Annotated in this window: 101 protein-coding genes and 2 pseudogenes (2 of these 103 cut by a window edge); 35 read left to right on the top strand and 68 right to left on the bottom strand. The window is 52.7% G+C overall.

The window, feature by feature from the left end:
- Positions 1-53, bottom strand: the 5' portion of a protein-coding gene (gene clcA, locus CKQ54_RS07385; protein WP_120161119.1) for a H(+)/Cl(-) exchange transporter ClcA. Its footprint begins 1411 nt before the window's first position; the window shows 53 of its 1464 coding nt (coding positions 1-53); its start codon is at positions 51-53; the stop codon falls past the left edge of the window.
- A gap of 38 nt (positions 54-91) precedes the next feature.
- Here clcA and CKQ54_RS25480 point away from each other — a divergent pair, with 38 nt between their 5' ends.
- Together CKQ54_RS25480 and hemL are read left to right on the top strand one after the other, a co-directional pair.
- Positions 92-238 (top strand): hypothetical protein, encoded by a 147-nt coding sequence (locus CKQ54_RS25480; RefSeq protein WP_157960968.1) that lies wholly within the window; start codon positions 92-94, stop codon positions 236-238.
- Positions 238-1518, top strand: a complete 1281-nt coding sequence (hemL, locus tag CKQ54_RS07380) for a glutamate-1-semialdehyde 2,1-aminomutase (RefSeq protein ID WP_113876393.1) — start codon at positions 238-240, stop codon at positions 1516-1518. The genes CKQ54_RS25480 and hemL overlap by 1 nt, the downstream gene beginning before the upstream one ends.
- Positions 1519-1585: 67 nt before the next feature.
- Here hemL and fhuB read toward each other — a convergent pair whose 3' ends face one another.
- The 6 genes from fhuB to hrpB form a co-directional block, all read right to left on the bottom strand.
- Positions 1586-3574: a Fe(3+)-hydroxamate ABC transporter permease FhuB gene (fhuB, locus tag CKQ54_RS07375; protein WP_120161120.1), complete on the bottom strand. Its 1989-nt coding sequence runs from the start codon at positions 3572-3574 to the stop codon at positions 1586-1588.
- A complete protein-coding gene (fhuD, locus tag CKQ54_RS07370) occupies positions 3571-4473 on the bottom strand; it encodes a Fe(3+)-hydroxamate ABC transporter substrate-binding protein FhuD (protein ID WP_120161122.1) in 903 nt (300 codons plus the stop codon). Before fhuD ends, fhuB begins: the two co-directional genes overlap by 4 nt.
- Position 4474: 1 nt before the next feature.
- The gene (fhuC, locus tag CKQ54_RS07365; protein WP_112287815.1) at positions 4475-5287 is read right to left on the bottom strand and encodes a Fe3+-hydroxamate ABC transporter ATP-binding protein FhuC; all 813 of its coding nucleotides are present in this window, start codon (positions 5285-5287) and stop codon (positions 4475-4477) included.
- Between the two features lie 206 nt (positions 5288-5493).
- Positions 5494-7722 (bottom strand): ferrichrome porin FhuA, encoded by a 2229-nt coding sequence (fhuA, locus tag CKQ54_RS07360; RefSeq protein ID WP_120161124.1) that lies wholly within the window; start codon positions 7720-7722, stop codon positions 5494-5496.
- A gap of 352 nt (positions 7723-8074) precedes the next feature.
- Positions 8075-10708, bottom strand: a complete 2634-nt coding sequence (gene mrcB, locus CKQ54_RS07355) for a bifunctional glycosyl transferase/transpeptidase (RefSeq protein WP_120161126.1) — start codon at positions 10706-10708, stop codon at positions 8075-8077.
- 226 nt (positions 10709-10934) lie between these two features.
- Entirely contained in the window at positions 10935-13376 is a 2442-nt protein-coding gene (gene hrpB, locus CKQ54_RS07350; RefSeq protein WP_120161162.1) for an ATP-dependent helicase HrpB, read from the bottom strand.
- Between the two features lie 96 nt (positions 13377-13472).
- Here hrpB and thpR point away from each other — a divergent pair, with 96 nt between their 5' ends.
- The 6 genes and pseudogenes from thpR (at position 13473) to folK (ending at position 18767) form a co-directional block, all read left to right on the top strand.
- A complete protein-coding gene (thpR, locus tag CKQ54_RS07345) occupies positions 13473-14015 on the top strand; it encodes an RNA 2',3'-cyclic phosphodiesterase (RefSeq protein WP_120161127.1) in 543 nt (180 codons plus the stop codon).
- A 48-nt stretch (positions 14016-14063) separates the two neighbouring features.
- Complete coding sequence (gene sfsA, locus CKQ54_RS07340) at positions 14064-14783, top strand: DNA/RNA nuclease SfsA (protein WP_112287809.1); 720 nt, start codon at positions 14064-14066, stop codon at positions 14781-14783.
- A 244-nt stretch (positions 14784-15027) separates the two neighbouring features.
- A complete protein-coding gene (dksA, locus tag CKQ54_RS07330; RefSeq protein WP_112287808.1) occupies positions 15028-15483 on the top strand; it encodes an RNA polymerase-binding protein DksA in 456 nt (151 codons plus the stop codon).
- A 62-nt stretch (positions 15484-15545) separates the two neighbouring features.
- Entirely contained in the window at positions 15546-16415 is an 870-nt protein-coding gene (gluQRS, locus tag CKQ54_RS07325; RefSeq protein ID WP_120161129.1) for a tRNA glutamyl-Q(34) synthetase GluQRS, read from the top strand.
- Between the two features lie 474 nt (positions 16416-16889).
- Positions 16890-18291, top strand: a pseudogene (pcnB, locus tag CKQ54_RS07320) (polynucleotide adenylyltransferase PcnB); the annotation flags it as partial.
- Positions 18288-18767 carry a 2-amino-4-hydroxy-6-hydroxymethyldihydropteridine diphosphokinase gene (folK, locus tag CKQ54_RS07315; RefSeq protein WP_120161133.1) on the top strand — a complete coding sequence of 160 codons (480 nt, stop codon included), beginning with the start codon at positions 18288-18290 and terminating at the stop codon, positions 18765-18767. The pseudogene pcnB and the gene folK, both read left to right, overlap by 4 nt.
- A gap of 5 nt (positions 18768-18772) precedes the next feature.
- On the opposite strand, the gene qseC is transcribed toward folK, so the two are convergent.
- Positions 18773-20131: a quorum sensing histidine kinase QseC gene (qseC, locus tag CKQ54_RS07310; protein WP_167459664.1), complete on the bottom strand. Its 1359-nt coding sequence runs from the start codon at positions 20129-20131 to the stop codon at positions 18773-18775.
- A gap of 14 nt (positions 20132-20145) precedes the next feature.
- Positions 20146-20832: a quorum sensing response regulator transcription factor QseB gene (gene qseB, locus CKQ54_RS07305; protein WP_120161136.1), complete on the bottom strand. Its 687-nt coding sequence runs from the start codon at positions 20830-20832 to the stop codon at positions 20146-20148.
- Positions 20833-20990: 158 nt separating this feature from the next.
- Here qseB and panB point away from each other — a divergent pair, with 158 nt between their 5' ends.
- The 3 genes from panB to panD all read left to right on the top strand — a co-directional run bounded on the left by panB (position 20991) and on the right by panD (position 23142).
- Positions 20991-21785 carry a 3-methyl-2-oxobutanoate hydroxymethyltransferase gene (panB, locus tag CKQ54_RS07300; RefSeq protein ID WP_112287803.1) on the top strand — a complete coding sequence of 265 codons (795 nt, stop codon included), beginning with the start codon at positions 20991-20993 and terminating at the stop codon, positions 21783-21785.
- Between the two features lie 14 nt (positions 21786-21799).
- The gene (gene panC / locus CKQ54_RS07295; protein ID WP_113876381.1) at positions 21800-22654 is read left to right on the top strand and encodes a pantoate--beta-alanine ligase; all 855 of its coding nucleotides are present in this window, start codon (positions 21800-21802) and stop codon (positions 22652-22654) included.
- Positions 22655-22761: 107 nt separating this feature from the next.
- A complete protein-coding gene (gene panD / locus CKQ54_RS07290; protein ID WP_112287801.1) occupies positions 22762-23142 on the top strand; it encodes an aspartate 1-decarboxylase in 381 nt (126 codons plus the stop codon).
- A gap of 229 nt (positions 23143-23371) precedes the next feature.
- Here the strand turns inward: panD and CKQ54_RS07285 are convergent, their stop codons facing one another.
- Both CKQ54_RS07285 and CKQ54_RS07280 read right to left on the bottom strand, forming a co-directional pair.
- Positions 23372-24142, bottom strand: coding sequence for an ABC transporter permease (locus CKQ54_RS07285; protein WP_095924696.1), 771 nt, complete (start codon positions 24140-24142; stop codon positions 23372-23374).
- The gene (locus tag CKQ54_RS07280) at positions 24142-25065 is read right to left on the bottom strand and encodes an ABC transporter ATP-binding protein (protein ID WP_112286855.1); all 924 of its coding nucleotides are present in this window, start codon (positions 25063-25065) and stop codon (positions 24142-24144) included. Before CKQ54_RS07280 ends, CKQ54_RS07285 begins: the two co-directional genes overlap by 1 nt.
- Before the next feature lie 133 nt (positions 25066-25198).
- Between CKQ54_RS07280 and can the strand changes: the two genes are divergently transcribed.
- The 4 genes from can (at position 25199) to CKQ54_RS25760 (ending at position 29975) form a co-directional block, all read left to right on the top strand.
- Complete coding sequence (gene can / locus CKQ54_RS07275; RefSeq protein WP_056774718.1) at positions 25199-25855, top strand: carbonate dehydratase; 657 nt, start codon at positions 25199-25201, stop codon at positions 25853-25855.
- A 658-nt stretch (positions 25856-26513) separates the two neighbouring features.
- Positions 26514-28799, top strand: a complete 2286-nt coding sequence (locus CKQ54_RS07270) for an autotransporter family protein (RefSeq protein ID WP_167459624.1) — start codon at positions 26514-26516, stop codon at positions 28797-28799.
- A gap of 510 nt (positions 28800-29309) precedes the next feature.
- Positions 29310-29618 carry a hypothetical protein gene (locus CKQ54_RS25765; RefSeq protein WP_244220183.1) on the top strand — a complete coding sequence of 103 codons (309 nt, stop codon included), beginning with the start codon at positions 29310-29312 and terminating at the stop codon, positions 29616-29618.
- A gap of 93 nt (positions 29619-29711) precedes the next feature.
- A complete protein-coding gene (locus tag CKQ54_RS25760) occupies positions 29712-29975 on the top strand; it encodes a hypothetical protein (RefSeq protein WP_244220182.1) in 264 nt (87 codons plus the stop codon).
- A gap of 289 nt (positions 29976-30264) precedes the next feature.
- On the opposite strand, the gene CKQ54_RS07250 is transcribed toward CKQ54_RS25760, so the two are convergent.
- The 12 genes and pseudogenes from CKQ54_RS07250 to cueO all read right to left on the bottom strand — a co-directional run bounded on the left by CKQ54_RS07250 (position 30265) and on the right by cueO (position 39783).
- Positions 30265-30753, bottom strand: coding sequence for a DUF2778 domain-containing protein (locus CKQ54_RS07250; protein ID WP_120349670.1), 489 nt, complete (start codon positions 30751-30753; stop codon positions 30265-30267).
- Positions 30754-31246 (bottom strand): annotated as a pseudogene (locus CKQ54_RS07245) (Hcp family type VI secretion system effector).
- 169 nt (positions 31247-31415) lie between these two features.
- Complete coding sequence (locus CKQ54_RS07240) at positions 31416-31913, bottom strand: hypothetical protein (RefSeq protein ID WP_244220181.1); 498 nt, start codon at positions 31911-31913, stop codon at positions 31416-31418.
- 341 nt (positions 31914-32254) lie between these two features.
- Positions 32255-32791, bottom strand: a complete 537-nt coding sequence (gene hpt / locus CKQ54_RS07235) for a hypoxanthine phosphoribosyltransferase (protein WP_101075215.1) — start codon at positions 32789-32791, stop codon at positions 32255-32257.
- 111 nt (positions 32792-32902) lie between these two features.
- Positions 32903-33868, bottom strand: a complete 966-nt coding sequence (gene gutQ, locus CKQ54_RS07230) for an arabinose-5-phosphate isomerase GutQ (RefSeq protein WP_120161885.1) — start codon at positions 33866-33868, stop codon at positions 32903-32905.
- Complete coding sequence (gene srlR / locus CKQ54_RS07225; RefSeq protein WP_120161886.1) at positions 33861-34634, bottom strand: glucitol operon DNA-binding transcriptional repressor SrlR; 774 nt, start codon at positions 34632-34634, stop codon at positions 33861-33863. Before srlR ends, gutQ begins: the two co-directional genes overlap by 8 nt.
- Before the next feature lie 79 nt (positions 34635-34713).
- Positions 34714-35076 carry a transcriptional regulator GutM gene (gutM, locus tag CKQ54_RS07220; RefSeq protein WP_113876376.1) on the bottom strand — a complete coding sequence of 121 codons (363 nt, stop codon included), beginning with the start codon at positions 35074-35076 and terminating at the stop codon, positions 34714-34716.
- Between the two features lie 86 nt (positions 35077-35162).
- Positions 35163-35942 (bottom strand): sorbitol-6-phosphate dehydrogenase, encoded by a 780-nt coding sequence (gene srlD / locus CKQ54_RS07215; RefSeq protein WP_113876375.1) that lies wholly within the window; start codon positions 35940-35942, stop codon positions 35163-35165.
- Between the two features lie 22 nt (positions 35943-35964).
- Positions 35965-36327 carry a PTS glucitol/sorbitol transporter subunit IIA gene (gene srlB / locus CKQ54_RS07210; protein WP_120161887.1) on the bottom strand — a complete coding sequence of 121 codons (363 nt, stop codon included), beginning with the start codon at positions 36325-36327 and terminating at the stop codon, positions 35965-35967.
- 9 nt (positions 36328-36336) lie between these two features.
- A complete protein-coding gene (gene srlE, locus CKQ54_RS07205; RefSeq protein ID WP_120161888.1) occupies positions 36337-37320 on the bottom strand; it encodes a PTS glucitol/sorbitol transporter subunit IIB in 984 nt (327 codons plus the stop codon).
- A 48-nt stretch (positions 37321-37368) separates the two neighbouring features.
- Positions 37369-37917: a PTS glucitol/sorbitol transporter subunit IIC gene (srlA, locus tag CKQ54_RS07200; protein WP_112286903.1), complete on the bottom strand. Its 549-nt coding sequence runs from the start codon at positions 37915-37917 to the stop codon at positions 37369-37371.
- A gap of 261 nt (positions 37918-38178) precedes the next feature.
- Positions 38179-39783 (bottom strand): multicopper oxidase CueO, encoded by a 1605-nt coding sequence (gene cueO, locus CKQ54_RS07195; RefSeq protein ID WP_112286904.1) that lies wholly within the window; start codon positions 39781-39783, stop codon positions 38179-38181.
- A gap of 209 nt (positions 39784-39992) precedes the next feature.
- On the opposite strand from cueO, the gene CKQ54_RS07190 reads away from it, so the two are divergent.
- The 5 genes from CKQ54_RS07190 (at position 39993) to yddG (ending at position 44542) form a co-directional block, all read left to right on the top strand.
- The gene (locus tag CKQ54_RS07190) at positions 39993-40340 is read left to right on the top strand and encodes a YacC family pilotin-like protein (RefSeq protein WP_095924682.1); all 348 of its coding nucleotides are present in this window, start codon (positions 39993-39995) and stop codon (positions 40338-40340) included.
- Positions 40341-40539: 199 nt separating this feature from the next.
- Complete coding sequence (gene speE / locus CKQ54_RS07185) at positions 40540-41415, top strand: polyamine aminopropyltransferase (protein ID WP_120161889.1); 876 nt, start codon at positions 40540-40542, stop codon at positions 41413-41415.
- A 28-nt stretch (positions 41416-41443) separates the two neighbouring features.
- Positions 41444-42238 carry an adenosylmethionine decarboxylase gene (gene speD, locus CKQ54_RS07180; protein ID WP_112286906.1) on the top strand — a complete coding sequence of 265 codons (795 nt, stop codon included), beginning with the start codon at positions 41444-41446 and terminating at the stop codon, positions 42236-42238.
- 435 nt (positions 42239-42673) lie between these two features.
- Positions 42674-43561: a hypothetical protein gene (locus CKQ54_RS07175; RefSeq protein ID WP_244220180.1), complete on the top strand. Its 888-nt coding sequence runs from the start codon at positions 42674-42676 to the stop codon at positions 43559-43561.
- A 102-nt stretch (positions 43562-43663) separates the two neighbouring features.
- Positions 43664-44542 carry an aromatic amino acid DMT transporter YddG gene (gene yddG, locus CKQ54_RS07170; RefSeq protein WP_120161891.1) on the top strand — a complete coding sequence of 293 codons (879 nt, stop codon included), beginning with the start codon at positions 43664-43666 and terminating at the stop codon, positions 44540-44542.
- Between the two features lie 22 nt (positions 44543-44564).
- On the opposite strand, the gene yacL is transcribed toward yddG, so the two are convergent.
- From yacL to acnB, 7 genes are all read right to left on the bottom strand, one after another.
- Positions 44565-44930 carry a protein YacL gene (yacL, locus tag CKQ54_RS07165; protein WP_120161892.1) on the bottom strand — a complete coding sequence of 122 codons (366 nt, stop codon included), beginning with the start codon at positions 44928-44930 and terminating at the stop codon, positions 44565-44567.
- Positions 44931-44964: 34 nt separating this feature from the next.
- Positions 44965-45684 carry an L-fucose operon activator gene (gene fucR, locus CKQ54_RS07160; protein WP_425272805.1) on the bottom strand — a complete coding sequence of 240 codons (720 nt, stop codon included), beginning with the start codon at positions 45682-45684 and terminating at the stop codon, positions 44965-44967.
- A 107-nt stretch (positions 45685-45791) separates the two neighbouring features.
- Entirely contained in the window at positions 45792-47582 is a 1791-nt protein-coding gene (locus CKQ54_RS07155) for an L-fucose isomerase (protein ID WP_120161893.1), read from the bottom strand.
- The gene (locus CKQ54_RS07150) at positions 47579-48919 is read right to left on the bottom strand and encodes an APC family permease (protein WP_167459623.1); all 1341 of its coding nucleotides are present in this window, start codon (positions 48917-48919) and stop codon (positions 47579-47581) included. The genes CKQ54_RS07155 and CKQ54_RS07150 overlap by 4 nt, the downstream gene beginning before the upstream one ends.
- 62 nt (positions 48920-48981) lie before the next feature.
- Complete coding sequence (locus tag CKQ54_RS07145; protein WP_120161895.1) at positions 48982-50154, bottom strand: MalY/PatB family protein; 1173 nt, start codon at positions 50152-50154, stop codon at positions 48982-48984.
- Positions 50155-50177: 23 nt separating this feature from the next.
- Complete coding sequence (locus CKQ54_RS07140) at positions 50178-50822, bottom strand: L-fuculose-phosphate aldolase (RefSeq protein WP_120161896.1); 645 nt, start codon at positions 50820-50822, stop codon at positions 50178-50180.
- Positions 50823-51184: 362 nt separating this feature from the next.
- On the bottom strand, positions 51185-53782 hold the full coding sequence (acnB, locus tag CKQ54_RS07135) for a bifunctional aconitate hydratase 2/2-methylisocitrate dehydratase (protein WP_120161897.1): 2598 nt from the start codon (positions 53780-53782) through the stop codon (positions 51185-51187).
- A 430-nt stretch (positions 53783-54212) separates the two neighbouring features.
- Between acnB and CKQ54_RS07130 the strand changes: the two genes are divergently transcribed.
- A complete protein-coding gene (locus tag CKQ54_RS07130) occupies positions 54213-54881 on the top strand; it encodes a helix-turn-helix domain-containing protein (RefSeq protein WP_120161898.1) in 669 nt (222 codons plus the stop codon).
- 225 nt (positions 54882-55106) lie between these two features.
- Positions 55107-55622 carry a hypothetical protein gene (locus CKQ54_RS07125; RefSeq protein WP_120161899.1) on the top strand — a complete coding sequence of 172 codons (516 nt, stop codon included), beginning with the start codon at positions 55107-55109 and terminating at the stop codon, positions 55620-55622.
- A gap of 102 nt (positions 55623-55724) precedes the next feature.
- Here CKQ54_RS07125 and CKQ54_RS07120 read toward each other — a convergent pair whose 3' ends face one another.
- From CKQ54_RS07120 to CKQ54_RS07085, 8 genes are all read right to left on the bottom strand, one after another.
- On the bottom strand, positions 55725-56708 hold the full coding sequence (locus CKQ54_RS07120) for a fimbrial protein (protein ID WP_244220178.1): 984 nt from the start codon (positions 56706-56708) through the stop codon (positions 55725-55727).
- 7 nt (positions 56709-56715) lie between these two features.
- On the bottom strand, positions 56716-59229 hold the full coding sequence (locus CKQ54_RS07115) for a fimbria/pilus outer membrane usher protein (RefSeq protein WP_120161900.1): 2514 nt from the start codon (positions 59227-59229) through the stop codon (positions 56716-56718).
- A gap of 8 nt (positions 59230-59237) precedes the next feature.
- Complete coding sequence (locus tag CKQ54_RS07110) at positions 59238-59879, bottom strand: fimbrial biogenesis chaperone (RefSeq protein ID WP_341868541.1); 642 nt, start codon at positions 59877-59879, stop codon at positions 59238-59240.
- A 168-nt stretch (positions 59880-60047) separates the two neighbouring features.
- On the bottom strand, positions 60048-60572 hold the full coding sequence (locus CKQ54_RS07105; protein WP_120161902.1) for a fimbrial protein: 525 nt from the start codon (positions 60570-60572) through the stop codon (positions 60048-60050).
- Positions 60573-60831: 259 nt separating this feature from the next.
- Entirely contained in the window at positions 60832-61887 is a 1056-nt protein-coding gene (locus tag CKQ54_RS07100; protein ID WP_425272804.1) for an extracellular solute-binding protein, read from the bottom strand.
- Positions 61888-61944: 57 nt separating this feature from the next.
- Positions 61945-62781: an ABC transporter permease gene (locus tag CKQ54_RS07095; RefSeq protein ID WP_120161904.1), complete on the bottom strand. Its 837-nt coding sequence runs from the start codon at positions 62779-62781 to the stop codon at positions 61945-61947.
- Positions 62778-63644 (bottom strand): ABC transporter permease, encoded by an 867-nt coding sequence (locus CKQ54_RS07090; protein ID WP_120161905.1) that lies wholly within the window; start codon positions 63642-63644, stop codon positions 62778-62780. The genes CKQ54_RS07095 and CKQ54_RS07090 overlap by 4 nt, the downstream gene beginning before the upstream one ends.
- Positions 63628-64719, bottom strand: coding sequence for an ABC transporter ATP-binding protein (locus tag CKQ54_RS07085; protein WP_120161906.1), 1092 nt, complete (start codon positions 64717-64719; stop codon positions 63628-63630). The genes CKQ54_RS07090 and CKQ54_RS07085 overlap by 17 nt, the downstream gene beginning before the upstream one ends.
- A 227-nt stretch (positions 64720-64946) precedes the next feature.
- Between CKQ54_RS07085 and CKQ54_RS07080 the strand changes: the two genes are divergently transcribed.
- Positions 64947-65777: a glycerophosphodiester phosphodiesterase gene (locus CKQ54_RS07080; RefSeq protein WP_120161907.1), complete on the top strand. Its 831-nt coding sequence runs from the start codon at positions 64947-64949 to the stop codon at positions 65775-65777.
- Between the two features lie 22 nt (positions 65778-65799).
- Positions 65800-66912, top strand: a complete 1113-nt coding sequence (locus CKQ54_RS07075; RefSeq protein WP_120161908.1) for an ROK family transcriptional regulator — start codon at positions 65800-65802, stop codon at positions 66910-66912.
- A 55-nt stretch (positions 66913-66967) separates the two neighbouring features.
- On the opposite strand, the gene lpdA is transcribed toward CKQ54_RS07075, so the two are convergent.
- The 4 genes from lpdA to pdhR form a co-directional block, all read right to left on the bottom strand.
- Positions 66968-68392, bottom strand: coding sequence for a dihydrolipoyl dehydrogenase (gene lpdA, locus CKQ54_RS07070; protein ID WP_165353190.1), 1425 nt, complete (start codon positions 68390-68392; stop codon positions 66968-66970).
- Positions 68393-68604: 212 nt separating this feature from the next.
- The gene (aceF, locus tag CKQ54_RS07065; RefSeq protein WP_120161909.1) at positions 68605-70512 is read right to left on the bottom strand and encodes a pyruvate dehydrogenase complex dihydrolipoyllysine-residue acetyltransferase; all 1908 of its coding nucleotides are present in this window, start codon (positions 70510-70512) and stop codon (positions 68605-68607) included.
- Positions 70513-70525: 13 nt separating this feature from the next.
- Entirely contained in the window at positions 70526-73189 is a 2664-nt protein-coding gene (gene aceE / locus CKQ54_RS07060) for a pyruvate dehydrogenase (acetyl-transferring), homodimeric type (RefSeq protein ID WP_112286924.1), read from the bottom strand.
- Between the two features lie 161 nt (positions 73190-73350).
- Positions 73351-74121, bottom strand: coding sequence for a pyruvate dehydrogenase complex transcriptional repressor PdhR (pdhR, locus tag CKQ54_RS07055; RefSeq protein ID WP_112286925.1), 771 nt, complete (start codon positions 74119-74121; stop codon positions 73351-73353).
- 428 nt (positions 74122-74549) lie between these two features.
- Between pdhR and aroP the strand changes: the two genes are divergently transcribed.
- From aroP to CKQ54_RS07040, 3 genes are all read left to right on the top strand, one after another.
- Complete coding sequence (gene aroP / locus CKQ54_RS07050) at positions 74550-75920, top strand: aromatic amino acid transporter AroP (protein ID WP_112286926.1); 1371 nt, start codon at positions 74550-74552, stop codon at positions 75918-75920.
- 213 nt (positions 75921-76133) lie between these two features.
- Entirely contained in the window at positions 76134-77576 is a 1443-nt protein-coding gene (locus CKQ54_RS07045; protein WP_120161910.1) for a glycoside-pentoside-hexuronide (GPH):cation symporter, read from the top strand.
- The gene (locus tag CKQ54_RS07040) at positions 77569-78546 is read left to right on the top strand and encodes a glycoside hydrolase family 43 protein (RefSeq protein ID WP_120161911.1); all 978 of its coding nucleotides are present in this window, start codon (positions 77569-77571) and stop codon (positions 78544-78546) included. The genes CKQ54_RS07045 and CKQ54_RS07040 overlap by 8 nt, the downstream gene beginning before the upstream one ends.
- A 69-nt stretch (positions 78547-78615) precedes the next feature.
- Here the strand turns inward: CKQ54_RS07040 and ampE are convergent, their stop codons facing one another.
- A complete protein-coding gene (ampE, locus tag CKQ54_RS07035; RefSeq protein WP_120161912.1) occupies positions 78616-79470 on the bottom strand; it encodes a beta-lactamase regulator AmpE in 855 nt (284 codons plus the stop codon).
- A gap of 60 nt (positions 79471-79530) precedes the next feature.
- Entirely contained in the window at positions 79531-80103 is a 573-nt protein-coding gene (gene ampD / locus CKQ54_RS07030) for a 1,6-anhydro-N-acetylmuramyl-L-alanine amidase AmpD (RefSeq protein ID WP_120161913.1), read from the bottom strand.
- A gap of 94 nt (positions 80104-80197) precedes the next feature.
- On the opposite strand from ampD, the gene nadC reads away from it, so the two are divergent.
- The 4 genes from nadC to hofC all read left to right on the top strand — a co-directional run bounded on the left by nadC (position 80198) and on the right by hofC (position 84539).
- The gene (nadC, locus tag CKQ54_RS07025; RefSeq protein ID WP_120161914.1) at positions 80198-81091 is read left to right on the top strand and encodes a carboxylating nicotinate-nucleotide diphosphorylase; all 894 of its coding nucleotides are present in this window, start codon (positions 80198-80200) and stop codon (positions 81089-81091) included.
- A 291-nt stretch (positions 81092-81382) separates the two neighbouring features.
- A complete protein-coding gene (ppdD, locus tag CKQ54_RS07020; protein WP_120161915.1) occupies positions 81383-81832 on the top strand; it encodes a prepilin peptidase-dependent pilin in 450 nt (149 codons plus the stop codon).
- Complete coding sequence (gspE, locus tag CKQ54_RS07015) at positions 81829-83322, top strand: type II secretion system protein GspE (RefSeq protein WP_120161916.1); 1494 nt, start codon at positions 81829-81831, stop codon at positions 83320-83322. The genes ppdD and gspE overlap by 4 nt, the downstream gene beginning before the upstream one ends.
- Entirely contained in the window at positions 83319-84539 is a 1221-nt protein-coding gene (hofC, locus tag CKQ54_RS07010; RefSeq protein ID WP_120161917.1) for a protein transport protein HofC, read from the top strand. The genes gspE and hofC overlap by 4 nt, the downstream gene beginning before the upstream one ends.
- A 67-nt stretch (positions 84540-84606) precedes the next feature.
- Here hofC and CKQ54_RS07005 read toward each other — a convergent pair whose 3' ends face one another.
- Positions 84607-85650, bottom strand: coding sequence for a GMP reductase (locus CKQ54_RS07005; protein ID WP_112286935.1), 1044 nt, complete (start codon positions 85648-85650; stop codon positions 84607-84609).
- Positions 85651-85891: 241 nt separating this feature from the next.
- Between CKQ54_RS07005 and coaE the strand changes: the two genes are divergently transcribed.
- Genes coaE through yacG form a run of 3 tightly spaced genes read left to right on the top strand, consistent with a single transcriptional unit; the run spans position 85892 to position 87473 of the window.
- Entirely contained in the window at positions 85892-86521 is a 630-nt protein-coding gene (gene coaE / locus CKQ54_RS07000; RefSeq protein ID WP_120161918.1) for a dephospho-CoA kinase, read from the top strand.
- A complete protein-coding gene (gene zapD, locus CKQ54_RS06995) occupies positions 86514-87266 on the top strand; it encodes a cell division protein ZapD (protein WP_120161919.1) in 753 nt (250 codons plus the stop codon). Before coaE ends, zapD begins: the two co-directional genes overlap by 8 nt.
- A 9-nt stretch (positions 87267-87275) precedes the next feature.
- Entirely contained in the window at positions 87276-87473 is a 198-nt protein-coding gene (yacG, locus tag CKQ54_RS06990; protein ID WP_112286938.1) for a DNA gyrase inhibitor YacG, read from the top strand.
- 71 nt (positions 87474-87544) lie between these two features.
- Here the strand turns inward: yacG and mutT are convergent, their stop codons facing one another.
- From mutT to secM, 3 genes are all read right to left on the bottom strand, one after another.
- Positions 87545-87946 (bottom strand): 8-oxo-dGTP diphosphatase MutT, encoded by a 402-nt coding sequence (gene mutT, locus CKQ54_RS06985; RefSeq protein ID WP_120162000.1) that lies wholly within the window; start codon positions 87944-87946, stop codon positions 87545-87547.
- 111 nt (positions 87947-88057) lie between these two features.
- Positions 88058-90775 carry a preprotein translocase subunit SecA gene (gene secA / locus CKQ54_RS06980; protein WP_112286939.1) on the bottom strand — a complete coding sequence of 906 codons (2718 nt, stop codon included), beginning with the start codon at positions 90773-90775 and terminating at the stop codon, positions 88058-88060.
- An 81-nt stretch (positions 90776-90856) separates the two neighbouring features.
- Entirely contained in the window at positions 90857-91384 is a 528-nt protein-coding gene (gene secM / locus CKQ54_RS06975; protein WP_120161920.1) for a secA translation cis-regulator SecM, read from the bottom strand.
- 26 nt (positions 91385-91410) lie between these two features.
- Between secM and CKQ54_RS06970 the strand changes: the two genes are divergently transcribed.
- Positions 91411-91935: a DUF721 domain-containing protein gene (locus CKQ54_RS06970; RefSeq protein ID WP_112286941.1), complete on the top strand. Its 525-nt coding sequence runs from the start codon at positions 91411-91413 to the stop codon at positions 91933-91935.
- Positions 91936-91947: 12 nt separating this feature from the next.
- Here CKQ54_RS06970 and lpxC read toward each other — a convergent pair whose 3' ends face one another.
- From lpxC to CKQ54_RS06870, 20 genes are all read right to left on the bottom strand, one after another.
- Positions 91948-92865 carry a UDP-3-O-acyl-N-acetylglucosamine deacetylase gene (gene lpxC, locus CKQ54_RS06965; protein ID WP_120161921.1) on the bottom strand — a complete coding sequence of 306 codons (918 nt, stop codon included), beginning with the start codon at positions 92863-92865 and terminating at the stop codon, positions 91948-91950.
- Between the two features lie 99 nt (positions 92866-92964).
- Positions 92965-94119, bottom strand: a complete 1155-nt coding sequence (gene ftsZ / locus CKQ54_RS06960) for a cell division protein FtsZ (RefSeq protein ID WP_112286943.1) — start codon at positions 94117-94119, stop codon at positions 92965-92967.
- A gap of 71 nt (positions 94120-94190) precedes the next feature.
- Entirely contained in the window at positions 94191-95447 is a 1257-nt protein-coding gene (gene ftsA, locus CKQ54_RS06955; RefSeq protein ID WP_009634688.1) for a cell division protein FtsA, read from the bottom strand.
- Positions 95444-96280 carry a cell division protein FtsQ gene (gene ftsQ, locus CKQ54_RS06950; RefSeq protein ID WP_112286944.1) on the bottom strand — a complete coding sequence of 279 codons (837 nt, stop codon included), beginning with the start codon at positions 96278-96280 and terminating at the stop codon, positions 95444-95446. Before ftsQ ends, ftsA begins: the two co-directional genes overlap by 4 nt.
- 1 nt (position 96281) lies before the next feature.
- Entirely contained in the window at positions 96282-97202 is a 921-nt protein-coding gene (locus tag CKQ54_RS06945) for a D-alanine--D-alanine ligase (protein WP_112286945.1), read from the bottom strand.
- Positions 97195-98670, bottom strand: coding sequence for a UDP-N-acetylmuramate--L-alanine ligase (gene murC / locus CKQ54_RS06940; RefSeq protein WP_120162001.1), 1476 nt, complete (start codon positions 98668-98670; stop codon positions 97195-97197). Before murC ends, CKQ54_RS06945 begins: the two co-directional genes overlap by 8 nt.
- Positions 98671-98748: 78 nt before the next feature.
- Positions 98749-99816: an undecaprenyldiphospho-muramoylpentapeptide beta-N-acetylglucosaminyltransferase gene (gene murG / locus CKQ54_RS06935; protein WP_120161922.1), complete on the bottom strand. Its 1068-nt coding sequence runs from the start codon at positions 99814-99816 to the stop codon at positions 98749-98751.
- Positions 99813-101015: a cell division protein FtsW gene (gene ftsW, locus CKQ54_RS06930; protein WP_425272803.1), complete on the bottom strand. Its 1203-nt coding sequence runs from the start codon at positions 101013-101015 to the stop codon at positions 99813-99815. Before ftsW ends, murG begins: the two co-directional genes overlap by 4 nt.
- A gap of 5 nt (positions 101016-101020) precedes the next feature.
- Positions 101021-102337: a UDP-N-acetylmuramoyl-L-alanine--D-glutamate ligase gene (murD, locus tag CKQ54_RS06925; protein WP_120161924.1), complete on the bottom strand. Its 1317-nt coding sequence runs from the start codon at positions 102335-102337 to the stop codon at positions 101021-101023.
- Between the two features lie 2 nt (positions 102338-102339).
- On the bottom strand, positions 102340-103422 hold the full coding sequence (mraY, locus tag CKQ54_RS06920; protein WP_095924647.1) for a phospho-N-acetylmuramoyl-pentapeptide-transferase: 1083 nt from the start codon (positions 103420-103422) through the stop codon (positions 102340-102342).
- Positions 103416-104777, bottom strand: coding sequence for a UDP-N-acetylmuramoyl-tripeptide--D-alanyl-D-alanine ligase (gene murF / locus CKQ54_RS06915; RefSeq protein ID WP_120161925.1), 1362 nt, complete (start codon positions 104775-104777; stop codon positions 103416-103418). Before murF ends, mraY begins: the two co-directional genes overlap by 7 nt.
- Complete coding sequence (murE, locus tag CKQ54_RS06910; RefSeq protein WP_120161926.1) at positions 104774-106261, bottom strand: UDP-N-acetylmuramoyl-L-alanyl-D-glutamate--2,6-diaminopimelate ligase; 1488 nt, start codon at positions 106259-106261, stop codon at positions 104774-104776. The genes murF and murE overlap by 4 nt, the downstream gene beginning before the upstream one ends.
- On the bottom strand, positions 106248-108011 hold the full coding sequence (locus CKQ54_RS06905; RefSeq protein WP_112286952.1) for a peptidoglycan glycosyltransferase FtsI: 1764 nt from the start codon (positions 108009-108011) through the stop codon (positions 106248-106250). Before CKQ54_RS06905 ends, murE begins: the two co-directional genes overlap by 14 nt.
- Positions 108012-108038: 27 nt before the next feature.
- A complete protein-coding gene (gene ftsL / locus CKQ54_RS06900; RefSeq protein ID WP_112286953.1) occupies positions 108039-108359 on the bottom strand; it encodes a cell division protein FtsL in 321 nt (106 codons plus the stop codon).
- Positions 108356-109297 carry a 16S rRNA (cytosine(1402)-N(4))-methyltransferase RsmH gene (gene rsmH / locus CKQ54_RS06895; protein ID WP_112286954.1) on the bottom strand — a complete coding sequence of 314 codons (942 nt, stop codon included), beginning with the start codon at positions 109295-109297 and terminating at the stop codon, positions 108356-108358. The genes ftsL and rsmH overlap by 4 nt, the downstream gene beginning before the upstream one ends.
- A gap of 2 nt (positions 109298-109299) precedes the next feature.
- The gene (gene mraZ, locus CKQ54_RS06890) at positions 109300-109758 is read right to left on the bottom strand and encodes a division/cell wall cluster transcriptional repressor MraZ (RefSeq protein WP_112286955.1); all 459 of its coding nucleotides are present in this window, start codon (positions 109756-109758) and stop codon (positions 109300-109302) included.
- Positions 109759-110469: 711 nt separating this feature from the next.
- Complete coding sequence (cra, locus tag CKQ54_RS06885) at positions 110470-111474, bottom strand: catabolite repressor/activator (RefSeq protein WP_113876342.1); 1005 nt, start codon at positions 111472-111474, stop codon at positions 110470-110472.
- Between the two features lie 167 nt (positions 111475-111641).
- Positions 111642-112133 carry an acetolactate synthase small subunit gene (gene ilvN, locus CKQ54_RS06880; RefSeq protein WP_013577020.1) on the bottom strand — a complete coding sequence of 164 codons (492 nt, stop codon included), beginning with the start codon at positions 112131-112133 and terminating at the stop codon, positions 111642-111644.
- Positions 112134-112135: 2 nt separating this feature from the next.
- Positions 112136-113854 (bottom strand): acetolactate synthase 3 large subunit, encoded by a 1719-nt coding sequence (ilvI, locus tag CKQ54_RS06875; RefSeq protein ID WP_113876341.1) that lies wholly within the window; start codon positions 113852-113854, stop codon positions 112136-112138.
- A 422-nt stretch (positions 113855-114276) separates the two neighbouring features.
- Positions 114277-115343 carry the 3' portion of an AMP-dependent synthetase/ligase gene (locus tag CKQ54_RS06870; protein ID WP_120161927.1) on the bottom strand. 730 nt of this gene lie beyond the right edge of the window, so 1067 of the gene's 1797 nt are visible here — the last part of the coding sequence; its start codon lies beyond the right edge, outside the window; it ends in the stop codon at positions 114277-114279.

The following is a 115343-nucleotide window of genomic DNA, read 5'->3' as shown; positions in this document are numbered from 1 at the left end:
CGCGGTCCGCGCACGTGCGCGCCCGCTACATTCTCAGTCTCAGATTCATTCATCACGGAAAGAAAAATACAGAAATGGTTATGGAAGATGAATGAATTTAATCATACAAATTGGCTCCCTGACAGGATCAGCAACAAAATGCAGCACGGTTTACGGTTTTATAACGCCGCTCAGTTCACTAGAATGGGCGCAACAAAATTTCTTTACCCAGAACCCAGCAATTTCAGGAGTTGAATAATGAGTAAGTCAGAAAGTCTGTTCACGCAGGCGCAAGCGCTAATCCCGGGCGGTGTTAACTCGCCGGTACGTGCCTTCTCCGGCGTTGGCGGCGTGCCATTATTCATCGCACGCGCTGACGGCGCTTTCCTGTTTGATGCCGATGGCAAAGCGTATATCGACTATGTCGGTTCGTGGGGCCCGATGGTGCTTGGTCATAACAATGCCGAAATCCGCAGCGCGGTGATTGAAGCAGCAGAACGTGGCCTGAGCTTTGGCGCGCCGACCGAAATGGAAGTCAAAATGGCCGAACTGGTCACCGGTCTGGTGCCAAGCATGGACATGGTGCGCATGGTCAACTCCGGCACCGAAGCCACCATGAGCGCGATTCGTCTGGCGCGCGGCTTCACCCATCGCGATAAAATCGTCAAATTCGAAGGCTGCTATCATGGCCACGCCGACTGCCTGCTGGTGAAAGCTGGCTCCGGCGCGCTGACTCTTGGCCAGCCAAACTCTCCGGGCGTTCCGGCTGATTTCGCCAAACACACCCTGACCTGTACCTATAACGATCTGGATTCAGTGCGTGCCGCGTTCGAACAATTCCCTGACGACATCGCCTGCATCATCGTTGAGCCGGTCGCGGGCAACATGAATTGTGTGCCGCCTTTGCCGGAATTCCTGCCGGGCCTGCGCAAGATTTGTGACGAGTTTGGCGCACTGCTGATTATCGACGAAGTGATGACCGGTTTCCGCGTCGCGCTGGGCGGCGCTCAGGAGTATTACGATGTGATGCCTGACCTGACCTGTCTGGGCAAAATCATCGGCGGCGGTATGCCGGTGGGCGCATTTGGTGGCCGTCGTGACGTGATGGAAGCACTGGCACCGACCGGCCCTGTCTATCAGGCAGGAACGCTTTCCGGCAACCCGATTGCCATGGCAGCGGGTATCGCCTGTCTGACGCAAGTCGCACAACCGGGCGTGCATCAGACCCTGACTGAGCGCACCACACAACTGGCGGAAGGTTTGCTGGATGCAGCGCAGGAAGAAAATATTCCGTTCGTGGTGAACCACGTCGGCGGAATGTTCGGTCTGTTCTTCACTGATGCCGAAACCGTGACCTGCTATCAGGATGTGATGAAGTGCGACGTTGAGCGCTTTAAGAAGTTTTTCCATCTGATGCTGGAAGAAGGCGTTTACCTGGCACCTTCCGCGTTTGAGGCTGGCTTTATGTCTCTCGCTCATACTCAGGAAGACATTCAGCGCACCATCGACGCCGCACGCCGTTGTTTCGCTAAGCTTTAAGATCTGGTGAAGTCGGTTACCTCCCCTGCGAAGGGGAGGATTGGCGTGAGGTATTAAGCTGAAACTTCTATTTCGCCTGCTTTCTCAGCAGATAAATAAAGTATGGCGCGCCGATAAATGTCGCGAGCAAACCGGCCGGGATCTGGTTCGGGAAGATAATCATCCGGCCGCACCAGTCGGCAAATACCATCAGTAAACCGCCGAGAATGCTGGCGACCATCCACTGCGGAACCGCACGACGAAAGCCCATCATACGCGCCATATGCGGTGCCATCAGACCGACAAAGCTCAGCGGCCCGATGGTCAGCGTCGCGGCAGCCGTCATCACCGCCGCCAGCAATAAAATCGCCATACGCGTTGGTGTCAGTGCAACGCCGACTGATTTCGCCGTCACGCTGCCCAGTGGCAAAATATTAATCCAGCGACGACAGAACGGCACAATCACCATCAGCACCGCAGCCAGAATGAGCGTCCGCCATGCCGCTTCAGCGGACACAGAATAAGTGGAACCGGAAAGCCAGGTCAGCAAACCGCCCATACGCGGATCACCGCTCGCCAGCAGCAGTGACATCAGCGTGGTGAATGCGGTACTCAGCGCGATACCGGTCAGCAACATACGTTCGGCAGAAAAACTGCGCAGACCCGATGCCATCATAATCACCAGCAACGTCAGCGCCGCACCGAGACTCCCCGCCGGTAACAGCCAGGCAAAGGCATCACCCGGCACGATAAACATCATGACCACCACGCCGGTCGCCGCACCCGAGCTTATTCCCAGCACTTCCGGGCTCGCCATCGCGTTACCGGTGAGTTTCTGGATCAGCACCCCGGAAGACGCCAGCATGATGCCCGCCGCCAGCGCCGCCATCACGCGGGGTAAACGCCACGGCAGCAGCGCCTGTAAATCCGCGCCTGTTGACCAGCTCCAGCCAGTCGCATTACGTCCGGCCATCAGCGCGATAACCAGCCCGATAAACAGCACCGCCAGCGCCAGCGCGACCCAGCGCACCAGATGATGACGTTCAGCCGGCACGTTATCGCCCTGATCCATCGGCGGTGGCGTCATGCTGTTGCGAAGACGCGGCAACAGCCACAGCAGCAACGGCGCGCCGACCAGCGCGGTCGCGGCACCGGTCGGAATTTCCATCCAGAACGTGGTGATGTACTGCATCACCTGATCGGTGAACCACAGCAATAAGGCCCCGATCAGCGGCGCCATAATCAGACGTGAAGGTAAACGTCGCGCACCGAGCATCTTCGCCAGAAGCGGGGCGAACAGACCGATAAAGCCGACGATACCGACCGCATTCACCAGCTGCGCACTCATCAGGATGGCCAGCGTCAGCACCGCCAGACGTGCCGCAGAAAGCCCGAGGCCGAGGTTTTTGGCCACGCCGTCGTCCAGCCCCAGCAGCGTCATCGGACGCTGCAACAAAAACGCCAGCAACCAGACAATGATCACACGCGGCAACAGGAAAATGGCGACATCCCAGTCCTGCTGCGTCAGTGAACCACTGCTCCACATGTACAGGCTTTGCAGGCTCTGATAATTGAAGATACCGATCAGGCCGTTGACCGCACCGCAATACAAACCGAGCACCAGCCCCGCCAGGATCAGCGTGACCGGCGACATGCGTTTGCCCCAGGCGATACCGAACACCAGCGCACCAATCACCACCGCGCCGATCATGGCAGCAAACTGCTGGGTGATCATTCCACCCGGCAGCGCCCACAACGTGGCAACCGTCAGGCCGAGTTGCGCGCCCGCCGAAACGCCCAGCGTCGCAGGTTCAGCCAGAGGATTACGCAACACCTGCTGGAACAGTAAACCGACCAGCCCGAGCCCCGCTCCCGCGAGCAATGCCACGGCGATGCGTGGCAGTGAGCTGTAATGGAAAAGCATCTGCTGCACGTTGTCGATGTCCGGCTGCCACAGTGCGCCGCGCCATTGCGCGTAAGGCAATTGCTGATGCAGGTTGTAAATACTGAGCGCGCCCGCAGCCAGTGCCAGAATAATCAGAAGAGTCAGCGAAACGCTGAGCGAACGGCGGTTCATACCGGTTTCCTCAGCGTGTTGGTTAAAATATTGCAGAAGTGCATCGCGCTGAACGTTGCGCCGTAGTACCAGACGGCAGGGATGACGGTGAACTGGTTCGCACGAACGAACGGCATGGATTTCCACAGCGGCGTTTTTTCGACGGCTTTCATGATGTCAGCGCTGTCGTGATCAAAGCACAACACGCGGGCATTTTTGATCGCCGCCAGCCTTTCCACTCCGACGGAAACACTGCCCCAGAAACTGCCCTCGCCCTGCCAGGCGTTGGTGAGCCCGACATCGTTCATCACTTCATGCAGCATACTGCCTTGTCCGAAGACCAGAACATGGCGCGGATCGATGAACGTGATCAGCAACAACGGCTGCTGTGCTACCGGCTTCAGCTGTTCGCGGGTTCTGGCTAAAGTGTCCTGATACCGCTGCAAATGCTGTTCTGCACGATCTTGCAAACCGAGCGTATCCGCCAGTTTGTGCAGCGAACGGATCGCCAGATCTAATGGCTTCGCAGAGCCGTCATTGGCTTTGACACTCAGCACCGGCGCGATGGTTTCCAGCTGAGCGGTCGCCGGGCCGTAACCCTGCGTCAGCAACACCAGTGACGGTTTCAGTTGCTGGATAAGTTCCATATTCGGCTCGGTGCGCTGACCGACGTCAATCACGCCCGGCGCCAGCGGCGGTTCGGCTACCCAGATGTTGTAATTACGAATATCCGCAATCGCCAGCGGCATCACGCCGAGTGCAATCAGAAGTTCAGCGGGAAGCCATTCGAGCGCAATAATGCGGCTGAGATCGGGGCGGGACGCAGAAAGCGCGGGCAAAGATGTCAGCAACGGGGAAAGCGCCATCATCTGCAAAATACGACGGCGCGTTATTCCGGAAAAGTGAGAAATATCAGACATATCAGTATACAAAGCTCACCGGTGCGCCACCCGCAGGATGCGGCAAAATGCCCATCGGAATGCCATAGATTTGTTCGAGCACGTCACCGCGCATCATTTCTTCAGGTTCACCCTGAGCGATCATCTCGCCGCCACGCAGCGCCATCAGCTGGTCACAATAGCGGGCTGCCATATTCAGGTCATGCAGTACCGCAATCACGGTGAGGCCCTTTTCACGGCTCAGGCGCTGGATCAACGCCAGAACGTCTTTCTGATGGGCGATATCGAGCGCCGAAGTCGGTTCGTCGAGCAGCAGGCAGCGGCTGTCCTGCGCCACCATCATCGCCAGCCACGCGCGCTGACGTTCGCCGCCGGACAGGCTGTCGACCAGACGATGTGCAAAGGGCTTCAGCCCCACCAGCGAAATCGCTTCTTCGACTTTTTCTTTATCGTGATGTTTGAAACGCCCGAGCGCGCCGTGCCACGGATAGCGGCCAATCGCCACCAGCTCCTGCACGGTCATGCCTTCTGCCGCCGGAAGTTGCTGCGGCAAATATGCGACCTGCCGCGCAAAAGCTTTGCTGTCCCACTGCGCCAGCGGCGTTTCATTGAGGTAAATCGTTCCGGATGTCGCCGCCTGATGACGTCCCAGCATTTTTAACAACGTCGACTTCCCTGAGCCATTGTGACCAATCAGCCCGCACACTTTTCCTTGCGGGAAAGTCAGCGACAGTGGCGCAAGAAGCGTGCGGCCCGGGACGGCAAAACTCACATCCTGCAGACGAAAGACGCTGTCTGGCAGCGGGGAAGACGGATGTACGTTGTTATCAGGCATAAGATTTTCTACGTCGACATCTGGTTGAGAACAGGAAACGGGCACGACCAGCGTGCCCGGATTTGACTACGTCACTGCTACGATACCCTGAATAATTCAGTTTGCAGGAAGGCGACAAGTTCGCGAATCCCCGGGAGCTTAGTCAGCTAAGTGACCGGGGTGAACGAACGCCGTCAACGCATCTGCGGCCTGAATTACGACGGATATCAGAAGCGGAATGTGGCAGTTGCAACCACCTGACGATCTGAACCCCAGTAACAGGCGTAATCGCGGTAGCAGCTGGCGACATATTCGCGATCCAGCAAGTTGTTGATGTTCAGACCCACGGAAGAACCTGGCAGGCCGAAGCGACCCAGATCGTATTTCACTGTGGCATCTACCAGCGTATAGGACGAAACGTTGAACGCTTCATTCTCTCTGGATGCATTCACGCCGTTCGCCGTGTAGAAACTTGAGCTGGCACCGACATAACGCACACCGGAACCGACTGTCAGGCCGCTGAGCGCAGTTTCGTGGAAGGTATAATCCGCCCACAGAGACGCCATATTCGCCGGTACTTCAACAGGACGCTTGCCTTCGAAATTGGTGTCATGGGTGTATTTTGCATCGGTGTAGGTGTAAGACGCCGTCACGTTGATGTTGGCGTTAACCGCGGCTTTGGCTTCGAGTTCCACACCTCGTGAACGTATTTCACCAGACTGAACGCTAAAAGCGGCATCAGCAGGGTTGGCCGTCAGGTTTTTGTCTTTTGTCAGCTGGTATACGGCTGCCGTCAGGCTGATCGGACGATCGTTCGGGATGTATTTGATCCCGGCTTCGTACTGTTTGCCCATTGAAGGATCGAATGGCTTCCCTTCTTTGGTCGCGCCTGCGGTCGGTTCAAAGGATTCGCTGTAGCTGAAGTACGGAGAAATACCGTTGTCGAACAGGTAGTTCAGACCGCCACGCCAGGTGAACTGCTCATCGTTGATCTGCGACGCGCTGTTGGTCGTGCGGGTAAAGGTTGAGCTTTTCGCGAAGTCGTAACGACCGCCAACAGTCAGGATCCACTTGTTCCACTCCGCCTGATCCTGCACATACAGACCGGTTTGTTCCTGACGATTAAGGATTTCGTACGGGAAGTACAGGGAAACGTTGCCGTTACCGTATTGCGGATTCGCCAGATTCAGGTTACTTGCACTGCCATAGTCTGCGTCAATATCGTTACGCATACGCATGTAATCAACACCAGCCAGCACGGTATGATCGATATCGCCGGTGCCGAATTTGGCCTGTGCCTGTGTATCGACATCAAAGTTCGCCAGCTTCTCTTTGGACTGAACATAGCTACGCGTAATGTTGCCGTTACCGAGGTAACCGAAGCCGTAAACGGATTTATATTCGGTATCGAGTTTGGTGTAGCGCAGGTTCTGACGCACCGTCCAGGTATCATCAAACTGATGCGCGAAGCTGTAACCGACCATTTTCTGGTTGCGGGACATGCGGTTACCCGCTTCACCTTCGTTGAAATCTGTCGGGAGTTTATGTGCTTTACCGTTGGCGTCGTAATACGGCACCACGGTACCTTCACGCGGCAACCAGCCGTAGTAACCGGCATCCGGATCGTTCTGGAAATTGCTCAGGAAGGTAAAGTCAGTTTTATCATCAGGACGCCATGAGAAAGACGGGGCAATGGAATAGCGTTTCTCTTTCGCCATTTCCTGTTGCGCATCCTGACTGCGCGCCACACCGGTCAGACGGTAGGAATACACGCCTGCATCGTCAATGGCATCGCTGAAATCAAATCCGGTCTGGTACAGGTTGTCTGTACCCATTTTAAACTGCACTTCTTTCAGCGGTTCAGTGGTCGGGCGCTTACTGACCATACTGACAACGCCGCCCGGATTGCTTTTACCGTACAAAACGGAAGAAGGCCCGCGCAGTACTTCGACACGCTCAAGCATGTACGGATCCATCGATACTTCAGAATAGTTATCGCCCTGAAGTTTGATGCCGTCGAGATACTGGTTGGTGTTAACAGAGGTGAAGCCGCGGATTGCCATGGCGTCGATGGTGTTAGAACTGCCGCGACTGGCAAAGACACCCGGCGTATAACCCAGGGCTTCTTTCACCGTCACCGGTTGCTTCATGTCCATTTCTTCGCGAGTCACCACGGAAACAGATTGTGGTGTCTTCACCAGTGGCGTATCGGTTTTTGTACCGGTAGCGCTATGTTTTGCTGCGATGGTCGCCGCAGGGCCCCATGCAGATTCCTGTGCCGCTTCGGGAGCAGAAGAAGCCGTCACATTAATGGTATCTTCCTTCGCAGGCGCGGTGGTGGCGGCACCGGCGTAAAATGCGGCAGTACCCAGTGTTGCGGTAATGGTTAAAGCTAACGTCCGACGCTTAAATGCGCCTTTTGGGACAGAATTTGAAAGCGAGCGTTGAGAAGCCATTGCATAATCTCTGGAGTGGAAATGGGAATGTAAACGATAATTATTATTATGACCGTCGCATATTATGCGCAATGCTTGCCCGCCTGCAACACTAATTCACATATAGATCGTCTGAATGAATAAAAAATATCCCCATGTTAAACATGGGTAAAAACGCCTATAAATTAAACGGGAATGAATGTGACGGGTTTGCGGAAAATGTAAAACGTGGCGGGTTAATTTGCGTTATGAATAACAATTAAAAAGGGCACGATTTTCATCGCACCCTTTTTTGTAATTAATCCAATATCCTAAATCATTCAGGTTGATTTAAGGCAGCCAACGCCGAGCCAGCTTGAAGGATGACGGATATTTAGTTGCCTGAGCCAAACATATCCTTGATCCAGCCCGCAACGCCGTTGCTGTCTTTCTTCTCATCCTGAGATTGTGGCTGTTGTTGTTGCCCGGATTGCTGTTGTTGTTGCTGCTGCATTTGTTGCTGTTGTTGCTGCTGCTGTTGCTGAACAGCGGTCACAGAAGCCTGGCACATGGCGTCCGGCGAATCCGTCCAGACCGGAATGGAACGCGTTGCGCCACCGCCGCCCAGCATTCCGCCGCTGTTGTTGCCACAGACAAAGTTACCGCTGCCATCAATGTTCATCGTGCTGATGCCTTCCGGCATTTGCAGATCCAGAGGCTGCGGTGTGCCGTTCTCCAGATAGCGTCCGTACAGCACCAGCGCACCGGTTGAACCCCACAGTTTGGACGGGCCGTTGTTATCGCGGCCAACCCAGGTAATCGCGACCTGATTGCCGTCGATGCCCGCAAACCAGCTGTCACGCAGTTCGTTCGAGGTACCGGTTTTTGCTGCCAGATGCAGTTTCGGGAACTTGTTCGCCAGCGCGCGCGAGGTCCCTTCCTGCACAACCTGCTGCATCGCATACAGCGTCAGATACGCCGCCTGGGATGGGATCACGCGAACCGCCTGCGGGAAGCTCTGATAAAGCACCGTGCCGTCTTCCGCAATCACCGAGCGCACCGCGGACAGTGGCGCTTTGTTACCGCCGCTGGCAATGGTCTGATATTCCTGCGCGACTTCCATCGGCGTCAGTGCAATCGCACCAAGCAGCATCGACGGCGTCTGGTTCAGGGATTCTTTCGGGATCCCCAGATTGATAAGCGTTTGGGTGATGTTATCCAGCCCTACCGCCATACCCAGATTTACCGTCGGGACGTTCATGGAACGCGCCAGCGCATCCACCAGCAGAACCTGACCACGGAACTGATGGTCATCGTTTTTCGGTGACCACGTCTGACCATTTGCCAGTTTCAGCGTCAGCGGCTGGTCGGCCAGAATGGTGTTCAGACGGTATTTGTCCGGCTGAGAAAGCGCGGTCAGATAAGTCGCCGGTTTAGCCAGAGAACCGACCTGACGACGCGCCTGCATCGCACGGTTAAAGCCTGCGAACTGCGTTTCCGCGCCGCCGACCATCGCCCGTACTTCGCCGGTATAACGGTCAACAATGACCATCGCGGTTTCGATGTCATTCAGGCCGCTTTTCTTACGCAATAACGGAATGCCTTCTTCGACCGCTTTTTCCGCCGCATCCTGAGAAATAGGATCCAGCGTGGTGAAGATTTTCACCCCTGACATGTCCTGAACTTTATCGCCCAGTTTGGCCTGAAGCTCCTGACGCACCATCTGCATAAACGCAGGCTGAGGCGAAATCACGCCGCCTTTCGGCTGCACGCCAAGCGGACGGGCGCTGAGCATGTCATACAGTTCCTGATCGATAACTTTCTGATCAACCAGTAAACGCAGCACCAGATTACGACGCTGCAACGCCATTTGCGGGTTACGCCACGGGTTATACAGCGACGCACCTTTCACCATGCCGACCAGCAATGCCTGCTGGTCCAGACTCAGTTCATTCACCGGACGACCAAAGTAATACAGGCTCGCCAGCGGGAAACCGCGGATCTGATCGGAACCGCTCTGGCCGAGATACACTTCGTTCAGATACAGCTCAAGAATGCGGTCTTTGCTGTAATCCGCGTCCAGCAGGATCGCCATAATGGCTTCACGTGCTTTACGGCTCAGTGAACGTTCGTTGGTCAGGAACAGGTTTTTTACCAGCTGCTGCGTCAGCGTAGAACCGCCCTGCACCGCATGACCGGCGGTCAGGTTTGCCAGCACCGCACGGCCGATGGAATAGAAGTTGATGCCATCGTGTTCATAGAAATGACGGTCTTCCGTTGCCAGCAAAGTATCGACCAGCAAATCCGGGAAACCGGAACGCGGCACGAACAGACGCTGTTCGCCGTTAGCATTCGACGCCTGCAACATGGTGATCAGACGCGGGTCGAGGCGGAACAGCCCGAAATCACGCTGATTATCCAGATTTTTAATTTCTGCAAGGCTGCTGCCATCAAACATCAGGCGGGCGTTCACCTGCCCTTCTTTACCTTCCGGGAAATCAAACGGACGACGCAGCAAATCGATGTAATTCGCGTGCACCGTAAATTCGCCCGGACGGGTGATACGCGTCACTTCGCGATACTGCGTACCTTCCAGCAATCCGACCATCTCAGCTTTGCTGATCTGCATGTCCGGCTCAAGGTTTACCTGACGACCATAGACCGCCGCAGGCAACTGCCAGACTTTACCGCCATCAATGCGGTCATGGATTTGTTTGTTGAGGTAAAACGCATAAATCCCGAGCAGAATAAGAAAAACGATGAACAGTTTGACTAACAGCCAGAAAATACGGCGCTTCAAACTCTTTTTTCCGCCTTTTTTGGCTTTACGCGGCGGTGCTTTACGGCTCATGCGCGATTCCTGTTCTTCTTCGTACTCATCGTCATCCTCATACTCGTCATCGATTTCTTCTTCATAATCATCGTAGTCGTCATCCCGGCGGCTACGGCGAACGGGACGAGCCCGCGCAGGCTTCCGCCCGGCAGGTTTACCTTTACGGCCAATCGGCTCGCGATCATCGCCAGACATCAGTCAATCTCCCAACGTGCTGCTGTGTTCGTCATAATGATTCTGCTTAGCTGAGTCATTTTCATTTTTGATTTCAAAAAAACACTGTATTTCAAAAAGATACTGTTGATGGCCTGAAGTTCAGGCCGCAAGGCGCTTACTCTGTGCCCCGCTCATGATTTCGCCCAGAAGAAATGTCTGAAAAATCGCCCCTTTCCTGCACAATTTTTAAAAGCTCAGACAGACATCAGGACGCATGTTTTTTCGTCCGGCGCGTAGGCAGCGCCTCCGCCGGATTGTCCGGCCACGGATGTTTCGGATATCGCCCTTTCATTTCTTTTTGCACGTCGCGGTATGATCCCTGCCAGAAAGCGGCCAGATCGGCTGTTATCTGCAACGGACGCTGTGCCGGTGACAATAACTCAAGCACCACCGCAACGCGGCCTTCCGCCAGTTGCGGGCTGCGCTGCTCGCCGAACATTTCCTGCATCCGCACCGAAAGTGCCGGTGGCTGGTCTGCATGATAACGGATTGGCAGACGACTGCCAGTCGGCACGGTGTAATGTGTCGGTAATGCATTGTCAAGACGCTGACGTTGTTGCCAGTCCAGCAACCTTAATAAGGCATCATGCAAATCAACCTGTTGCAGTGATTTTAACGAGCGAACGCCCTGTAAAGAAGGCTGCAACCAGCGTTCCAGACCGTCGAGCAAAGCCTGGTCGTCGGCAGCCGGCCAGCCGGCCTCAGGCAGCCATTTTGCGGCACACAGAAGCCGGAGCCGCAGTTGTTCTGCCGCCACCGACCAGTTCAGCGCCTGCAAACCCTGTGTGCGGATCCAGTCGATCAGTGCCTGTTGCAGTTCTTCGTCATCCGGCTTCGCCAGCGGATTCGCTTTCAGCACCAGCCGGCCAATCTGCCAGCGTCGCCAGGCGCGCAGGGTGCCTTTTTCTTCATCCCATTCCACCGCCGTCTGTTCTTTAACGACATCGGGCAGGCGCGATGGAAGTTGCGTGATATCCAGCGAGACAGCCAGCAGAATGCGGGCATCCGGGCTGTTGTTGCCCTGTAATAACTGCGGGGCGACCAGCCACGGCGCGCGGGTTAACCCGTCATCCTGCGGCAAAGACGCACCCAGTCCGTTCGCCAGCAGATAGCGCCCATCTTCGCCGCGGCGTTGTGCGATACGGTCACTGAAAGCGCGGGCCAGCAGCCACGGAGCAAGGGAAGCATCCGGCTCACCGCTTTTTGCACCGGTGCGCTGCGCCAGCTGTTTCGCCCGCCGCTGCCAGTTGCCCTGCGGGCGGCTGAACCAGTAATCGATATCCGGTAATCCGCCGCGTGGCGGTTCTTCGAGGATGGCGGCCAGTAAGGCTGCCGTTGCCAGTGCGTCCGGACTTTGTGTTGCAGCCGCAATCAGCATCGCCGCCAGCCGTGGCTCACAGCCAAGCTGTGCCATACGTTGTCCGGCGGCGGTAAGTTTTCCCTGCACATCGGTGGCACCGAGCTGCTGTAACAGATTTTTGGCAGCAGATAATGCGGCGACAGGCGGCTTATCCAGCCACTGAAGTTGCGCCGGATCCTGACAGCCCCACTGCAACAACTCCAGCCAGAAACTGCTCAGATCGCTTTGCAGAATTTCCGCTTCGGCCTGCGCACTGGCGCGTTCAGCCTGCTCTTTGCTGAACAGATGCCAGCACAATCCCGGTTCAAGACGTCCGGCACGCCCCGCGCGCTGAGTCATCGACGCCTGACTGATGCGCTGCGTCACCAGCCGCGTCAGGCCGCTGCGCGGATCAAACTGCGCGCTGCGCTCCAGACCGCTGTCCACCACCAGACGGATACCTTCGATGGTCAGACTGGTTTCCGCAATATTGGTCGCCAGCACCACTTTGCGGCGTCCTGCGGAGGAGGGCTGAATGGCTTTTTGCTGTTGTTCCAGCGACAACGCGCCGTACAACGGACAGAGATCGACATCCGCCGCCAGCCTGCCGTTCAGCAGATTTTGCACGCGGGTAATTTCAGAAACACCCGGTAAAAACAGCAGCATCGAGCCGTGATTTTCGCCCATCAGACGGCTGACCACGCGCGCCACGCCTTCGTCCAGCCGTTCGTGCGTGGCAAGGGAAAGATACTGCCGCCCGACCGGGAAACTGCGGCCTGCGGATTCAATCACCGGCGCATCCGGCAATAAAGAAGACAGGCGCAGATTGTCGAGCGTCGCCGACATAATCAGGATTTTTAAATCATCGCGCAGCGCATTCTGCACATCGAGTAATAACGCCAGCGCCAGATCGGCCTGCAAACTGCGCTCATGGAATTCATCGAGGATCACCATCGACACGCCGGTCAGTTCAGGATCCGCCTGCACCATGCGGGTCAGAATACCTTCAGTCACCACTTCAAGGCGCGTTGCGGCACTGGTTTTGCTTTCAGCGCGCATACGATAACCCACGGTCTGCCCCGGCGTTTCACCCAGCTGTTGCGCCAGACGGAAGGCGACGTTTTTTGCCGCCAGACGACGGGGTTCGAGCAGCAGAATTTTGCCCGGCAAATTAGCCTGTTTGAGCAACTGCAACGGCAGCCAGGTCGATTTACCGGCACCGGTCGGGGCAAGCAAAAGCACCTGCGGCGCCTGCTGCAGTGCGGCTAATAGCGGTTCAAGTACGGCGCTGACCGGCAAAGAAGGCAATGAATTCACCATGAGAGTTAACTTTAAACGGCGGGCATTGTAGCATTTAGCCCCACATCCGGCATGTTGCCGTGATTCGTCTTAACAGGAATTTCTATGTCTGCCGAACGCCGCCTGTTCTTCGCCTTATCCCTGCCTGCAAAAATGCAAAAGCAGGTGATTAAGTGGCGTGCGGATAATTTTCCGGCGGAAACCGGCCGCCCCGTCGCAGCCGCTAATCTGCATATTACGCTGGCATTTCTCGGTGAAGTCAGCGCCCTCAAGGAAGCCGCGCTGACCCGCGCCGCCGGACGCATTCAGGGGCAAAAATTCAGCCTGATACTGGATGATATCGGCCACTGGCCGGGTTCCGGCGTGGTATGGATTGGCACCCGGCGCGCGCCCAACGCATTGTTGCAGCTGGCGTCCGTATTGCGATCCCACGCAGCGCGCAACGGCTGTCATCAGAGTACACTGCCGTTCCACCCGCATGTGTCGCTGTACCGCAATGCGACGCGCCCGGTCAATATTCCTCCGGCCACACCTGGCTGGCAACTGGATGCCACCGAATTCAGTTTGTACGAATCGCTGTTTGAACGGGGACGCACCCGTTACCACTGCCTGCAAACCTGGCCGCTGGGCGATATGCAGGAAACCTGATCTCTTTTAGCATTCTCTTTGACCAGAGTATTTCACACGGAAACCCTCATGCATTTCGAGCCTGCGCTTCAATCTGCCACTCTCATTAAACGTTACAAACGGTTTCTCGCCGACGTGATCACGCCCGATGGCACCGAACTGACCCTGCACTGCGCCAACACCGGCGCGATGACCGGTTGCGCGACACCCGGCGACACCGTCTGGTATTCCACGTCCGACAATCTCAAACGCAAATATCCGCACAGTTGGGAACTGACGGAAACACAGCAAAATCACTGGATTTGCGTCAATACGCTGCGGGCCAATCAGCTGGTACGCGAAGCCATTATGGCGCAACGCATACCGGAATTATCCGGTTACAGTAAACTCACATCAGAAGTAAAATATGGCACCGAAAATAGCCGTATAGACTTGATGTTACAGGCAGAAAATCAACCTGACTGCTATATTGAAGTGAAATCTGTCACGTTGCTGCAAGAGGGACGGGGATTCTTTCCCGATGCAGTCACACTGCGCGGTCAGAAGCATTTACGCGAGTTACAGTCGATGGCAGAACAGGGGCAGCGGGCGGTACTTTTCTTCGCTGTTTTACATTCAGGCATTGAAAGCGTGTCCGCAGCACACCATATTGATCCGCGTTATACCGAATTACTGACGTATGTTCAAAACAAGGGTGTTGAGGTGATGTGCTACGGTGCCGAACTTTCTGCGGAGGGTATCCGCCTCACAGAAAGATTACCGCTGGTGACGACATCAGTCAGTCAATAAAAAGAGTTCGGATAACCCTGTAATTACCTGTCGGCGGCATAAAAAACAGGTCGCGAATACGCTTTTCCTCACAGGCTTGTCAAGCACCTGCGAGGAATAATTGCCAACCTCGTTGCCTTCTGTTATTTATAGCGGCCTGATTTTTTCCCCCGTTGGGGATCGAAATGTTCGAAGCCTGCATGTTGCAGTCATATGCGGCATAAAAAGCGGATGAACATAGTGCGTGTTATGTAGGAGAAGCATCATGCAAGAAGGCCAAACCCGTAAGACGTCGTCCTTGAGCATTCTCGCTATCGCTGGGGTGCAGCCGTATCAAGAGAAGCCGGGCGAAGAGTACATGAACGACGCTCAGCTGGCTCACTTCAAAAAGATTCTTGAAGCATGGCGCAATCAGCTCAGGGATGAAGTAGATCGTACCGTTTCACACATGCAGGAAGAGGCAGCTAACTTCCCTGACCCGGCTGACCGGGCAACACAGGAAGAAGAGTTCAGCCTTGAACTGCGTAACCGTGACCGTGAACGTAAGCTGATTAAAAAGATTGAAAAAACACTGAAAAAAGTGGAAGACCAGGATTTCGGATATTGTGATTCCTGTGGCGTTGAGATTGGTATCCGCCGTCTTGAAGCTCGTCCTACCGCTGATTTGTGTATCGACTGTAAGACTCTGGCAGAAATCCGCGAAAAGCAGATGGCTGGCTAAGTTTCGGGTCCCACGCGGTGCGTCATGCACCGCGTTCCCTTTTAACGCCATACCCCATTTTTATGCCGCAAGAACAACACTACACTGGCCGTTTCGCCCCCTCACCTTCCGGTGACCTTCATTTCGGTTCTCTGATTGCCGCGCTTGGCAGCTATTTGCACGCCCGTTCGCAAAACGGCAAATGGTTAGTGCGCATCGACGATATCGACCCGCCGCGTGAAATTCCGGGCTCCGCTGACCGCATTTTAGCCACGCTCGAACGCTACGGACTGGAGTGGGATGGCGAGGTCGTCTGGCAGTCAAAACGTCATGACGCCTATCGTGCCGCGCTGGACTGGCTGTATCAGCAGCAAAAAAGCTATTACTGCACCTGTACCCGCCAGCGTATTTCGCAAACCGGCGGAACCTACGACGGCCATTGCCGTGATTTAAATTTAGGTGCAGAAAATGCCGCCATCCGCCTGCGCCAGACGCTGCCTGTGTACGGTTTTGATGACGATTTTCAGGGGCATTTACAGGCCAGCGCGAAACTCGCTGAAGAAGACTTTATTATCCGCCGCCGTGATGGCCTGTTTGCCTATAATCTGGCGGTGGTGGTAGATGATCATTTTCAGGGTGTAAATCACATCGTGCGCGGCGCGGATCTGATTGAACCGACCGTGCGCCAGATTTCCCTTTACCGGCATTTAGGTTATCCGCAGCCCGGATACCTGCATTTACCGCTGGCGCTCAATGAAAATGGCGATAAGCTTTCCAAGCAGAATCACGCGCCCGCGTTGCCGGAAGGCGATCCGCGTCCGGTTATCATTAACGCATTGAAATTTTTAGGCCAAAGGCTGCCGGAAAACTGGCAGGATTACACTTTGCCTTTATTATTACGCTGGGCGACAGCACAGTGGACGACAGCCGATATCCCGCATCAGGGGCGCTAATGCTGCGCAGATGTGACATCGGCATTCTCAAAGCGGCTACTGTGAGCTATGATTAGCCGCTGTTTTTGCGTCACGCCAATTTTTTCAGTCACTATCGAGGTGTACCATTTTTACCCGAGTAGCCAATTTTTGCCGTAAGGTGCTAGTTCGTGAAGATAAAGTCGTTCGTGAAGAAAAGGCTGTTCATGACGAAGCCGCGCTTCATGGAGAACCTAATCGCGAGGAAAATCCCCGTCGTGATCCGTCTCCTGTGGCCGAAGGCAATGTGAAGGCAAAAAATCCTGAACGTCGTGACAACGAGCAACGCCGTGAAAATCGCGGCCGTCGGGATGACAACGCGAACCGGGGCGACCGCCGCAATAATAACAACCGCCGCTCTTCTTCCCCTTATCAGCCTCGTGGCGAACGCAGCGATTCCCGTGGCGATCGTCATCACGATCAGCGTACTGACCGTAATGAATCGCGTAACGAACCTCGCGCTCCGCGTCCTTCTGTCGAACACGTACAGAAACCGCGTCCGTCATTTGATTACGCCGGTGAAACCCGTGCGATGACCATTATCCCCCGCGATGAGCACAATATTTCTCGTCGTGATATCAGCGAAAACGCCCTGAAAGTCCTTTACCGTCTGAACAAGTCTGGCTTTGAAGCCTTCCTGGTTGGCGGTGGCGTGCGCGATTTGCTGCTGGATAAAAAACCAAAAGACTTCGATATCACCACCAACGCCACGCCGGATCAGGTGCGTAAACTGTTCCGCAACTGCCGTCTGGTCGGTCGTCGTTTCCGTCTGGCTCACGTGATGTTTGGCCCGGAAATCATCGAAGTCGCCACCTTCCGTGGTCACCACGAACAGCACGAAGAAACCGAAGACAAAAACGTGTCCCAGCAGGCGGTCAACGGCATGCTGCTGCGCGATAACATTTTCGGCACCATTGAAGACGACGCACAGCGCCGTGACTTCACCATCAACAGTTTGTATTACGGCGTTGCTGACTTTACCGTTCGCGATTACACCGGCGGTCTGCGCGACCTGGAAAACGGCATCATTCGTCTGATTGGTGATCCGGAAACCCGTTACCGCGAAGATCCGGTCCGTATGCTGCGCGCTGTGCGTTTCGCCGCCAAACTGGACATGAAGATCAGCCCGGAAACCGCCGAGCCGATCCCGCGTCTGGCCACGCTGTTGCAGGAAATTCCGCCAGCGCGTCTGTTCGAAGAATCCCTGAAGCTCTTGCAGGCCGGTTACGGCTACGAGACATATAAAAAGCTTTGTGAATACCAGCTGTTCCAGCCTTTGTTCCCGCTGATTGCCCGCCAGTTTACTGAGCAAGGCGACAGCCCGATGGAACACATTCTGATCCAGGTGCTGAAAAATACCGACCACCGTCTGCATAACGATCAGCGCGTCAATCCGGCGTTCCTGTTTGCGGCAATGCTGTGGTATCCGGTGATTGAGCACGCACAAAAACTGGCGCAGGAAGGCGGTCTGACATATTACGACGCCTTCGCGCTGGCAATGAACGACGTGCTCGACGAGCAGTGCCGTACGCTGGCCATTCCGAAACGTATTACCACGCTGGTGCGTGACATCTGGGCGCTGCAACTGCGTCTGTCACGTCGTCAGGGTAAACGCGCGCACAAGCTGATGGAACATCCTAAGTTCCGTGCGGCTTATGATTTACTGGTGCTGCGTGCTGAAGTCGAACAACACCGCGAACTGCAAAGTCTGGCGCAGTGGTGGGGCGAGTTCCAGGAAGCCACACCGGCTTCACAAAAAAGTATGCTGGGTACGCTCGGTGACGATGCGACACCGGCACGCCGTGCGCGTCCGCGCCGTCCGCGTAAACGGGCGCCGCGTAAGGATGGCGGTCAATGATCCGCGTTTACCTGGCTCTGGGCAGTAATCTTGCCCGTCCCCTTGACCAGGTAAATTGCGCGCTGGAGGCGCTGGCACATTTGCCGCGCACCCGCTTTGTGGCCGCATCACCGTTTTACCGCAGTAAACCGCTGGGGCCACAAGATCAACCTGATTATCTAAATGCGGTGGTGGCACTTGATACGCTGTTACCGCCGGAAGAGTTGCTCGATTGCACGCAAGGGATCGAGCAAAATCAGGGACGCGTTCGCAAAGCCGAACGCTGGGGACCGCGGACGTTAGATCTCGATATGCTGATCTATGGCGATCAGGTGATCAATACCGAGCGTTTAACAGTGCCGCATTACGATATGAAAAACCGCGAGTTTATGCTGTATCCGCTGGCCGATCTGGCGCCGGATCTGGTGTTTCCGGATGGCGAAACGCTGCAAAGCCTGCTCGCACGCGTTCCGCTCAACGGCCTGACTAAATGGTAAGTCGCTCAGCGGCTTACCCGTACGATCAATCCCCCTTCTGCTTTGTTCTCATAGACAACTTTCAGCTGATGTAACTGCGCTATCCTCTGTACGATCGAAATCCCCAGACCGCTGCCGGTTTGTTCCTGTCCCGGTGGCCGGTAAAAACGCTCGCCGAGTCTTGCCAGATGTTCATCGCTGATCCCCGGCCCCTGATCTTCAACCGTCATTCCCCACGGTTTCAGTCGCACCGTCACGCAGGTTCCGGCCGGTGAATAACGGATCGCGTTATCCAGCAGATTGCGCACCATCAGCGAAAGCAGCAGCGACTGGCCCCGCATTTCAGGCGGCGCGCCCTGCTCTTCAAAACGTAATTCGATACCTTTGCCGTGCGCACGATAATCCTGTTCCGCCAGACTTTGAGCGACCAGCGAAGGCCAGTCGATCCGTTCCAGTTCTTCCGGAGCGGAGAAACTTTCCAGCCTTGAGAGCGTCAGTAACTGATCCACCAGCCGCGTGGCGCGATCGATGCTGGTGGTCAGATTTTCCAGCGCATGTTCACGCATTTGGGCGTCATCGCCGGAAAGCTGCACCACTTCCGTTTGCACCCGCAACGCCGCCAGCGGACTGCGCAGCTCGTGGGCGGCATCCGAAGTGAACCGGCGTTCGCGTACCAGCATTTCACCGGTACGGGCAAACAGAGAATTCAGCGCATTCGCCAGCGGCAGCACTTCACCGGGCAAAGAATCCGTGACTATCGGCGTGGAATCTTCCGGCGAACGCTGACGCAATCCTTGTGCCACGCGACGCAGCGGACGCAATTCCAGCGTAACCATCACAATCAGCGCCAGTAACAGTACCGGCAGCGAGCCCAGCCACGGCGTCAGTTGTCCGCTGACCAGACTCCAGGCCATATCATTGCGATAATCATATTCCTGCCCGACGGCCACGCGATATTGTCCGTCCGGCGACGTCAGCCAGACCATCCGCCAGGTATCGCTGTCACCTCTCAGTTCCGCATCGACAAAGCCCTGCGTATCACCATCGAAGCGAATGCGTTTGCCGTTCTCACCATCATTAAGCAGCATTTGCCCGTGAAGGTTAAAAATAGCAAAGGTCAGCGCATCGTCATCGGTATGACCGCGTGATCCTTTGCGCACCATTTTTTTGGTATCCGGCAGTTCGGCGTCTTTTGAGAGATTCAGGCGATCGCCCAGCCCGGTGGCGGCAAGACGTTTGGCGAACAGCATTTGCTGAGTATCGAAAACTTCATTGATGTGTTTGCGGGTCTGATGCCACGCCACGCCGCTGGCAATCATCCAGGTCAGCAGCGCCAGCACCGAGAAAAGCAGGATCAGACGCAGGCGCAGGCTGAGATTTTTCAGTTTCTTCACCCGCTTCACGCCTCCCCTCCTTCACCTGTTTTTATCTCATCGCCCAGCGTATAGCCCACGCCATGGACGGTGCGGATAAAACCTTTGCCGAGTTTGCTGCGCAGATGGTGAATATGCACTTCCACGGCGTTGCTGCTGACCTCATCGTCCCAGTTGTAGAGTTTTTCCTGGATGAGCGTACGCGCCAGCACGCGGCCTTTGTTGTTGAGAAACAGCTCCAGTACCGCGACTTCACGCGGGGTCAGTGTCACCGCTTCTCCGTTAAGCATCACGCTGCGGGCTGCGGGATCAAATTCTATCGCGCCATGAATGACTTTTGGCGTCACTACGCCGTGACGACGGCGGATCAGTGCCTGCAGGCGTGCGGCAACTTCCACCAGTGCAAAAGGCTTACACAGATAATCATCGGCACCGGCCTGCAGGCCACCGACCCGCTGCTCGAGCGCATCACGGGCGGTGAGGATCAGCACCGGCGTATCTCGTCCGGCCTTACGCCATTCGCGCAACAGATCCATTCCGTCCATGCCCGGCAGGCTCAAATCGAGGATCACTGCATCGTAAGGCGCGCTGTCGAGCGCCGCTTTGCCCGTCACGCCGTCGGTAAACCAGTCCAGTGTAAAACCTAATTTTGTCAGCCCGGCTTTGATACCGTCGCCGATCATCTTGTCGTCTTCAACTAATAGAATTCGCATGGTTCCCTCCGTTTTTGCCATTATAGCTGACGCTTCTTAATCACTTCTTAAGAGCGGGATCAACGTCTCTGCGAGTGATCGTGCTGTCTGACTTTCCACTCATACAGTAGAATACCGGCATCATATTCATCCGATGAATTATTCAAAGGAACGTGTTCATGAAACCAACAACGCTGAGCCAGCTTCGCCAATGGAAGCAGGAAAAACATAAATTTGCGACCATTACCGCGTATGACGCCAGTTTCGCGCAACTGTTTGCTGAACAAGGCATCTCTGTGATGCTGATCGGTGACTCGCTGGGCATGGTCGTTCAGGGCCAGGATTCCACGCTGCCGGTGACGGTCGAAGAGATTGCTTACCACACCCGCTGCGTGCGCCGTGGCGCGCCTCACGCGTTATTGCTGGCTGACCTGCCGTTCATGAGTTACGCCACGCCTGAACAGGCGTTTGAAAGCGCTGCCGTGCTGATGCGCGCGGGCGGCAATATGGTCAAACTCGAAGGCGGTAGCTGGCTGTGTGATACGGTCAGAATGCTGACCGAACGCGCCGTGCCGGTGTGTGGCCATCTGGGGCTGACGCCGCAGTCGGTGAACATTTTCGGTGGCTACAAAGTTCAGGGACGCGATGAAGTCGCCGCCAATCAGCTGATCAAAGATGCGATGATGCTCGAAGAAGCCGGTGCGCAGTTGCTGGTGCTGGAATGTGTGCCGGTCGAACTGGCCCGCCGCGTGACCGAAGAACTGAGCATTCCGGTGATCGGCATTGGCGCGGGCAATGTGACTGATGGACAGATTCTGGTAATGCATGACGCATTTGGCATCACCGGCGGCCATACGCCTAAATTCGCCAAAGACTTCCTCAGCGAAGCCGGTGACATTCGTGGCGCAGTGCGTTTGTATGTCGATCAGGTCGCGCAAGGCGTGTATCCGGGCGAAGAACATTCCTTTAAATAAGCGGGAGAAGGCTGGTGTTGATAATTGACAGCGTGGCGCTGCTGCGTCGCGAAATCCGTGATTTTCGTAAGAATAACAAACGCATCGCACTGGTGCCGACGATGGGCAACCTGCACGAAGGCCACATGACGCTGGTGGAAGAAGCCAAAGCGCGTGGCGACGTGGTGGTGGTGAGTATTTTCGTCAACCCGATGCAGTTCGAGCGCGCGGATGATCTTGAACGTTACCCGCGTACCTTGCAGGAAGACTGCGAGAAGCTGAATAAGCGCGGCGTAGATCTGGTATTCGCCCCGTCGCCTGCGGAAGTCTATCCGAAAGGTCTGGCAACCCAGACTCAGGTTGATGTGCCGGTGATTTCCACCATTCTGGAAGGCGCGAGCCGTCCGGGACATTTTCGTGGCGTCTCAACCATCGTCAGCAAACTGTTCAATCTGGTGCAACCGCAGGTCGCCTGTTTCGGGCAAAAGGACTTCCAGCAACTGGCACTGCTGCGCACGATGGTGGAAGATATGGGATACGACATCGAGATTGTCGGCGTGCCGATTGTGCGTGCCAAAGACGGTCTGGCGCTCAGTTCCCGTAACGGTTATCTGACTGCCGATGAACGTAAAATCGCCCCTCAGCTGAATAAGATCATGAACGCGCTGGCACAACGTCTGAGCCAGGGTGAACGTCATACCGACGAAATGTTGCAGGAAACCGCGCAACAGCTTCGCGAAGCGGGTTTCACACCGGATGAACTGTTTATCCGTGATGCAAAAACCTTACAGGAGTTATCCGTCGACAGCACCTCTGCGGTGATCCTGATGGCGGCCTGGCTGGGTAAAGCGCGACTGATTGATAATCAGGAAGTTGATCTGACGCAGTAGACAGCGCAGGTCAAATGGACAACTATGTTGGCCGCCGGAAACTTCGGACTTTTAGACTGTCCGCCCGGCGGATCCCCAGACTTTTTACGCACGAAGGGTCACACGCAATGGTACGTACAATGCTGCAAGGCAAACTGCACCGGGTTCACGTCACTCAGGCAGATTTGCATTACGAAGGCTCCTGCGCCATCGATCAGGATTTTCTTGATGCCTCAGGCATTCTGGAATACGAAGCAATTGATATTTATAACGTTGCCAACGGTCAGCGTTTCTCGACTTACGCCATCGCGGCAGAACGCGGTTCGCGGATTATTTCGGTGAACGGTGCGGCAGCGCGCTGTGCCTGTGTCGGCGACCTGCTGATCATCTGTTCTTACGTGCAGATGTCAGATGAACAGGCCCGCCAGCACAAACCGAAAGTGGCCTATTTCGAAGGTGAAAACCAGCTGAAACGCACCGCCAAAGCCGTGCCGGTTCAGGTGGCCTGATAAAACGCCTTCCCCTGCGAAGGGGGGAGGGAGCTAATGGTGTTTCGCACTCAGCTGCAATACAACCTGAACTGATTTTGGTTTTGCTCCTCCTCCTGCGAAGGGGGAGGTTGGGAGGGGGTTTTAAATACAAAGCAATGAGTTAAAGCACACCTTTAATTTAGTTTTTGACCTTAATACCCCACCCCACCCCAACCCTCCCCTTCGCAGGGGAGGGAGCACAGAAAAATCAACTTCTAAGACCACGCCCGCGCTCGATCAAGTACCACGCCAGCAAATAAAACACCGCAATAAACGCCACCAGCACGCTCATGGTGAACACCAGCGGCACGTCTGAAATCCCCAGGAAACCGTAGCGGAAACCGCTGATCATGTAGACGATCGGGTTCAGCTTGGAAACCGCTTGCCAGATTGGCGGCAACAACGACAGCGAGTAGAACACGCCGCCAAGATAGGTCAGCGGCGTCAGCACGAACGTCGGGATCAGGCTGATATCGTCAAACGTTGTCGCAAACACCGCGTTCAGTAAACCGCCCAGCGAGAACAGGATCGCAGTCAGCAATAAGGTCAGCGCGATGATCCACCAGGAGTGGATCACCAGCGGGACGAAGAACAACGAGATCGCCGTGACCAGGATCCCCACGCAGATCCCGCGCGCCACGCCGCCGCCGACATAACCGGCGATCACCACGTGCGTTGGCACCGGCGCGACCAGCAGTTCTTCAATGTTGCGCTGGAATTTAGCGCTGAAGAACGACGACGCCACGTTGGCGTAGGAGTTAGTGATCACCGCCATCATGATCAGCCCCGGCACGATAAACTGCATATAGGTGAAACCGTGCATGCTGCCGATCTGCGAACCGATCAGGTTACCGAAGATGATGAAATACAAGGTCATGGTGATGACCGGCGGAACCAGTGTTTGGATCCAGATCCGGCCAAAACGGTTGATCTCTTTCATCCAGATACTTTTGAGTGCCACCCAGTACAATTGCGACATTATTTCTTTTCCTCACTGCCGTTCACCAGCGTGACAAACAGCTCTTCCAGACGGTTCGCCTTGTTACGCATACTTAATACCTGCACGCCCTGCTTGCTCAGCTGGCTGAACAGGGAATTCAGTCCCTGCTCGCGCATGACTTCCACTTCCAGCGTTGACGTGTCCGTCAGCTGGCTACGGTAGCCTTCGAGCACCGGCAGCGGGCTTTTCGCGCCTAAATCCAGAATGAACGTTTCGGATTTCAGCTTCGACAACAGCTCTTTCATACTGGTGTTTTCCACCAGCTGGCCGCCCTGAATAATGCCGATATTACGGCACAGCATTTCCGCTTCTTCCAGATAGTGCGTGGTCAGAATGATAGTGGTGCCCTGCGCGTTCAGCTCTTTCAGGAAGCCCCACATGGAGCGGCGCAGTTCGATATCCACGCCCGCCGTGGGCTCATCGAGGATCAGCAGTTTTGGCTCGTGCATCAGCGCACGGGCGATCATCAGACGACGTTTCATCCCGCCGGAGAGCATGCGCGAACGCTCGTTGCGCTTGCCCCATAAATCCAGCTGTGTCAGATATTTTTCCGCACGTTGCAGTGCCAGCGGACGTGGCACGCCGTAATAACCGGCCTGATTGACCACCACCTGCATGACGGTTTCAAACGGGTTGAAGTTGAATTCCTGCGGCACCAGACCTAACTGGCGTTTAGCATTCACAATATCTTTATCAATGTCATAGCCAAACACCTGCACTTTGCCGGCAGTTTTGTTGACCAGTGAACTGATGATACCAATGGTGGTGGATTTACCCGCACCGTTCGGCCCAAGCAGGGCATAAAAATCGCCAGCTTCGACGCGCAGATCGATTCCACGCAAAGCCTGTACACCACCGGCGTAAGTTTTGGTTAACTTTTCCAGTTCCAATGCATAATTCATAAAGGGAGCGTACCTTCTTGTGAAAACCCTGTTGTAGGAATGAGTAAGTGGAGATGCCGAATCTGTTTGAAAAGTCGGGGCATTGCCCTATATTACCCCATCGCAGTGAGCTCGTTACAGGCTATTGACCTCCATGAATGACATAGAAAGACTCATCAGTAACAACGCAGCCTGGTCTAAAACCATGATTGACGAAGATCCTGGTTTCTTTGAACGCCTTTCCCAGTCTCAAAAACCCCGTTTCTTGTGGATTGGCTGTTCCGATAGCCGTGTCCCCGCCGAGCGACTGACTGGCCTGGAGCCGGGCGAACTTTTCGTTCACCGTAACGTCGCCAATTTGGTCATCCACACCGACCTTAACTGCCTGTCCGTTGTGCAATATGCTATCGACGTGCTGGAAGTCGAACACGTGATTATCTGCGGTCACTACGGCTGTGGCGGTGTGCAGGCGGCGGTTGAAAACCCTGAACTGGGTTTGATCAATAACTGGTTGTTGCATATACGGGACATCTGGTACAAACACAGTTCCCTGCTGGGCGAACTGTCGCCAGAAAAACGTCTCGATAAATTGTGCGAACTGAATGTGGTCGAGCAAGTCTACAACCTCGGTCACTCCACGGTGATGCAATCGGCCTGGAAACGCGGCCAGAAAGTCACGCTGCACGGCTGGGTTTACGGCATTCAGGACGGACGACTGCGCAACCTGGAAGTTGACGCCACCAGCCGCGAAACGCTGGAACAGCGCTACCGTCAGGGCGTCTCCGCCTTGCTGAACGGCGACCCGCAATAACAAGCCGCACTACTCTACCGAATTTCAAAAAACAAAAGGCACAAAAATGTGCCTTTTTTATCATTTATTTTTCCTGCACTTACAACGCGATCACTATAAATCAATGCGTTATATGCGGTGTGTCTTTGACGCCGATGCTGGCCTGAGCCGGGCGGATAAATGGCTGCGTCGGTAAAATCAACGATTAACTCCCCGGAATATCGTTATCGCATCCGAAATATAATCAATAGCCCCCTTGGCTGGCTATTACCGTTTCCCCGCCTACTATTATCTGTGAGCATTACTTATGGGGCGGTTCTGCATCCTTTTTGCTCATTATTATTAATGATTAATTTTTCTGGGGAAGGATAAATATTTGAAAACAAAAATGAAGTTATTTCTCTTTAGTGGGATCGCTGGCAGCTATGGGTTATTTAACCCTGTGAATGCTCTGGCAGCCTGTAGTCCCGCAGCGGGGAATGACGTAAGCATAATCTGTGATGGAATAATCAATACGCAGCAATCCTTCACTGATGCAAGTGGTATCACAGCGACGATTATTCCTCGTACGCAAATTGATCTTACTGCACAGGATACGCCTGCCTTTTATTTCAATACCTCATCCAGCAGTCTTCAAAACCAGGGCAATATTACAACAGACGCTATCACCAGTGATGGGGTGGCTTTAGAAACCCTCAATGCGTTCACTTTAATTAACGACGCCTCCGTGGGCACCTCGGGCAGCAATTCCAACGCCGTCCATCTGTCTGGTGTTTTTGATAGCACGATTACCAATAACGGACAGTTAAGTACAACGGGGAACGTCAGTTCAGGTATCCTGTTAGATGCAAACATCGGCAATAACACCTTAAATAACAATGGAGTTATTACCACTACCGGTGCTCAATCCCATGGTATCTGGGTAACAGGAGAGAGCCGGAACATCACAATTAACAATAGCGGAAGCATCACAGCAAGCGGTCCTGGCAGTTCCGGTATCTTCGTTGATACGGCCACAACTACGGCTGACGACGTCGCGGTGGTAAACCGCTCCTCAGGTGTGATCTACTCTGAGACTGACGATGGTATTAACTTTAGCCGTGATTCAACAGGTACCATTGATAACGCCGGGATAATTGAAGCGGCAGATAGCGGCATTGCGTTGCAGGATAACGCGCAAATTTCAAGCATTATCAACGATGGGATTATTGCTGCTGGGCGCGGAGGGATTACCCTTGACGATACCAGCGGAACCAATTTACTGCTTAACCGCGGCGATATTGGTTCAATCGAAGGGGATGCGATCCGTGTCAGCGAGACCAGCACCGTGACTAACGGAATTATTAATGAAGGCATTATTATTGGCAGGGTTGATGCTCCCACAACGAATATGAGCAACAGTGGTCTGTTTGATTTGCTCAATAATAATTCCCCTTCACGAGTCGCCAACTACAGCCAGTCTTCAGATGCCTTCTTAGCTCTGCAGGCTGAGAATGCCACTAATTATGGGCAACTGCAGGTTGGCGGAACGGCCTCGCTGGCGGGTAATACCATTGTGGTCACCAATGGTAGCCTGGACTTTAGCAATGGTGATGTATTGAGTGATGTGGTTACCGCCCCGAGTATTGTGGGCACACCGACATCGGTGATTGATGACTCTCTGCGCTTCCAGTTTGTGCAGGAGCTGACACCCACGAGTTACTCATTACGCATCGTCGATACGGGACTTACCAGCGTAAAAGAAGCGGTCACCACACAAACCGCCTCACCGACGGCTTCACGTATCGGTGGCGCTATCGACCAGATTATAGCCAAAACAACTTCCGCTGGCGAAGGCACTGGTTCGGGTACTATTCCCGGCACAACCCCGGAAACCAGCGGCAACGGTAACGACTCCAGCTATTGTTCTGGCGCGTTAGGGGCGACCGTCTGTGCCATCACGTCCTCATCCAATGCACAACAGGTTTACCGTAACGTGGTGCAGTTGGGGCCGTTGATGAACGGTATGCTGCCCTATGCCGAGTTAAATAATGCGCGTGCCTTTGGCGATATCGTGGACTCACGTCAGGACTCCGTGCGTGAGTTTGGTCAATACGAAGAGTTTAATCCCGAGAAGTACTTATGGATCCGACCGGTAGGTCGCTGGGATAACCAGGAACAACGTGGTGGTCTGGATGGTTATAAATCTGATACTCGCGGTATCGCCATTGGTGCCGATGTGCCGGTATTAGAACAGGTTCGCGTGGGCCTGGCAGTGGGCACCAGCCGCACCGATGTGAAGGATACTTCAGACGATTTCCGCCATGATGCGCAGATTGAAAGCTGGAATACTTTGCTTTATGGCAGCTTTGACTTCACCCCGGCCACATCCCTGACCTGGAAAGCGGGCTACGGCCGCGACACCGTTGACGGTAATCGTTACCTGAACATCATTAACCCGTCCTCATCTGACCTGGCTTTTGGCGGCGTGGCGCGTTCCAGCTATGACAGCCATAACGTGCAGGCAGGCCTGGGTTTACAGAGCATCTTCAATCTGACTGACAACTTAACCCTGACGCCGATAGTGCGTGGCGACTACTACAGTATCAAGGACAAAGGCTACACCGAGAAAAATGCCAGCGATCTGGGTCTGGATGTGGATGGGCAGACCCTTGAAGCGATGATTGTTTCCACCAAAGCCAAGCTGGGCTTGCAGGTGTCTGACATTGTGAATGTGCACGCGACGGCTGGTGTGGGGTATGACACCATCAATGACCGTAGCGCCAACCGAATCGCATTTACCGGCAGCCCTGATACCCCGATCACCTACCAGAGCATGGAGCAGAGCCCGTGGATTGGGATGGCGGGCGTAGGCGTGACCGCCAAGTTCACTGACCAACTGGACGGCACCGTTCAGTATGATTCAGAGCAACGCTCCAGTTTCTTCAGCCAAAGCGTTGCCGTTAAGGTACGTTACGCTTTCTGATAACAATCTGAATTCACTGAATCACCTAAGCCACCCGCATCCGCAGGTGGCTTTTTTCTTGCCTTACTCCAGAGGGCTATGATGGAGTCCACCCCGGAAACGAAGAATATCCTGCGCTAAGCCTTCTTTTATGCAGACAGCCCAGGCGAGGTGGGACCAACTCCAGCCCCGCTTTCCCCCTCAGTGGATTGAAGGAAATTGCGTCCTGCAGGAAGTCCGGAGTATTGAAAGCATATAAATACAATTACTTTAAGAATCAACATATAACGAAACATGTAATTCTCTTGACCTGAAAGGTTCCTTTATGCGACTTATGCTCTGGTCATAAGGGAAAGGAACCAATTAGAACCGAAAGGTTCCCCCTAAAGAACAGCGGGCGGCAGCATAAGAATACCCCGCTTAGCAGCGGTATTCTTTCGGGCGAGTTTCCTGTCATCAGGACTGGTGAATAAAAAAACGGCCTCCAAATCTGTAGGCCGTTTTAATTAACTGCTGTCTGGGGCGTAGCCGATGACGTCAGTTCTGGCGTACATGACTTCCCAGGTCGGCGCTAATGTTCCTGGTGACGATCAGACTGTCCGCGTAGCACGTCGCGTTGCAAATGAGCTGAATGCATATGATGAAGAAGTGAAAAAGGTTGTGGGCTTTTTCGCGCCCCACCTCGGCGAATCATATGTAGATGAAATGCGCACCACTCAATGGCGCATCGTTGCTTCTGCCGTTGATTCTGAGGTTTTGACCGCAAAAAGCGCCTCCGGCGCGCCTCGGAGTCCTGTCAATAACTGTGGGTTCGATGGAATCAAACAGGCTACAAATTAGCGTGGTCGTCAGGTTGAGAGCACCGCTACACCATTCAGTTCTGGCAATCTGCGAGTTATTGACTGGACAGACACCGCCTCCGTGAGGGCGATTGTGGCGCGCATAGGGGAGGAAACGCCGAGAGTCAGCAAAGCACAGCGAAGTTTTGACCCAACAAAAGGCCGCGATATTGCCCCATCGGCAAGATTGAAGGCAGCAGAACGGGCACGCTTGCCTGAAATTGAGCGAGAATTGATGAAAAGCAACATCACTGCTGCGCGCTGGGAGTTGGAGGCATTAAGCCGCGGGGCTACGTTGAAAATAGGTGATACAGAATTACATTTCGGAATGGTTGAGGATTGGCCGGAGTTTAGCTAAAAAAACGCCCTGGTGGGCGTTGCACTATTTCATTCTGATGATCTTAAATGTCGTCGGATATAAATGCGACACAGCAGGATTACCAGAATAGATATTAAACCTGAAATAATTAGGGAGGCATCGACATAAAGGTCTAGCGTTCCTTCTATGTCATGTACTCCCCAAAATTGAGCGAAACCTTCTATCTGTTCACCTGTAGCATAGCTGTCAATCACTTGGGTAAAGAAGGTCACCAGTATGCAGAACGCCACAAAGTAGCCCAATGCGGTAAAAAAATACTTAACCCACCTCATCCGAGTGTAACTCTAATCGTACCGTGTGCCTTGAGCGAAGACCCAGGTACACCGATCATTGAGGTACCCAGCAATGCAGTCCGAAGATAATCAAAATCGGATTGTGATGTCATGGTAATACAGCCCTCACTGAGTCCTTGTGGTCCGATTGGATGAAGCCGAAAACTTCCACGTTTAACTCCTTCAATAAAAGTTTCATCGTTTATCTTTCCGTCATCGCGATAGAGCCCAAACCATGTTTCTCTGTCAGTGCCGTAACCATATTTAAGGACAGCATTTCGTATGCCGCCTAAGCGCCCCCCCGAAACGCGGCTGACAATAAAGTAACGCCCTGTAGGAAGTGGTCCCAGATCAGCGATATTAGTTAATGTCGGGTTATTTCGACCAACTAACTGGCCTGAGAAGGCAGGGAAATTGCCGACACCAGCACAACTCAGAATTGATGTTTCCATTCCATTCAACACATAGCTGCAGGTGATAGCCATTTAAGCTGTCACTCTCTCATTCCAGGCGTCCGCAAAAATTACGTTGCCGTCACAATATTTCCATGTGATTTTTTCATAGCGAAGCTCAACACTTTCGTTGTGGTTATGCTTTTCGAAGGCTGGGTTTTTGATATGGTGCATTGTTGGGCAGATTGATACAATTTTAACGCCTTCGAGATATCATGTTGAAGTACTCAACTTCCTGGCCTGCATCGTTGATTTTGTACCATTTAAATTCGGCAGATTGGAGAGTTTGGCCGGTGGCGGTTGCTTTGTAGAGATAAGGGCTGGAGCTGTCGAATTCTTTCTCAAAACCTAATGCCGCATGTATACGTGTGCCGGTGATCTTGCCTGTAGCCCCGTCAGTTGGAAGATGCAGAGAGTGTCCAAAACCTTGAATCTCAATTGAACCTTCACGTCCATTCACATCGACAGAACCTTTAATATCTGCTCCGCCGTCATCCTTCAACCATAAATACGCTGGTATAGCCATTGTTAACAACTCCTTATGTTTTGTAGGGAAAACATACGCCCAAAAAACCACTTGAACAATATGAACTTTTACCTCAAGGCAGGGATTGTCTTATTTGCAGGAGAAGCATTCAGGTGGCAGATGATTTCTACACATAACATTCATAAATATATAAACAGGATTGCCCATATTAGTTATCCTCAACAAATCCGTTTGATTGACCAATAGTCTTAACAATAGTATCGATACACGCTTTACTGTTCGGAACCTTATAAAGAGCCTGAATTGCATCAACGACATATTGGTTAAATTCCGGTTCTTTGATGCTATAAAAGGGTAAAGCACATACATTATCGGTACTGAAGGGTAAAGCCCCACCTTTAAGAAGGGAGAGCACACCTGCGGGATTATGTGGAATTGCCGTGGCAGCGGCAGTAGCAAGCGACTCCGCTGAATCAGCATCACTACCGGACGCTAATAATGCAGCCACGTCCAGCCAGTTTTGTTCACCACTGCCTATTTTAGTCAGCACATACAGCCATTGGGATTCGCCATCTTTGTACAAATCGGTGATAACCGCTCTGGCGCCCTGAGTTTTGATCTGCTGAGTTAACTCCACGGATGTTATTTGGGTCGTGGCGGCGGCTGAAAAAGAAAGTAAAAGCAAAAGAGAGAGTACAATTTTCATCTGACCACCAAAATCATGTCGCCACGGTGTAATGAGCTATGGTGACCTTTTTATATAAGTCTGTTAGATAATTATTGACTAAACGGACCAGCCAATCTCATTTAATGAAGCCAGAAAAAAATACCCTCAATAAATCATTCAAACAATGCAGGTTTATCACATATTCTAAATAAAAAAACGGCCTCCAAATCTGAAGGCCGTTTTAATTAACTGCTGTATAGGGCGTAGCCGATGACGTCAGTTCTGACGCGGCCAGCGCGGAGCATCCGCAGTGGACATAAAGTCCATGAGGAATGCGAGCACTGCCCGCGGCGGAAATGGCTAAATCGGGTAGCTATTCGCTACTCGTCCAGCATCACAACCTTGCCGACGTACGGCAGATGACGATAACGCTGGGCGTAGTCGATGCCGTAGCCGACAACGAATTCGTCGGGGATCGGGAAGCCGACGTATTCGACTTTAACGTCAACTTCGCGGCGTTCCGGTTTATCCAGCAGGGTGCAAATGGCCAGAGATTTCGGGCCGCGCAGTTGCAGGATTTCACGCACTTTGCTCAGCGTATTGCCGGAATCGATGATGTCTTCGACGATCAACACATCTTTACCCCGAATGTCTTCGTCGAGATCTTTAAGGATCTTCACGTCGCGGGTGGTGGACATGCCGTTGCCGTAGCTTGAGGCGGTCATGAAGTCCACTTCGTGCGGCACATCCACGGCACGACACAGGTCAGCCATGAACATGAACGAACCGCGCAGCAATCCAACCAGCACCATTTCGCTGCCGCTGTCGCGGTAGTGTTCGGTGATTTCACGGCCCAACTCGGCAATTCGGGTTTTGACTTCCTGTTCGGAAATCATGACGTCAACGCGATGTTTCATATAAAGACTAACCACCTGATTTAAGAATATTTATCGCTGCTTTTTAGGAAAGCAGCGACCATATAGTGGAAAGGATTATATCAAAGAACCCGCCGGGGAGTAACGCCGGTGTCAGCCAATACCGGCCTGATGCAGGTCATGCAGGTTGATCGCACCGACCAGCACGCCTTCACTGTCGACCACCGGCGCGGCGCTGATATTTTGCTGATGCAGGGCTTCGAGTGCCTCGCCTGCCCGCCATTGTGCCGGAAGCTGATAACCGGGACGGCTCATGGCATCGGCCAGCGGGTCGTGCAGGCTGTGGCCTTTGACCAGCCAGCGACGTAAATCGCCATCGGTGAACACACCAACCACCCGCATACTCGCGTCGCATACCGCAATCAGCCCCAGACCGGTGCGGCTCAGTTCGAGCATCGCGTCCATGACTTTTTTCTGACTGTCGACCACCGGCAGACGATCGCCGGTACGCATCAGATGATGCACACGGTTCAGCAAACGCGCCCCCAGACTGCCACCGGGATGTGAACGGGCAAAATCTTCCGCGCCAAAACCACGGTGTCGCATCAGCGCCATCGCCAGCGCATCGCCCATCATGAGGGTATTTACCGCGCTCGAGGTCGGTGCCAGTCCCATCGGGCAGGCTTCGCGCTCAACGCTGATATCCAGCACACAATCGGCTGCCAGCGCCAGCGGCGAATCTTTACCGCCGGTGATGGCAATCAGACGGGTTTGGTTTTCTTGTAACAATGGCAGGATCAGATCCAGCTCTTTTGCCCGGCCGGAATAGGAAATAAAAATCATCACGTCTTCACTGCCGATCATGCCGAGATCGCCGTGCAGCGCTTCGGCGGGATGCACGAAGAACGCCGGTGTGCCGGTGCTGGCCAGTGAGGCCGCGATCTTCTTGCCGATATGACCGGATTTTCCCATACCGGAAATGACGGCTTTACCTGTGCAGTTCAGCAATAAGCGGCAGGCGCAGAGGAAATTATCATCCAGCCGCGTCAGCAAACGGCGGGCTTCTTCTATTTCAATCTCAAGCGTTTCACGTGCGTAATTCAGTAATGCGTCACTCATCGTCTTCCCCGACTAAAATAATGCGGATCCCCAACTTTTCGATGGCATCACGATATTGCTGGCTTAACCCTCTGTCCGTGATCAGCGTATCGACCTTGCTTAAATGGCACACCACATTCGGGCTTTTACGGCCAAATTTTGACGAATCCACCAGCAGAAAAATACGCTCGGCCGCTTTACACATCGCCTGACTGACGCCGTGAACTTCGTTGAATGTGGTGACACCGCCATCGAGATCAACGCCATCAGCGCCGATAAACAGCTTATCGAAGTTGAATTTATCAAAGGCGCTTTCTGCAAGGCTGCCGTGGAAGGAAGACGATTTTTTGCGGTAGGTGCCGCCCGGCATCAGGATTGTCTGGTCGTTATCCAGCTCCACCAGCGCATTGACGATATGCAGGCTGTTGGTCATGACAGTGATGTTGTTGAACTGACTCAGGAAAGGCACCATCTGCATCACGGTGCTGCCCGCATCGAAAATCAGCGAGTCGCCGTCCTGAATTTCCTGAATAGCCGCGCGGGCGATGCGCAGTTTTTTGCCGGTATTGATGTGTGTTTTACGATCAATAGGCTGATCGCCTTCTTCGCGGCTCAGCACCACGCCGCCGTAAGTGCGGATCACTGCGCCCTCTTCTTCCAGCAGGGTGAGATCTTTACGGATAGTGGTGCCGGTTGTGGCAAAATGCGCGGCGAGATCGTCCACCGCCGTCTTTCCAAATTGCTGCAAGTGCTCCAGTATCGCCGCCTGCCGTTGCTTAGGTTTCATCACGATTTACGCTCAAATTTTAAGATAAATTCACTGCCATCATTCTTTTTGAAAGATAATAGCTTTTAAAGTGAAAATATCATGATTTCGGTTCAATCGCTAATGATAGTGCAGTTTGAATATTCGGATCTTTCGGGAAGATCACACCTGTCATCAATTGTTCCCGGCTCATGCCATTAAGCGATGAAACCGGCTGAGGGCTGGCAAAAATCGTCAGGCCGCGCAGTAAAAATCCGTCACAGACTTTCTCCTGTTGATCGAAAGCCAGCGCCAGCACCACTCTCGGTTTGAAACGTCCGCCGGAACGCCCGACACCCACATTTCCCTGTAAACACAGCTTGTCGAATGCCCGGTTAAAGCGCTGCAACTGCCACCAGCCCAGCGCGATTTGCGCCACCCAGGCCAGCACCGCACAGAGGATTAATGCCGAAGTCGGGGTCATCATTTTCTCCTTAACATGACTTTCTGAGTAACGTGATTTGCTCATTAAAATAGTCATCCGCCCCTGCAAAACAGGGGCGGATGGCATCAGAACATCACCTGACCACCGGTGATATTGATCGACTGACCAGTGCAATATGAAGCTTTATCGCTGGCGTAAAACAACAGCATATCCAGCACATCCTGATAGTCGCACCCGCGTTTCAGCGGCACTTTATCAATGTAATATTGCTCGACTTCATCGGCCTTAATGCCAAGTTTTTTGGCGTACTGCGGCAATAATGACTGGAACATCGGCGATTTGAGCAAGTTACCCAGCATCAGTGAATGCACAGTGATGCCATATTCCGCCAGGTCCAGCGCCAGAGACTGTGTCAGACCGACGCCGCCAAATTTTGCCGCGCTGTAACCGGCATTGTGTTTGCTGCCCACTTTGCCGGATTTGGAGTTGATCTGAATAATCCGTCCCGGAATACGGTCGCGGATCATCAGACGGGAAAACTCGCGGGCGCAAAGGAAATACCCCACCAGATTGACCTGCAGTGAGAGATCAAAGTCGTTGAGGGCGAAATCCGTGATTGGCGATGCTTTCGCCATTCCCGCGCTGTACACCAGCAAACTGACCCTGCCAAACGTCTGATCCACCGCTTTCGCCAGTTGTTCTACGCTGGCCTCATTCGTGGCATCGACCGTAAATCCGAATGCGCGATCCTCACCAAACTGCTGGTTAATCTGTTCTGCCACCGATGCGGCATTTTTCTCATTCAGATCCGCCACCGCCACGCGATAGCCGGATTCAGCCAGCCCCTGACAGAGAAATGCGCCCAGCGTCTGCCCCCCGCCGATCACGACTGCAACCTGTTCCATAACTGACTCCTGATTCTGATAGTTAATCGATAAATTTCAATACGCTGCCCAGCGGAATATCGTCGGGCGTGGTGCCTTTTACATGGACACTGCCGGGAAATTCAGCCTCGGCACTGCCGTCAAAACGCAGGGTGATATGCCCCAGCTCGCGCAGGTTTTGCATCGCCACGTCGCCCACGGCGGTCACCGGATATCGCACATCGGCCAGTTCCATGTAAGCGCCGCAGTGCAATTCCCCTTCGGTTTTCCCGTGCTGATGAATGAAGCAATAATCCTGAATGTCTGCCGGTGCGCCCTCACGGAAAGTGATCAGCATCTGGTCGGTCAGCGCCTCACGCGCGAAGTCGCCGATTTGCGTGATAGTGGTCTGATAAATGGTTTGCACGATGACTCCTTACTGATAGATGAAAGCGGAAGCCGCCCAGGCGATAAGTACCGTCGGTGCGCCGGTCAGAAAACGGCTGACCAGCACCGAAGGCACGCCAACGCGCACGGTGTCCTGTTTGGCTTCGGCCAGCGACAATCCGACGGGAATGAAATCGCAGGCCGCCTGAGCGTTGATGGCGAAAAGTGCAGGCAGCGCCAGATGTGGCGGGATATTGCCCAGCCCGATCTGCACACCCACCAGCACACCGATAACCTGTGCAATGACCGCGCCGGGGCCGAGGAAAGGTGAAAGCAACGGGAAGGAACAGATCAGCGCCAGCATCACCAGTCCGACGGGACTTTTCGCCAGCGGCGTCAATCCGTGCGCCACCAGATCCCCCAACCCGGAGGCCATAATGATGCCGATCAGCGCCGCCACGAACGCCATAAATGGCAGGATGGTTTTGAGCACCGTATCGATGGTGTCGCGCCCGGCCTGGAACAACACGGCAACGCCGGAGCCCATGCCCATACCGACTTTCGCCAGCAGGCCGTCGCTCTGTTCGGTGATTTTTTTAGTGGTGTCGTAGTCGCGCCCTGCCGCAGCCGGTTTAGGCGTCGTCGTTTCCGGTTCCGCGGCGTCTGTGCTTTCAACAACAATGTCATGCTCACGCACACCGGAAACGTAAATATCTTCGGTAATAAACTGCGCCAGCGGGCCAGACTTGCCGGTCGAATGGATGTTTACGGTCGGGATGCGCCGTTTAGGGTAGATACCGCAGCGCAGCGTGCCGCCGCAGTCGATGACCGCCACACCGATTTCTTCCGCCGGAGGTTCGCCTTCTTTAAAACCATCCACCGTTTCCCAGCCGGTCAGTTCCGCCAGCTTGTCGACAATCGCCGGGCGCGTGCCCGCCGTGATATACACCACTTTTTTGCCGGGCACCGCGTCAATCAACAGCGGACCACCCCAGCCACCTTCACCCCGGTTAATACGGATCGTAACGCTCATTTTCTGCTCCGATTTTTAGAATTGGATTTTGAATAGACTGGAACCTGCCTACAGCTGAACCTGACGATCTAGCTGAATGCCCATCTTGCGTTCGAAGATGCGAGTGGTGAGATCCGTTATCCAGCCGCGGAAGAAGTTGGTCACCATGCCGACCAGGAAATAACTGACGGCCAGCGGCCCGAGCGGCAGTCCCAGCGTGGTCAGCCCGCTGGCAACGCCCAGATAGACGAACAGTTCGCCGGGGTTAATGTGCGGGAAGAGACCGTTCATGGAATGGCAGCTGTAAGAGCCCGCCGCGTAATAGCTGGGTTTGTAGATTTCAGGCATAAAGCGCCCGAGGCTCAGGGTCATCGGGTTGCAGAAAACAAAGGTGCCGATCACCGGCAGCAGCAGGTAGCGGGAAATCGGATTGCCAGCACAGCGCTGTGCCAGACGTTCGATTCGCCGTTGTCCGACAAAAACAATCAGCGCGTTCATGACTACCAGCAAACTGATTAAGAGAGGCAGGATGCCGGTGACCATCCCGACAAACACCTCTCCGCCTTTTTGAAACAGGCCGATAAACCACTCAGCACCGTGCGTTATTACATCGATCATCATCTTCTCCTGTAGGGGACGTGGGTTTACGCTTTCATGTTTTGTTACTCCACGCTGAAAATATAATCATAATGAATTTATATTAATTATATATTGATCACATTTTGAAAGTTTAATCTTTCAATTTGAAAGATAGATAATCAAGGGGCATTACAGAAAGAAGAAGGAAACAGGAAGAAAGAGGGATGAAACTGGCCCGAGGAACGTCTCAGGCCAGCTTATTTTTAGAAACTTTTAAGAAACTACAGAAAGGAAAAACCGTTACGCCGACACCGTAAATCCAAGCATCATGCCGGTATCTTCATGTTCCAGCAGATGACAGTGCGCCATATAAGCATGTTGTTTATTGGCCAGATGGTTGAAGCGCACCAGAACTTCACTGCGGGCACCCTCAACACGCACGATATCTTTCCAGCCCTGCCGATGCGGCGGCACGGGCTGACCATTTTCAGAAAGAATACGGAACTGCGTGCCGTGGATATGGAAAGGATGCAGCATCATGTCGCCTTCACCGGAAATGGTCCATTTTTCGTACTGGCCTTGTTTCACATCGAAAGCGGGCACATTCATATCGTAGGCTTTGCCGTTAATTTTGTTGCCCTGCATGAAGTCGTAACCGGCGGACGATTTGCTCATGTCCATACCCGCCATACTGCCGTGACCGTCATGTTCTGAACCCGACATGCCCGGCATTGCTGCCATATCGCCGCCGCCATGATCCATGCTCATGCCAGCCATCGCATTGTGGCCATAGCGTTTCATCAGCGCCGCCATACCTTGCTGGTCCAGTTGCGGATCCATCATCAGTTGCAGCCAGCGGGTTGGCAGATTATCGACGGACACCAGCGCAGGCAGCGGCACCAGCGTGTCCGGCAGAGAACTGCCGCTTTGCGTCAGCGTCGGCTGAATACGCAGCACTGGCAACGGTTTGTCGAACGGTGCCAGCGTCATCCCCATCTGTTTCACCGGCAGCGTAACCAGATCAAAGGCTTTGCCGTCGCTGCAATCAATCAGCACTTCAAAACGTTCGCCCATCAGCAAGGATAAATCGCTGACTTTCACCGGTTCAGGCAGGAAACCGCCGTCGCTGGCGATGACGTACATTGGCCGCTGGTCACTGGTGGCGATGTGCAGCGAGCGCGCATTACAGCCATTGAGCAGACGAAAACGCACCCAGCCGCGGGAAATACCGTGCTGCGGATAGACTGCGCCGTTGGTCAGCATATGTTGCCCGAACCAGCCGACAGCCGCAGTCATCACGTCCATCTGATAATCAATCTGTCCGGCGTCGTTCAGGCGTTTATCCTGCAAAATGACCGGAATATCATCCACGCCCCAGCGTTTCGGGATCTGCAACAGGTCGCTGGCTTCATCTTCAATCAGCACCATACCGGCCAGACCCATCGCCACCTGATAACCGCTGGTCTGATGCGGATGCGGATGGAACCAGCAGGTCGACGCTGGCTGATCGAGTGTGAAACTGACTTTTCTTTTCTGACCCGGAGCGATCAGTGCCTGAGGGCCACCATCGACGTCACCGGGGATTTCCAGCCCGTGCCAGTGAACGGTGCTGGCAACATCCAGACGGTTATTAACGGTGACATCGACCTGTTTGCCGCGACGGATACGCAGCGCGGGGCCGAGAAGATTACCGTTAACGCCCCAGGTTTCGGTGTTAACACCTGGCAAAAACTGGCTCTGACCGCGCTGCAACGTCAGCATAATGGCGTTACGGATATCCGGTTCCAGCAGCGCAGGAATGGGCAATGCAGGGCGGTCTGCGGCGAGCGCGAAGCGGCTCCAGCCGGGCAGCGTACTGGCGGCCCCCATCAGGGTTGTCCATTTTACGAAATCACGACGGTTCATTTTTCAGTCCTTATGAGGGCAATTGCCAGACGGATGGCGTGAGCGTGCCATAATAGTACGACAGCCTAACCCTTCCCCTAAGGGGAAGGTCAAGCGGCTCAGCGGGAAAAGAAATTTGGTGCCGCTCAGTGCAAATATGGTAACGTCCTTTTAACTGTTTGTGAGCCAAGTCTTTCTGACTTTCTATCTAAAAGAACAAGAACACGCCGATGAAAAAAACAACATTGTGTTTACTATTACTGTCGCTGCTTGGCTTCTCGTCCGCCAGTCAGGCGCTGAGTGAATCAGAAGCGGAAGATCTGGCGGATCTGACTGCCGTTTTCGTTTATCTGAAAAACAACTGCGGTTACGAACAGCTGCCGAATACCCAAATCAAACGGGCGATCGTGTTTTTCGCCCAACAAAACCGTTGGGATCTGAGCAATTACAACAGCTTTAATATGCAGTCGATGGGCGAAGACAGCTACCGCGATCTGAGCGGGATTGCCGTCCCTAAACCGACCAAATGCAAATCTCTGGCGCGTGATTCCCTGAGTCTGCTGGCCTACACCAACTAATTTTTAAGCCTGTTTACGCGCTTTGCGCTCCGTCATTTTGTTGCCGGAGCCGCTTCCCCTTCCCTCTGTTACCCGTACCACGTTTGCCTCAGCTACACTTAACCTAAACGGGTTTGTCTGAAACCGTGCATGGACCGGCAGAGTTAGCTATCATGTGCGCCCATTTTTATGGCTGCGATTGATCAGGAGAAACCACAACATGTCCCAGAGCTCGTCATCCAAAGAAATATGGTATGAGACGCTGCACGCCCATTTTGGCCAGTACTTCAGCGTCGATAAAGAGTTATACCGAGACAAAACCGAGCATCAGGATCTGGTGATTTTCGAGAATGCCGCGCTGGGTCGCGTGATGGCGCTCGACGGCGTGGTGCAAACCACTGAGCGTGATGAATTCATCTATCACGAAATGCTGACCCATGTGCCGTTGTTCGCCCACGGCAACGCGAAAAAGGTGCTGATCATTGGCGGCGGCGACGGCGCAATGCTGCGCGAAGTGTGCCGCCACAAAGGTGTGGAATCGGTGACGATGGTGGAAATTGATGCCGGCGTGGTGGAGTTTTGCCGCCAGTATCTGCCGAACCACAATGCCGGCGCCTATGACGATCCGCGTTTCAACCTGGTGATCGACGACGGTGTGAACTTCGTTAATCAGACCGCTGAAACCTATGATGTGATCATCTCCGATTGCACCGATCCGATCGGTCCCGGTGAAAGTCTGTTTACGTCGGCGTTCTACGAAGGCTGTGCCCGTTGTCTCAAACCGGGCGGCATTTTCGTGGCACAAAATGGCGTGTGCTTCCTCCAGCAGGATGAAGCGGTCAACAGCCAAACCAAACTGAGCCACTATTTCAGTGATGTCAGTTTCTATCAGGCCGCGATCCCGACCTATTATGGCGGCATCATGACCTTTGCCTGGGCGACCAACAGCCCGGAATATCGCCAGATCGACAGCGCAACCTTGCAGGCGCGCTTTGACGCCGCAGATATCACCTGTCGTTATTACAATCCGGCGATTCATCACGGCAGCTTTGCCCTGCCACAATATTTACTGAATGCCCTGTCAGCCGCGCGCTGATACTGCATCCATAAGGGGGTGAACTAAATTGCAAAAGCTGAAACTGCATGGCTTCAACAACCTGACCAAAAGCCTGAGTTTTTGTATCTACGATATCTGCTACGCCAAAACCGCAGACGATCGTGATGGCTACATTGCCTACATTGACAAAGAATATAACGCTAACCGCTTGACGGAGATCCTCACCGAAACCTGCTCGATCATCGGTGCCAATATCCTCAACGTGGCGCGACAGGATTACGAACCACAGGGCGCCAGCGTCACGATTTTAGTGAGCGAAGAGCCGATGGATCCGCGTGATGTCGATAACACAGAACATCCGGGTCCGTTGCCGAATTCCGTGGTCGCACATCTGGATAAAAGCCATATCTGCGTGCATACCTATCCGGAAAGCCATCCCGAAGGCGGCCTGTGTACTTTCCGCGCTGATATTGAAGTCTCGACCTGTGGCGTGATTTCACCGCTGAAAGCGCTGAACTATCTGATCCACCAGCTCGAATCCGACATCGTCACCATCGATTACCGCGTTCGTGGTTTTACCCGCGACGTGAACGGGGTGAAACACTACATCGACCATTCCATTAACTCGATTCAGAACTTTATGTCGCAGGATATGAAAGCGCTGTACGACATGATGGACGTCAACGTGTATCAGGAAAATATCTTCCACACCAAGATGTTGCTGAAAGAGTTCGATCTGAAACATTATCTTTTCAATGCTAAACCGGATGAACTGAGCGCGCAGGAGCGTAAGGAAATCACCGATTTGCTGTACAAAGAAATGCAGGAAATCTATTACGGTCGCAATCTGCCGTCAGTCTGATCAGTGCTGAATAAAGAAAAGGCCGGACATGAGTAAAATGTCCGGCCTTTTTTTGTATAGACAAATTCTGATACTGAATATTCTCACGCCTGAAACTCAATAAGCATCACTTAAGTAAAATAACTTCACCTGTATAAAAACCGGCTATACTCCTTAAGGTAAATTAATATTTAAAGAGTGATAAAATCCTTATTTAAGTCAAATTAATCGCCAATCGATCTAACAATTAAGCCAAATTTCAAAAATAATATACAACCTATAAATCAAATATAATTCACGTATAACCAATAATTTAACTTATGGCAGATCAAAAGATCGCTTTTTTCTGAAAAACAGATAAATCACTTTATATATTCCCTCCTGACCATTAGCATCGCGTCATTGCTTACTAAGCAACCAGCTCCATCCACCTGCAAGCAGAAATATAAAATGACAATGAGTAAATTAAAGACCGTATCCAGCCTGCTGGTCGCGAGTTCTTTATTGGTTTCCGGGGTTTCCCGGGCCGGGGAAAGTTTGTTAGGCAGCAATACTGAAGGGATGCGGCACTATGTGAGTTACGGTGCTGAATATTATAAGTGGGACGAATCCGTCGATAATATGGACGGTAAATATGTTGCTGAACATGGCCCGCGCCTGCGCGTTAATTTCGGATCTAATAATTATCTTGGGACAAGAAATAGCCTCGATACCCAAAGCGGCTTATTAAAAGCCTGGGACATGAGCGTGATGTTCGGGATCGTCCGCTATAAAGGCAGTACGCTGGACGATCAGGCCAATGTGCCGAACGGATCACTGAAAGGCAAAACCTACTACACCGGTTACAGTGCGGACATGACGCGCGGCTACCGTTACCGGGCATCCGACAGCGTGTCTTTCGATATGAAAGGCGCACTCGGTGGTCAGGCGTGGCTGCGAAACATCCGCTCTGACGATGTGTATATTGCGTCGGAAAATACCACCCGCAATTACAACGCGGTGGAAGTTACGCTGCAGCCTTACGCCAAAGCATCCCTCGGTGCCAACTGGCAAATGACCGCAGATTCACGTCTGAGTCTGGAAGGCGGTGCGCTGTATCCGATTAAAACCTGGACGCACAGCAATCAGGGTTCAGTCTGGCTGGAGCCGAAATCTAAGCTCTCGCCATTCACCAGCCTGACCTGGAATATCAACAAAGATGTCTTTGTGAAAGCCAGCTATGTGCACCAGAAATACGGCAAGTCGGACGAGAAACAGGGTGACCTGAACGGACGCACCGTCGGCTATTATCAGCCCGCGACCACCACCTCCACGCTGGGATTAGAAGTCGGTTTCTACTTCTGATAATCCCAGCGAATAAGCGCCCTCAAGCGGATTGTTCCGGTGTAAATCGCCGGGACAATCGCTTATCTTAAAAGCCTCCTTTTCCCGAGGCTTACCTTTCATATGGATCGTTTTGCAACGCTGTCTGGCGTTCTCGCCATTTTATTGTGGAGCATGAGCGTGGCGCTCACCCGCAGTTTATCTGAATCTCTGGGGCCTTTTGGCGCCGCCGCATCGATTTATACAGTCAGTGGAATTATGGTCTGGATGGTCGGTGGAAAGCCTTCCCTGCGCGGGGAATCGCCCGCCTATCTGATCGTCTGCGGTCTGCTGTTTATCTTTTATATGGTGGCGTTTTCGCTGGCGATTGGTCTGGCGCATACCCGTCAGCAAACGCTGGAACTGGGGCTTATCAATTATTTGTGGCCGAGCCTGACATTGATTTTTGCGGTTCCGCTGCTGAAATTACGCGTGCGCTGGTGGATCTGGCCGGGCGTGGTGCTGGCGTTTGCCGGTGTGCTGTGGGCAATCAGCGGCGGGCACGGACTGGATATCCATCAGCTGCTGCGTAATGTGCGTGGCAATCCGGTGGCCTACAGTCTGGCGCTGGGCGCAGCCGTTTCCTGGGCGCTGTATTCCAATCTGGTTCGTGTGTTATGTAAAGGCAAAGGCGTGCTGCCGTTGTTTCTGCTGGCGACGGGTGCCGTGCTGTGGGTGTTGTATTTTACCTATTCATCGAATCGCATCAGCCTGACGCTGCCGGCTATTATTGAACTGCTGGCGATGGGCGCGGTGACGGCAATTTCGTATCAGTGCTGGGATATTGCCATGAAAAAAGGCAATGCCACACTGGTGGCCGCGCTGTCGTATTTCACGCCGCTGTCATCGATTCTGATTGCCGGGTTGTGGCTGCACACGTTGCCGGGCGCCAGTTTCTGGCCGGGCGTGCTGATGGTGGTCGGCGGTTCGCTGCTGTGCTGGACCGCCTCGCGGGGTAAATAAGTTTCAGCGACAGGTCGTGACCTTATCGATAAGTCGTCACGAAAGAACGGTATTTGGCGAGGACTTGCAAAAAGTCCTCGACGCCGCAAAACGCCAGACTCTCTTCGTCGTAATAACTCATGCCTTCTTCAATCTCATCGCCGTCGAAATCCAGCTGATTGGCGCGGATCATCACTTCATCGTCGGCTAACAGCAGCGTGTATTCGTGGCCGACCATTTGCGTCTGGCGCTCGCTGCCTTTGAGTTCAGCCAATGCGGATTCAACCGTATCCAGCACGCTCAGGTCGCCCTTCACTTCTTCATTCAGCCAGTGACCGAGCACTTCGTGGCCCATTGAAAAACGCACTTTGACCTCACCGGTGATGTCGCGCAAAAAATCGTAATCCATGGGTTACTCCGCAGGAGGATGAAAAGGGGAATCGTCAACCGGCCGCATTTTGGCGTTCAAACAGCCGTATGTCCACCTCTTCTATGTTGCAAATCGGCGCACCGGCTTTACGCAGGATCTTACTCTTGTCCATCAGTAACAGTGATTGTGCGGCGTATTTGATCAATAGCGCTTTAAAGCGGGCATTTTTGTCATTACTGTCCCAAAGCACGCCTTCGCCGTCTAATCCCTCACAGGAGAAAATAAACAGATCAATCTCCAGTGATCGCAGTAAAGCCAACAGATGCGGGATATCACTGAGGTACGCCTGATATTTACGGGAAAGCACCCCGCCCGTCGCAATCACCCGGATATTCTCACGTCGCACCAGCGTCTCCATGATACGTACGCTGTTGGTGTAGACCGTCAGAGGGATATTGGGCAGTTTTCTGGCTAAATACCAGCAGGTGGAGCTGGCATCCAAAGCCAGCGTCATATCGTTTTCAATATAGGATAACGCTTGCTGAGCCAACTGATCCTTCGGTGAAATATGACTTTTCGCTCGCTGCGCGAAAGTGATCCCCACATCCTGGGTCTGATGGATGCTTTTTGCACAACCATGCCGGCGAATTATCTCCCCCTGAATTTGTAGCTGCCCGAGATCACGGCGGATGGTTTCATGACTGACGTGTAAACTGCGGGCGAGCTGACTCACGCTGAGCGCATCCTGCTGTGCCAGGAGTTCAAGAATGCAGAGATGGCGTGCCTGCTTTATCTTCATAAACGGTTCCATAAACCTGAAAGAAGAAGGCCAGCGTAAAGCGTTTAGACAATGAATACCGCGGTGCATCATTGATTCCCGGTCAGCACCGCGTTCGTCATTTATTTGTATAACGGGCCATAGTGCTGACAGGCGCGGTAATCCTGGCCTGCTTTGTCCATCCCAAACGCTGACCACGCAGAAGGTCGGAAGAGTTGTACATCCGGCAAATTGTGCAGACAGACAGGAATACGCAACATGGCAGCCAGAGTGATCAGATCCGCACCTACATGACCCGGTGTTAGCACCCCATGATTGGCTCCCCAGCAATTCATCATCGTACTGGCATCGTTAAAGGGTTCCTGTCCGGTCAGTCTCGGCGTAAACCACGTTGTGGGCCAGGTGGAATTAGTACGCTGATCCAGCTGCTGATGGACATCCTCGGGCAATTCCACACTCCAGCCTTCTGCCAATTGCAATACGGGGCCAACGCCCTTGATAAGATTGATCCGGCTGAGGGTGAAAGGCATATCGCCAGGCGTAAGAAAGTTCGATGAGAAACCGCCTCCGCGAAAATATTCATGCACTGCCGGGCACCAGAGGGTTTGCGCCAGACAACGTTGTGCGTCTTCAGGCGTCACTTGCCAGTGTGGTTTAATGGTCGGCAGTCCCTGCTCATCGCGCTGTGCACCGCTGCCATCAAGCGCGGCAGAACCGGAGTTGATCAGATGGATAATTCCCTGAGCTGCCCTGCCCGCCAGCTGATGTCCCGTCACGCGAAAAACGGCCTGCGGCGACCAGCAGGTTCGCATATCGGCAAAGATTTGCGCCTTGCCGGTCAGGTAGTGACCGAACAACATTGAGACCGCATTCAGGCTATCGTTTTCTGTCGCCATCAATATCGGCTGACGGGGTCCATTCCAGTCGAAGCTGCTGTTGAGCAAGGCTTCTGCGATATCAGCATTCGGATAATGATCGGTCCAGTGCCTTTGCCCCTGAAACCCACCGGCAATGGTGTTATAGCCTGTCGCCTCTTCATTAAAGCCACGCACCGCCAGTTGCGGGTTACCCTGCATCATGTCGCGTAAGCACAACGCCATCGTCAGTGACTCTTGCAAAATCCGCCGCTTATCGCTGTCAGAACGCTGAAATTCTGGCGGATTAACCTCTTCGCCGTACACAAACCCAGCTTCTGCCCAACTTATCGCCAGTGCCAGTTCCTCTTCGTCATAAATACCGCAGTCTATGCGGCGGCGAAGTTCCGTCATATCAACGCTTTGCACCTGCATGCCTAATGTTTCAGCAAAAAAGTGATGATCAACAATCGATCCGGCGATCCCCATTGAGACACTGCCCACTGACAAATAACTTTTGCCACGCAGACTGGCGACGACCAACCCTGCCCGGACGAAACGCAGCAGTTTTTCCTCTACATCCGCAGGAATATGGGTGTCATCGGCATCCTGTACATCCCGTCCGGAGATGCCGAACGCAGGTAATCCCTGCTGATTATGCGCAGCCAGCGCCGCCGCCAGATAGACCACGCCCGGACGTTCAGTGCCGTTAAACCCCCAAATGGCTTTTGGCCGCAGCGGATCGTTGTCAATCGTTTCGTCGCCATAACACCAGCACGGCGTGACGGTGAGGGTCAGACCGACATTTTCACGACGAAACAGCGCGTCGCAACGCGCCGATTCTGCGCGCCCGGCAATCGTAGTCTCGGCAATCACGCAGCGCAGCGATGAGCCATCGGGATGACGGATACACGATGAGATAAGCTCAGCGGCAGATTCGGCCATCGCCATAGTTTGCGCTTCCAGTGATTCACGCACGCCCATTCTTCGTCCGTCGATAACCGGGCGAATACCAAGTGTAATCGGTTGAGAAATCCAGGATTCAGTCAATGTTTTCATTTTGCGCCCTCACTGGCTAATACACGGTTGGTAATCACATTCTTACGGCGGACAAAGATCAGAGTGATACCCAGAAGCAGCCAGACGCCCATAACGCTGAGTGTTTTACTGTCGGTATCGCGAAGTAACATCACAATCATGCAGCCCAGAATGGCGATACTTAACGTAGCGGTAATGATGTGTAACGCAGGTGATATACGGAAAGAAGACATCTGATAGGCGGGCGTTTTGCGCACACGCCACGAGCAGATAATGCAGACGATTTGTGCCGCCAGAAAGGTGATTGCAGCGGCACTGGCAATATTGGACACCGAAATACCGCACAGGATTGGTATCACCCCGATCAGATACAGCAGGGTCAGCAGTAAATACGGCACGCGGGTTTTAAGACTTACACGCCCGAGGCTGCGCGGCAGCCAGCCATCATCGCAGGCCACCAGCAAACTTTTACTGCCCCACAACATCTGCACATTGGTTATCCCCAGCATGCTGATAATCCCCGCGCCGATACTGAAGAACAGGAAAGATCCCGGTGACATGAAGGATTTTGCGACCACAGTCAGCGGCTGATGTGCCACTTCTGATAGCGGTAAAATTCCGGTTGCGGTGACAGAAACCAGCATATAAATCAGCGCAGCAAACGCCGTGGATCCCATGATCGCCACCGGAATTGCGCGTGCCGGGTTTTTCATTTCACCGGCCAGTTCTGCCACCGTACAGGCACCGTTGGTAACAAACAGCAGCAAAGCCACCGAGGTTGCAAAGGCCGCGAAGCCGTTCGGCAAAAGGGTGGTGAAGTTGTCTATCTCCACTTCCCCGATACCTTCACCGACAAACAGCAACATGCCACATAACATGATAATCGTGAGGATCATACTCAGGCGGGCGCTGAGGGCTGCACCAAGCAAATTTGCCAGATAAATGACCGTTAATATGACGAAACTGACCGCTGTTTTTGGCAGGTCGGGAAAAAAGGCCATCAGATAATCGGAACAGGTCAGCGCATATAACGACAGTGAAACGTGAGTGAGTGAGAAAAACCAGAACACCAAAAAACCACACGTCGGGCTGATTAAACGTGAAGGCCAGCTGTATATTCCGCCGGTGACCGGCAAGGTTGCTGCTAATACTGCATAGGGAATACCGGCAAGAACGGTAATTAATGATGCCACTAAGTATGCCAGGGGTGTTCCACCGCCAGTATTGGCAATAATAACGCCAGTCAGTGCAATTACGCCGCCGCCAATAATGGCTTTAATTGCAGCGAAAAAAATTACCGGCGTGCTGAGTGTTTTAACCAGTTTGTCCGCATTCCGGGAAACCGAAGGTTCGCTCATGATCATTCCTTAATTGAATGAAATAACGCAGCAGAAGATCGAATTAGCGCAGCAAAAAATTATCAGGTCGCAGTGACCATTTGTCTGAGCGCGGACGTTAATAACGTGCGTGAAGTGGCATAGTTCAGGCGAATAAATCCGTCACCGCCCCTGCCGAAATGTGTACCGGGTTCAATCCACACATCACTTTTTTCAAGGAAAAAATGTTGCAGATCGACCTGCTGCAAACGACGACAGTCGATCCACGCCAGATAAAGTGCGTCGCCACCACATCGCTGCATACCCGAATCTTTGAGTATCAGATCCAGTTGTCTGAGGTTATCGCGCAAAGTACTAAGCAACGCGTTCAGCCAAGGCTCACCGTTTCTGTAAGCCGCTTCACAGGCGATAATCCCGGCGATATTCGGGCGCTCAAGCCCGCAGGCCAGATAGTGTTGATGTAAACGCTGGCGCAACTGCGGATTAGAAATAATCAGCGTAGAGGTCTGTAATCCGGCCAGATTAAAAGTTTTGCTGGGTGCGGTGCAGGTAATGCTGATGTCGGAGAATTCCGCGCAGAGGCTGGCAAAAGGCAGGTATTTCACTTGTGAATTGATCACTAAATCCTGATGAATTTCATCTGCTATCACCAAAATATTATGGCGCAGACAACACTCACCAAGCAGCAATAATTCTTCGCGACTCCAGACTTTGCCTATCGGATTGTGCGGGTTACTGAGAATGAAAATTTTCACATCAGGGGTAATCGCTGCCTCGAACTTTTCGATATCCAGCACGTAATCCTGCCCCACAAGCTCCAGCTCCACGGACACAACCCGCCGCTGATTCAGACCAACGCTGTCATGAAAAGGGCCGTATACCGGCATCAGCATAATGACGCCATCACCCGGCGCAGAAAAGGTTTGGATCGTCAGATTCAGGGCGCTGACAATGCCTGGGCTATGCAACATCCATTGCGTTTTTACTGCCCATTGATGGTGAGTATATTGCCAGCCAGCCAGTGCTTCACGCAGGCTTTCAGGCGCGTCGGTGTAACCGTAAATCCCGTGTTCGGCCATCCGGCCCAGTGCCTGATTCACTGCCGGAGGACTGATAAAATCCATGTCAGCGATCCATAGCGGTATCGGCCTTTTGGTCACATTCTCAGGTAGCCAGGGTGAGGGAAAAGCCCATTTCAGCGAGCCATCTGAAGTACGATCGTGAGGATATTCAAAGCAGTGCTCAATTTCATTCATGACATCACTCCTTGTTATTTTTATTATTCAACTCTCAGCCCGTAATGCTTAAATCGCTCCAATACCACGTTAATCTCTTCCTCTGACAGGACTGAAACAGGATTAACTCGTCCTGATACGGCCAGATACAAGCGCGCCAGAACTTCGACTTCCTGAGCCAGCCAAAGGGCTTTATCCAGATCCACTTCGCAGGCAATCATGCCGTGATGTTGTAATAAAGTGGCTTTGCGATCGCGTAATGCAGCCGCAACATTCACGGACAGTTCAACGGAGCCAAAGGTGGCATAAGGAGCACAGGGGATGGTGTTCCCACCGGCGGCGGCAATCATGTAATGAATGGCCGGGATCGGCAGATTGAGAATGGCGACGGCAGTACAGTGCGGCGCGTGGTTATGGACAACAGCGTTAACGTCTGGCCTGACCTGATAGGCTGCCTGATGAAAACGCCACTCGCTGGAGGGAATTTTACCTTCTTCAGATTCTCCGCTGGCGTTCACATACACAATTTGTCCGGCATTCATCTTTTCATAGGCAATTCCCGAGGGAGTAATTAGCATACCTTCCTGATAACGCACGCTGATATTTCCGGCAGTTCCCTGATTTAACCCCATACGGCTCATTTCCAGACAGGCATGAATAATGTTTTCGGCTAATGTGCTTCTCGTCATAAGTGGCCTTTTTATTCGTTAGATAACGTCATAAACAGAACCATCATGTTGAGTGCTATTTTATTTCCAGGAGAAAATCTAAATATGAAGTGTGATGGACGTCATCAAAACAGGAAAGAAACCGGGAGGGCATGATACGCAGAAATAAATAAAAGTGACCTTTTTCGTAATTAATAATTCAAATGGTCAAAAATATAAAAATCCATCAGAAGATATTCTGAGTTGACATGTAAATAAATCCCCGGGGAAAATACTGACGTCCCGTTGGATTAACAGCATCGCTGTACTGGTTTGATTATAAAAAATTGATATAAAAAAGGGAGCCGAAGCTCCCTTTTCAACACTGACGCAAATATAACGATTTAGACTGCGGTTTGGAAAATCACGCCGTCAGCTTTATCCGTATATTCACTCAGCTTGTCGAAGTTCAGATAACGGTAAGTATCCACCGCAGTCTTATCCACTTCAGCCATGTAGCCGAGGTATTCTTCCGGCGTTGGCAGACGTCCCAGCAGGGACGCAATCGCCGCCAGTTCTGCGGATGCCAGATAGACATTGGCACCGTTACCCAGACGGTTCGGGAAGTTACGGGTAGAGGTGGAAACCACGGTAGAACCGTCGGCCACACGCGCCTGGTTACCCATGCACAGTGAACAGCCTGGAATTTCTACACGCGCACCGCTCTTACCAAAGACGCTGTAATAGCCCTCTTCCGTCAGCTGAGCCGCATCCATTTTGGTCGGTGGCGCAACCCACAAACGGGTTGGCAACGCGCCTTTATGGCTGTCGAGCAGTTTACCTGCCGCACGGAAGTGACCGATGTTGGTCATGCACGAACCGATAAACACTTCGTCGATTTTGCTGTTCTGCACGGAAGACAGCAGACGTGCATCATCCGGATCGTTTGGCGCACAAAGGATTGGCTCTTTGATGTCCGCCAGATCGATTTCGATGATCGCCGCGTATTCCGCGTCGGCATCGGCTTCGAGCAGGTTCGGGTTCGCCAGCCACTCTTCCATACCTTTGATGCGACGCTCGATGGTACGACGATCGCCGTAACCTTCAGAGATCATCCACTTCAGCAGCACAATGTTAGAGCTCAGGTATTCTTTGATCGGCGCCTGATCCAGTTTGATCGTACAACCTGCCGCTGAACGTTCTGCGGACGCATCCGCCAGTTCAAATGCCTGTTCTACTTTCAGTTCCGGCAAGCCTTCGATTTCCAGAATACGGCCGGAGAAGAGGTTTTTCTTACCCTTCTTCTCAACGGTCAGATGGCCTTCTTTGATCGCGTAATAAGGGATCGCATGCACCAGATCACGCAGGGTGATACCCGGTTGCATTTTGCCTTTGAAGCGCACCAGAACGGATTCCGGCATATCAAGAGGCATCACGCCGGTCGCCGCAGCAAACGCCACCAGACCGGAGCCCGCAGGGAAGGAAATCCCGATCGGGAAACGGGTATGGGAGTCACCGCCGGTGCCGACAGTGTCCGGCAGCAGCATACGGTTCAGCCATGAGTGAATGATGCCATCGCCAGGGCGCAGTGAAACACCGCCGCGGTTCATGATGAAATCAGGCAGCGTGTGGTGCGTGGTCACGTCAACCGGCTTAGGATACGCGGCGGTATGACAGAATGACTGCATCACTAAATCGGCAGAGAAGCCCAGACACGCCAGGTCTTTCAGTTCATCACGGGTCATCGGACCGGTGGTGTCCTGAGAACCCACGGACGTCATTTTTGGTTCGCAATATTCGTTCGGACGAATACCGGCAACGCCACAGGCGCGGCCCACCATTTTCTGTGCCAGCGAGAAACCTTTGCTGCTTGCAGCAACTGGCTTGGCGATACGGAACACTTCGCTCTGAGGCAGTTTCAGTGACTCACGGGCTTTGGTGGTTAAACCACGGCCGATGATCAGCGGAATACGGCCACCGGCGCGCACTTCGTCGAGCAGTACGTCGGTTTTCAGTTCGAAAGTCGCAATCACTTCGTTGGTTTCGTGGTTACGCACTTCGCCTTTGTACGGGTAGATGTCGATGACATCGCCCATGTTCAGGTCAGAAACGTCCACTTCGATCGGCAACGCACCGGCATCTTCCATGGTGTTGAAGAAGATTGGCGCGATCTTACCGCCGAGAACCACACCGCCGCCGCGTTTGTTCGGCACATGAGGAATATCATCGCCCATGAACCACAGCACGGAGTTGGTGGCTGATTTACGTGAGGATCCGGTACCGACTACGTCACCAACGTAGGCCAGCGGGAAACCTTTTTTGTTCAGTTCTTCGATTTGCTTAATCGGACCGACGCTGCCAGGTTGATCCGGGTGGATACCTTCACGTTCGTTTTTCAGCATAGCCAGCGCGTGCAACGGAATATCTGGACGGGACCAGGCATCCGGAGCCGGTGACAAATCATCGGTGTTGGTTTCACCCGTCACTTTAAACACAGTGACAGTGATTTTTTCAGCCAGTTGCGGACGTGACAAATACCATTCGGCATCCGCCCACGACTGCAGGATTTTCTTCGCGTGTTCGTTGCCGGCGTGTGCTTTTTCTTCCACATCGTAGAAGTTATCAAACATCAGCAGGGTGTGAGACAGCGCTTTCGCGGCGATAGGCGCCAGCGTTTCGCTATCCAGCGCGTCGATCAGCGGGTGAATGTTATAACCGCCCTGCATGGTACCGAGCAGTTCAACGGCTTTTTCAGGAGTGACCAACGGAGAGGTAGTTTCGCCTTTGGCGACTGCAGCCAGGAATCCGGCTTTAACGTAGGCGGCTTCGTCGACGCCCGGTGGAACACGATTAATCAGCAGGTCTAACAGAGTATCTTCTTCGCCTTGCGGCGGATTCTTCAGGGACTCAACCAACGCTGCCATCTGTGAAGCATCAAGTGGCTTAGGGACGATGCCCTCTGCAGCACGCTCGGCTACGTGCTTACGGTATTCTTCTAGCACGACTTTCTCCTCGCTCTCATTGTCATTTATTATGCCTGGCTTCCCTCATCAGACCGCTAGTAATCCTGCAGGGACAGCGGAATATCGGATTGTCTGATGAGTCGGGGACACTGCGGGTATGATTGTTTCTTTGTCGGTTTACGACACATCCTGAACCGGAGCACAGTGTCCTTTAGCGCCGAAGCAGCATAGCAGGATTTTTAGGGGGTGTTAATCTGTTTACAAAAAAGCAACATTAAATTCTTGCTGAATCGTTAAGGGCAAAATAATCCTTTCCGATATGGCGTTCAGGCATCAGCTTACCGCCTTGTAAAGCCCGCAAAGACAAGCGTGTGGAGTAAAAGTTTACTGTTTATAATTCATCTGCAAGCTTCTGCTAAACCTGGTGCATGAAGCGAGTTCTGCCCCTCTGACGAGAAACTGATCGCCTATGAAGACAAACAATAATCTCTCAAGCCATGGCAAAAACTCGCCGCTGGGACACAAGCCATTGGAAGCCATCACTCGCCTGATTGAAGTCTGTTTACCCCATGCCACGCCGGTGGCTACAGACACCCCCAATATCCCCATCACCCTGCGCGCTGAAGACGGCAAGCAGCAAATCATCTTGCTGCTGGAAGGCGATATAAAATGCTATCGGGCCTCTGACAACTTGCTGTATGGCATTGCTGACGCGCCCACTATGCTGGGATTAATGACTTCAGAATACAGCAGCGTCTCTTTTATATTTAAAGGAAATAAGGAAAGTAAGATCAGCGTGCTGCCGCGCGATAAGGCAATCGACCTGATTGCCGAACATGGACTGGTGAGAGAGCTTATCGCCTGTAACACCCGCTTTACCGATTACCGCAACTATCATTCCGATCTGATGATCAGCCGCACCGCCTATGACATTATTTGCGGTCTGTTACTCGAAATAGAACGGTTACCACAAGAAGTCCGCAGAAAAAGCAGCGTGGTAAACTTTATTCTGGAGCGTTCGAATTTAGCACGCAGCGGCGTCATGAAGATTCTGGCGGATCTACGGACAGGGGATTATATCGATATTCAGAACGGGAAACTGATCACCATCAATAAGCGTTTTCCAGACGAATACTGACAGGTAGCAGGCATTGCTTAAAAAATAAAACTTCGCTATATTTTTTGCGGGTTAATTTATTTACCCATTACAGGTTTACTTAATACATGGTAACTATGAAATAAATTCAATTATCGATATTTAATATGGATATTAAGGAGAGTTAAAATGATGGGATGCAATGGTACAGAACATGAGTTCTGGAAGTGCATGGAAAAAACCTTTAAATAACAAGGAACGTTCCGTATGAGAAATATCCTCCTGGTACTTATCCTCGCACTGACATTCCCTTGCCTTGCGCATATAAATGAAGATATCGAATACAGCCGTGACAAATATCTTTTAGCTTACAATAACCTCAACACTAAACTTGAGGAATGCTTATCAGAAATGAAATCCAGGCCATTCATTACTTCGGCTGATATTGAGGGTTTTGATAAAAGAACGGTAAGCATTGCCGTTGTATACCTTGGCACAGTTCAAATCGATCAATGCACCGGGAATGAGCATCATCAGTATATGATCAGGGCATTCGATTACTACGATGCACTCACAGAAGTCAGCATCTACAGCCAGCAAATTAAAACACTTCAGGATAATATTTTTGCTCTTTTACCAGCGGGAAATATAAGATTAGAAAGGGAATATGAGAGCTTTCCCTTAAAAATCAGAACTGAGCTGGAAGCACGCTTAAAAAATAAAAACCTCAGATCCTACCCCTCTTTCCAAAGCAGCCCCCAGTATGATTTTGATGACCAATAATTTAATAACCACGCTTAATGCCTGGTCGGGCTAAGACGTCGTCGTCTATAACAGATCGTTTTTGAAAAGACTCAATTGAGGTCGTCTGTCAGGGCGACCTTTTCAATAGTAGATCATCGTAAACGTCGCTGTGCCGTTCGCACTTCCGCTGCTGAGTGTTTGTCCGTTGAGATAGTAGCGGGCAAAAAAGGGAATACTCAGGCTTCCTTCACTCGCCGAGGGCGTGATTGCCCATTCCTGTCCGATGCCCACGGGCGACGTATCGCCTTTGAGTATCTGAATCCCCACCCCGGTCGCCTGCCCCTCTGCGCCACTGCTGATTTTGATTACGCCGGCGGCCAGCGAATCATCGGCAGTGCCGTCGATACGGATATTCACATTCGCCCCGGCATCACAATTGAGTTCTATGCTGAAAGGGACATCCGGTGAAACACCGCCAGGAGATGTACTGGAAAATTGTCCCTGAGTCACCGTACCCAGTGGCACATTTATTGTGTTATTCAGCACATCGCAGCTTTCCGTTCTGATATTGATATTGCCGGTGTAGGAAAACGTGTTGTTGCCCCCACCCCCGAGGCCTGATTTGCCATACACCCCCAATCCGAAACGGGTCTGGCTTTGCGCCAGTGCCGTATCCGAAATATCGTTGGCGGTTTTGACTAACGATAACGTCACTGTTATCTGATAGCTGAGACTGCTGTCCAGGCTACCCAACGAGGTATTACGCGTATCGCAGCTTACCCCGCCTCCGACCACACGTTGTCCGCTGGAGTTGGTCAGGGCTATACCGATGCCCTCGACGCCGGTGGAGTAAACGCCAGGGAAACCTGCTATTTCAGCACCGGTTCCATAGTAACAGGCGATGATCGGGTCACCGGCGAGTTCGTTGCTGCCGTTTGTACCGCAAGTACCGCTCACATTGAACGTATGCTGACTTCCGGGTATATCCGCGCCAACAGGCAGTGAAGAGGTCACCGCAACCGAACTTAAATCCCAGGACTGAGGCATGGCCGGAGAAGTAGAGCAGGCCGCCCATAATTTGCCAGAAAACAGGGCCAGACAGGCCAGCAGTAACATCATTTTCATAAAGGCCTCATCGACATACGCTGGTGGCCTGTGAGACCGCCGCTTTCTGTGTACCGGATAATGTAAACGGTGCTTCGCACTGTCCCCCTTGCCACGTCACACGGACTGCGCCCTCCTCCGGCAAGCCGCTGAGATAAAGTTGCCCGATGTCTCCGACAATGGCGCGGTTCTGCTTATCGCCCACCACAAAGGCTTCTGCACCGAAAGGTACAGGCTGCCCGTGATAGGTCAGATTGAGTAATAACCGGTTGCCTGAGCGCGTAGTAAAAGAGGCCATAACGACAGCACCGGCAGTGGGAACAACCGAAAGGATGTTGTCGTCAATATCAACGTTCTCATCCAGTGATGTGGTGTCCAGCGCCACGCGGGTTCGCTTATAAGGACTGAGGTAATTCACCACGGCATAGCCGCGCCAGTCGGTATACACGCCGGTGTTATTTTGCAATTTCACTCCCGCCGCCCCCGGCGCGCGGACAATGGCAATGGCGGAGAGATCGCTGGCAAGAGGCTGCGCGAAAGTGACGCCGAAGGGATGACCCACAATCGCGCCCTGCCAGCCGTAATTGACCTGATGCGTGTCCTGATTGTAGTTGTAGCCCCCGCTGAGCTGAGCGGCGCTGCCGAGATAATTCAGGCTGGCGCTGCCGCTGTTTCCCTGCCCGTGAGTGCCATAGCCTTCACTGACGGCATAAGAGAGGTTGTTATCCTCAAGCAGCATGCCGTTGATGCCGGTCTGATAAAGCGTCCGCCCATGGCTCGCGCTGTTTATGTTAGCCGTGGCCCAGGCGTTAGGCAGCCAGCGCGCCAGAGGAATACTGACATTAAACGCGATCTGTTTATCGCTTTCAGTACCGTAAGTCCGGTTATCCGTTACCGATAAGGCGTAATCGATACTGGCAATATTAACGTTGTAACTGATCCCGAGACTGCGCTGGTTAATTTGCGACTGTCGGTAGTTTTGCTGGTACCAGGAAAGGGAAAGTGATCCCCACTGCCCGTTGTTAATCATCTGGGTCAGGTTAAGACGATACTGTTCCCGTGGCTGACCATAGTAAGTCCCGTTGCTTTCGTCCTGACGCCAGTTACTGGCATCACTGAAATGATAAAAATCCCCGGCAAATCGGATCCCGGCCAGCGACAGCGTGGAGCCTGTCGCGGCAACGCTTTTGGCATATTGCAGCCGGTACGCCACGCCCTTTTCCCGCTGACTGTCAGTCAGCTCGCTGTTGGCCAGCGTGGTATCAAACGACAGGGATCCAAAATCCCCGACCATAGTACCGACACCGGCATTCGCCGCTTTATAGTTCTGCGCCAGCTGACTGCCGCCAAACAGGGTCACGCCATAACCCAGTCCGTAAATCAGTGACCCCTGAAGAAATTCAGGCTCGTCTCCCCCGGACTGATAAGTACGGTATTTCCCCAGCGTCATGGCGTATTTCAACCGGCCTTCGCGCTGCATGATCGGGATAGCGGAAAATGCCTGGGTAAAATGTCGCTCTTCGCCATTACTTTCCCTGACCGTCACATCCAGATCTCCGGAGGCTGAAGTCGGGTATAAATCGTTAATGCTGAAAGCGCCGGGCGGTACATAGGTCTGGTAGATCACCATGCCGTTTTGCCTGATCGTCACCTGCGCGTTGCTTCTGGCAATGCCGCGGATCACCGGCGCGAAGCCGCGAAGGCTGTCCGGCAACATGTTGTCATCCGAGGAGAGCTGTACGCCGCGAAACGAAAAGCTGTCAAAGATATCCGCAGGTGTGGTGCTTTCTCCGGCGATAAATTGCCCTTTAAGCACCGGCACATCACGCTGGAGAAAACTGTAGGCCGAGTCCCAGTCCTGCTGCGACTGACCGTCAATGTTGCGGCTGTAACGCCATGTGCTGTAGTTGCGCAGCCGCCAGCCGCCCCAGTTGGCACCGCTTCTCAGGCTCAGAAACTGGCTCTGATCGCTGCCGCCTGAATTTTGCCAGGTACGGGCACCACTGAGGTTGTAATTAAGCAGCAAGGCTGGCGTTCCCTCATCCCATAACTCAGGACTGACCGCGCCCCTTGCCAGCGTGTCGAGCAATCCCTGAGGGATGGTGATCAGCAGCTTCTGACGCGAAAAGTCAAACTGGCTCACCACTCCGGGCATCAGCGGCGTGAAATCCTCAACCGGCTTTTGTGCGGGCCAGTCACGTAATGCCGGAATGCTGCGGGTTCTGAGCCCCAGATTTTGCCACTGCGTCGGGGTAAAAAGTGGGGAAAGCGTCTGGTCATGCTGGGCAATAAAAGTCACATCCTGCCGCCCTTTCGGCACATTGTTCACCAGCACATCCACACGGTAGACACCGGGGGTCTGCCCGCCTGCCCGGGAAAATTGCGATAAATCCACCGGCGCGCCAGGGTGTTCAATTTCCAGCGCCTGCACGTTGAAGCGGTCATCCGCGCGTGTTTCAGAGGTTCCCAAAACAATCCCGGCCAAAAGCCATGACCGCAAAGTGAAGGATGAAAGATGCGTAACGACATGATTTTTATTCATAACATGCCTCAGCGCAGCCGGTTTTTTTCCACTGAACTGGCACCGCCATAATCATTGACGACCTGCCAGCTGACCTCACCAGCAACCGCCCCCTGAGGCCAGGGATAGCGGGCTTCCCCAAAAGGCGGAACCATTGTGTTGCCTGTCGCCACATGATTGCTGCCGAGGTTCAGCCTGAAAAAGGTGAAGTAATAAGGTGTCGGATTGGTCACCCGCAGGTCTGAGCCCTGACGGGAGAACTGCAACTGCCGCCAGGCGCTTTGCCCTGCGGGTGTGAGCAACGCTGCCGGCCGGTAAAAAAGCTTCAGGCGCGTCTTCACCACAATTTGCAATAAACCGGCGGGGGCGTTTTCAGGCAGACGGGGGATAGATTTGATATTTAGCCAGAACAGGGATTCGCGATCTTCAGGCAGCAGGCCGCCCGTGCGGATAATCCGCAGACTGTTATCTTCCCCGGCATTCAGCCGTAATAGAGGGGGGGTTACGACAAAAGGTGCGGGGACGGAGGACTTTTGCGTCCCGTCAGGACCGTTATTATCTACCCATGACTGGATCAGAAAAGGCTCTGCTTGTGCTCCCTGATTACTGACGGTAAGTGAGGCTTCTTTTTTATTGCCCTGATATATCACCCGTGTGGCTTCTGTAATCACACCCGCATAAACCGTGGGAACAGAAAAGAGAATGAATAACATCCCTGATAAAATAATAAAAAGACGCCGCATATATTCCTCTCATACTTCCGTCAATAAAAATAAAAGACATCCGCGTCTGAATCTCTGGCATCCTTGCCAGTTTAAAGAGATTATTTTTGATTCTTATTATTGATAATTAATGGTGAACTGTGAGGTCCCGTTTGCCGCACCTTCGCCTACAGTTGCCCCGGTACTTCTGTAGCGGGCGATAAAGTTCATATCCACCCCTTCAGAGGTTGCATCAATGGGATAAAAACGTGAGGCCGTATAAAGAGGAATGGGTGTCCCCTGATTATCCGCAATTTCAATGCCTACGCCGGTTGCGCCACCGGTCACTTCCAGTAGCTGGTTATCCACAGCATCAGCGGTACCGTCGAATTTGACCGCAGCAGCCGTGAAAGTTGCCGGGCAGTTGGTGAGTGAAATCGTAAACGCGGTCGGCGAAGAAGTATCACCGGCTGCCGTAAATGAGGTCGCGGCGACAGTGCCTAAATCCACATTAATGGATGCATTACTTCCGCCATTCACATCACATGTCGTGGCAACGATTTGTCCGATGAAATTAATGGTGCCATCAGCTGCATGTACGACGGTATGACTGAAACACAGCACACTACCGAGAAGTAAAATAAAAGAATTACGCTTGTTCATGAAATAATACCTGAGATTAAAATTGAATAAATTCCACCAGATTCATTTATCAAAGCTGGCGATATACATCCACTTTAAACAAGCAGGTACATTTGAGGTAATCACATCCCCCTCACATTATTTTATCGATAATATTAAGAGAAAGAAAATAAATGAATGAGGATGTAATGAGATAAATGAGAACGGGGGTGGAGTGTGCTATAGAGGAAAAAGGCAAAAAACCGGAAATGGAAAAATTTCCGGTTCAGACATGGACGACTTATTGCATAGAAACCTGGCGCACAAACTCTTTTCTGAGCTGCATGCTGTATTCCTTGCCGTAAAACTGCGTGGCAACGTCTGGTTGCACCACGTCTGTTTTCACTTGTTTGTTCATCGGCACCGCGCCAAAAGCGACATTCAGCGCCCGCTGGGTTTCAGCTTTCGTTAACCAGTTCAGAAACACCGCCGACGCCGCAGGATGTGTGCTGTTTGCGGCAATAGCCGCAATATTGCCCCCTCCCGGCATACCAAAAGCCGGAATATAAAATTTCAGGCGGCCGGTAATCGCCCCGGATTTTTGCAAACCCGCCAGATGATCTTCCCTGGCGGGCACCAGCAATAATTCGCCATCATTCAGACGGGTCAGGCTATCTGCACCCGATGCGGTCTGGGTGATTTTTTCTTTATTACCGACAAACCATTCCCAACCCTTTTTCCAGTTTTTAATAATGGCAGGATCGACTTGCGTAGCATCGGCATCAAAAGTGCCTGAGGAGAGGGTGACTACGCGCTGAATAAAGGCTTCGCCTGCTCCGCCGTTATTTGGATCGTTGTAACCAAACTTCTTCGGATTCGCATCGATAAAGTGTTGTAAATCATCGAGTGATTGCGGCAAAGGTTGATTGCCCATCTGTTGCGGATCGTAAGCCATACCGGTTTGGTTGCCCCAAAAGGCAACCGCATATCCTTCGGTATCCACACTTTGCAACTGATGCACTGCATCTTTGAAGCCTGGCAGCCAGGCTACCTGCACCAGGGCATTTGCTTTACGGATGATCGGTAACTGCGCCACCGACAAAGCCACCACGTCCATTTTGCCTTTTTCACGGCGTGCTTCCGCCAGCAGTTTATTCATGTTGCCATCGATCGACCCTTCCGGAATACGCACTTTAATTGCGTACTGTTTCTCAAAATCAGCCACGAAACTGCGCCATTGCGGTTGTAAATACCAGACGTTAAATGTCACTGAGCCTTCTTTTTTGGCCTGTGCGACGACAAGATCCCAATCTTGTTGCGCCAGTGGCGTGGCGGTCGCTACCCCGCTCAATAACATGCCACCGAGAAGTAAAACCGTGCCTGTTTTCATGATAAATGACTCCCTCATCAAGGATTACGCCTTGCCGGTTGACTGTGACAGATAATTCCCTTTCAACAGCTTCTCAATAATGACCATCAGGACTACATTCGGGATCACAAGGATCATTGAGACTACCGCCGCATCCGGGCGCACAAAGGAATAGCCGAGGAAAGAATAAAGAATGGTCGGCACGGTAATAAAATCTGGCGCGCCCAGGACGTATGAAATGCTGAACTCTTCTAAACTACGCACCAGACAAAAAATCAACGCGGCCAGGAAACTGGGCTTGAGCATCGGTAAAAAAGCATTGCAGAACGTTCCCCAATAGCTGGCACCGAGATCGCGACTGGCATCAATTAAATCCTGCGGCACCGCTTTAAACCCTGCGGACATAATGCGGATCGAGTAAGGCAGCGTCAGCACAGTGTGCCCTAACACGATGCTGATAAACGGGTTGCTGATATTCAGATTCATCAGCATGGCACTGAAGAAAATCCCGATGATCATACCTGGCATAACCAGTGGGATCAGCGTGAGCATTTCCGCAACGGCTTTGCCACGAAAAGTCATGCGCCCAAACGCATAAGCGGTCGGTAACGACAGCAGTAAACTCAGCATCGCCACGGCGGGCGCAATGGTGTAGCTGTTAAAGAGGGCTTCTGACAGCGAAGTTTGCTGCCACACCTGTATCCAGCGGTTAATCGACAACACTTGCGGAAATAAGTCCGGATAGCTCCACGGGTGTTGCGGGTCAACCAGCGACCATAAGATAGCCATTGAAAATGGCAGTCCAAGCCAGACCAGATTGACCAGAACAAAAAACAACAGTGAAATCCTGACGATCAGGCGTCCATTCGCCGTTCGGTTCATTTGACCTCTCCTTTGCGGGTGGCGAGGGGTGTCAGGAGGACGGCGATAAGCAAGGTGCCCAATGCTGCCGTCAGCATGATAATCACGGCAATAACCGCAGAGTTATTCCATTCCCCGTATTCCATGGCTGTGGCCTGCATCAGGCGAGCCAGTGAGTAGGTATTGCGCGGGCCAGCGACAGAGAAGAAAGCAAAGTCGCCCAGCGCACCGATAAAAATAAGGGTCAGGGACACTTGCACTGCGGGTAGCGTCAGGGGAAAAATAACGTCCCGAAAACAGCGCCATCGGCTGGCACCCAGGTTACTCGCCGCGTCTAATATGTCGGTACGGATTGCGTTAACTGAGCCACCAACCAGAATCAGCGCGAACGGCAGATTCTTCCAGATTTGTAAGATAACGACGCCCCAGCCAAAGTCATCGTTCTGCATACGCAGCGGTTGATCAATAACGCCCAGCGCCAGCAATAGCTCATTGATCACGCCGTGATAAGCAATGATATTGATGAAAAGAAATGCCGCCACGAGGCCGGGAATAAACATCGGCGCACGCAGCACAGCAACAATACCTTCTTTCGCTACCAGCGGCTGACGGAGCCACAACGCCAGCGGGTAAGAGAGCAGCACCGCACCAAAAGCCCCCAATATTGAGACTTTAACCGAATAGAACAGCGCGCTGTGCAGCACCGGATCTTGTAATACGCTTTGCCAGTATTCGAGCGAAAACTGGCTGTCGCCGGAAAGATTGAAATAGCCGATGCTTTGTACCAGCACCACGTAAAAGGTCGATCCCATCAGCAACACAATAGTGCCTAGTCCACTGATCATCAGCAGCCAGGCAGTCAGCTCATTACGCCATTTCATCATGCCCCTCCGCTACCGGCTCGAGGAAGTGAATCGCGTCCTCGGGTAAACGGAAGCAAACCCGCGCCCCGCTTTCGGCCTGCGGTTTTTTGATCAGTTGCAGACGTACCGACAATTTACCGTCATCGTTATCGCCCCATGCTTCGGTCAGGTTGCCCATAAACGCCATTTTGCGCAGCGTGAGGAAGAAATGGTTATCGCCGGTTTGTGGCTGTGGCACAAAGCGCGCATCTTCAGGCCGCCAGCAGATATAGCAATGCTCAGCAAGCGGGGGACGCGGAGAACGTACGTAAAACTCACCTAACTGGCAGCGAACCCGATAAAAACCAGGCTGTTCCGCAGGCGTGATGTGGGCGATATCAATATTGGCCGCACCAATAAAATCGGCGACGAAACGGTTAGCAGGACGGTAATAAATCTCTTCTGGTGGCCCTATTTGCTCCACATTGCCCGCATTGAGCACCACGATCTTATCGGACATGGTCAACGCTTCGGCCTGATCATGGGTGACATAAATGGACGTGAGTTGATATTGCCGCTGTAACTCTTTGATTTCAAAACGCACACTTTCACGCAGTTTCGCATCCAGATTGGACAGCGGCTCGTCAAACAGCACCACATCCGGGCGCGTAACCATCGCTCTGGCCAGCGCCACCCGCTGCTGTTGCCCGCCAGAAAGTTGCACCGGCATTTTCAGGTGCTGATCCTGCAAGCCAACCTGCTTCAACACCTCCGCCAGACGCAGTTGCTGCTCGGCAACAGGTAAGCGTTTTTGCTTCAAACCAAAACAGATGTTGTGCGCCACATTCAGGTGCGGAAACAACGCGTACGACTGAAAACACATTGCGGTGTTGCGCTTTTCCGGCGGCAAATTATTAACGGATTGCCCGTTAATCAGAATGCGTCCGCTGTCAGGCTGATGAAACCCGCCGATCATTTTAAGTAACGTGGTTTTACCACATCCGCTCGGGCCAAGCAGGGTGACAAATTCACCTTCTTCGGCGGTAAAGGAGATCTCGCGGGCAGCGTAAAACGCGCCAAATTGCTTTGTGACCTGTTCCAGTGAAAGTGTCGACATAGTGTACAAATCCTCTGTTAAAACTCGTCGATTAAATTTACACACTAAATATAAAATTTATGTAACAAAGATCCTCAAAACCAAAAACAACACTAAGAGCGAAAATAAAACCAATAAACATCAAATAATTAACATGAAAACATTGCCGGGATATAAATTTCACTTCTCTAATTAAGTTTATATAGTAAATTTAATATTCAAACTTTGGAATCACATGAGGAACAACCATGGCGTTTAACTTTCATCAGGCCGCACAGGGCATCGTGCTGGCAAACAGTCACCGCGGATACTCCAGCCGTTATCCGGAAAACACTCTGCCCGCGTTTATCGGAGCAAAAAAAGCAGGGACGCATTGCATTGAGTTAGATATTCATCTGACCGCAGATAATCATCTGGTGGTCACACACGATCACCGCATTGATCGCGTGTCGACCGGCACCGGTTTTGTCGAGCAAATGACGCTCGCGCAGTTACAGCAATTTGATTTCGGCGTTAAGTACCATGCGCAATTTGCTGGCACGCCGATCCCTTTATTGCAGGATATTCTGCGTTGGGCGGCAGAGAATGGCATGGGCCTGATCGTGGAAGTGAAGCAACGTCGCCGACATGACGAATTTGTGCATCATCTGGTTGCCTTGTTGCAGTCAATGCCAGAGGCGCTGTCACATATTCAGTTGCTTGGGTTTAATCATGTGTTGATTAACCGCGTCAAAGCCCTGATCCCAGATTTAGCATTGCAGGTCGTGACGCTGGAGCGTTACAACAGTCAACTGGCCGCCGTGCAACATTCCCACGCCAGTTGTGTCTGTTTTGAATATGAGTTCGCCCATGTTGACGATCTTCGCGCCTATAAACAGGCGGGACTGGGGGTACGCATGTACCTGCATGAAGTGAAAAATGGCATGACGCCACTGGAGCAGTACCAGCACAAATTCGGGTATGATAGTCGCCCCGAGATCATGGGCTGGCTGCGTGAAGGTCTGATCGATATGCTCAGCCATGATGATCTTCCGTACCTGCAGGCGCTGATTGAAGAAGCGGGACTGCGCTGGGCCTGATAACAAAAATGATAGCCATATTATGAATGTAAAACCTGACCATCTGGAACTGCGTCCTACCCAACGTTTGCTGCTGGAGCTGATTCGTCGCCATGCACCGGTAACACGCGCCGAACTGGCGCGCTATTCAAACCTCACCGCGGGGGCAATCACCCAACAATGCCGGGAGCTTTTATTTTCGGGTCTGGTTATCGAAGGCGAACGCAATATGGGACAGCGCGGACAACCGTCGCTGCCCCTGCGGCTTAATCCTGGCGGCGCGTGTGCGGTCGGGCTGGCTTTCAGCCCTGGCTTTATCGACATGACGCTGGTCGATCTCAGTGGCCGCAAACTGTTCAGTATTTCTGAGCCTCATCAGGAAAATCAGCCACTCGCCACCACACTAAAACAGATTAAAAATCTGGTGGAGCAGACGTTAAAAAAACGCCAGCTTCAACATGCGCGCATCCTCGGCATGGGTTATGCCGTGCCGGGTTTTCTAAAGCCCGATGGCAAAAAGCGCCACTGTGTGGCCTGGCTTTCAAGCTGGCGCGATGTCGACCTGCAACAGGCGTTTGAGGACAATTTGCCGTGGCCGACATGGGTTGAAAACAACGCCAATGCCTCGGCGATTGGCGAGCTGTATTCAGGTACGTGGAATTCCTATCGTGACATAACGTTTATCGATCTTGGTTACGGGATTGGTGCCGGGATTATCGCCGATGGCAAACTCCTGCGCGGCGGGTTTTTGAATGCCGGTGAAGCCGGTATGGCATTTCCCGGTGATAAACCGCGTCCATCCTATAAAGACCTGGTCGCGACGCTCACTCAGGCAGGGCTAAGCGAAGCGCAACTACCGGCACTCACCGCAGAACAGCACCCCTTGCTGGAATCCTGGTTTTCACGCTGTTGCGATCAGGTCGAGCAGAGCATCATGGGATGTCTGCAATGGCTGGATCCACAATTGATTATTTTAGGTGGGGCCATGCCGAAAACCATCACCGAAAGGCTGGCAGAGGTTTTAACGCTAAGACTTGATGCCAGGCTTGATCCAGACCGCCCGAAAGTGCGGCTGGTGAACTCCCCGATGGGTGCCGAAAGCGCCTCGTGGGGCGCGGCGATGATCCCGTTGTATCAGGTGATTAATCAGGCATAATCCGCCGGGCAAAAAAAAACGCCTCCGGAGAGGCGTTTATCAGCAAAGGAGAAAATTATTTTTTCTTCGCTTTCGGGTTTGGCAGGTCGGTAATGCTGCCTTCGTAGATTTCTGCTGCCAGACCCACGGACTCATGCAGAGTCGGGTGAGCATGGATGGTCAGCGCGATATCTTCTGCATCACAACCCATTTCGATTGCCAGACCGATTTCACCCAGCAGCTCGCCGCCGTTGGTACCGACAATCGCACCACCGATAACACGGTGAGATTCTTTGTCGAAGATCAGTTTGGTCATACCGTCTGCACAGTCGGAAGCGATAGCACGGCCTGAAGCGGCCCACGGGAAGGTGGCGGTTTCGTAGCTGATGCCTTTTTCTTTCGCTTCTTTCTCAGTCAGACCAACCCAGGCAACTTCTGGCTCAGTGTAGGCAATGGATGGAATGACTTTCGGATCGAAGTAGTGTTTCTTGCCAGAGATAACTTCGGCAGCCACGTGGCCTTCGTGAACACCTTTGTGCGCCAGCATTGGCTGACCGACGATGTCGCCGATGGCAAAGATGTGTGGCACGTTGGTGCGCATTTGTTTGTCGACGTGAATGAAGCCACGGTCGTCAACTTCAATGCCTGCGGCGCCCGCTTCCAGCAGTTTACCGTTAGGAACACGGCCGATAGCCACCAGCACGGCGTCGTAACGCTGTGGTTCTGCAGGGGCTTTCTTGCCTTCCATTGTAACGTAGATGCCGTCTTCTTTGGCTTCTACCGCGGTCACTTTGGTTTCCAGCATCAGGTTGAATTGCTTGCTGATTTTCTTGGTGAAGACTTTCACCACGTCTTTATCAGCCGCAGGAATCACCTGATCGAACATTTCTACCACGTCAATCTGCGAACCCAGCGCGTGGTAAACGGTGCCCATTTCCAGACCGATGATGCCGCCACCCATCACGAGCAGACGCTCAGGGACGGTTTTCAGTTCCAGCGCATCGGTAGAATCCCATACACGCGGGTCATCATGTGGAATGAATGGCAGTTTGATTGGACGGGAACCCGCCGCAATGATGGCATTGTCGAAAGTGATGGTCGTAGGACCGTTTTCGCCTTCAACAACCAGAGTATTTGCGCCAGTAAATTTGCCCAAGCCGTTCACGACTTTGACTTTACGGCCTTTCGCCATACCTGCCAGACCACCGGTCAGCTGGTTGATGACTTTTTCTTTCCAGACACGCACTTTGTCGATGTCAGTTTTCGGCTCACCGAAAACAATACCGTGTTCTGCCAGTGCTTTTGCTTCAGAGATCACTTTCGCGACGTGCAGCAGAGCTTTTGAAGGGATACAACCTACGTTCAGGCACACGCCACCGAGAGTGGAATAACGCTCAACCAGTACGGTTTCAAGACCTAAATCAGCGCAACGGAAAGCAGCAGAATAGCCCGCAGGGCCAGCCCCAAGTACCACGACCTGAGTTTTAATTTCAGTACTCATCATGACCTCTTAATTTATGTCCGGCGGGTCTGACGTCATTTTTATGTCGCAACGCCCATCATCCACCGGGTCGTTCTATCCGCCCGCAGTTTACAAAATTGTTAACAAATTTGAAACAACAAACGGCATACGATTTGTGCTTAGCGCCCGAAAATCCCAAACAGCATGAAGAGATTATCAGAAAAAAGCCGGCCGATTGGCCGGCTTTTCACTTACATCACCAGACGGCGAATGTCAGACAACACGTTGTTGATGATGGTGATGAAGCGCGCACCATCGGCACCGTCAATAACACGGTGGTCGAAGGAGAGCGACATTGGCATCATCAGACGCGGTGTGAACTCTTTACCGTTCCAGACTGGCTCGATAGCAGACTTGGAAACACCGAGGATAGCCACTTCCGGCGCGTTGACGATTGGCGCGAAGTGGGTCGTCCCGATACCACCGAGGCTGGAGATAGTGAAGCAACCGCCCTGCATTTCGCCAGCAGTCAGCTTACCGTCACGGGCTTTCTTGGAGATAGCCATCAGCTCACGGGACAACTCGGCGATGCCTTTCTTGTTCACGTCTTTGAAGACCGGAACAACCAGACCGTTTGGCGTATCAACCGCCACACCGATGTTGATGTATTTTTTCAGCGTCAGTTTCTGACCATCTTCGGACAGGGAACTGTTGAAGCGTGGCATCTGCTCAAGGGCAGCGGCAACGGCTTTCATGATGAAGACCACTGGAGTGAATTTCACGTCCAGTTTGCGTTTAGCGGCTTCATCGTTCTGCTGTTTACGGAACGCTTCCAGCTCAGTGATATCGGTTTTGTCGAAGTGCGTAACGTGCGGGATCATCACCCAGTTACGGCTCAGGTTCGCACCAGAAATTTTCTGGATACGGCCCAGTTCGACTTCTTCAATCTCACCGAACTTGCTGAAGTCAACTTTCGGCCAAGGCAGCATGCCTGGCAGACCGCCACCCGTTGCTGCTGCCGGCGCGGCTTCAGCACGTTTGACCGCATCTTTCACATAAGTCTGAACGTCTTCGCGCAGGATACGACCTTTACGGCCAGTCCCTTTCACTTTCGCCAGGTTAACGCCGAACTCACGGGCCAGACGACGGATAACCGGCGTGGCGTGAACGTAAGCGTCGTTCTCAGCGAATTCGCCTTTGCTTTCAGCTTTAGCTGCAGCCGGAGCCGCCGCTTTCTGTTCCTGTTTCGCAGGAGCAGCCGCTTCTTCTTTCTTAGCCGCCGGAGCAGCAGGCGCAGCGCCTTCTACTTCGAAGACCATGATCAGAGAGCCGGTGCTGACTTTGTCGCCCGCAGCGATTTTGATTTCTTTTACGGTACCCGCGAACGGTGCCGGGACTTCCATTGAGGCTTTGTCGCCTTCAACGGTGATCAGTGACTGTTCTGCACTGATTTTGTCGCCAACTTTAACCATGATTTCAGTGACTTCAACTTCGTCGCCACCGATATCAGGCACGTTCACTTCTTTGCTGCCGGACTGAGCCGGTGCAGCAGGTGCCGCGTCTGATTGGGTTTCTGATGCTGCGGCTGGTGCGGCTGCACCAGAACCTGCCACTTCGAAGACCATGATCAGAGAACCGGTGCTGACTTTGTCGCCCGCAGCGATTTTGATTTCTTTCACTTTACCCGCGAACGGCGCAGGGACTTCCATAGAGGCTTTGTCGCCTTCTACGGTGATCAGCGATTGTTCAGCTGTCACGGTGTCGCCTACTTTAACCATGATTTCAGTGACTTCAACTTCGTCGCCACCGATGTCTGGTACGTTCACTTCTTTGCTTTCGCTGGAAGCAGGGGCAGCAGCAGCGCTCTCTTGAACATTAGCTTCTGCTTTGGCTTCCTGTTTCGCAGGTGCTGCATCAGCAGCACCGTCAGCGGCTTCAAAGATCATGATCAGTTTGCCGGTTTCGACGGTATCGCCGACCGCAACTTTAATTTCTTTGACCACGCCAGCTTGTGGAGAAGGCACTTCCATAGAAGCTTTGTCGCCTTCAACGGTGATCAGCGATTGTTCAACTTCAACCTTATCGCCCACCTTCACCATAATTTCGGTGACTTCCACTGCATCTGCACCGATGTCCGGTACGTTAATTTCAATAGCCATCTGTCTTTACCTCTTATGCCAGACGCGGGTTAACTTTTTCTGGGTTGATATCGAATTTCTTAATGGCTTCAGCCACTACAGACGTTTCGATTTCACCGCGTTTAGCCAATTCACCCAGCGCAGCAACCACAACGTAGGACGCATCCACTTCGAAGTGGTGACGCAGGTTTTCGCGGCTGTCTGAACGACCGAAGCCGTCAGTACCCAGTACGCGATAATCGCTGGCCGGAACGTAAGTACGAACCTGTTCAGCAAACAGTTTCATATAGTCGGTGGACGCAACTGCTGGCGCGTCGCTCATCACCTGGGCGATGTACGGAACGCGTGGGGTTTCAGTCGGGTGCAGCATGTTCCAGCGCTCACAGTCCTGACCGTCACGGGCCAGTTCAGTGAAGGAAGTAACGCTATAAACGTCAGAACCCACACCGTAGTCTTTGGACAGGATCTCAGCCGCTTCACGTACGTGACGCAGAATAGAACCGGAGCCCAGAAGCTGCACTTTACCTTTGCTGCCTTCCAGCGTATCCAGCTTGTAGATACCCTTACGGATGCCTTCTTCCGCGCCTTCCGGCATGGCTGGCATGTGGTAGTTTTCGTTCAGCGTAGTGATGTAGTAATAAATGTTTTCCTGCGCTTCACCGTACATACGCACCAGACCGTCATGCATGATGACAGCGACTTCGTAAGCGTAAGACGGGTCGTAAGAAATACAGTTAGGGATAGTCAGAGACTGAATATGGCTGTGACCATCTTCGTGTTGCAGACCTTCACCGTTCAGGGTAGTACGACCAGAAGTCCCGCCGATCAGGAAGCCACGCGCCTGCTGGTCACCCGCTGCCCAGCACAGGTCGCCGATACGCTGGAAACCGAACATGGAGTAGTAGATGTAGAACGGGATCATTGGCAGATCGTTGGTGCTGTAAGACGTCGCTGCGGCCAGCCATGAAGACGCGGCGCCCAGTTCGTTAATACCTTCCTGCAGGATCTGACCTTTCTCGTCTTCTTTATAGTAAGCAACCTGCTCACGGTCCTGCGGGGTGTACTGCTGGCCGTTCGGGCTGTAAATACCAATCTGACGGAACAGACCTTCCATACCGAATGTACGCGCTTCGTCGGCGATGATCGGGACCAGACGGTCTTTAATGGAGTCGTTTTTCAGCATCACGTTCAGGGCACGGACGAAAGCGATAGTGGTAGAGATCTCTTTCTTCTGCTCTTCCAGCAGTTGTGAGAAGTCTTCCAGTTTCGGCATTTCCAGCTTCTGAGTGAAGTTTGGCAGACGAGTCGGCAGGTAGCCTTTCAGCGCGGCACGACGCTCATGCAGGTATTTGTATTCTGCAGAGTCTTTTTCCAGAGTGATGTACGGCAGTTTTTCCAGATTTTCATCGGTAACTGGCACGCTGAAGCGATCACGGATATAGCGAACGCCATCCATGTTCATTTTCTTCACCTGGTGAGCAATGTTTTTACCTTCGGCAGCGTCGCCCATGCCATAACCTTTAATGGTATGCGCAAGGATAACGGTCGGCTGGCCTTTGGTGTTCTGTGCTTTGTTCAGTGCAGCGAAGACTTTCTTCGGATCATGACCACCACGGTTCAGCGCCCAGATTTCGTCGTCGGTCATATCTTTGACCAGCGCAGCGGTTTCAGGGTATTTGCCGAAGAAGTGCTCACGAACGTATTTGCCGTCACGGGACTTGAAGGTCTGGTAGTCGCCATCCACGGTTTCGTTCATCAGCTGGATCAGTTTACCGCTGGTGTCTTTACGCAGCAGTTCATCCCAACGGTTGCCCCAGATGACTTTGATCACGTTCCAGCCAGCGCCTGCAAAGATGCCGTCCAGTTCGTTGATGATTTTTCCGTTACCGGTGACAGGGCCATCAAGACGCTGCAGGTTACAGTTGATGATGAAGCACAGGTTGTCCAGTTTCTCACGGGTCGCGATGGTGATCGCACCTTTGGATTCTGGTTCGTCCATTTCACCGTCGCCCAGGAACGCGTAAACGCGCTGTGCGGACGTGTCTTTCAGGCCACGGTGTTCCAGATATTTCAAGAACTTAGCCTGGTAGATTGCACCGATCGGGCCCAGACCCATGGATACGGTCGGGAACTGCCAGAATTCAGGCATCAGTTTAGGGTGCGGATAAGACGACAGACCTTTACCGTGAACTTCCTGACGGAAATTGTTCATCTGGTCTTCAGTCAGGCGGCCTTCAAGGAAAGCACGCGCATACACGCCCGGAGAGATGTGGCCCTGGAAGTACACCAGATCGCCGCCGTCTTTCTCGTTGCGCGCACGGAAGAAGTGGTTGAAGCACACTTCGTACACGGTCGCTGAAGACTGGAAGGACGCCATGTGGCCGCCGAGTTCCAGGTCTTTCTTGGACGCACGCAGAACGGTCATGATGGCGTTCCAGCGGATAGCGGTACGAATGTTACGTTCCAGCTCCAGGTTACCCGGGTATTCAGGTTCGTCTTCAACAGCGATGGTATTGACGTAGTTACGGCTGGCTGCACCAGCAGCGACGCTCACGCCGCCCTTACGCGCTTCACTGAGAACCTGGTCGATCAGGAACTGTGCACGCTCAACACCTTCTTCACGGATGACCGATTCGATCGCTTGTAGCCAGTCGCGAGTTTCGATCGGATCCACGTCATTATTTACACGTTCTGACATGGTGCTTTTCCTTATCTGTATCTAATACGTTGGTTTATCTGGAGCCTGTCTTCCTGCGCTCTTTTAAAACGGTCCTCGTGATGAGAAAGCGCACGAAGACAGGCCCGTCATGTAGTTGCCGTGAGCCCTCAAATGAAGACTCTAAAAATTAACCTCGTGGGTTAACTTTCATCTTTTCGTTGCTGGAGCCGTCGTAAAGACCGATCCCGCCGGGTGTGTTCCCTGCTGAGATCCAGCAAAACTTCTTCAATGAACGCCAGGTGACGGTGAGATGCGGCACGCGCTTTTTCTGGTTCCCGTGCAACAATCGCCTCGAAAATACTGGCGCGGTGGTTGCTTACCATCGCCAGCATTTCGCGGCGGGAGTAAAGCAATTCAAAGTTCTGTCGAACATTTTTCTCGAGCATCGGTCCCATACAGCGAACCAGATGCAGCAGCACCACATTATGCGCTGCTTCTGTTACAGCAACCTGATACTGCATTACCGCGTCGGCTTCTGCGTCCAGGTCCCCGCTGTCTTGTGCGGTCTGAATGACCACGTGACAATCACGAATGCGCTGCAAATCCTCCTCTGTGCCACGAAGCGCCGCGTAATAGGCAGCGATCCCTTCAAGGGCATGACGTGTTTCAAGGAGATCGAATTGTGATTCAGGATGGTCGGCCAGTAACTCAGCCAGCGGGTCACTCACGCTTTGCCATAAGTTACTTTGTACGAAAGTGCCACCACCCTGACGGCGCAGGAGTAGCCCCTTCCCTTCCAGGCTTTGGATTGCCTCTCTGAGAGAAGGTCGCGATACATCAAACTGTTTGGCCAGTTCGCGCTCTGGCGGAAGCTTTTCCCCGGGTCTCAAAGTGCCTTCGAGGATCAGGAACTCAAGTTGCTGCTCGATCACATCGGATAACTTAGGCTGTCGGATTTTGCTGTAAGCCATATATGTGCTGTTCTCTGCGAGTAGCGACTCTGTAAGTTGCCGGAGTCAATTGGTAATACCAATTTAAAAAACGTGGCCGTAAAGTAACAAAGTATTCACCTTGTGTCCATATGGCTACCCAGTAAATGCGTCGACCCCGCACAATTTAACAAATTTTTATCATTTATGTTTTTTACCCAGTCACGGATCACATTTTTTAGATCCTGAACAAATTTACAGTCAATTTGGCTATTTGTTATGCAGATGATGCATAAACCCCGTGCAAACTTTTGCGCATAACATTATTCTTGCGCGAACGGTAGATGATCCTGCGTTTTAGGTACAATCCAGCCGTAAATAATTAGATACAAAAAGTGTAATTATCGCCTTACATTCTCTCTAACACACAGAATGTTATGGGTTTTGCCCCAATGACAGAGGACAGGTAAATGGTTGAACAACAACAAGGCGATGAGCTGAAGCGTGGTCTCAAAAACCGCCATATTCAGCTGATTGCACTAGGTGGGGCCGTCGGTACAGGGCTGTTTCTGGGCAGCGCTTCCGTCATTCAGTCTGCGGGGCCGGGGATTATTCTTGGCTACGCAATTGCAGGTTTTATTGCCTTTTTAATCATGCGCCAGTTAGGTGAAATGGTTGTTGAGGAGCCGGTTGCGGGCTCATTCAGCCACTTTGCTTACAAATACTGGGGTGGGTTCGCAGGCTTTGCTTCTGGCTGGAACTACTGGGTTCTGTACGTGCTGGTGGCGATGGCAGAACTGACCGCAGTCGGTAAATACATTCAATTCTGGTGGCCGGAAATTCCTACCTGGGTTTCTGCGGCGGCCTTCTTCGTGCTGATCAACGCCATCAACCTGACTAACGTTAAAGTCTTCGGTGAGATGGAATTCTGGTTTGCGATCATCAAAGTGGTTGCGGTTGTGGCGATGATCCTGTTCGGCGGCTGGTTGCTGTTCAGCGACACTGCCGGTCCGCAGGCAACAGTACGTAACCTGTGGGAGCAAGGCGGATTCCTGCCGCATGGTATGACCGGGCTGGTGATGATGATGGCCATCATTATGTTCTCGTTCGGTGGCCTGGAGCTGGTGGGGATTACAGCGGCAGAAGCCGATAATCCTGAAGTCAGCATTCCTAAAGCGACCAACCAGGTTATCTACCGCATCCTGATTTTCTATGTGGGCTCACTGGCCGTGCTGCTTTCCCTGATGCCGTGGACTCGCGTCGGGCCGGACACCAGTCCGTTCGTCCTTATCTTCCATGAACTGGGTGATGCACTGGTTGCCAACGCACTGAACGTGGTGATCCTGACTGCCGCGCTGTCGGTCTACAACAGCTGTGTTTACTGTAACAGCCGCATGTTGTTTGGTCTGGCGCAGCAAGGCAACGCACCGAGATCCCTGATGAAAGTGGACAAACGCGGCGTGCCGGTGACGTCTATCCTTGTCTCTGCGGCCACTACTGCCCTGTGTGTTCTGATTAACTACCTGATGCCAGCCGAAGCATTTGGTCTGCTGATGGCGCTGGTGGTTTCTGCACTGGTGATCAACTGGGCGATGATCAGCCTGGCACACATTAAATTCCGTCAGGCGAAGCGTCGTGAAGGCGTGGAACCTAAGTTTAAAGCGCTGCTGTATCCGGTGGGTAACTACATCTGCCTGCTGTTTATGGCGGCAATTCTGGTGATCATGGCGATTACTCCGGGCATGGCGATCTCCGTATGGCTGATCCCTGTCTGGCTGGTGGTTCTGGGCATTGGTTACTGGATCAAGAATCAGCAAAGCGGGAAGTCCGTTAACGCTTAAGCAAGAGTCATAATTTAAAATCCTCAGACGCCCCGGTTAAGTCACTTGCCGGGGCGTCTTGTTATACAGGTCACACTTTTTCTGAGATGACCAAATCGTCCATCTTCATGACTCTTACCTCCTGACTCTTATTCCCTTCCTCAGCCAATACTCTGGTCTATCAAACAGTTTTTTAACAACTGTCCTTTTGACATCTATGCGGAGAGAACATCCATGAAGGAAGGCGCGCTGTCGTTCAAAGAGAAAGTGGCGTACGGCATGGGGGATGCGGGGTGCAATATGATTGGCGGCGCCATCATGCTGTTTCTTAATTATTTTTATACGGACGTTTTCGGATTAGCCCCGGCGCTGGTCGGCATACTGCTGCTCTCCGTGCGCGTTATTGACGCCGTCACCGACCCGATTATGGGCGCGATTGCCGACCGTACCACCACCCGCTGGGGACGATTCCGCCCGTATTTGTTATGGGTTTCGGTGCCGTATGTTCTTTTCAGCGTGCTGATGTTCACCACGCCGGAATGGAGCTACAACAGCAAGGTTATCTATGCTTTTGTGACTTACTTCCTGATGTCCCTGACTTACACAGCCATTAACATTCCTTATTGCTCGCTCGGTGGCGTCATTACTGCCGATCCGCACGAACGTGTTGCCTGCCAGTCTTACCGCTTCTTTATGGTGGGCATCGCAACACTTATTTTGTCTTCCACCCTGCTGCCAATGGCAGATTTTTTCGGTGGCGCGGACAAAGCCAAGGGTTACCAGATGTCGATGGGCGTAATGGCGATCATCGCGCTGTTTATGTTCCTGTTCTGCTTCAGCTCAGTGAAAGAACGTATCCAGCCAGCGGTGCCGTCTAAACATGCCTTAAAATCTGACCTGAAAGATGTCTGGAAAAATGACCAGTGGGTGCGCATCCTGCTGCTGACGTTCTGTAACGTGTGTCCGGGCTTCATTCGTATGGCAGCCACCATGTATTACGTCACCTGGGTCATGGAAAAATCCACGTCATTTGCCAGTATGTTTATCAGCCTCGGTGTGGTCGGCATGATGATCGGCAGCGCGCTGGCAAAACCGCTGACCGATAAATACTGCAAACTGAAAGTGTTCTTCTGGGCCAACATTATCCTGACCATTTTCTCCTGCGGCTTCTATTTCCTCGATCCGCACGCGACAACGCTGATTCTTGTGGCGTACTTCATCCTGAACATCATGCATCAGCTCCCTTCCCCGCTGCACTGGTCGCTGATGGCCGATGTGGATGATTACGGCGAATGGAAAACCGGTAAACGCGTGACCGGCATCAGCTTCTCCGGCAACCTGTTCTTCCTCAAATGCGGGCTGGCGGTAGCCGGTGCAATGGTCGGATTCCTGTTGTCAGCTTATGGCTACAATGCCGGAGCAGCGCAGCAAAGTGATCACGCAATCAACGGAATTATGCTGCTGTTCACCATCATTCCGGGCGTGGGATATCTGATTACTGCCGGTGTGGTGCGCTTACTGAAAGTGGATCGCGAAACCATGCGTACCATTCAGGCTGATCTCGAAATTCGCCGCCGTAATTACCGCGAACTGAATGAATATCACGATGCGAAAAATGCACAGGACGCGGATATCGCCAGCGTCTCACTGAACAGCAAGGAGCTGAAACATGAGTAATTACCCTAATCCGCTGATTGAGCAACGTGCAGACCCGCATATCTGGCTGCACAGCGACGGAAATTATTACTTTATCGCGTCGGTTCCTGAATACGACCGGCTTGAGATCCGCCGCTCGCCAACGCTGGCCGGACTTGCCAATGCACCAGCCACCATCGTCTGGCATAAACCTGAAACCGGCCCGATGAGCGCACTGATCTGGGCACCGGAACTGCATTTTATCGACGGAAAATGGGTTATCTATTACGCCGCTGCGCCGTCGCAGGAGATTGTGGACGGATTATTCCAGCACCGGATGTATGCGCTGGTGTGCGAAGAAGCAGATCCGCTCACGGGAAAATGGCAGGAGAAAGGCCGGATCCAGACCCCGATCGACAGCTTCTCGCTGGATGCCACGCACTTTGAGCATCAGGGCAAAAGCTATTATCTGTGGGCGCAGAAAGATCCGGCAATTCGCGGAAACTCGAATTTGTATCTGGCTGAAATGGAAAACCCGTGGACGCTGAAATCACCGCCTGTCATGCTCAGCAAGCCGGAGCTGGACTGGGAAATCATCGGTTTTTGGGTTAACGAAGGCCCCGCCGTGATCACGCACGGCGATAAGATTTTCATCACTTATTCCGCCAGCGCCACCGATGAAAATTATTGTATCGGGCTGCTTTGGGCAGATCTCAGCAGTAACCTGATGGACCCGGCGAGCTGGCATAAATCTCTGTATCCGGTGTTCACTACTCAGACTCAGAACAAACAGTTCGGCCCCGGCCACAACAGCTTTACCCGCAACGAACAGGGCGAAGATGTGCTGGTATATCACGCCCGAAATTACACGGAAATCGAAGGTGATCCGCTGTATGACCCGAACCGGCATACGCGCATCAAAACCTTCCGCTGGGATGAAAATGGGATGCCTGACTTCGGTGAACCCGCCGCCGATAACCGTCCGCTGACCTTACAAAAGCAGCGCGGATAAAAAGCAAAAAGCCCGGACATGTAAATGTACCGGGCTTTTTTAATTGCGCTCTCTTTTCAGATAAGCGGATTAAATCAGGGTGCCATAAATCGTCAGCAGTGCCACAACCACCAGAATAATCATCGTCACTTTACGCGCCAGCCCGACGGCTGCACGAGGCGTTTGTACCGGATCGGTGTGCGGATCACGCGCCAGCGAGAACTGCGCCAGACGGGTTAATACCTGATACTGCGACGAGTGAATATCACCCAGCGAGGCGAACCAGGCCGGCAGAGCCTTCTCGCCGTGCCCCAGCAAGGCATAAGCCACACCGGCCAGACGAACCGGGATCCAGTCCAGAATATGTAACAGGGCATCAACGCCGGACTGAGCACGTTTCAAAGGCGTCATGTGGCGCGCCAGCCAGGTCTGATAACCGCGTAAAGCCGCGTATCCGCCTAATGCTATCGGTCCGTAGGGACCACACACCACAAACCAGAATAAAGGGCCAAGATAGTAGCGATAGTTAATCCATAGCAGCGCATTTTGCAGTTCCCGCAAACGGGCTTCTTCTGTGCAATCCGTTGGCAGACCGTGGATCAGCGCCAGTTCTTCGGCCATTTCCTTACAAGCGTCGGCATCCCCCTGACGGGCTGACTTAAGATAAGCGCGATAATGCTTACGTTTAATCCCCGCGCCAATGCACAGCAGACACAAAATCACCCATAAAATCAGTGTCGGTACGCCAAAGAATATCCCCTGAAGCGCACGCAAGACGGCCCAGATCACCGCCATCCAGATGACCATGATAGCCAGCGTTTTCACTAAGGAAGTCTGCCGCCCGCGGCGAAATATCACCTCGAACCGATGGTCCAGCTGCCAGTGTTCACCCAGTTTGAACAGCCGTTCCCAAGCCAGCACCAGCAGCAAAGTAAATAACGTCATCGATTGTCACTCTCTCTCAACACATCACATGCTTAAACACGCACCAGAGACCGCGGTAACTCACTGGTCAGAAGCGCTATTCTGCCCTACCGGCAGGGCTATCAGCTTGCGATAAAATGCCCAGTCAAATTCAGGGCCGGGATCGGTCTTACGCCCCGGAGCAATATCACTGTGTCCGGTAATGGCATCAAGATTAATGGGATAGTGCTTAATTAACAACTCAGTAACAGCGGCCAGGCTGCGATATTGCGCGTCAGTAAACGGCTCAAAATCCGTGCCCTCCAGCTCGATACCGATTGAGAAATCATTACAGCGCTCGCGCCCCTGCCAGCTGGAAACACCCGCATGCCAGGCGCGTTTATCAAAAGGAACGTATTGAACAATTTCGCCATCGCGGCGGATCAGGCAATGTGCCGCCACACGCAACTGGTGAATACCTTCAAAATAAGGATCGTCCTGCGGATTCAGCGTACCGGTAAAGAGTTGATCAATGTAGGGACCACCGAATTTTCCGGGCGGCAAACTGATGTTGTGGATAACCAGCAACGAGGGAATTTCATCGTCAGGACGGAGATCAAAATGGGGAGAAACGACCCGCCGGGCTTCGGCTATCCAGCCTTGTTCTAAGTGCATCAAAGACCTCAATGATGTGCTTGTGTGGTACTTATCACAGCAACAGGGTAGCATGTTTTTTTGTCCTTCTTATCCGCCATTTCGGAGTATTTGTATGTCTACCCGCAGCTACAGCCCTGAAAGTCGCCGCGCACAGTTACTCGAACGTATCCAGAATGATATTCCTGCTCTTGTGACTCAAGCCCTGGGCGAAGACCTCGGCGGCGAAGCTAATGCTAACAATGACTTAACGGCACAATTATTGCCGCAGGATAAAAACGCGACCGCCACCATCATCACCCGTGAACCCGGTATTTTTTGCGGGCAACGCTGGCTGGATGAAGTCTTTAAGCAACTGGCCGGGGATAAAATCACCGTTAAATGGCATGTTAAAGACGGTGATACAGTTTCTGAAAACCAGACCTTATGCGAACTTTCCGGCTCTGCCCGCATGTTGCTGACCGGCGAACGCACCGCGCTGAATTTTGTGCAAACCCTCTCCGGCGTGGCAACCGAAGTGAATCACTATGTGAAAATTCTGCAGGGCACCAAAACTCAGTTGCTGGACACCCGCAAAACCTTGCCGGGTCTGCGTACTGCGCTGAAATATGCCGTGCTCTGCGGTGGCGGAAGCAATCACCGTCTGGGTCTGGCTGACGCATTTCTTATTAAAGAAAATCACATCATCGCCTGTGGCTCAATCAAAGCGGCCGTGGAGCGCGCGTTGTGGATCCATGCCGACGTTCCTGTGGAAGTGGAGGTCGAATCCATTGATGAACTTCAGCAGGCGCTGGATGCCAAAGCTGACATTATCATGCTCGATAACTTTACCGTGCCGATGATGCGTGAAGCCGTTGCGTTGACTGCCGGCCGAGCACTGCTGGAAGTCTCCGGTAACGTCACGGAAAAAACACTGCGTGAATTCGCAGAGACCGGCGTGGATTACATTTCCGTCGGCGCGCTGACAAAACATGTCAGAGCGATGGATCTCTCCATGCGCTTTAGCTAATCGCAACGCTGTTGCCCCTGACTTCCTTTTCAGGGGCAACACGACTTCTTTCGGTCTATTTCATCTTGCCGCATTACCCTCTCATTCTCCCGGTCTGACTGCTATCCCCTTTTTCATTTCATCTTCATTGTTGCGGCGCATCGCGCAAAAGTTTTGCCAACCTGACTGACATACATATTTATCCTGGAAGACATCCTGGAGAAGCCAACAATGGGGCTGGAGTCTGGTTATTTATGCGTTTAGTTTGCTACCCGAGCTTTACTCAAGCAGTTTTACAAAACGGAGAACGCCATGCACCGGCAACAAGGATTTACCCTCATTGAACTGATGGTAGTGATCGCGATTATTGCGATCCTCAGTGCCATCGGCATACCCGCTTACCAGAGTTATATCCAGAAGGCCGCCATGACCGACATGCTGCAAACCATGGTGCCGTATAAAACCGGCGTCGAATTGTGTGTGATTGATTCCGGCACTCTGACGGGTTGCGATGCAGGCACTCAGGGAATACCCGCAGCAGTCAGCAGCCGTTACGTCAGCCAGGTGCAAGTCAGCACAGGTGTCATCTCGCTCACCGGACAACAGGCGCTTGAAGGGCTCAGCGTTGTCATGACGCCGGTTGTCGATAATGTGGCCGGAGGGATAGTCTGGAATCGCAGTTGTACTAACGCCGCTAACACGTCGATGGTTGAGGCCTGCGAAAGCGTATTCCGCTTTGACAGTCAGGGAGCAACACAATGACCGATACTCCACTGGTTCCTGTTTCGCCGGTACACAGCGAAAGGCAGCAAAGCGAAGCATCGCTTGAAGCCCTGTGCCAGCGATATAAAGCCGTCATTTTGCATCGTGATCCGCAGATAATTCGCGTTGCCTGCCATGAAAGTGAGGCGGACACGGAATCCCTGAGCAACGTGCTGCGTTTCGCCACCGGATTAAAAGTCCAGCTTGAACGCTGGCCACAGGCGCGGCTGGAACAGGTGATGGAAAAGGGCCATTCGGGCTCGCAACAATTTGTCTCGCAGGAAGAGCTCACTCCTTCTGTACCTCGTGATGAGAATGAACTGGATGCCCAAAGCGATGCGCCAGTGATCAATGTACTTAATCAGATCCTCAGGCACGCTATCACCCGCCGCGCATCGGATATTCACTTTGAACCTTTTGAGCACAGTTTCCGGGTTCGCGTCCGGATTGATGGCGTACTACAAGAAATCCCCGGCCCTGAATTTGCAATGGCCGCCGGTATCTGTGCACGCCTCAAAATCATGGGACAGCTCAACGTGGCAGAACGCAGATTGCCGCAGGACGGGCAGCTTTCGGTGATGTTACAAAATCAGCGATATTCCATGCGGGTCTCGTCCCTGCCAACGCTGCACGGCGAAAAAATTGTGCTGCGGATACTCCATATGACGCAGCAGGATCTGTCGATGTCACAGCTGGGATTCACGCCGCGTGATCTCGATTATTTCAAGGCCGCGCTTAAACATCCGCAAGGATTGATTCTGGTCACAGGTCCGACAGGGAGCGGAAAAACAGTCACGCTCTACACGGGTCTGCGACATCTGAATGCCATTACCCGCAATATCTGCAGCGTCGAAGATCCGATTGAGATCCCGGTCAGCGGTATTAATCAGACGCAGATCAATAGCAAAACAGATCTGAGTTTTGCCGGTGTCCTGCGGGCATTATTACGTCAGGATCCTGACGTGATTATGGTCGGTGAGATCCGGGATAAAGAAACAGCCGAGATTGCCGTAAAAGCTGCGCAGACCGGGCATATGGTGCTTTCCACCCTGCATACCAATTCCACCTGCGAGACGCTGACCCGTCTCAGGCAAATGGGGATCGAGAGTTTTCATATTGCAGCCAGTTTACGTCTGGTCATTGCACAGCGGCTGGTTCGAAAGCTCTGCCCACATTGCCGAAAAGCACATATGTCACTGGTCGAAAAAGGCCCGGATGGCCACAGCGGTACGTTGCCACTTTGGTTGGCTGCGGGTTGCCATCAATGTTTTTCCGGCTACTACGGGCGTACGGGAATTTACGAGATACTCAATATCACGCCCCGGTTACAGCAGGCACTGGTCGCCGGAGCGGGCGTCACAGAACTGAGTAAAATCGCCCGTGAGCAGGGACAGAAAACATTGCAGGAAGCGGGAATGTTGCTGGTCGAGCAAGGCATTACCTCGCTTGAGGAGCTTTACAGGGTCACCGGCGAAGACACTGGCTTATGAGCGAAACCGGGGCTATTTCTAAGAAATGGAGGCTTTATCAATGGCAGGCAGTTGATACCCAGGGAAGCATTCAGCAAGGCAACAGCATTGAGATAAATAAAGACATCATCTACCAGCAGCTTTTTGCTGCTGGCTTACAGCCGGTGAGTATCAGGATGAGGCAACGCCTGAGAGGAAATTGTTGGAAAAATCAGGAGCGCGTCGCCTTTGTCAGACAGCTGGCGACACTTTTGCAGGCCGGATTACCCCTGATGAATAGCCTGACGCTGCTGGGCAATGAGCATACGAAACCGGCATGGAACTGCGTGCTGTTAAATATCGCCAAAGGAGTTCGTGAGGGAAAGCCTCTTTCAGAGATGCTGGGTCAGTATCCCGACACGTTCCCTGATATTTACCGGCAAATTATTTCGATTGGTGAACTGACGGGGCAACTCGACAAATGCTGCCTGCAACTGGCAAGTCAGCAAGAACAACAGGCTGAATTAAGAAATAAGGTGAAAAAGGCCCTGCGTTATCCGCTGATTGTCAGTGCGATCGCCACGATTGTTACCCTGCTGATGCTGACCCTGGTGTTGCCTGAGTTTGCGAAAATCTATGCATCCTTTGATGCTAAGTTACCGTGGTTTACTCAGATGTTAATCAACACATCAGAAGCATTAATCACAACAGGCCCGTGGATAGCTGGAGGATTATTGTTTTGCTGTTTTGGGTATCTGCAAAAAATGCATCCGCACGTACGCTGGAAACTCCGTGAGCAGATGCTTCTGCTGCGGTTGCCCCTGACTTCACGGCTGGTCACCGACAGCAGCCTCGGACAGATTTTTCAGACACTGGCCATGACACAACAGGCCGGAATGACATTAATTGCGGGGCTGGCGGCGGCCTCTGCGTCTGTATCCAATTTGCATTTTCAGGCCGCGCTGAGCCAGATACGTGAGCAGATCATACAAGGGGTTCCGTTACACAAAGCTTTTGTTCAGTCACCACTGTTTCCGACCTTATGCCATCAATTGATTAAAATCGGTGAGGAGTCAGGTTCTCTCGATGAGTTACTGCAAAAGCTCGCGCAACTGCATAATCATAAAGCGAATTCACTGGCGGATACGTTATCGCAAACCATTGAGCCGGTACTGATGGCAGTAATGGGCGTCATTGTGGGCGGGCTGGTGATTGCAATGTATCTGCCGATATTCCAGCTGGGGTCAGTGATGGGATAGGAAAAGGATAAAGCTTAAGGAGCAGAAAGCGGCGAAAACGAGTCTCGCCGCATCAGCCATTGCCGGCTTATTTACTGCCGAACAGACGGTTTTCCTGTTCCGCGACGCGGATAAAGGTCGTGCGTTTGGTCAGTTCTTTAAGACGCTCAGCACCCACATAAGTACAGGCAGAACGCAGGCCACCGAGGACATCGCGCACAGTGTTTTCAACCGGACCACGCAGAGGTAATTTCACCGTTTTACCTTCTGCCGCACGGTATTCTGCAACACCACCGACGTGACGTTTCATCGCAGATTCTGAACTCATGCCATAGAAAAGCATGAATTTTTCGCCATTTTCTTCAACGACTGTACCTTCACATTCGTCATGCGCAGCCAGCATACCGCCAAGCATGACGAAATCAGCGCCGCCGCCGAAGGCTTTTGCCACATCGCCAGGAACCGCACAGCCGCCATCACTGACAATCTGTCCGCCCAGACCGTGCGCCGCATCTGCACATTCGATAACCGCAGAAAGCTGCGGATAACCCACACCGGTTTTCACGCGAGTGGTACAGACAGACCCTGGACCTATACCGACTTTAACGATATCTGCACCTGAAAGGATCAGCTCTTCTACCATTTCGCCGGTGACCACGTTACCGGCACAGATCACTTTATCCGGACAGGCTTCACGAACACGTTGCAGGAAACCGACAAAATGCTCGGAGTATCCGTTCGCCACATCCAGACAAACAAATTTCAACAGCGGGGAAAGAGCCAGAATTTGCAGGGTTTTAACGAAATCCGCTTCTGATGTTCCGGTCGACACCATCACATTGCGCAGGACGGATTCATCCGAAGACGTGATAAATGCCTGCCACTGTTCTACGGTGTAATGCTTATGTACCGCCGTCAAAAGACCGAAAGAAGCCAGAACGGTGGCCATACGGAATGTTCCGACGGTGTCCATGTTCGCGGCAATGATCGGTGTGCCAGACCAGCTGATACCAGAGTGTTTGAATGTGAATGTGCGTTCCAGTTCGACTTCGGAACGACTTTTGAGAGTAGAACGTTTAGGGCGGATAAGTACGTCTTTAAAACCTAACTTCAAATCTTCTTCAATACGCATGACGGGTTTGTCCTGGTTTGGCGACGGGTCGCTAGGGTGTACAGCAAATTTTTAGACACCCTTTCCAGTGGTTTTATCATACACAGGAAAATGACAACGGCAAGATGGCTTTTGCAACTCACATCACAGACTTTTGATTGTGCTGCTGAATAATTTTCGCATGAAAAGCGGGACGACGACGGCTTGCACTTAATCACAATCTCTTTATCATTTACCTGTCTAATTTTATCAGAGCATCCGCATGAGCTATATCGTTGCATTGACCGGAGGTATCGGGAGTGGCAAAAGTACAGTTGCCGAAAGTTTCGCCCGCCACGGTGTAAACATTGTCGATGCCGATATTATCGCCCGTCAGGTAGTAGCGCCGGGAGAACCTGCGCTGGATCAGCTCCATCAGCGATTTGGTAACGAAATTATTCTTGCCGATGGCTCACTGAACCGCCCGGCTCTGCGGGAAAAGATTTTCAGTTATCCGCCTGATAAAGAATGGGTTAACCAGTTACTGCACCCCATCATTCATGCCAGAACACAGCAGCTTTTTGCACAGGCCGATACGCCTTATGTGCTCTGGGTTGTTCCATTGCTGATTGAAAATGGATTACAGACGCGGGCAAATCGCGTACTGGTAGTGGATGTTGAGCCTCAGCTTCAGCTTTCACGCACCCTACTTCGCGACAGAATTAGTCGTCAGCAGGCAGAAAATATTATTGCTGCGCAGGTAAGTCGTGAAAAGCGGCTGGCCTGTGCGGATGACATCATTGATAACAGCGGTGACCCGAAATCCATCGAACCGCGTGTTGCCTTATTACATTGCCGCTATCTGGAATTTGCGGCATCAGTAAACAGACAGGATATTGCCAAGCATGACTGATGTAGCTGCAACCGTTCTTTTTGAACATCCCCTGAATGAGAAGATGCGCACCTGGCTGCGTATCGAGTTTTTGTTGCAACAGATGCACTCTAATGCACAAATCACTTCCATTGCTTCTGCCCTGTTATTTTTCCGTACCGTATCTGATTTGCTCGACGTACTGGAGCGCGGAGAAGTCCGTACTGATTTACTGAAAGAACTGGAACGTCAGCAACAAAAATTATCCCAGTGGAAAGACGTTCCGGGCGTGGATCTTTCAAGAGTTGACGGCCTGCGTAGCGAGCTCAAACAGTGCGCCTCCGTGCTGATGAAAGCCCCACGCATCGGACAGGCGCTGAAGGAAGATCGCCTGATTGCTCTGGTCCGCCAGCGTCTGAGTATTCCGGGTGGCTGCTGTAGTTTTGATCTCCCGACGCTGCACATATGGCTGCATCTGGCTCAGTCCCAGCGTGACAGCGAAGTGAAAAACTGGCTCGAAACGCTCGCCCCGCTGAATAACTCACTCACTATGGTTTTGGGGCTGATCCGCCAGTCTGGCGCGTTTCGTAATCAGATCAGCCTGAATGGTTTTTTCCAGGACAACGCAGAAGGCGCAGATCTGTTACGATTGCGCCTCTCGATGGAAAACCAACTTTATCCGCAAGTATCCGGGCATAAAACCCGTTATGCCATTCGCTTTTTACCTCTGGACAGCGAACATGGCGTGGTTCCCGCGCGACTGAATTTCGAACTTGCCTGCTGCTAGGAGTTGCACATGGATCCTGAAATTATTGAAGTAAATTGCCCGACGTGTGGCAAAACGGTGGTTTGGGGCGAACAGAGCCCTTTCCGCCCTTTTTGTTCCAAGCGCTGCCAGTTGATTGATCTCGGTGAATGGGCCGATGAAGAGAAACGCATCCCGAGTAAAGGCGATGTAAATGACCTGGACGACTGGAGTGAAGAAGAGATTTAAGTCAGATCATGAGTACGCAAAAAGGGGCTTTGGCCCCTTTTTTGATCATGTCATCCACAACAAATGCGTCATCAGTACTGATTGTTTTTAAGGGCTGTTACGATGGCTTCATTAGCCGGAGGAAACTCTTCCTCTTTCAAATCAGACTGTGCAACCCAGCGTTTAGGCTGCCCTTCTTTGCCATAAGGTTCACCTTGCCACTCTTCCACCAGGAAGAAATGCAACGTGATGATGCGGTCGGGGAAACGATGCTCCAGCGTTTTCAGCAGTACCGGTGATTGCGCATCGATTCCAACTTCTTCCTGCAATTCGCGGATCACTGCCTGATCCGGCGTTTCACCTGCTTCAATTTTCCCGCCGGGAAACTCCCAGAAACCTGCCATATGCGATGACGCATCGCGCTGAGTAATAAAGATTTCTTTCTGAGCATTACGAATAATGCCGACTGAGATATTCAGTTGTTTAAGCGTCACAGTATCCACCTATCCGCTGACTGCAAAGACTGTCCTGTACGAACTTTTAGACAAAATTAAAGGCGGTGATTAGCCGCCTTTAAGATTAACACGATGACTTAGCCTGAGATGTTACTTTTGCAGGCGGCCATGGCATTGTTTGTATTTTTTACCGGAACCGCATGGGCACAGATCGTTACGTCCCACTTTGCGTTCACCGGAGGCAGCCAGACGTGCGGCTTCCGCTACTTCGATTTCCTGCTGATCCTGATGGCTCAGCTGCTGCTGACGGGCCAGATGTTCCGCTTCTTCACGGCGCTGGATTTCCATCGCTTCAATTTCTTCAGGCATACGCACCTGAACTTTGCTCAGCACGCTGACCACTTCATATTTCAGGGATTCCAGCATCGCAGCAAACATCGCGAAGGATTCACGTTTGTATTCCTGCTTAGGATCCTTTTGCGCGTAACCGCGTAAGTGGATGCCCTGACGCAGATAATCCATCGCTGCCAGATGCTCTTTCCACAGGGAATCGAGGGTCTGCAACATTACGCCTTTCTCGAAGTTACGCATCATTTCAGCGCCAACCACTTCTTCTTTACGGGCGTAAGACTCTTTCGCGAGTTCCATGATACGTTCGCGAAGGGTTTCTTCATGCAGTTCCGGCTCTTTATCCAGCCACTCAGAAATCGGCATTTCCAGCTCGAAATCGTTTTTCAGGCGCTCTTCCAGACCTTTCACATCCCACATTTCTTCCAGAGACTGTGGTGGAATGTAGCTGTCGATAGTCGCTTTGAACACATCTTCACGGATGCTGGCAATGGTTTCGCTCACATCAGACACGTCCAGCAGTTCGTTACGCTGGCTGTAGATCGCACGACGCTGATCGCTCGCCACATCATCGTATTCCAGCAATTGCTTACGAATATCGAAGTTACGGCTTTCAACTTTACGCTGAGCGTTGGCAATCGCTTTGGTCACCCATGGGTGCTCAATCGCTTCGCCTGGTTTCATACCCAGTTTACGCATCATGCTTGATACACGGTCAGATGCGAAGATACGCATCAGGGCATCTTCCATAGACAGGTAGAAGCGTGATGAACCGGCATCACCCTGACGACCCGCACGACCGCGCAACTGGTTATCGATACGACGTGATTCGTGACGCTCGGTACCAATGATGTGCAAACCACCAGAAGCCAGAACCGCGTCATGGCGAATCTGCCATGCGGCTTTAATTTCAGCAATTTTCTCGTCGGTCACTTCTTCGCCCAGGTTTTCAACTTCAACCTGCCAGCTGCCGCCCAGCACGATATCGGTACCACGACCCGCCATGTTGGTGGCGATGGTTACCGCGCTTGGCTGACCCGCCTGAGCAACAATGTCTGCTTCTTTGGCGTGGAACTTGGCGTTCAGAACGCTGTGCGCGATGCCCGCTTTCGTCAGCTCGTTAGACACCACTTCTGATTTTTCAATCGAAATAGTACCGACCAGAACCGGCTGGCCCTTAGCGGTACACTGACGGATATCTTCGATAATCGCGCCAATTTTTTCCATCTCAGTCATGTACACCAGGTCGGCCATGTCTTTACGCACCATAGGGCGGTTAGTTGGCACAACAATGGTATCCAGTTTGTAGATAGAGCTGAATTCGAACGCTTCGGTATCCGCAGTACCGGTCATACCGGCCAGTTTTTCGTACAGACGGAAGTAGTTCTGGAAGGTGATAGAAGCCAGCGTCTGGTTTTCGTTCTGAATCTCAACGCCTTCTTTTGCTTCTACTGCCTGATGCAGACCGTCGGACCAGCGACGACCTTGCATGGTACGGCCAGTGTGTTCATCGACGATAATGACTTCACCGTCTTTCACGATGTAATCGACATCGCGGGTGAACAGCACGTGTGCGCGCAGTGCCGCAGTCACGTGGTGCATCAGCATGATGTTAGTCGGGGAATACAGAGATTCACCTTCTTCCATGATGCCTGCTTCTACCAGCATTTCTTCGATCAGCACCAGACCACGTTCGGTCAGGTGAACCTGACGCGCTTTCTCATCCACAGAGAAGTGGCCTTCACCCTGGAAGGTGTCGGAATCTTCTTTTTCCTGACGGATCAGTTTAGGGATCAGTTTGTCCACGCGGGTGTACATTTCTGAGCTGTCTTCGGCAGGACCGGAGATGATCAGCGGAGTACGTGCTTCATCGATCAGGATGGAGTCAACCTCATCCACCAGCGCATAGTGCAGTTTACGCTGTACACGTTCTTCCGGGCTGAACGCCATGTTATCGCGCAGGTAGTCAAAGCCGTATTCGTTGTTTGTACCGTAAGTGATGTCAGCAGCGTAAGCAGCACGCTTAGCCGGGGAAGGCATACCCGGCAAGTTAATGCCGATGCTCAGACCGAGGAATTCAAACAACGGACGGTTATTTTCGGCGTCACGCTGGGCTAAGTAGTCATTGACGGTCACGACGTGAACGCCTTTTCCGCTCAGTGCGTTCAGGTAAGCTGGCAGCGTTGCGGTCAGCGTTTTACCTTCACCGGTACGCATTTCCGCGATGCAACGCTCGTTCAGTACCATACCGCCGAGTAACTGCACGTCAAAGTGACGCATGCCGAACACACGTTTACTGGATTCACGCACCACAGCAAAAGCTTCCGGGATCAGGTTTTCCAGCACTTCACCTTTTGCCAGACGCTCACGGAACTCATTGGTTTTCGCCTGCAGTTGCTCGTCAGTCAACTTTTGAATTTCAGGTTCCATGCGGTTGATCAGGTCAACAACTTTACGCATGCGACGCAGTGTACGATCGTTACGGCTACCAAAAACTTTGGTCAATAATTTGATTAACATTATGCTTAATATCTCTTGGAGGCCATCTGAAAATGGCCACTAATTTATTGATTTATAGATAGAGTTTTAAATTACAGTCTGTTAAATCAGGAAGTTTGGCCCAGCACGAATGCCTTGTACCTGTGCTAACCACAGGCCGGTCTGGTGCGGTAAAGAGAAGGTAAGGAAAGGTTGTTGCGTCTGACGGATGATAACCGGTGGTTTGGATTCATGGGTCAGTAAAGCATTCAGAGTGACCAGCAGGGCCAGTTGCTGAACGTGTAATGGTCCGGCTTCTTCAGCGACCACTTCCGGCGCGGCAACGGTATAAACCACCTGCGGAGCCAGAGCAAAAGAGAGATGACGGATAACTGTGCGCAACGCATGTTGCTGCCAGTAATCCACACCGAAAGACGGGCGGCGGTTCGCCTGGAGCAATGCAAGATTACTCAGCCCTGTACTACTGATGTTAAGACGGTTTAGACTTGAGGACGTATTGGGAACAGCAGGCAGTTCCGTTTGCGACAGGTTCGTTGACACGCCAAGGCTGGCCGCGACCATCCCCAAAAGGAGATGCGGCCAAAAATACCTTCTGCCAAATTGTCGCCAACGATTTAGAATGCCAATCACAAGTTTACAATCCGCCGGAGCCCGTCATGCGCGATAGTCGCCCACAATTATTAGATATCCTGTTCGATGACGCTTCTTCTACAGAGCAAAGCCCGCTGCGTATTGTTCAACAGCGTGCTGCGGCGTTATTAAAACTCAACCGCGCAGTCAAAGGTCTGTTACCGGCGCCCATGCAACCATGGTGTCGTGTCGGTAATTATCGACAGGGTGTTTTAGTACTCGAGATTGCTAATGCCAGCTGGATGATGCGACTACGCTATGAACAACCTGCATTACTCTCTGCACTTCGAGCGCAAATTCTACCATCTTTGTCATCAATCGACATCAGGATTAATCCTTCGCTCATGTCGAAAATGGAAAATGCTTCGCAGATTGCGATTAAAAATAAAGCAATCGCTTCAGAGTCCATGCCTGTCAGACATTTGAGTGCGCAAAGTGCTGAGGAATTAAGAGGACTGGCGAGCCGTAGCCCGGAAAAACTGAGAAAGGCATTAGAACGACTGGCTGAATTGGCCGGAGAGGGTGCCAAAACGACCAGTCGTAATAAGTAATACGAGTATCGATTACGCCAATACGGTGGAAGGCGCTTTAAAAGCCAGTGGCAATTCAGCTTCATCCTGGAAGGTGACTAATTCCCAGGCTTCCTGCTTAGCCAATACCGCTTGCAATAACTTGTTGTTCAACGCGTGGCCAGACTTGAATGCGGTAAACGCACCAATGATGTTATGCCCACACATGAACAGGTCACCGATAGCATCCAGCATTTTGTGACGAACGAATTCATCTTCAAAACGCAGGCCATCTTCGTTAAGCACGCGATAATCATCCACAACGATAGCGCAATCAAAGCTGCCACCCAGGCACAAACCACGTGACTGCAGGTACTCGATATCACGCATAAAACCAAAAGTACGTGCGCGGCTAATTTGGCGAACAAATGCTTCTGCGGAGAAGTTCATTTTGTAGCGCTGTGAGCTGGAATCGATCGCCGGGTGGTTGAAGTCGATAGTGAAGTCCAGAGAGAAACCATTAAATGGTTTGAACTCAGCCCACTTATCACCGTCTTCAACACGCACGGTTTCTTTGATGCGCAAGAATTTCTTGGCGCTGTTCAGCTCTTCAATCCCTGCATCCATCAGCAGATAGACGAAAGGTGCCGCACTACCGTCCATAATCGGCACTTCAGGCGCATCGACTTCGATAACAATGTTATCAATGCCCAGGCCAGCTAATGCCGCATTAAGGTGTTCAACCGTAGAAATACGTACGTCATGCTCATTAACCAGGCAAGTACAGAGCATGGTATCACGCACGGATTTTGCATCTGCCGGGAAATCAACCGGTGGATTCAAGTCAGTGCGACGATAGATGACCCCGGTATTTGCCGGTGCAGGACGCAGAGTCAGGGTGACTTTCTTGCCGGTATGTAAACCGACGCCCGTCGCCTGAACGATACGTTTTAATGTACGTTGTTTGATCATCGTTTTTATCTCGCAATGTTTATCCATCCAACCGACCTAAGCATACCTTAAGGTCGGCGGGACAGTTTAGCACAAAGAGCGGAGATCCTACAATTCGGACTAGTCTGCCTGCTTACGCAGGAAGGCTGGGATGTCCAAATAGTCGGGCTCTTTATTAGATTGCGCGCTTTGATCATTGACCACTTTAGCAGCGGGTTTCGTTTCCTGCGGCAGCGGAGACATCCCGTGCTGCTGATAACGATGATCCATCACTGGCTGAGCGGCTGGCTTATTGGTCACCAACGTGATTTCAGGACGTTTGTCCATGCCAATACCGGTCGCAACTACGGTGACGCGCAATTCGTCATTCATTTCCGGGTCAAGGGAAGTACCAATAACCACGGTAGCGTTGTCAGAGGCGAAAGCACGGATAGTGTTACCCACAGTTTCAAACTCATCCAGACGCAGGTCGAAGCCAGCGGTGATGTTGACCAGAACGCCGCGAGCGCCTGACAGGTCGATATCTTCCAGCAGCGGGCTGGAGATCGCCATTTCAGCCGCTTCTTCAGCACGGTCTTCACCGCATGCCACGCCGGAGCCCATCATGGCATAACCCATTTCAGACATAACGGTGCGCACGTCAGCGAAGTCGACGTTCATCAGACCCGGACGGGTGATCAGCTCTGCGATACCCTGCACCGCGCCTTTCAGCACGTCGTTGGCCGCACCAAAAGCGTCCAGCAGAGAGATACCGCGACCCAGAACTTTTAACAGCTTGTCGTTCGGGATAGTGATCAGGGAGTCCACATGTTTGGACAATTCAGCGATACCCTGCTCCGCGAATGCCATACGCTTTTTGCCTTCGAAATTGAAAGGCTTAGTCACGACAGCAACGGTCAGAATACCTAAATCTTTAGCTACTTCAGCAACCACTGGCGCTGCACCGGTACCGGTACCGCCGCCCATGCCCGCTGCGATAAAGACCATATCAGCACCTTCAAGCGCAGCGCGCAGGGCTTCACGGTCTTCTTCTGCAGAATTGCGACCCACTTCCGGGTTCGCACCAGCACCCAGACCCTTGGTAATACCGCTACCGATCTGAATAGTCTGGCCTACTGCCGTTTTACGTAACGCCTGTGCGTCGGTGTTAACGGCGAAGAATTCAACACCTTCGATGCGCTCGCGCACCATGTGTTCGACAGCGTTGCCACCGCCACCGCCGACGCCGATGACTTTAATCACCGCGTCATTGGTCAGTTCCATAGGTTCAAACATAGTTTCTCTCCGTTTTGTGCCTGTCGCGTCGGGATCAAAAACCTTAACAGCATGATCCCGTTGTTAAACCATTAAAACTCTTTTCTCAGCCAGCTGTTGATTCGTTTGAACCAGTTGCCCACTGAGGCGCGTTTTTCCACTTCGGCCTCACCGCTCAGGTGAGACTCCTTCCCGTAGTGCAGCAGCCCTACAGCCGTTGAGTAGTAAGGTTCCTGCGCATAATCTGTCAGCCCGGTGATGTTCAGGGGTTGCCCGATACGCACCTGGGTATGGAATACCCGCTGCGCACAGGCTGCCAGACCATCAATTTGTGCTGCACCGCCTGTCAGAACAATACCGGCGGCCAGATGATGTTTTACGCCTTGCTGGCGTAACTGCTCCTGCAATTGCAAAATTTCGTCGTTCACTAAATTCAGCAATTCTGTGTAACGTGGCTCAATAACTTCAGCCAGTGTCTGACGTTGCAGACTGCGTGGTGGACGTCCACCTACGCTCGGCACTTCGACGTTTTCGTCTTTGCCGACAATCGAACCTAATGCACAACCGTGGCGAACTTTGATCGCTTCGGCATCGGTCGGTGGTGTACCAAACGCATAAGCGATGTCGCTGGTGACCACGTTCCCTGCATAAGGGATAACCTTAGTATGACGTAGTGCGCCGCCGGTATAAACCGCGATATCCATGGTTCCGCCACCAATATCGACCACACACACACCTAATTCACGCTCATCTTCGGTCAGAACGGCATAACTGGCTGCCAGACCGGCAAAAATGAGCTGGTCAACTTTTAAGCCGCAGCGTTCTACCGCTTTAACAATGTTCTTCGCCATATCGTTATGGCAGGTAATCAGGTGAACTTTAGCCTGCATACGCACGCCGGAAAGTCCGACCGGGTTTTTGATCCCTTCCTGATAATCAATGGCATATTCCTGAGGGATCACATGCAGAACCCGATGTTCATCACGCACACGCACAGATTTTGCGGTATGCACGACGTTCTCTACATCTTCCTGTGTGACTTCCTCTTCTGAAATAGGAACCATCCCTATTTCATTCTGACAACTGATATGTTTACCAGACAAAGCAAGGTAAACAGAGGAAATCTGGCAATCCGCCATCAGTTCAGCCTGATCGATGGCGCGCTGTACGCATTTCACCACCGATTCCAGATCATTCACGCCACCCTTGTCCATGCCACGGGATGGGCAACTGCCCACGCCGATAATATTGACCATGCCATCGGGCAGAACTTCCCCCACCAATGCGGCGACCTTTGCCGTACCGATCTCCAGCCCAACTACCAGTTTTCTGTCCGTCGACTTGATCATTGTTGTTTAGCCTGTGCCTGATTCTGTTGCTGATTACTGTTTTGCTGGTCAATAAACTCTGGCGCCCAACCTACCGACGCACCGCTGTCATAACGTAAATCGACATAAGTGATGCGTTTCTTATCGGCCTCTGCCTGTTGCTGGAATCGCGGGTAGAGCTCGATAAAACGTTGTAAACGCCCCATCCGGTCATCTCTCCCCAATTCCAGCCGGACGTCATTATCCAGAGTTAACTGCCACGAGTGACGCGCACTCATTGCCACTGCTTTCAACTGGAACTTACCGGCGGCCAGCGCCTGGCTCATTGTTTGAAAGCCCTGCAAAACATCCTGTTCGCTGCCTTCCGGACCGTAAAGCAACGGCATTTTCTGTTTGACCACACGTTCGGCGGGTATGCTGAATGATTTGCCCTCGGCATCCACCATATGCAGATCATTCCAGTGTGCGACCGGCACATACTCCACCAGGTGTATCTTCAATTCATTCGGCCATTGCTTACGGACGCTGACCTGTTTTATCCAGGGTAAACGCTCAATCTGCTGCTGAATGACGTTTACATCCTGCGTCATGAACGTTCCCGGAGCCCCTAAGGACAGGATCGCCTGACGAATATCATCATTGGTCGTGTAATGACGTTCCCCGGTAACCACTAACTGGGATAACGGCAGTCGGTTCGCATCCTGCATCCAGCCAACAACGGCCCACGCACTCCATAAAATCGTTCCTACAACCAACAACAGAAACACGATCCCAGCCAGCTGGCCACCGTTACTGCGACGGCCGTTGTTTTCGACCGTCTCACGCTCTCGGGTATTCAGGGCGGCTTGAGACATATCAGTCCGCCAGTGCCAGAATACGGGAAACGAGCTGCGGGAAACTTAACCCGGCGTGTTTGGCTGCCATTGGCACCAGACTGTGGCTGGTCATGCCCGGCGACGTATTTACTTCCAGCAGGTTAAAGCTGCCGTCGCTGTCTTGCATCACGTCAACACGCCCCCAGCCGCTGCAATCGAGCGCCTGATACGCCTGCAATGCCAGCGCAGAAAGCTGTTGTTCCTGTGCTTCGCTTAAACCGCTCGGACAGAAGTACTGTGTTTCATCAGACAAATATTTTGCCTGATAGTCATAAAATGTTCCGGCTGGCTGGATGCGAATGGAGGGCATCACGTCGTCACCCACGATGGCGACCGTGTATTCCGGGCCGCTCAGCCATTTTTCAATCAGTACGTTATCGTCATGGCGGAAGCCTTCCTGCAGGGCTGGCAGCAACTCTTTTTCCGTAGTCACCTTGCTCATGCCAACGCTGGAACCTTCGCGGCTGGGTTTGACGATAACCGGCAGACCCAGTTCGGCGATTTTTGCCGCCAGAGCGCCCTGCCCTGCTTCTTCAATTTGTGAACGATGCAGTACAACAAACGGTGCGACCGGTAAACCTGACGCCTGCCACACCAGTTTGGTGCGGAATTTATCCATAGTCAGCGCAGACGCCATCACACCGCTGCCGGTATAAGGCAAACCGATTTGCTCCAGCAAGCCCTGCAACGTACCGTCTTCACCGCCGCGACCGTGCAGTGCGATAAAGACTTTGCTGAAGCCTTCTTCTTTAAGAAGCGCCACATTAAATGTTTTGGTATCGATGCCGTGAGCATCAATGCCTGATTCACGTAAGCCAGCCAGCACCGCGGCGCCGGACTGTAATGACACATCGCGTTCTGCGGAAGTACCACCCAACAATACTGCTACTTTCTCAGACATGATGTTCTTCACCTTTCTTAACTGGTTGCAGCTTTTGATCAGCCAATTTACGGGCCACTCTGCCGACATTACCGGCGCCCTGAACCAGAACTAAATCGTCACCTTCGAGGATCTGCGCCAGACTTTCCGGCACGGCTTCAATATCAGAAACCAAAATAGGATCCAATTTTCCGCGCGCACGGATGGTGCGGCACAGAGAGCGGCTGTCAGCGCCAGGGATGGGCGCTTCACCCGCCGGATAAACATCCAGCATGATCAGCACATCAACCTGAGACAGCACATTCGCAAAATCGTCGTACAAATCACGGGTACGCGTGTAACGGTGCGGCTGGAAAATCATCACCAGGCGCTTATTCGCCCAACCTGCCCGGGCGGCTTTTATCGTCGCATCGACTTCCGTCGGATGATGACCGTAGTCATCAACGAGCATCGCGCTGCCGGTTTTGCCGTTCACATTTTCCAGCGCATATTCGCCCAGGAAATCGAAACGACGGCCTGTACCCTGGAAACCTGCCAGTGCGCGAAGAATGGCGTCATCACTGATCCCTTCATCTGACGCAACGGCTACTGCGGCCGCGGCATTCAGGGCGTTATGACGACCCGGCGCATTCAGCGTCACGCTTATCAGCGGCAAGTCCTGACGGCGCAGCGTAAAGTGTCCTTGCGCGCCGACCTGACGGTAATTTTCGATAATCACATCCGCGTCTTCGCTGAAACCGTACGTCGTCATATGACGGCCCACGCGTGGGATCAGCTCGCGGATCACCGGATCATCAATGCACATCACTGCACGTCCGTAGAATGGCAGGTTGTGCAGGAAATTAATGAACGTCTGCTTCAGGATTTCAAAGTCACCCTGATACGTATCCATATGATCCGCTTCGATGTTGGTCACAATCGCCACCATCGGTTGCAGATGCAGGAACGACGCATCACTTTCATCTGCTTCAGCAATCAGAAAACGGCTTGATCCCAGACGCGCATGGGTACCCGCAGCTTTGACCAGTCCACCGTTAACGAATGTCGGATCCAGACCGGCTTCAGCATAAATACTGGTGACCATCGCTGTGGTCGTCGTTTTGCCGTGCGTACCTGCCACGGCGATACCGTGACGAAAACGCATCAGCTCAGCGAGCATTTCCGCGCGGCGGATCACAGGTATGCGCGCTTCACGTGCGGCAACGATTTCCGGGTTATCGGAAGAGATCGCCGTGGATACCACGACTACGCTGGCATCCAGCACGTTTTCAGGACGGTGATTAAAATAAATCGTCGCGCCCAAAGCAGTCAGTTGCTGTGTTACTGCGTTCGGCGCCAGATCGGAACCACTGATCTGATAGCCTTCATTTGCCAACACTTCGGCGATACCACCCATGCCGGCACCACCGATGCCAACAAAGTGAATGTGCCGGACACGATGCATCTCGGGCACGAAGGTACGCAGTTTCGCCAATTGTTGTGTATTCACGTTTTTATTCACTATTTCAGGTTACTGATTAATCCGTTTCTTACGGCTGGGACCACACACTGCATGGCCCGTTCAATTTCATTTTTTACTGGCGGCAACCACTTCTGCGGCTACACGCTCTGTCGCATCAGGAATAGCGGCTGCACGCGCAGCTTTTGCCATTTGCATCAGATGGGTTCTGTCCCATCCGGCCATCAGATCAGCGACGGCTGCGGCACTAAAGTCTTTCTGTTCAATAATTTTTGCAGCACCCGCTTTTTCCAGCGGCAATGCATTCCAGTACTGCTGGCGGTCTTTATGCTGGAATGGCACAAAAATAGCCGGCAAACCTGCGGCAGCAATTTCACTGACCGTTAACGCGCCGGAGCGACAAACCACCACATCTGCCCAGGCATAAGCTGCTGCCATGTCATCAATGAATTCGGTGACTTTGTGCTGAGTCTGACCGACTTTTTCGTAAGCCTGATTCACTGACTCCAGCGCACCTTTACCAACCTGATGCCACAACGTAATTTTATCGCCCATCAGCGCCGCGACTTCCGGCATGCTCTGATTAAGCACCCGCGCACCCTGACTGCCGCCAATCACTAAGACTCTGATCGGCCCTTCGCGTCCGGCTAAGCGCGTTTCCGGCAATTCCAGCGCCAGCACATCCGTGCGTACCGGATTTCCCACAACATCCGCTTTCGGAAAAGCACCGGGGAACGCCTGCAATACTTTGGTAGCAATGTGCGACAACCCTTTGTTGGTCATGCCCGCAATGCCGTTTTGTTCGTGCAGCACCACCGGAATACCCAGTGACCATGCCGCCAGACCGCCGGGGCCGGAAACGTATCCGCCCATGCCTAACACCACATCTGGCTGAAAGCGTTTCATGATGGCCTTCGCCTGACGCCACGCATGATATATGCGAATCGGGGCGGTGAGTTGCGCTTTCAGACCTTTCCCACGTAATCCAGAGATTTTAATGAAATCAATATCGATGCCGTGTTTCGGCACAAGATCCGCTTCCATCCGGTCTGCTGTACCGAGCCAGCGAACTTCCCAACCTTGCGCGATAAGGTGATGCGCCACAGCCAGCCCCGGAAACACATGTCCGCCGGTACCGCCAGCCATCACCATTAAACGCCGGGTATTGCCACTCATCGGGCACTCCTTACAAACGCCTGGGCTTTTGCCAGCCGCGTTTCAAAATCCACTCGCAGCAATAACACGATTGCCGTCGACATAATGATTAAGCTCGAACCACCGTAACTGATCAGCGGCAGCGTCAGACCTTTGGTCGGCAACATCCCCGCCGCCGCGCCCACATTGACCAGCGCCTGGAAGCTAAACCACACGCCGATAGAACAGGCCAAAAATCCGGAAAAACGCTGATCAATCTCTAACGCACGGCGCCCGATGGACATCGCGCGAAAAGCGACGAAGAATACCATCAACAGGGCTAAAACCACACCGAAATACCCCAGTTCTTCACCCAAAATGGAGAAGATAAAGTCGGTATGCGCTTCCGGTAAATACTCCAGTTTCTGTACTGAATTCCCTAAGCCCTGTCCCCAGAATTCCCCACGGCCAAATGCCATCAGCGACTGGGTTAACTGGTAGCCGCTACCAAACGGGTCGGCCCACGGATTCCAGAACGAGGTAACACGGCGCATACGGTACGGTTCGGCAAGAACCAGCAGCACAACCGCAAACGCACCGGAACCGATAATCGCCAGGAACTGCCACATTTTCGCCCCCGCCAGGAATAACATCGCCAGCGTGGTGATAAACAATACGACGACGGTACCCAGGTCAGGCTGAGCCAGCAGTAAAACGGCCAGCACTACCATCACGCCCATCGGTTTGCAAAAGCCCCAGAAGTTGCTGCGTACTTCATCTACCTTGCGCACCAGATAACTGGCGAGATAGCAAAACAGCGACAGCTTCGAGAACTCAGCAGGCTGAATACGCAATGGTCCGAGTGAAATCCAGCGCGAGGCCCCGTTGACGGAGCTACCGACCACCAGAACCACCAACAGCATCACCACCGACAGCAGCAACAGCACATTGCTGTACTTCTGCCAGACGGCCATCGGCACACGAAGCGTCACCAGCGATAAACCAAAAGCCAGACCGAGATAAATGGCGTCACGTTTAGCAAACAGGAACGGATCGTCTGCCAGACGCTGACCGATAGGCATGGAAGCCGACGTCACCATCACAAAACCCACGATCGCCAGACCAAAGGTCAGCCACAACAATGTCCGGTCGTACAGCACCAGCGTGACGGAATCGCTTTCCTTTGCGCCCATCACCCAGTCATTAAATTTTCCGATGAGGCTCAGCCCCGGAATACGCAACCGCATCAGCCCAGCTCCTTCGCCAGCGCGGTGAAGACATCACCCCGTTGTTCAAAACTGCGAAACTGATCCAGACTCGCGCAAGCCGGAGATAACAGAACCATATCGCCGGAAGCCACGTGCTGGCTGATTTCCCGCATCGCCTGTTCCATGGTTTCAAACAGAGAGGAAACATCAGGTCGCAGCTCTGCAAGCTCAGCACCATCACGGCCAAAGCAATAAATACGCAGATTATCGCCTTGCAGATAACGGGTCAGCGGTGCGAAATCAGCAGATTTCCCGTCTCCGCCCAGCAGCAGATGTAACGTGCCTTCAACGTGCAAACCATTCAGCGCCGCTTCAGTGCTGCCCACATTGGTGGCTTTGGAATCATTAATCCAGCGCACGCCGTTGTGGTGCCAGGCTATCTGGAAACGGTGAGCCAGCCCGGTAAAAGTGGTCAGCGCTTTCAGGCTGGACGCATGAGGAACACCTACCGCATCCGCCAGCGCCAGAGCAGCCAGCGCATTGGTGTAGTTGTGGCGTCCGGTCAGCGGCATTTCACGGGTGTTCAGCACTTTTTCGCCATGCACACGCAGCCAGATATCATCCTGCTGACGGGTCAGATGGTAATCACCCACATCGACACCAAAACTCACACAACGCTTATCCGCGCCACGCACCGGCATAGTCAGCGCATCGTCCGCGTTAACAACACACAACGCAGCGTTTTCATACACTTTCAGTTTTGCCGCACGGTATTGCTGCAAGCCAAACGGATAGCGATCCATATGATCTTCAGTCACGTTCAGAATGGTCGCCGCCGCCGCGTGAAGGCTGTGCGTGGTTTCAAGCTGGAAGCTGGAAAGCTCAAGCACGAACAGATCGTATTCATGATCCAGCATGGTCAGCACCGGCAGGCCGATATTGCCGCCCACACCGACACGCCAGCCCGCAGCTTTCGCCATTTCGCCCACCAGCATGGTGACGGTGCTCTTCCCATTTGAACCGGTGATGGCGACAATAGGTGTCGTCGTTTCACGGCAAAACAGTTCGATATCACCCACAATTTCCACGCCTGCATCAGCAGCAGCGCTCAGTGCCGGCGTCGCCAGCGCAACGCCCGGGCTGGAAATAATTAAATCTGCATCCAGCAGCCAGTCTTCGTTGAGCGACCCCAGGTGACGCTCAATGTTATCCGCCAGTTTATCGAGTCCTGGCGGGCTGACGCGGGTATCAATGACACGCGGCATCACGCCACGTGCAACAAAGAAATCAACACAGGACAGGCCGGTAAGACCCAGCCCGATGATGACCACTTTTTTACCCTGATAGTCAGCCATAATTACCGTACCTTCAGCGTCGCCAGGCCAATCAGCACCAGCATCAGCGAAATAATCCAGAAGCGCACGATGACGCGCGGTTCCGGCCAGCCTTTAAGTTCGTAGTGATGATGGATAGGCGCCATACGGAAAATGCGCTGTCCACGTAACTTGAAGGACCCAACCTGCAGGATCACCGACAGTGTTTCGACCACGAACACACCGCCCATAATCACCAGTAAGAATTCCTGACGCAGCAATACGGCGATGGTACCCAGCGCCCCGCCCAGAGCCAGAGAGCCGACATCACCCATAAATACTTGTGCCGGATAGGTGTTGAACCAGAGGAATCCAAGCCCGGCACCGACGATCGCCGTACACACGATCACCAGTTCACCGGCATGACGCAGATAAGGGATGTGCAGATAGCTTGCGAAGTTCATGTTACCGGTTGCCCATGCCACCAGCGCAAAACCTGCTGCGACGAAGACCGTTGGCATAATTGCCAGACCGTCCAGACCATCTGTCAGATTCACTGCGTTACTGGTGCCGACAATGACGAAATAACTCAGCAGGATGTACAGCAAACCCAACTGCGGCATGACGTCTTTGAAAAATGGCACAACCAGCTCAGTGGCTGGCGTGTCTTTACCAATGGCATACATGGTGAAGGCTGCCGCCAGCGCGATGACTGATTGCCAGAAGTATTTCCAGCGTGCAATCAGGCCCTTGGTGTCTTTGCGCACGACTTTGCGGTAGTCATCGATAAAGCCCACGATGCCATAACCAATCAGCACAAACAGCACGCACCACACATACGGATTGGACGGATACGCCCACATCAGTACAGAAATTGTGATCGACGCCAGAATCATCAGGCCGCCCATCGTTGGCGTACCGCGTTTACTGAAATGCGACTCAGGACCGTCGTTACGGACAACCTGACCGAAAGACATTTTTTGCAGGCGGGCAATCATGCGCGGCCCGATCCACAGCGACAGGAACAACGCGGTCAGCAGGCTGACAATGGCGCGAAACGTCAGATAGGAAAAGACGTTGAAGCCGGAATAATATTTGACCAAGTGTTCGGCCAGCCAAACTAACATGTTGCATTCTCCTGTAACGCGCGTACTACCTGCTCCATTGCGGCACTACGTGAACCTTTAATTAAAACGGTAATTACCGCGTGTTCAGACAGTAAGCTCGTTAAACGGGCCGTCAGGGCTGCCTTATCCTCTAAATGCTCACCACATCCGCTGACATCACTGATGATGCGGCTGTCATGACCAATACTGAATACTTTGTCGATACCGGCGTTACGTATGGCTTCGCCCACCTGACGGTGGCAGCTTTCGCTTTCCGCGCCCAGTTCCGCCATATCACCCACTGCCATCACGCGGTAGCCAGGCATTTCAGAAAGCACCTGCGCTGCGGCTGTCATGGAACCCACGTTGGCGTTGTAGCTGTCATCAAGCAGGGTTTTACCCTCGCTAAGTGCGATAGGGAATAAACGCCCTTTGACGGATTGCAGGGTCGCCAGACCGGCGCGCACATTCTCCGGCGATGCCCCGACAGACATTGCCAGCGCAGCCGCAGCCAGTGCGTTAGCGATGTTGTGACGACCGGGGACCGGCAGCGAGACATCAATGCTGCCCTGAGGAGAATGCAGAGTGAACGCGGTATTCAGCGGGCTGATTTTGACATCAGTCGCACTGAAATTGATGCCTTCACCGTAAGTCGGGGAGAAGCGCCAGACGGTTTTACCGCTCAGCTTATGCTGCCAGTTTGCCCAGTCGTTGTTATCCGCATTGATCACGGCGATGCCGTCTTCCGGCAGGCCATCGAAAATCTCGCCTTTCGCCCGCGCGACACCCGCCAGGGAACCGAAACCTTCGAGATGCGCGGCTGACAGGTTATTCACCAGTGCCGTTTCAGGCCGTGCCAGCGCAGTCGTATAGGCGATTTCACCAAGATGATTCGCGCCCATTTCGATGACGGCAAAATCATGTTCAGCGGTCAGGCGCAGCAAGGTGAGCGGAACACCGATGTCGTTATTGAAGTTGCCAGCGGTGTACAGCACGTTGCCGCACTCACGCAAAATAGCTGCAGTCATCTCTTTCACAGATGTCTTGCCGGATGAACCGGTCAGGCCGACGACACGGGCCGGAACCTGCTGACGCACCCAGCCACCCAGTTGCCCGAGAGCAATGCGGGTGTCGGCAACCACTAACTGAGGAACCTCCACCGGTAAGCGCTTACTTACCAGCAAAGCCCCTGCTCCGGCTTTTACGGCATCAGCAGCGAAGTCATGGGCATCGAATTTTTCGCCTTTCAGCGCGATAAACAAACCGCCCTGGGTGACCTGACGGGTATCCGTGGTCACGCTGTCGATTTGAGTATCTGTGCCGATGAGCTCAGCGTTGAGCGCATCCGCCAGAGTTTGCAGGGAAACGCGGATCATGCGATCACCCCCAGCAAACGTGCAACCGTGACGCGGTCGGAATAATCAAGACGCTGGTTACCGACCAGCTGGTAGTCTTCGTGCCCTTTACCGGCAATCAGCACGACGTCTTCTTCTTTCGCCTGCATAATTGCGCTGGTGACGGCTTCTGCGCGACCATGAATTTCCTGCGCACGCCCTGCATCAAGCAGGCCAGCAAGGATATCAGCAACGATAGCGCGCGGCTCTTCACTGCGCGGATTGTCATCGGTGACGATCACACGGTCAGCGTATTGCTCCGCAATGCCGCCCATCAGCGGACGCTTACCTTTATCACGATCGCCGCCGCAACCAAACACACACCACAGCGTACCGCGACAATGCAGACGGGCAGCCGCCAGTGCTTTTTCCAGCGCGTCAGGAGTATGGGCATAATCAACGACAGCGGTAGGTTTGCCCGGTGCATTGAAGACTTCCATGCGGCCGCAAACCGGTTGTAGCTGAGAAGCCGTAGCCAGTAATTGCGCCAGCGGATAATCCAGGGAAAGCAGTGTAGCCAGCGCAACCAGCAGGTTGCTGACGTTGAACGCGCCCATAAGGCGACTATCAAACTTACCTTCGCCCCAGCTTGAATCGATATTTACGGTGGCGCCGTTATCGTGATAATTCACGCTGCGTGCCACCAGCCAGCGGCCTTTCCAGCCTGCCGGGATTTTGTCTTCCATACTGACGGCGACAGCTTCAGGCGTTTTCGCTAACCAGCGCGCGCCGACTTCATCGTCAGCATTAATGATTTTCTGACCGACCTGATGCGAGGAGAAAAGCTGCCATTTAGCGTCTTCGTAACTCTGCATATCACCGTGATAATCAAGATGATCACGGCTCAGGTTGGTGAATGCCGCTGCGGCAAAGGGCAATGCGGCAACACGGTGCTGAACCAGTCCGTGGGAAGAAACTTCCATTGCGGCAAAGGTTGCGCCTTGCTTCACCAGATCGGCCAGAATGTGCTGAACCTGCACGGCAGAACCGGTGGTGTTTTCCGCGGGTACCACGTTATCCAGCAAACCATTGCCGACGGTGCCCATCACGGCGCTGGTTTCGCCCAGTAACTGGCTCCACTGCGCCAGCAACTGCGTGGTGGTGGTTTTACCGTTGGTACCGGTTACGCCAACCAGACGTAACGCTTTGCCCGGTTGCTGGTAAAAACGTCCCGCCAGTTCTGACAGCAGGACGTTGAGATCTTCGAGATAAATGACCGGTACACCATGCATCTGGCAAACCGTTCCGTGTTCTTGTTCACCCTTTGCCTCGGCCACGACGGCAGCGACGCCCTGGGCAATTGCCTGGGGAATAAAACGACGCCCGTCACTGGTATGGCCTGAAACCGCGACAAACAGATCGCCGGCAGCCGCAACGCGGCTGTCCAGAATCATGTCTTTTAGCGCTGCTGCCGGGGCATCACTCACCCAGGGCGCTAAGATGTCGCGCAAATTACGATCTGCCACCTGAAGCCTCTTTTTGATTATTCACTATGTCTGCGTTTTCATCGGCAGTCAGCGCATCCGGTTCAACGTTCATGGTACGCAATACGCCGCCCATGATGGCGCCAAACACCGGTGCGGAAACGGCCCCACCGTAATATTTCCCTGCTTGTGGATCGTTAATGACCACCACAAGCGCAAATCTTGGATTGCTTGCTGGCGCAACGCCGGCGGTATAGGCAATGTATTTGTTAACGTATTTACCGTCCGGACCGACTTTCTTCGCGGTACCCGTTTTTATCGCAATACGGTAACCCTTGATCGCGGCCTTCACGCCACCGCCGCCAGGCAATGCAACGCTTTCCATCATATGTACGACGGTACGCACCAGCGGTTCAGGGAAGACACGTTCGCCGGATACCGGCGGATCAACTTTCGTGATCGACAATGGGCGATAAATGCCCATGCTGCCGATCGTTGCGTAGACTCGCGCTAACTGGAGAGGTGTCACCATTAGCCCGTAGCCGAAAGAGAAGGTGGCCCTCTCTATGTCAGACCACCGTTGTTTTTTAGGGTATATGCCACTGCTTTCTCCAACCAGCCCCAAATTGGTTGGTTTTCCCAATCCGAATCGCGAGTAAGTATCTACCAGCTCAGCGGAGGGCATCGATAACGCCAGTCGTGAAACACCGACGTTACTCGACTTCTGCAAGATGCCCGTGACGGAAAGCTCACCGTAACGCGCAACATCTTTAATCTCATGGCCATTGATCCGATACGGCAGGGTGTTCAGCACGCTGTTTTCGCGGACCACACCGTTTTTCAGTGCCGTCATCACCACCATCGGTTTCACTGTGGAACCCGGCTCAAAAATGTCGGTGATGGCACGGTTACGCATCACATCTTTCGGCGTATCCGGCATGTTGTTTGGGTTGTATGAAGGGCTGTTCGCCATCGCCAGCACTTCACCGGTCTGGACATCAACCAGCACGGCAGTACCTGATTCGGCTTTGTTAAACGCCACCGCATTATTCAGTTCGCGGTAAACCAGCGCCTGTAAACGCTCGTCGATACTCAGTGCGAGGTTGTGGGCGGCCTGACTGTCGACGGTAGAAATATCTTCGATAACGCGACCAAAACGGTCTTTACGAATGGTACGTTCGCCGGGTTTACCGGTCAGCCAGCGGTCAAAACTCTTCTCAACGCCTTCAATGCCTTCGCCATCAATGTTGGTCACGCCGATAACATGCGACGTCACCTGCCCGGCCGGATAATAACGGCGCGATTCCTGACGCAGGGAAATCCCCGGCAGTTTGAGTTTATGGACATATTCGCCAACGGCAGGGTTAACCTGACGGGCTAGGTATACGAAGCGTCCGTTGGGATTGGCATTAATGCGGGCGGAAAGCTGGGCAAGCGGCATGTTCAGCGCGTCAGCCAGCGCCTTCCATTTGGTATCGACGGTAATGCCGCCGCGATCGTTAATTTCTTTCGGGTCTGCCCAGATAGCATTGACCGGAACGCTGACCGCCAGAGGGCGACCGGAACGATCGGTAATCATGCCACGTGAGGTAGGAATGGTTTGCACGCGCAGGGAACGCAGATCCCCTTCTCTCACCAGCTTATCCGGGTTAATAACCTGCAGGTATGCCACACGCAACATCAGGCCAACCAATGCCAGCAGGATACAGGCGCACAACAACGCAAAACGCCAGCTGATAAAGCTGGCTTGATCTTCTGGACGCTTTAACTTCGCGGTGCGTGTTGCTTTCATTAGCTGCCTGTATTCTCCGTGCGCATTTTAAGGCTGAACCACAATAATTTCTTGAGATGGATCAACGTGCTGCATCTGCAATTTCTCCGTTGCGATGCGTTCTACCCGGCTGTGATCGCCGAGAGCATTCTCTTCCAAGATCAGGTTGCGCCATTCGATATCCAGCGCGTCCCGTTCCAGTACTAATTGTTCGCGCTGAGCCGTCAGCAAACGCGTACGGTGAGCGGTTGTGACCACTAAGATTGCGCTGACCAGAACGGCAATCAGCAAAATCAGCGGGATCTTGCCATTGCGCAAAATATCGCTGGCAATAACCCCCACTAAACCGTGGCGTTCGTTGCCGATCACGCTGTCGTTCTCTCAGCAAAACGCAGAACTGAACTGCGTGCGCGAGGGTTTTCCGCGACTTCAGCGTCTGAAGGCATCATCTTCCCGACGGACTTCAGGGAACGTCCGCCAAGCTCAGCGATTTGCGCTTCGGTCATCGGGATACCCGCTGGCACTTGCGCGCCACGACTGTGCTGGCGAATAAAACGCTTCACAATACGGTCTTCCAGAGAGTGGAAACTGATCACCGATAAACGACCTTCAGGTGCCAGAATTTCCAGAGCGCCATCCAGCGCGCGTTCGATTTCTTCCAGCTCACTGTTGATGTAAATACGGATAGCCTGGAAGCTGCGCGTGGCCGGATGTTTGTGTTTTTCCCGGACCGGAGAAGCGTTGGCAATCAAATCCGCCAGCTCTTTGGTTCGGGTCATCGGCAGCTCACGGTTACGCTCAACGATCGCGCGGGCAATTCGCTTGGCAAAACGTTCTTCGCCGAACGTTTTCAGCACCCAGGCAATGTCTTCGGCTTCCGCTTTCATCAGCCATTCAGCCGCTGAATAACCACGAGTTGGATCCATACGCATATCCAGAGGCCCGTCGCGCATAAATGAGAATCCGCGTTCAGGATCATCAAGCTGCGGAGAAGAAACACCTAAGTCCAGTAATACGCCGTCGATCTTGCCTTCGAGGCCGCGATCACGCACATAGTCAGCGAGATCAGAGAAAGGTCCGTGAACAATCGAAAAACGAGGATCATCAATGGATTCTGCGGCTTTGATCGCTTGTGGATCACGGTCAATCGCCAGCAAGCGTCCGTCCGGCCCAAGCTGGGACAGAATCAAACGTGAGTGGCCACCGCGGCCAAAAGTTCCGTCTATGTAAATGCCGTCCTGACGAATGTTAAGGCCGTTAACGGCTTCATCCAGCAAAACGGAAGTGTGTTTGTAGTTTTCAACCATGCTTATAATGACAAGTCCTGTAATCGATCAGAAAGGGGTTCCTGAGACGATTGTTCAGCGTCGATGTCTTCCTTAACTTGTTGATACCAGGTCTGTTCATCCCACAGTTCAAACTTATTGAACTGCCCAACCAGCATCACTTCTTTTTCGAGCCCGGCGTGCTGTCGCAATGTTGTTGCAATCAGCAGGCGCCCGGCGTTATCCATCTGACATTCACTCGCATGCCCGAGTAAAAGGCGCTGAATACGGCGCTCAACAGGGTTCATGCTCGACAGACGGGACAATTTTTGTTCGATAACTTCCCACTCAGGGAGGGTGTAAAGGAGGAGACATGGGTGATGGAGGTCTATGGTGCAAACCATTTGACCTTGCGATTCTTCGCTCAGCAAATCCCGATAGCGGGTAGGTACGGCAAGTCGCCCTTTGCTGTCGAGGTTAACCATCGTCGCGCCACGAAACATGACCGATCTACCCCTCTGTGACCTTTTTCACCACTTTCCCCCACAAATTCCCACAGAAAAGAGTTTACGGATGGTTTTAAAACCTTGTCAAGCCAGAGCAGAGAAGGTTTGGCATTATTTACGCAGCCAGGCAATTACTTAGCGCAAGGTGATGATGTTTTTTAGAAGGGGAGAGAAAATAACGTCATGATTAGTTGAAGAAATTTCGGAGGGTTAATAATTTCGTTTAAAAAAAAGCCAAACTGAACATTATTTAACTATTTATATTCTTCTGCTAGCTAACTCTCATTTCCTGACTGTTTTGCCATAACAAAAATCATTTTCAGTTTTTTTATGGCTGTCACGTCTACATCATCATCATTTTACCTGCCAACCCGCAGGACATCAGTCTTCCGGCTGATTCAAAACTCATCAGCAACGCGTCAGACCATAACTGCGGGAAATTAAGCGGGGAATTCTACAGCACTTTTGCAGGGAGCATTAACGTATTTTAGAAATTGATTGGCAGGTTTATATCAGTTCAGGAAAGACAAAAACATTTGTTAATAATTCAGCAGTCTGGGAATGTTCTTAATTTACCCATTCTGGTTATATGGGAATTTTCGTATTCGATTATCACAACCGGCAAGATGCTTTATTCATTGTTACTTATGAAACGTGTTGCTGAGACGGGAAAACAACGGGCAGTCAGGATGAATGCCCGCAGGAGGTTTATTTGCGGCTCAGACGGCCACGGCGGAACAAATTACGCCGGATACGGGTCAGCCCGGCTTTCGGTTTTTTCGGCTCATCGAGACAGGCCAACACCAGTTCCAGCACGCGTTCAGCCACATCACGGTGACGCTGCGCCACAGCGAGAACCGGACACTCCAGGAAATCGAGCAACTCGTTATCGCCGAATGTGGCAATCGCCAGATCGACCGGCAGCCGCCCTTCCGTTTTCAGCGTCACGTCCATGACACCCTGCAACAACTGGAATGAGGTGGTAAATAACGCCTGTGGCATCGGGTTGGTTTTCAGCCATTCAGCAAAGACGACGGCAGCCGATTCGCGATCGTAGGCATTGGCGTAAAGGTATTTCGGCTGACGGGGATCATCAGCCCAGGCCTGACGAAATCCTTGTTCACGCAGGAAGCTCACAGAAAGCTCCGGCAGTGCGCCGAGATAGAGTACCGATTCAGCCGGGAACGTGCGCAATTCCTGCGCCAGCATCAGTGCGTCTTCCTGATCGGCCCCGACCACGCTGATGAAGTGCTCAGGGTCCAGGGCACGGTCGAGCGCAATGATCGGGAAATCATCGTTAGCCCAGCGCTGATAGAAAGGGTGTTCCGGCGGTAAAGACGTGGAAATGATGATGGCATCAACCTGACGCTGCAGAAGATGTTCGATGCAACGCATTTCATTATCAGGCTGATCTTCAGAGCAGGCAATCAGCAACTGATAGCCACGCTGACGGGCCTGCCGCTCAAGGAAATTGGCAATTTTGGTGTAGCTGGTGTTTTCCAGGTCAGGGATCACCAGACCAATAGAGCGGGTTCGACCGGCGCGCAGACCTGCTGCCACCGCGTTCGGGTGATAGTTATGTTCCTTCACGACAGCCATGACTTTCTCGACTGTCTTATCGCTGACACGATACTGTTTCGCCTTGCCATTAATCACATAACTGGCCGTGGTACGCGAAACGCCCGCTAACCTCGCGATCTCATCCAGCTTCACTGAGCAAACCCCTTAATAAAGATAATGCTTTATCTAACCGCAGAAGCCCCTGCCGGGCAAGGTGTTTTACCGAATCGCTTCACCTGACTCGCAAAAAAGAAAGCCCGGCTCATGAGCCGGGCTTTTAACTATCAGCAAAACTTCACATCTTGCTGATTATTTGAGCTTTAACGCATAATCTTGTCGCCACGCGAAACACCGACCACGCCGGAGCGTGCAACTTCCACAATTTCAGCCACATCACGGATGCTGGCTAAAAATGCGTCAAGCTTGTCGCTGGTTCCCGCCAGCTGAACGGTGTAAAGCGTGGCGGTGACGTCCACGATCTGACCACGGAAAATCTCAGTTGAACGTTTAACTTCTTCACGGCCATAGCCTGAAGCCTGCACCTTCACCAGCATGATTTCACGCTCAACGTGAGCGCCCTGTACCAGCTCGGTCACGCGCAGTACATCGACCAGCTTATGCAGTTGCTTTTCGATTTGCTCGAGCACCTTGGCATCGCCGACGGTCTGAATGGTCATGCGTGACAGGGTCGGATCGTCAGTGGGTGCCACGGTCAGGCTTTCAATGTTGTAGCCACGCTGAGAGAACAGGCCGACTACACGGGACAACGCGCCCGATTCGTTTTCCAGTAAAACTGATAAAATCCGGCGCATGATCAGGTCCTCTCCGTTTTGCTTAACCACATTTCGTCCATCGCACCGCCACGGATGTGCATCGGGTAAACGTGTTCTGTTTCATCTATGCTGATATCCACAAATACCAGACGATTTTTCTGTTCCAGCGCCAGCGCCAGTTTGCTTTCCAGCTCATCCGGCGTGCGGATTGCGATACCCACGTGCCCGTAAGCTTCCGCCAGTTTCACAAAATCAGGCAGAGATTGCATATAGGATTGGGAATGACGGCCGGAGTAAATCATGTCCTGCCACTGCTTTACCATGCCGAGGTAACCGTTGTTCAGGTTCACCACGATCACCGGCAAATCGTATTGCAGTGCAGTCGACAGTTCCTGAATGTTCATCTGAATACTGCCGTCGCCGGTCACGCAAATCACTGTTTCATCCGGCAGACCGAGTTTTACACCCAGCGCGGCTGGCAGGCCAAAGCCCATCGTGCCGAGGCCACCGGAGTTGATCCAGTGTCGCGGCTTGTCGAATTTATAATACAGCGCAGCAAACATCTGATGCTGGCCGACATCCGACGTCACGTAAGCATCGCCTTTGGTCAGACGGTGCAGCGTTTCGATAACCGCCTGCGGCTTGATGGTGCCGGTATTTTTGTCGTAGCTCAGGCATTCGCGGCCGCGCCAGTTTTCAATGTTTTGCCACCAGTCACGCAGCGCATCGAATTCCTGCTTTTCATCGCTTTGTGCCAGCAATTCGAGCATCTGAACCAGTGTCTGTTTTGCATCACCGACAATGGGAATATCCGCATTCACGGTTTTAGAAATGGACGTCGGGTCGATATCGATATGCATGACTGTCGCATTCGGGCAATATTTCGCCAGATTATTAGTAGTACGGTCGTCGAAACGCACACCTACGCCGAAAATCAGATCCGCACTGTGCATCGCCATATTGGCTTCGTAAGTGCCGTGCATACCGAGCATGCCAAGGCTCTGACGATGCGTGCCAGGGAAAGCGCCCAGACCCATCAGAGAACTGGTTACCGGCAGATTCAGTTTCTCTGCCAGCTGCAGCAGCTCAGCATCACACTCAGAGTTGATCGCGCCGCCGCCGACGTACAGCACCGGTTTTTTAGCCGCCAGCAAGGTCTGGACGGCACGTTTGATTTGCCCGCGATGGCCCTGTACCGTCGGGTTGTAGGAGCGCATTGTTACCTGCTCAGGATAGGCGTAAGGCAGTTTGATCTGCGGATTCACCACGTCTTTTGGCAGGTCAACGACAACCGGCCCGGGACGGCCGGTAGACGCCAGATAAAACGCTTTTTTCAGCACAGTCGGAATATCTTCCGCGCGCTTTACCAGAAAACTGTGTTTCACCACCGGGCGGGAAATGCCCACCATGTCGCATTCCTGGAACGCGTCATAACCAATGAGTGAACTGTGGACCTGACCTGATAGCACCACCAGTGGAATGGAATCCATATAAGCCGTGGCAATACCGGTGATCGCATTGGTTGCGCCGGGACCTGAAGTCACCAGCACCACGCCCACGTCACCCGTGGCGCGCGCATAACCATCAGCCATATGAACAGCACCCTGTTCATGTCTCACCAGCACATGATCTATCCCACCGACCGTATGCAGGGCATCATAGATATCCAACACCGCTCCGCCGGGATAACCGAATACGTGCTTAACGCCCTGGTCGATTAACGACCGGACGACCATCTCGGCTCCTGACAACATCTCCATGGTTTTGCCTCCAGGCTTTTTGTTTCTTCTATAGGATGACTTTTTATTTCAGCTAGCTGTTCTATCAGGCAACGATTTATGGGGGAAACCGCTGAATTTTAGGACTTTCTATCGGGATTAAAAAACCCTGCTGTTCTTATTGGCGTTCACAAACCTAACTCAGTACCTTAGCGTCAGAATCTGAGTCAGGCAAACGCCAAAAAGGGTCAGGAAATATCGTTATATCGGCTCGCACTGCCTTCATTCTTCTGCCCGGCACAAAACACTGCCTGAGAGTAACAACCAGTCAGAAATATCAGGAAGGCCCGAAAAATTACAGTATTAAATTATGTCCGTGACGGACATACAAATGAGGATGAAACCGGCAAACGCATGTTTGCCGGTAATTGCGCAGGGAAAAGGGGAAACAGATCCGGAAGGAATTACTCGCGGTAAAGCTGGTCGATTTCTTTCTGATATCGGCTGAAGATGATTTTGCGCCGCAACTTAAGCGTCGGGGTCAGCTCACCATCCTCCATCGTGAAAGGCTTGGTCAGCAGTACAAATTTTTTCACCTGCTCAAAACCGGCCAGCTCATGCTGGATCTCGCGCAACTGATGCGCAAACAGTGAAAGAATTTGCTCGTTTTTAACCAGCCCGGTGCGGTTCAGATAATCGATATGATGGTTTTGCGCGTAAACGTTCAGCACGTCAAAATCAGGCACAATCAGCGCGGAAACAAAGTGACGTTCATCGGCGATCACCGCCGCCTGCTCAATGTAACGATCCTGCACCAGCGTGCCTTCGATACGCTGCGGCGCAATGTATTTGCCGCCCGAGGTTTTCATCAGATCCTTCAGCCGTTCGGTGATGAACACATTGCCTTCTGAGTCCATTTTTCCGGCATCGCCGGTTTTAAACCAGCCATCAGCCGTAAAACTGGCCGCCGTTTCTTCCGGCTTATTAAAATAACCTCTTAAAAGCGTCGGGCCGCGAACCTGGATTTCATTTTCTTCGCCAATGCGCACTTCAATTTCGGGTAACGCTGTCCCGACCGAACCGAAGCGGAAATCGTTTTCTTCCCAGCAGGTAACGGTGGCGCAGGTTTCTGTCAGACCGTAACCGTATTTGATTTTCAAACCAAGTGATTCGAAAAACAAGATCACGTTATCGTCAAGACTGGCGCCCGCTGCCGGCAGAAAGCGTAAATTTCCGCCCAGCAGATTGCGCAGCTTTTTCAGTACCAGTTTATCGGCGATGAAATACGCCGGGGAAAGCCAGAAGGGATAACGCGCTTTACGGCGTTCAGTCAGAAACTTCTCTTTGCCCTGCGCGACAGCCCAGTGGAACAGTCGTTTTTTTAAGGTTCCGGCGCGAGCCACTTTGTCATGTATGGCGCTGAACACTTTTTCGTAGAAACGCGGAACGGCGCACATCACTGTGGGTTTAACGGCCTGCAACGCATCGCGCACCAAATCGGTTTCACGCAGGAAAACATTCTGCGCGCCGC

It is taken from the genome of Rahnella variigena, assembly GCF_003610915.1.
In the GTDB taxonomy this organism is placed as follows: Bacteria; Pseudomonadota; Gammaproteobacteria; order Enterobacterales; family Enterobacteriaceae; genus Rahnella; species Rahnella variigena.
Note: the sequence above shows the minus strand (reverse complement) of the source record. Positions and strands in the feature narration are given on the sequence as shown.

Coding starts and splice junctions, on each gene's coding strand:
- nadC (WP_120161914.1), top strand. CDS start 80,198: ATGTCTACCCGCAGCTACAGCCCTGAAAGTCGCCGCGCACAGTTACTC.
- CKQ54_RS07140 (WP_120161896.1), bottom strand. CDS start 50,822: ATGACGAGAAGCACATTAGCCGAAAACATTATTCATGCCTGTCTGGAA.
- ftsA (WP_009634688.1), bottom strand. CDS start 95,447: ATGATCAAGTCGACGGACAGAAAACTGGTAGTTGGGCTGGAGATCGGT.
- dksA (WP_112287808.1), top strand. CDS start 15,028: ATGCAAGAAGGCCAAACCCGTAAGACGTCGTCCTTGAGCATTCTCGCT.
- rsmH (WP_112286954.1), bottom strand. CDS start 109,297: ATGGTTGAAAACTACAAACACACTTCCGTTTTGCTGGATGAAGCCGTT.
- murD (WP_120161924.1), bottom strand. CDS start 102,337: ATGGCTGACTATCAGGGTAAAAAAGTGGTCATCATCGGGCTGGGTCTT.
- CKQ54_RS25480 (WP_157960968.1), top strand. CDS start 92: ATGAATTTAATCATACAAATTGGCTCCCTGACAGGATCAGCAACAAAA.
- fhuD (WP_120161122.1), bottom strand. CDS start 4,473: ATGTCTGATATTTCTCACTTTTCCGGAATAACGCGCCGTCGTATTTTG.
- gutQ (WP_120161885.1), bottom strand. CDS start 33,868: ATGAGTGACGCATTACTGAATTACGCACGTGAAACGCTTGAGATTGAA.
- CKQ54_RS07125 (WP_120161899.1), top strand. CDS start 55,107: ATGAGAAATATCCTCCTGGTACTTATCCTCGCACTGACATTCCCTTGC.
- coaE (WP_120161918.1), top strand. CDS start 85,892: ATGAGCTATATCGTTGCATTGACCGGAGGTATCGGGAGTGGCAAAAGT.
- srlA (WP_112286903.1), bottom strand. CDS start 37,917: ATGATCGATGTAATAACGCACGGTGCTGAGTGGTTTATCGGCCTGTTT.
- fhuB (WP_120161120.1), bottom strand. CDS start 3,574: ATGAACCGCCGTTCGCTCAGCGTTTCGCTGACTCTTCTGATTATTCTG.
- ilvI (WP_113876341.1), bottom strand. CDS start 113,854: ATGGAGATGTTGTCAGGAGCCGAGATGGTCGTCCGGTCGTTAATCGAC.
- yacG (WP_112286938.1), top strand. CDS start 87,276: ATGGATCCTGAAATTATTGAAGTAAATTGCCCGACGTGTGGCAAAACG.
- CKQ54_RS07190 (WP_095924682.1), top strand. CDS start 39,993: ATGAAAAAAACAACATTGTGTTTACTATTACTGTCGCTGCTTGGCTTC.
- lpdA (WP_165353190.1), bottom strand. CDS start 68,392: ATGAGTACTGAAATTAAAACTCAGGTCGTGGTACTTGGGGCTGGCCCT.
- CKQ54_RS07090 (WP_120161905.1), bottom strand. CDS start 63,644: ATGATGAAATGGCGTAATGAGCTGACTGCCTGGCTGCTGATGATCAGT.
- ilvN (WP_013577020.1), bottom strand. CDS start 112,133: ATGCGCCGGATTTTATCAGTTTTACTGGAAAACGAATCGGGCGCGTTG.
- CKQ54_RS25765 (WP_244220183.1), top strand. CDS start 29,310: ATGACGTCAGTTCTGGCGTACATGACTTCCCAGGTCGGCGCTAATGTT.
- fhuC (WP_112287815.1), bottom strand. CDS start 5,287: ATGCCTGATAACAACGTACATCCGTCTTCCCCGCTGCCAGACAGCGTC.
- ampE (WP_120161912.1), bottom strand. CDS start 79,470: ATGACGTTATTTACTTTGCTGCTGGTGCTGGCTTGGGAACGGCTGTTC.
- speE (WP_120161889.1), top strand. CDS start 40,540: ATGTCCCAGAGCTCGTCATCCAAAGAAATATGGTATGAGACGCTGCAC.
- CKQ54_RS07100 (WP_425272804.1), bottom strand. CDS start 61,887: ATGTTATTGAGCGGGGTAGCGACCGCCACGCCACTGGCGCAACAAGAT.
- CKQ54_RS07250 (WP_120349670.1), bottom strand. CDS start 30,753: ATGGCTATCACCTGCAGCTATGTGTTGAATGGAATGGAAACATCAATT.
- CKQ54_RS07175 (WP_244220180.1), top strand. CDS start 42,674: ATGAGTAAATTAAAGACCGTATCCAGCCTGCTGGTCGCGAGTTCTTTA.
- CKQ54_RS07145 (WP_120161895.1), bottom strand. CDS start 50,154: ATGAATGAAATTGAGCACTGCTTTGAATATCCTCACGATCGTACTTCA.
- CKQ54_RS07115 (WP_120161900.1), bottom strand. CDS start 59,229: ATGAATAAAAATCATGTCGTTACGCATCTTTCATCCTTCACTTTGCGG.
- lpxC (WP_120161921.1), bottom strand. CDS start 92,865: ATGATCAAACAACGTACATTAAAACGTATCGTTCAGGCGACGGGCGTC.
- srlE (WP_120161888.1), bottom strand. CDS start 37,320: ATGAGCGTTACGATCCGTATTAACCGGGGTGAAGGTGGCTGGGGTGGT.
- CKQ54_RS07280 (WP_112286855.1), bottom strand. CDS start 25,065: ATGAATTATGCATTGGAACTGGAAAAGTTAACCAAAACTTACGCCGGT.
- gutM (WP_113876376.1), bottom strand. CDS start 35,076: ATGACCCCGACTTCGGCATTAATCCTCTGTGCGGTGCTGGCCTGGGTG.
- folK (WP_120161133.1), top strand. CDS start 18,288: ATGATCCGCGTTTACCTGGCTCTGGGCAGTAATCTTGCCCGTCCCCTT.
- thpR (WP_120161127.1), top strand. CDS start 13,473: ATGTCTGCCGAACGCCGCCTGTTCTTCGCCTTATCCCTGCCTGCAAAA.
- CKQ54_RS07005 (WP_112286935.1), bottom strand. CDS start 85,650: ATGCGTATTGAAGAAGATTTGAAGTTAGGTTTTAAAGACGTACTTATC.
- aroP (WP_112286926.1), top strand. CDS start 74,550: ATGGTTGAACAACAACAAGGCGATGAGCTGAAGCGTGGTCTCAAAAAC.
- ftsQ (WP_112286944.1), bottom strand. CDS start 96,280: ATGTCTCAAGCCGCCCTGAATACCCGAGAGCGTGAGACGGTCGAAAAC.
- CKQ54_RS06945 (WP_112286945.1), bottom strand. CDS start 97,202: ATGTCTGAGAAAGTAGCAGTATTGTTGGGTGGTACTTCCGCAGAACGC.
- cueO (WP_112286904.1), bottom strand. CDS start 39,783: ATGAACCGTCGTGATTTCGTAAAATGGACAACCCTGATGGGGGCCGCC.
- mraZ (WP_112286955.1), bottom strand. CDS start 109,758: ATGTTTCGTGGCGCGACGATGGTTAACCTCGACAGCAAAGGGCGACTT.
- murF (WP_120161925.1), bottom strand. CDS start 104,777: ATGATCCGCGTTTCCCTGCAAACTCTGGCGGATGCGCTCAACGCTGAG.
- ppdD (WP_120161915.1), top strand. CDS start 81,383: ATGCACCGGCAACAAGGATTTACCCTCATTGAACTGATGGTAGTGATC.
- qseB (WP_120161136.1), bottom strand. CDS start 20,832: ATGCGAATTCTATTAGTTGAAGACGACAAGATGATCGGCGACGGTATC.
- CKQ54_RS07105 (WP_120161902.1), bottom strand. CDS start 60,572: ATGAACAAGCGTAATTCTTTTATTTTACTTCTCGGTAGTGTGCTGTGT.
- CKQ54_RS07240 (WP_244220181.1), bottom strand. CDS start 31,913: ATGAAAATTGTACTCTCTCTTTTGCTTTTACTTTCTTTTTCAGCCGCC.
- hofC (WP_120161917.1), top strand. CDS start 83,319: ATGAGCGAAACCGGGGCTATTTCTAAGAAATGGAGGCTTTATCAATGG.
- CKQ54_RS07155 (WP_120161893.1), bottom strand. CDS start 47,582: ATGAAAACATTGACTGAATCCTGGATTTCTCAACCGATTACACTTGGT.
- srlR (WP_120161886.1), bottom strand. CDS start 34,634: ATGAAACCTAAGCAACGGCAGGCGGCGATACTGGAGCACTTGCAGCAA.
- gluQRS (WP_120161129.1), top strand. CDS start 15,546: ATGCCGCAAGAACAACACTACACTGGCCGTTTCGCCCCCTCACCTTCC.
- CKQ54_RS07080 (WP_120161907.1), top strand. CDS start 64,947: ATGGCGTTTAACTTTCATCAGGCCGCACAGGGCATCGTGCTGGCAAAC.
- murG (WP_120161922.1), bottom strand. CDS start 99,816: ATGAGTGGCAATACCCGGCGTTTAATGGTGATGGCTGGCGGTACCGGC.
- yacL (WP_120161892.1), bottom strand. CDS start 44,930: ATGGATTACGATTTTTTGCGCGACATCACCGGTGAGGTCAAAGTGCGT.
- mraY (WP_095924647.1), bottom strand. CDS start 103,422: ATGTTAGTTTGGCTGGCCGAACACTTGGTCAAATATTATTCCGGCTTC.
- CKQ54_RS07130 (WP_120161898.1), top strand. CDS start 54,213: ATGAAGACAAACAATAATCTCTCAAGCCATGGCAAAAACTCGCCGCTG.
- CKQ54_RS07075 (WP_120161908.1), top strand. CDS start 65,800: ATGAATGTAAAACCTGACCATCTGGAACTGCGTCCTACCCAACGTTTG.
- hpt (WP_101075215.1), bottom strand. CDS start 32,791: ATGAAACATCGCGTTGACGTCATGATTTCCGAACAGGAAGTCAAAACC.
- panD (WP_112287801.1), top strand. CDS start 22,762: ATGGTACGTACAATGCTGCAAGGCAAACTGCACCGGGTTCACGTCACT.
- CKQ54_RS07285 (WP_095924696.1), bottom strand. CDS start 24,142: ATGTCGCAATTGTACTGGGTGGCACTCAAAAGTATCTGGATGAAAGAG.
- CKQ54_RS07045 (WP_120161910.1), top strand. CDS start 76,134: ATGAAGGAAGGCGCGCTGTCGTTCAAAGAGAAAGTGGCGTACGGCATG.
- CKQ54_RS07085 (WP_120161906.1), bottom strand. CDS start 64,719: ATGTCGACACTTTCACTGGAACAGGTCACAAAGCAATTTGGCGCGTTT.
- CKQ54_RS06970 (WP_112286941.1), top strand. CDS start 91,411: ATGCGCGATAGTCGCCCACAATTATTAGATATCCTGTTCGATGACGCT.
- CKQ54_RS07095 (WP_120161904.1), bottom strand. CDS start 62,781: ATGAACCGAACGGCGAATGGACGCCTGATCGTCAGGATTTCACTGTTG.
- gspE (WP_120161916.1), top strand. CDS start 81,829: ATGACCGATACTCCACTGGTTCCTGTTTCGCCGGTACACAGCGAAAGG.
- fhuA (WP_120161124.1), bottom strand. CDS start 7,722: ATGGCTTCTCAACGCTCGCTTTCAAATTCTGTCCCAAAAGGCGCATTT.
- ampD (WP_120161913.1), bottom strand. CDS start 80,103: ATGCACTTAGAACAAGGCTGGATAGCCGAAGCCCGGCGGGTCGTTTCT.
- secA (WP_112286939.1), bottom strand. CDS start 90,775: ATGTTAATCAAATTATTGACCAAAGTTTTTGGTAGCCGTAACGATCGT.
- pdhR (WP_112286925.1), bottom strand. CDS start 74,121: ATGGCTTACAGCAAAATCCGACAGCCTAAGTTATCCGATGTGATCGAG.
- sfsA (WP_112287809.1), top strand. CDS start 14,064: ATGCATTTCGAGCCTGCGCTTCAATCTGCCACTCTCATTAAACGTTAC.
- CKQ54_RS06905 (WP_112286952.1), bottom strand. CDS start 108,011: ATGAAAGCAACACGCACCGCGAAGTTAAAGCGTCCAGAAGATCAAGCC.
- hemL (WP_113876393.1), top strand. CDS start 238: ATGAGTAAGTCAGAAAGTCTGTTCACGCAGGCGCAAGCGCTAATCCCG.
- CKQ54_RS07150 (WP_167459623.1), bottom strand. CDS start 48,919: ATGAGCGAACCTTCGGTTTCCCGGAATGCGGACAAACTGGTTAAAACA.
- ftsZ (WP_112286943.1), bottom strand. CDS start 94,119: ATGTTTGAACCTATGGAACTGACCAATGACGCGGTGATTAAAGTCATC.
- mrcB (WP_120161126.1), bottom strand. CDS start 10,708: ATGTCTGGCGATGATCGCGAGCCGATTGGCCGTAAAGGTAAACCTGCC.
- zapD (WP_120161919.1), top strand. CDS start 86,514: ATGACTGATGTAGCTGCAACCGTTCTTTTTGAACATCCCCTGAATGAG.
- yddG (WP_120161891.1), top strand. CDS start 43,664: ATGGATCGTTTTGCAACGCTGTCTGGCGTTCTCGCCATTTTATTGTGG.
- aceE (WP_112286924.1), bottom strand. CDS start 73,189: ATGTCAGAACGTGTAAATAATGACGTGGATCCGATCGAAACTCGCGAC.
- CKQ54_RS07040 (WP_120161911.1), top strand. CDS start 77,569: ATGAGTAATTACCCTAATCCGCTGATTGAGCAACGTGCAGACCCGCAT.
- panB (WP_112287803.1), top strand. CDS start 20,991: ATGAAACCAACAACGCTGAGCCAGCTTCGCCAATGGAAGCAGGAAAAA.
- can (WP_056774718.1), top strand. CDS start 25,199: ATGAATGACATAGAAAGACTCATCAGTAACAACGCAGCCTGGTCTAAA.
- aceF (WP_120161909.1), bottom strand. CDS start 70,512: ATGGCTATTGAAATTAACGTACCGGACATCGGTGCAGATGCAGTGGAA.
- CKQ54_RS07120 (WP_244220178.1), bottom strand. CDS start 56,708: ATGAAAATGATGTTACTGCTGGCCTGTCTGGCCCTGTTTTCTGGCAAA.
- srlD (WP_113876375.1), bottom strand. CDS start 35,942: ATGGAACAGGTTGCAGTCGTGATCGGCGGGGGGCAGACGCTGGGCGCA.